A 115,343-nucleotide genomic window follows, 5' to 3' on the forward strand; every position below is an offset into this window, starting at 1 on the left:
CACGCGCTCGGTCTTCCTGCAAAAAGCCGGAATGGAAATCGATCTGGGCGCGATCGCTAAGGGCTATATTGCCGACGTAGTGCGGGATTTTCTGAAGCAGGAAAAGGTGGAGAATGCGCTGATAAATTTAGGCGGGAATGTGCAGACGCTGGGCGCTGGCGGGGAAGGGGCGTGGGCAATCGGTCTGAAGACGCCGTTTTCAGCACCGGATGCGCTGATCGGCGTGATTAATGTGAACGGCAAATCGGTGGTGACGTCCGGCATTTACGAACGTTATTTCGAATGCGATGGCCGCCGCTACCACCACATTCTCGATCCCAAAACCGGTTACCCGCTGGATAACGAACTGTTCAGCGTGACCGTTATTTCTGATGATTCCATCGACGGCGACATCTACACCACGCTGCTGTACGGCATGGGCGTCGAAAAAAGCCTGCGTTATCTGCGGGATATCCCGGATATCGAGGCCATTTTCGTCACCAAAGATCAGCAGGTGATTTTCTCCTCACAGCGTCAGTTTAGCTTCACGCTGCTGGATAACACTTTCCATCCTGTTTACTGACAGTACTGTTTCAGCAACGAATAATGCTCCGCCTGCAAACGGTAGCGGTACACCGGTCGTCCGGTCACGCCGTAATGAATGCTGGTGAACAAAATATGGCTGTCCGCCAGCCAGATCAGATATTTACGGCAAGACACGCGTGAGATATTCACCGAGTGCGCCAGCTCATCCGTTGAGAATTCCGTGTCCGGATGGGCATCAATCCACAGGCACAGTGTGCGCAACGTCTGCGGTGTCAGGCCTTTCGGCAGTTTTTTAGTATCCGCTGTCGCCTGATTGTTACCGTGAATTAGCCGGTCAACGTCAGACTGTTCGTAATATTGCTGATTATCCATCAGCGCTTTCTTCTGTTTCCAGCCGGTCAGCGCTTCTTCAAAGCGTGAGAACTGGAACGGTTTGATCAGATAATCCACCACGCCGTAATTGAGCGATTTTTTGATGGTTTTCGCGTCCGCCGCAGATGAAATCACAATCACATCTACCGGACGTCTGGCGTTTCGCAGCTCCGGCAGCAAATCCAGCCCGTTGTCCTGCTGCATATAGACATCCAGCAGGATCAGGTCGATCGGCAGCTGATTATTCAGCACCATGTCTTTCGCCTGCTGTAACGTCGAAGCCGTTCCGCAGCACGTAAACCCGGCAATCTGGCCCACGTAGCAGCGGTTGAGCTCTGCGACCATGGCGTCATCATCGACTACCAGCACATTGATCATGCAGTTTTCCTCTCACCATCCCACGGAAGTTGAACAAAAAATTGAGTATAAACGTCAGGTTCAGACTCAACGGCAATCGTTCCGCCCAGGTTTTCTAATTGTTGTTTTGCCAGGAATAACCCGACTCCGCGCTCTTCGCCTTTCGACGAGACACCTTTTTCGAAAATAGCCTCAAGGTCATCTGGCGGGATACCGGGGCCATCGTCGCTGACCACGCAGGCCAGCCAGCCATTCTGATAATGCAGTAACACGCTCACTTCACCGTCCGGCTGTTCCGCCAGCGCATCCAGCGCATTCTCAATCAGATTACCGAGCACGGTTATCAGCGCTGCCACCTGATTTTCATTGGCGTTGTCGGGGAGCAGGCTGTCATCGCTCAGCGTCAGCAAATGGCGCGTGTCCGACGCACGGTTAATCTTGCTCAACAGAAAGCCTGCAATCACCGGTGATTTGATTTTTAACAGTAAGGAGCCAATTTCTGCCTGATAGTTATTGGCCGTTTTGAGAATGTAATCTTCAAGCTGCGCATAGCTTTTCATGTGCAGCAATCCAAGAATAACATGCAGCTTATTCATGAATTCATGTGAGCGCTCACGTAACGAATCGGCGTAGTTTACCATGCCGCTCAGACGCTGCATCAACTGGCTGACTTCGGTCTTATCCCTGAAGGTACAGATGGCCCCGATTATCACGCCATTACTGCGCACTGGCACGGTGTTACTCAGCAGATAGCGGCCTTTAAAGTTGATCTCTTCGTCGCGCCGGGCAATGCCAGTGCGTAAGACGTCGCACAATGCGAGGAGCAGCGGCTGAGAATCGCGGTTGTCCTCCGGGCGGGTGCTTATCTGGGTACCGGTTTCCAGAAAAATCTGCCGGGCTTCCTGATTGATGAGCGTCACCTGCGCGCCGTCATCAATAGCGATCACGCCTTCCTTAATCGACTGCAACATCGCCTGACGCTGTTCAAACAGCGTCGAAATTTCATAGGGTTCCAGCCCGAAGAGAATGCGTTTGAGCATTTTCACTAAAATCCAGGTGCCCAGTCCACCGACCATCATGCCGAACAATACCGTCCACAAAATGCTCCAGCGGCTTTTGTCGATCTGCTCCGTCACTTTCACCAGTGAGATGCCGATCGCCACCACGCCAATCTGGTGATGATGATCATCATAGATGGGCGTGAACACCCGCAGCGCTTTATCCAGCGTGCCTTTATTGATCGAGACGTTCTCTTTGCCAAGCAACGCCGGATTGATATCGTTGCCGATAAAGTGATGGTTGATCACGTCCGCATTTGGATGTGAATAACGGATGCCGTCCATATTGGTCACGACCACAAACAGTAGATCGTTACGTTTTTGCACCGCGCTGGCGACAGGCTGAATAATGCCGCTGTCGGGCGGCAGAGCGAGCGCGCGTTTGATTTCAGGCAAATCCGCCAGCGTGCGCGCCACGGCCAGCGCCTTATCTTTCACGCCGTCGCGGGTGGTGTCACTGACCTGAACGAAATACAGAAAATGCACCACCAGCAGGACGGAAATGATCACTGCGCTGATCATCAGGCTGACAGATGTGCTGAGTTTCATGGGGTGCTTACGCACGGGATGCGGCGAGTCGCTCATTGAAGCCCCGTTGACCATAATTGATGGCTTATGGTCTCTGTTTGCGCCTCCGGCGTCTACCCCAATGCGGCATTTATCCCGCTGCTTTGACATCCTTTTTCGCCATTGCTTTCACGTTTATCTGTTCACGCGCGAATGTGATACTTTGAACCAGCATATTGCCGTTGAGCGACTCGCTCCGGCAGGAATTCAGATCAGCACAGAGGGTTTATGGCAGTCATTTCCCGAGAGATTATTGAGCAGGCGAAACTCTGGCGCAGGGATTTCCACACCCGCCCCGAACTTGGACTGAAAGAATACGGCACTGCCAGAACCATCAGCGAACTGTTGTCGTCGTTCGGCCTTGACGTCCACACCGGCATTGCTGAGACCGGGATTGTCGCAACGCTCCGAAACGGCGAAGGCCCGTCGATTGGCCTGCGGGCAGACATTGATGCGCTGCCGATCCACGAACTCAATGAGTTCGACCACATCTCCCAACACCCCGGCCTGATGCACGCCTGCGGGCATGATGGCCATACCGCCATTCTGCTCGGCGCAGCGCGTCACCTGAGTGAAAACCGTCACTTTCGCGGCACCGTGTATTTCATCTTCCAGCCTGCGGAAGAGAACGTCGGCGGCGGCGAGATGATGGTCAAAGAAGGGCTGTTTGAACGCTTCCCGATGCAGGCGGTTTACGCGCTGCACAACTGGCCGGGTCTGCCGGTCGGCGAAGTCGCGGTCAGTCAGGGGCCGATGATGGCTTCGCAGGATAATTTCTACATCACGCTGACCGGAAAGGGCTGCCATGCGGCGATGCCTGAACTGGGCGCGGATCCGGTGGTGGCGGGCGCACAGCTGATTTTATCACTGCAAAGCCTGATTTCCCGCCGCCTGTCGCCGCTGGAACAGACGGTTATCAGCCTCACTCAGTTACAGGCGGGCGAAGCGATTAACGTTATCCCTGAAACGCTGCACATGTCAGGCACGTTGCGCTGCCTGAGCCGTACGACGCGGGAAACCTGCTGGCGGCTGATTGAAGAATATGTGCAGGCCGTGCCGCAACCCTACGGTGTGAAAGGGGAGGTGCGCTGGGAGTTTGGATATCCGGTGACGCAAAACCATCCTGCGCAGGCGGTGATTTTGCGTGATGCAGCAGAGAACGCTCCGGGCATTACGCAGGTGCATTTCAACAATGCGCCGTCGATGGCCGCCGAAGATTTTGCCTATCTGCTCGAAGCCTGTCCGGGCGCCTACTTCTGGCTGGGCGCCGATGGCACCACGCCTTCCGCCTCACTGCACAGCCCGCGCTACGATTTTAACGATGACATCATTCCGCTGGGCATCGGCGTGCTGGCTACCCTGGTGGAGCGGGAGCTTAAAGCCTGACCGTCAGTAAGCCGGTTGCCGGTTAATTATAACTGGCAACCACTTCGACAATACTTTTGGCCGGGCCTTTAGCGTACGCGCAATTGAGTTGAATCGGCGTAATGACATTATTGCTGTTTTTATAACCCCGCCAGTTCTTGGGCGATATTCATCATTTTATACTGATATTTACTTATTTCGTTACGGGCTATTTTTTCTTCCATCTGTTCGATGAAATAAACGATATCATCCGACTGGGTGACATCCGGCAGATCGGTAATTCTATAATCCCACCATTCAGTCGCCTGAAGACGCTCGATGATTTCTGGCGTAAAGCGGTATTTAATGATCTTAGCCGGAATACCGCCGACGATGGCGTAAGGTGGCACATCACTGGTGACCACCGCATTGGCCGCAATGATTGCGCCATTACCGATGGTGATGCCACCTTTTAATACGGCGTGTTCCCCCACCCAGACATCATGACCTAATATCGTCGCCGGCGGCATATAGTCGAACCCCGCAATGTTCAGCGTGTCCCCGAATTGCTCCTGCGCCACTTTCGAGAAGAAATCATGATACGTCAGCGGACTGGTCGTAAACCGGTGTATGGGATGTTGCGGTCCCATCACCCGCACGCCTGCTGCCAGGCTGCAAAAGCGGCCGGTTGTAAGGTTATTCGGTAATTTACTGCACGCGTAAGAATACGCGCCCATCGAGCAGAAACTTTTTCGCGGCATTGAGGCATATTCTTCGACCCAAACATCCGCAGTGAATTTTATTTTCTCCCCTTTTTTAAAAAGGAATATATTTCTCTTTTTATATATCCCTTCCACTATTTCCGGGAATTTAAGATGGACCTTATGTCGTGAACAATAATCCTCATGTTTTTGAGTCCATCGAAACTGCACGGGATACTTCATTCCTTATTCCTCAAAAGCCAGACGCTGTGTTTATATATTCTTGTCGTAATCCTAGCATAAAACAGACATAACAATAGTATGAGGTCGGCGGGAATAACCTGATGAGCGTGAGGAAGTAAAGCCAAAGCCCCCGGAGGATAAGGTCCGGGGGCTGTGATAAACGTTTTAGGAACGCGGTGTGATCAGACCCTGAAATGCCCGACCGCCACCGCCAGCCCGGTGGCCTGTTCCTGCAAGGCTGAGGCGGCGCTGGTGGATTCCTGAACCATCGCAGCGTTCTGCTGAACCATGCCGTCGAGCTGTGTGATGGCGCGGTTAATTTCGTGGATGCTCTGCATCTGTTCTTCGGACGCATGAGTAATTTCCAGCATCACGCTGCTGACGTTGGAGACGTTGCTGACAATTTCGCTCATGCTGCTGCTCGCCAGACGCACCTGCGCCGAACCGGACGCCACGCTACTGACGGTGGATTCGATCAGTACTTTGATCTCCTTCGCCGCCTGCGCGCTGCGCTGTGCCAGGCTGCGGACTTCGCTGGCGACCACGGCAAATCCGCGACCCTGTTCCCCGGCGCGAGCGGCTTCCACCGCAGCGTTGAGCGCCAGAATGTTAGTCTGGAAGGCGATGCCGTCAATAACCCCGGTGATATCACCGATTTTAGATGACGCGCTTTCGATGCTTTCCATCGTCGTCATGACTTTATTCACCACGACGTCACCGCGGGAGGCGGCTTCAGACGCGGATTTCGCTGTCTCGCTGGCCTGTCTGGCCGAACTGGCGGACTGCGAAACCGTGGCGGTGATCTGCTCCAGCGACGCCGCTGTCTGTTGCAGGCTGGCCGCTGCCGATTCCGTACGGCCCGACAGATCGTTATTGCCTGCCGCGATTTCATCGGCAGCGACCTTCACCGATTCACTGGTGGTGCGGATTTCACCCATCACTTTGCTGAGCTTATCAACGAAGGTGTTGAAGGCGTGGGCGATTTGGGTCACTTCGTCATGGCCGTCGGTCGGTAAGCGCTGCGTCAGGTCATCTTCGCCGGAGCTGATGGCGTTGAGCGTATCGCGTACCACCGACAGGCGTCGGAACGCTTTGGTAATGATAAGCCCGATGACCGCCGCCGAAATCAGCACAATGACCAGCAGCGCCATCATCGACGACGTCAGCAGGGAACGCATGCCCGCCGTCGATTGTTTCTTATCTTCAATCACCAGCGTAAACCAGTCGGTACCCGCCACCGGCAGTGCGCGGACGCGCTTCACCGCATTGTTCAGAAGGATATCTGAAGGCGCACCGGCGGCAAACAGACGCGGCAGATCCACACCTTCCGCCAGCGAACTGAAGGGTTTGAGGGCCAGTTTCGCGTCTGGATGGGCGATGATCGTACCAGACTGGTCAACCAGCATTCCGAAGCTTTCCGGCGTCGGGTGAATGGTATTGACGTTATTGACCACGCTGTCCATCGACACGTCACCGGCCACAATCCCTTTCAGCTCGCCGTTATCCATCACCGGCACAGCAAACGTCACCACCAGTTTCCCGGTGCCCGCATCGATATACGGCGGCGTCACCACCGGGCGTCCGGCGCTTTCGGCCTGCTTGTACCACGGGCGACCTGTCGGATCGTAATCGGCAGGCACGCCGGTCGGATCCGAGAATTTCGCGGTTTTATTGGCATAGCCGACGTACACGTTGACGAACTCCCCCGCGGCCGCAATTTGTTTCATGATCGGGATCGGATCCGCGGTCAGCGCCACCGGTTGAAGTGACAAAATCATCCTGGTTTTCGAACTGACCCATTCGCTGATCCCTTGCGTATGGCTGGAAGTTAGCGCATTCAGCGTGCTGTCGGTCGCCTGATTATTGTATTTATTGGCAACGGTGTAACTCAGGAACGTATTGATAACCAGCGAGCAAATCACAATTGAAATGCAGGCTACGATGATGCGCGAACGGAGGGTCTTAAGCATGGGCATTTCCCTGAAAGGAATCTTAAGATCAAGGTATCGACATAAACCGGGGAAACTTGAAGTACATCACAATTTTTAAACAGGGGAGGGTTGGTATTAGAATCGCTTAACGACATCAATATGCTATTGATTTATATGATTTTATTTTTATCTCTGTGTTTTGGGCGTTTAATAAAGACCCTTTTTTGTATGTCTTTATTTACTTCATGGAACCCATCATGCCTAAAACGGACTTTTCCCAAATGGCGGCCTTTATCTGGTCTGTCGCCGATGAATCTCTGCAACCTCGGGCAAAAAGACATCAAAGATAATCTGGCGAACTATGTCCAGAGCTTCTCCCGCGATGCCCGCGAAATCTTCGGGCACTTTAACTTCAGCGAATTCGTCGGTCAGCTGGACAACGCCAACCAACGCCGTCGGCAAAGCCAACCGCGCTGCTGCGCAACACGTATCACGTAAGATTTAATGAACGCGTGAAGTCTGAAGGCAGGGCATTCCTGCCTTTTCAATCACTCCGCCTGTCCAGCCTCAGGAATTTTCTTCTTATCTATATGCCCGAGCGACCGCTCCGGGAAACAGATATCGCGCACCCGCTGTTTTAGCGCCGCCGCTTCAGGGAATCCGCCATCACGCTTACGTTCCCAAATCAGTTCATCATCGACTTTGATTTCATAAATTCCCCCGGTGCCTGGCACCAGCGTAACTGAGGCCAGATCGGTGCTGAACGAGCTCAGTAACTCCTGTGCTATCCACGCCGCACGCAGCAGCCAGTTGCATTGGGAACAATAAGTAATAGTGACCGCCGGAAGTTTTTCCATGATGAAGCCCTTTTAGACAGGTTTTTGGTTTTGTAGAAAGCAGATGATGCCCTGAAAATACCCTGATGTGGCGCGATTTATTGCAGGCTGCACAGGCCCGCCAGCTGCCGTCGCTGTCGCCTCCTCACCCTCTTTAATTTCGGGGCAGGGGTGAGTATAGCGTTTAGCGTGACATCGTTTCCCGTTATCCAACGGTTGCTGGCCGTGAGATCCAGTTTCATACGGCCAGCAGTTGCTCACCCTGGTTGAGAAGCAGGGAGTTGCGCGGTAATCTCAGGTTTGTCTCCATGCAGAAAATTTACCTAAGGAAAATATGCTGTTCAGGAAGAAAGGCGCAGCGTGTGATATATCCACATTCAATATTAATATCCGATATACCCTGCATCCGTCGGGTAATTTTATTCATACCTGACTACAAGCCAGTAAATGCGGTTTTTAACGTTATTTAGCACTGGCGAATAAAAGTACGGTCTGATTGTTATTTATGCGGTAAACAACTAACACCGACTTTATATCAGTTAAGTTTTCATTACACAAAATGTGTTTTCTTAAATGGCGATAAATACGGAAATTTATTTCCATTAAACAGAAATTAATTGAGTATTAGAATGGTAATGTAAAATTTTTAAATAAAACTAATTAATTGGCTAACGAAATGGACGGCGAAATGATCAATCCGTGTATTTCACTGTCAGGCAATCAGTGCCCGCAGTCCCGGCCTCTTTTCCTTCCAATCCTTTCCAGAACAACGCAAAATCTCTCTCCTTAACCGGCGATAACAAGGGATGCGAGCGTGAATTCAGGTTTGATGGTGTTACACGGCAATCACTCAGAAGCGTTGAGGGATGTGCTGATCTCTTGGATGGCGGCGCATCCGCTACCGCCGCTGGAAAATGAAGTGATTCTGGTGCAAAGCAACGGGATCAATCAGTGGCTGAAACTGGCGATGGCCCGTGACCCTGAGGACGGCGGCTGCGGCATTGCGGCGGCGCTGGACATCAAACTGCCCGCACGTTTCTTCTGGCAGGTTTATCGCGCTGTGCTTGGTAAAGAGCAGGTGCCGGAATCCTCACCGTTTGACCGCCCGCTGCTGACCTGGCGGCTGATCCGTCTTTTGCCTCAGTTACTCACTCAACCGGTTTTTGCGCCACTGGCGCGTTTCTTAAAAGACGACGGCGACATGCGTAAACTGCACCAACTGGCGCAGCGTCTGGCGGATTTGTTCGATCAGTATCAGGTGTACCGCGCCGACTGGCTGGAAGACTGGGGCAACGGGCAGGATGTGCTGCGCACCAGCCGTCAGGGCAGCGAGCCGCTGCCGGAAAATCTGTTGTGGCAACCGCAACTGTGGCGCGCGCTGCTGGCCGACGTTGATGAAAACGAGCGCAACACCAGCCGTGCTGCGCTGCACCAGCGTTTTTTGCAACATGCGCTGACTATCCCGGAAAATGAGCGCCCGGCCGGTCTGCCTGCGCGGCTGATCGTCTTTGGTATCTCTTCATTGCCGCAACAATCTCTCGAAGTGCTGGCGGTTCTTGGCCGCTGGACCCACATCTTTATGTGCGTGCATAACCCTTGCGAGCACGACTGGAGCGATATCATCGCCGATAAAGATCTGCTGCGCGCTGAGCGTATCCGTCAGTTGCGTAAGCCCGGCATGCCGCAGGTGATCGCCGAAGATGAACTTCATCAGCACGCCCATCCGCTGCTGGCGGCCTGGGGCAAGCAGGGGCGTGATTACATTGGCCTGCTCAATGAATACGACAATCACGAATCCTATGCTGCCCAGCTCGCGCCGGTGATCCCGCGCATCGATCTCTTCACTTCGAACGGTACCGATACACTTTTACACCAGTTGCAGGAGGATATTTTGCAGCTGCGCCCGCTGGCCGAAACCAAAGAACACTGGCCGCTGCTGGATGCACAGGACGATTCCCTGCGTTTTTACATTACTCACAGCGCCCAGCGCGAAGTGGAAGTGCTGCACGACAGGCTGCTGGCGGCGCTGGCGGCGGATCCGACGCTGAAGGCGCGCGACATTATCGTGATGGTGCCTGACATCAACGGCTACGCACCGCACATTCAGGCGGTGTTTGGCCTGATGGAGCGCAACGATCTGCGCTATATCCCGTTCACCGTCGCCGATCAGGGACCGCGCCAGAATAACTCGCTGCTCGGCGCGCTCGAGCGATTGTTGAATTTGCCGCAGTCGCGGTTTGCGGTCAGCGATCTGTTGGATTTGCTCGACGTGCCCTCGGTGCGCGAGCGATTTGGCATTGAAGAAGAACAGCTGCCGCTGCTGCACCGCTGGATAAGCGCCGCCAATGTGCGCTGGGGGCTGCATGCGGAACAGCGTCAGAGCCTCGAACTGCCGCTCTCGCCGGAGCAAAACAGCTGGTTCTTCGGCTTGCAACGAATGCTGCTGGGATATGCCGTGGGCAGCGGTGACGCGTGGGAGAATATTGAACCGCTGGATGAAATCGGCGGGCTGGACGCGGCGCTGATTGGCCCGCTGTCGCATTTTTTAAACTGCCTTGATGAAACCTGGCGTCAGCTGCGCGAACCGGCTGCACCGGCGGTGTGGGGCGAACGCCTGCGCGCCATCCTTTCCCGGTATTTTGCCGGGGATGACGGCGAAGACGGCTTTATTCTGGTGCGTCTGCACACTGAGCTGGAAACCTGGCTGGAAGCCTGCGAAGGCGTCAATCTGCAAGCTGAACTGCCGCTTTCTGTGGTTCGCGATCACTGGCTGGCGCAGTTCGACCAGTCCGGCCTGACGCAGCCGTTCTTCGGCGGCGCGGTCACTTTCGCCACACTGATGCCGATGCGCGCGATTCCGTTCCGTCACGTTTATCTGCTTGGCATGAACGACGGTGATTATCCGCGTAACCGCGTGCCGATGGATTTCGACCTGATGGGGCGCGATTACCGTCCGGGCGACCGTTCGCGCCGCGAAGATGACCGCTATCTGTTCCTTGAGGCACTGCTTTCTGCGCGTGAGCGTTTACACATCAGCTGGGTCGGTCGCAGCATTCACGACAATACCGAGCGTCCGCCGTCGGTGCTGGTAGCGCAGCTGCGTGACCATCTGGCGGCAGGCTGGAAACTCAACGGCGGCGGGGATTTGTTGCCCGCGCTGACGGTCGGGCATCGTCTGCAACCGTTCAATCGTGATTACTTTACGAAAGACGGTTCACTGTTCAGTTATGCCCACGAATGGCGCGCCGGACTGGAAGCGGATACACCGGTGACGGCGTTCGGGCCGCTTGAACCGCTGGAGCAGGAAGGCGCGCTGACACTGCGTCAGCTGTCGAATTTCCTTACCGATCCGGTGCGCAGTTTCTTCCGTCAGCGGCTCAATGTCTATTTTGAGATGGAAGATCCGGGGAGTGAAGATCAGGAACCTTTCGACGTGAATGCGCTGGAAAACTGGCGTTTGCAGGATGAACTGATCCGCGCCCAGAAGTGGGCGCTGGAGGCGGGTGTTTCGCGTCAGGACGTGTTGCGCCAGCAGCTGGAACGCATCGAGCGGCGTGGCGAACTGGCGCCGGGCGAATTCGCTGCGGTGCTGAGTGAAGATCTCGCCGAACCGATGGACACGCTTTTCGCCAGCTATCAGCAGGTGCTTGAGGCGTGGCCACAGGCATTGGGCAATGAAGCGTTGTCGGCTGATATCGGCGGTGTGAATGTCTCCGACTGGCTCAGCGATCTGCGTGTTAATCAGAATGGCGAGCGTGCGCGCGTGGTGCTCGAAAGCGGCGGCCTGATGACCAAAGAGCGCAGCTACCGGTTCGACAAACTGCTGCCCTATTGGGTGGCACATCTGGCCGGACACCTTAGCGGGCAGCCGATGCACAGCATTATCGTCAGTAAAAACGGCACCGCCGAACTGCCGCCGCTGGAGGTTGCGCAGGCGCAAGCGCTGTGGCAAACGTTGGTCGAAACCTGGCAGCAGGGGCAATTACGACCTCTGCCGCTGGCAGTGAAAACGGCGTTCGTCTGGCTGAAAAAAGACGGCAGTGAACAGAGTGCCCCGGACAGCGACGCGTGGTTTGCGGCGCGGGATGCTTATGAAAATCACGATCCGGCCAACATGAAATTCGGCGAGCGCGACAGCAACCGCTATCTGGCGCGCGCGTGGCCAGATTTCGCGACGCTCTGGTCCGACGGTGAATTCGCCCGGCTTGCCGATCTGCTGCTGGCCCCGCTTCGTAATCATCTTTCCCGCAGTAAGAAAGGAGGCAAGGAATGACGGATCGCACTGTGCCCTCGGCCCTGAATGTACTGAATTTTCCGCTGACCGGCAGCCGCCTGATTGAAGCCAGCGCCGGTACCGGGAAAACTTTTACCATCGCCGCGCTGTACGTGCGGCTGGTGCTCGGCCACGGCGGTGATAACGCTTTTAGTCGCCCGCTGACGCCGCCGGAAATTCTGGTGGTGACCTTCACCGATGCGGCCACCAAAGAGTTGCGCGACCGTATCCGTGTGCGTCTGTCGCAGGCCGCAGAATACTTTTTAAATCTGGACGGATCCTCTTCTGAGGGCGACGAATTTTTGCAGACGTTGCGCGCTGAATATCTTCCTGAACAGTGGCCGGGATGCGCCCGCAAGCTGCAACTGGCGGCGGAATGGATGGATGAATCGGCGGTCTCCACCATCCACGGCTGGTGTAACCGCATGCTCGGCGAGCACGCATTCGACAGCGACAGCCTGTTCACTCAGACGCTGGAAACCGATCAAACCGAACTGCTGATGGAAGTGGTGCGCGACTACTGGCGCAGCTTCTATTTCGCATTGCCGGAATCTGATATCCGCACCCTACGCACATGGTGGCGGACGCCGGAAGAGTTACACAGCAAGGTTGCGCCGCTGCTGGAATACGCCGAAGAACTGGGCTCAGACGAAACGCCTGCGCAGATCTGCGAAACGGTCAGGCAGCAGAAAGCCGCAGAGTTGTCGGCGCTGAAACAGGGCTGGCCGGAATGGACGCAGGAACTGCGCACCCTCCTCGAAGGCGCGGTGGCAGCGAAAGTGGTGGATGGCCGTAAAATTCAGGCGCGGTATTTTCTGCCGTGGCTGGAGAAACTGCACATCTGGGCGACCACGGATGACCTGACGCCGGATCTGAAAACCGGCTGGGAACGCCTGACACCGCAAGGCTTAGCGGAATGCTGGAAGCAGGGCGAACCCCCTGCGCATCCGGCGATCACCGCCATGGAAACCCTGAAAACGCAGCTGGAAAATCTGCCGGATGCCCGCAGCGGTTTGCTGCAACACGCCTGCCGCTGGATAGAAAACCGCTTCGACGTCGAGCAGCAAAAGCGCGCGCAGATGGGTTTCAACGATTTACTGACCCGCCTCGACGCCGCGCTGCGCAGCGACAATGGCGAACGACTGGCGGAGATCGTTCGCACCCAGTTCCCGGTGGCGATGATCGACGAATTTCAGGACACAGATCCGCTGCAATATCGCATTTTCGATACCGTTTATCGCGTGGCGAAAAACGCGCCGGAGCAGGGGCTGATCCTGATCGGCGATCCGAAACAGGCGATTTATGCCTTCCGCGGCGCTGATATTTATACCTATCTGCGTGCCCGCCGCGATACGGGCGGACGGCACTACACGCTGGCGACCAACTTCCGTTCCACACGCAGTATGGTGGCGGCGGTCAATGAAGTCTTTGGGCTTGCCGAAAACCGCGATTCTGGCGAGGGCGCTTTTCTGTTCCGCCGGGGCGATGAAAATCAGGTGCCGTTCCTGCCGGTGGAAGCCAAAGGGCGCGCTGACACGCTGATAATTGATGATGCTGAAGCCGCCGCGATGACGCTGTGGTATCCGGAAAATCAGGCCGACTCGCTGCCGAAAACGCAGTATATCCAGCTGATGTCCGACGGCTGTGCGACGGAAATCGTCCGTCTGCTACGCCTCGGGCAGCAGGGTTCTGCCGGTTTCGGCCAGTCTGGCGAAACGCTGCAACCGGTGATGCCGGGCGATATTGCGGTGCTGGTGAATACTGGCCGTGAAGCCACGGCTGTCCGCACAGCGCTGTCCAAACGTGGGGTTCGCAGCGTTTATCTGTCTGACAAAGAATCGATATTTCAAAGTGCGCAGGCAGGCGAATTGCAGTACTGGCTGGCGGCCTGCGCGGCGCCGGAAAACGATCGTCTGCTGCGCGCCGCGCTCGGCACGCCGTCACTCAATTTAAGCTGGGAAGCGCTCGATCGCCTCAATCAGGACGAACAGGAGTGGGATCGCTACGTTCGTCAGTTCCAGGAGTACCGCATTTGCTGGCGCAAACAGGGCATTTTGCCCATGCTGCGTCGCCTGATGTGGGAATTTGATGTGCCGCGTCGCCTGCTTGGACGCGGGGATGAACGTGCGCTGACCGATCTGCTGCATCTGTCCGAACTGCTGCAACAGGCCAGCGTTCAGCTTGACGGCGAACACGCGCTGATCCGCTATCTGGCGGAACAGCGTCAGGACGAACATCAGGGCGGCGACGCGCGAAAACTCCGTCTGGAAAGCGATGCCGAACTGGTGCAAGTGGTGACGGTGCATAAATCCAAAGGGCTGGAATATCCGCTGGTGTTCCTGCCCTTTGCCTGCGCCTTCCGCGCGGTGAAAAAACAGGACTCTCCGCTGAAATGGCACACGCAGGAGGGCGAGCTTGAAGTGGCATTAAGCGCCAGCGACGATCAGCTGGCGCTCGCCGACCGCGAACGGCTGGGCGAAGATCTGCGTAAGTTTTACGTCGCGCTGACCCGCTCGCGTTACGCGCTATGGCTCGGCATGGCACCGCTGAAAGAGTTTGAGAAAAGTGCGCCCGGCTATTTATTTCATCAGGACAGCGTCCCCGACGGAGAAACCTTCGAGGCCGGGGCGCTGCCGGCCCGTTTACAGGCGCTGGAAACGACGAATATCCGCGCATGGCCGCTGCCTGCGCCGGACGGAGCGGTGTTCCGTAATGAACAGGCGCTGCCTGCGCTCGGACCACGCCCGCCGCTGCGCACGCACAAAGCACCGCGCTGGTGGGTGTCGAGTTTTTCCGGCCTGCAAATCGCCCCGGCCGGGACCTATATCGCCGCCGATGTTGTGACGCGTGAACTGCCGGTGGAAATCGAAAGCGCCGCGCAGGATACCTATCTTGAAAATAAGAGTTTAGAGAATACGGGGCTGGAAGCGATCGGAGCGCCGGAAAGTGTATCGTCGCCGATGACCGGCGCGGATCTGTATGCCTTTCCGCGCGGCCCTGCACCGGGTAATTTCCTGCACGGTTTGCTGGAATGGGCGGGAGACGAAGGGTTTGCCACATTGACGTCGAAGCCGGAAAAAATCGCCGATCAGGTAGCGCGGCGCTGTAATACGCGCGGCTGGGAAAAATGGATTACGCCGCTGACGGAATGGCTGACCGCGTTGCTGACGCAGCCGTTACCGCTGCCGGACGGCGACACATTTACGCTGGCCGGGCTGCCGCCGTATCAGGTGGAAATGGAGTTCTGGTTCTCGCTGACGCAGGTATCGACCCGCCGCCTCGACAGGCTGGTGTCGCAGTACACGCTGGACGGCACCGCACGCGCGCCGCTGCTGGCGGAAGACCTCAACGGCATGCTGAAAGGCTTTATCGATCTGGTGTTCGAACACGACGGGCGTTATTACGTGCTTGATTACAAATCCAACTGGCTGGGCGGCGACGCCAGCGGCTATGACCCGGTCTCCATGACGCAGTCGATGCTGGATCATCGCTACGATCTGCAATTTACGCTGTATCTGTTCGCGCTGCATCGGTTGCTGAAATCCCGTCTGGCGGATTATGACTACGACAGACATATCGGCGGCGCAGTGTATTTATTTCTGCGCGGCAGCCATGCGACGGGCAACGGCGTCTGCGTTCAGAGGCCGGATAAAGCCTTAATGGAACAACTCGACCTGCTGTTTAGCGGTGATCAGGAGAAACGCGCATGAAAATCAACAGCCGTGAAGAAATCGCACACCTGCTGGCAAGCTGGGTAGAGTGCGGCTGGCTGCGTGAGCTGGATCGCGCGCTGGTGACGTTTCTGGCGAAGCAGTCGCCGGACGCGCAGCCGCTGCTGTTACTGGCGACGGCGCTGACCAGCTATCAGCTTGGGCGCGGCCATGTATGTCTGGATTTGCAGGCCACTCTCGCCGACAGCGCCTTTTCGCTCTCGCTGCCGCCGGAGGGTGATCATGCTGACGGTGCGGTGATCCGCCCGGCCGCAGTGCTGGAAAATCTCAGCCTGACAGAATGGATGGCGGCGCTGGTGCATCCGCAGCTGGTGGGCAACGGCGAGGGGAATTCACCGCTGGTGCTCATCGGGCACCGCCTGTATCTGCGCCGTTACTGGCAGTATGAACAGAATGTCCGCGGCGCGATTGAACAACGTCTGGCGCGCAGTCAGCCGGACGCGTTGCCGGTGGCACCTTTGCGCGCGGCGCTCGATGCGCTGTTTCCTGCCAGCGGCAATAGCGGGCAAGCCAACTGGCAGAAACTGGCCTGTGCGCTGGCGGCGGGCAGTGCGTTCAGCATCGTGACCGGCGGGCCTGGCACCGGGAAAACCACCACCGTGGTACGCCTGCTGGCGTTGCTGCAAACGCTGGCGCTGGAAGACCACGGCCAGCCGCTGCGCATCCGTCTGGCGGCACCTACCGGTAAGGCGGCGGCGCGGCTCAATGAGTCAATTGCCGGTGCGGTATCTCAACTCGATTTGACCGCGCTCGGCAACGGTGACGCCGTACGTGAAAGCATTAATACCGACGTGGTGACGCTGCACCGTCTGCTCGGTAGCCGCCCGGATACCCGGCACTTCCGTCATCATCCGGGCAATCCGCTGATGCTCGACGTGCTGGTGGTGGACGAGGCGTCGATGGTCGATCTGGAAATGATGGCCGCGCTGCTGGCGGCGTTACCGGATCAGGCGCGCCTGATCCTGCTCGGCGATAAAGATCAGCTGGCATCGGTGGAAGCGGGCGCGTTGCTCAGCGAACTTTGCCAGCGTGCGGCGGGCGGCCATTATTTGCCGAAAACCCGCGACTGGCTGCAAACCGTCACCGGCGAGAACATCCCGGAGGCATTGGTGGATGCTCACGGAACGGCGATGGATCAGGCGGTGGTGATGTTGCGTCACAGCTACCGTTTTGATGCTCAAAGCGGCATCGGGCGGCTGGCGGAAGCGGTCAACGATGGCGATGTGAAAACGCTGAAGCAGGTGTGGAAGCAGGGGTACGGCGATCTGGCGCAGCTGACGCTCAGCGCGGCTGACGATCAGGCGCTGCGCGACTGGGTGATTAACGGCGCGGCGGGGCAGTTTCCTGCTGCGACGGCGCGGGCAGGCGTCTCACCGCCGGTCGGATATCGTCACTATCTGACGGTCGTGAAAAATGAGCGGCCTGAAATCGACGAACCGATGGAATCCTTCCACCGTTGGGCAACCAAAGTGCTGCTGGCCTACAGCCAGTTCCAGCTGCTGTGCGTTCTGCGCAGCGGGCGGTGGGGCGTTGAAGGGCTGAATCTGCGTATTGCGGAAATTTTATGGAAAGAAGGGCTGCTGGAGGCGGCGGCAGGCTGGTATCCGGGGCGTCCGGTGCTGGTCACGCGCAATGATTACGGCCAGCGCCTGATGAACGGCGATATCGGCATTACATTGCAAATTCCGCAAACGCTGGCGGATGGCTCGGCGGTGTGGGTATCGCGCGTCGCCTTTCTGGCGGGCGACGGCACCCAGAGTATCCGCTGGGTGATGCCAAGCCGGTTGCAGGCGGTGGAGACGGTGTTCGCGATGACAGTGCATAAATCGCAGGGGTCTGAATTTACCCATACCGCGCTGCTGCTGCCAGAAAATCTCAGCCCGATCCTTACCCGTGAGCTGATCTACACCGGCATTACCCGTGCGCGTCACTGGTTCAGCCTGGGCTGTGTCGGAGGCATGAATGCGGTGTTGCCGGATGCAGTACAGCGCAGGGTGCTGCGGGCGAGCGGATTGATTGAAACGGTGTGAACGGCGGGATCAGTAATCGTATTGAGGAATGCGGGAGGTTTTAACGAGAGGCCGGGTTTTGGAACCGGGCACTTTGGTGGCTTTGAGCGGATCACCGGCGACAAACTCCAGCGTCGGGGAATAGTAAAATGGCAGCCAGCCGCCATAGCTATTCTCCCACTCCCAGCGAACCGGGCATGGCCACAGAATGTCTTCGTACATAATGTAATAGGTCCATCGCCCGTGGGGACGACGCGGTTTTGGGGTCTTCATAGGAGCGTCAACTTAACTCAAAATAGTATCGCTAACAATATCAGCTCAACCCCAAATCATGGCCGCCCAGCGGAGTAACAGCAGGCCGCCGCAGATGCACAGCAACACGACGACCATCTTCCAGTGTTTACTCATCATCCTTTTGGTGACCATCGGATCCTCCCTGTATTGAGCTTAGGTGTTATTGAATCCACGTTAACCGGTGATGTGCCGGTCAACGTAATGAACAACATGTTCCTTTAATTCGGGAACGGTTTGATCGGCAAGCCACTCGAAAGCCACCAGCAGTAAGGCCGTTGCGGCAAGTACAGTCAAAATTATAGCGGCTTTCTTATGGGCTTCCATGGTTCTCATCGTCTTTGCATTGCCTGTTTTTTACTCTATCAGAAAGTGCTCCCTCTGAGGAGGTTTCAGGCGTTTGGTTCTGAAAGGGGTTAGGAAATTATACCCGCTCAGACGATGCGAAACTTTGATCCTGTCCCTCCGCGACCGGATCCTTAGGATTTTCTGCATATCGGGCACCGGGCTTAAAACCGTGACGTTTCGCGCACCAGGCGATAATCAGCGCGGCCAGCAACAGCACCAGCATCGTCCACGGAAAAATGCCGACCCCGGCGGTGTTAAGCAGAATGCCGCCGGACAAGCCACCGCCGGCAATCGCCAGATTCCACGACACCACGACCAGCGATTGTGCCATATCACCCTGCTCGCCGGTGGCGTCAGCGATGGCAGTTTGCAGCAACGTCGCCGCGCCGCCGAAAGTCAGCCCCCAGATGGCGACGCACAGCGTGACCATCAGCGGTGAATGGCCGTCGAGCGCCAGTCCGAGTGAAATCAGCGCGAACAATGCAAGACTGGCCAGCAGAGTTTTCCGCAGGCGTTTATCCACCTGCAAGCCGGTGAAAGCGATACCCGCCAGCGCGCCGATGCCAAACACCAGCAGGATCTGATCGGCCCGTTCTGCCAGACCGGAGAGGGTTAGGAACGGCACAATGTAGGTATAAAGCAGGTTATGCGTCAGCATCCACAATAAGATCACCGCCAGTATGCTGCGTACGCCCGGCATCATTATCACGTGACGCAGCGACTGACGCTGGCCTGCCGCCTGCCCCGGATAATCGGGCACTTTACGCATCACCCATACGACCAGCAGCAATGTGACCGCCGACATTACGCCAAACGCCATCCGCCAGCCGAGCAGGGTACCCATCCATGTGCCGAGCGGTACGCCGACGGACAGCGCCACCGGCGCGCCCAGCATCGCCACCGACAGTGCGCGCCCCTGCTGATGCACCGGCACCATGCGTCTCGCGTAGCCCGCCAGTAACCCCCACGCCAGACCGGCGGCCGCACCGGCCATCCAGCGCGCGAACAGCGTCACGAGATAATTCGTCGAAAACGTGGTGAGCGTGTTAAAGACCAGAAAGCCGAGGATTGCCGTGAGCAGCGCGGTGCGCCGGTTCCAGCCGCGCGTCATCGCCGCCAGCGGGATCACTGCCATCAGCGAACCGGCGGCGTAAAGCGTGATCAGCTGTCCGGCCATTGCCTGCGACACGTTAAGTCCCGCAGCAATCTGTGGTAACAGCCCGGCGGGCAACGTTTCGGTCATGATGCCGATAAAACCGGTCATCGCCATCGCCAGCAGGGCGGAAAGCGGCAACGGCGAGGCGGACTGGGGTGAATTCATGGTGATTTCTCAATGTAAGAAAGTGTCGGATCAGAATAGAGATCTCCACGATGCGGAAAAAGTAGGGTAGATTTCCAGTGTATGCGGACGATGATGTCCGCAATGGGAGGTAGCGGTGGAAAGTCTGAGCAGTCTGAATGTGTTTGTGCACGTCGCTGAAACCCGCAGTTTCGTCGCCGCAGGGCGGATACTGGGCGTGTCGGCATCGGCGGTGGGTAAAAGCATCGCGCGGATGGAAACCAAGCTGAAGGTGCGACTGTTTCACCGCAGCACCCGCAGCGTCACGCTGACGGCGGAAGGCGCACTGTTTCTCGAGCGCAGCCGCCGGATAGTCGCGGAGCTGGAAGCCGCGGAAAGCGAGCTGTCGCAGCTTTCGGAAAGTCCGCGGGGCAGGCTGCGTTTGAGTTTGCCGCTGGTCAGCACACTGCTATTGCCTGTGCTCGGCGAGTTTATGCGTCGCTATCCGGACATTGAACTGGATCTGGATTTCACCGATCGCGTGGTCGATGTGGTGGAAGAAGGGTTTGATGCGGTGGTACGCACCGGGCAGATGGTGGATTCACGGCTGTCGATGCGCAAGCTCGGAAAATTCCGTCATCTGTTGGTCGGGTCTCCTGCCTATTTTGCAGAATACGGCTGGCCGCGTGAGCCGCAGGATTTGCTCACGCATCGCTGCCTGCATTTCCGCTATCCCAACAGCGGCAAGCTGGAGCCGTGGCCGGTTCCGGCGCATGTGGATGTCGCGCTGCCGGTGTCGATGGTGTGCAATAACATTGAAACACGTCTGTGTTTTTCGGTGCAGGGGCTGGGTATCACCTGCCTGCCGGATTTCAGCGTCCGCAAGGAGCTGGCGCGCGGGCAACTGGTGACCGTATTAGACGAGCACGTCGAACGCAGCGCAGATTTTTTCATTCTGTGGCCGTCTGGCGGTTATATGACGCCTAAGCTTCGGGTATTTATCGATTTTATCAGCGAAAGACTGTTCCCGGAAAATAAGGCGCTGGCGCTGGTATGCCCAAACTAAAACGTCTGCTAAAAGGAGTTGCAGATGAGTCAGCAGATTGTATGAGAGGAGCGGAGGACCGAAGGCGAATACACACCTTCGGTTTATCACCGGTTAACGGCTGCCGGGCAGCAGAGATTCGGTGCATTTGAACACGTCTTCGCGGAATTTACGGGAAGCTTCGTCCAGATCGGTCTGGTTTGCCACGTCGGCGCGGTTAGCTTCCAGCGCCTGATTCACGGCTACCGTGAAAGCATTTTCCTGGCTGGCGTTCAGCACATTGCCCACGCTGCCGAACAGCAGGCGCATGGCGGAAATTTGTACCAGAAGTTCACGGTTTACGCGCTCAAGCTGGTCAACGCGTTTGGCAAGAATTTCGTCACTCATCGGTGTCTCCTTAGTTAAGTGCCGCACACCATAACAAAAGCGCCGTCATGAAAAAACCGCCTTGCGGCGGTCTGGACGTTCGGGTGGTGGTTTAGCGTACCATTTGCTGCATCTGGCGGCTAAGCTGCATCAGTTGCGCATTTAGTGGCACCAGCTGTTGCTGGATAGCGTTGTATTTATCCAGCTGTTTCTGGTTGGAGAATTGCAGACGGTTGCCGGTAATGGTGACGTCTTTCCCCTGACTCTTGATGAAATCGGCTTTGGCGACGATAAGATTCAGCACCTGCGGAAGCAGCTCAAAAACCTGTTCGGTGATTTCAGAGGGTTTGACCACTGTTTTCTCGTAAGCCAGATCGTAAACCTTTTTCAGATCGTCCGGCTGTTTCAGCGCCGCGTGTTGGGTATCCGCCTGCGTTCTGAGCGTGATGATTTTCTCTTTCCAGTTCTGGCTGCTGTCGGCCATCTTCTTGAGGTCATCGCGCTGCTCGACCAGCGCATTAACGCTGTTGACGCCGTTCATACCGGCAAACACGGGTACCAGCGAGGAATCGAGCTCAGTGTTCATCTGGTGATGAAAACCGGTGATGATCGCATAATCTTTGCTGTAATCGCCGAACTGTTTTTTCTCCGCTTCCGACAGCTGCGGCACGGCCAGCACCTGTTTATCGAGAATGCGCGACTGGAGGAAATCCATAAACGCTTTGCGCTGCGCAGGCTCTTTATCACCACAGCCGCTGACTGCAAAAATCATCATCAGCAGCATCAATGGCATCAGGAAAGTACGGGTGAAGTGAGAGGTTTTGATCGCGTATTGCATAGATTCCTTGCTCCTTTTGCTCCATATTCAGAAGATTAACCTTAGCGTAAAAAGCTGAAATTTTAACTAGAAAGCCGCGCTTATCTTGGTTAACGTCACCGAAGTACACACGAAACTCCCTCTTCAGGAAATGTATGATTTTGAACGGTAAGCGATTTTCCACACCCCGCACGCTTGGTGCATTAGCGATTTTGATCCTCGCCGGGTGTACGTCTAATAAGAAAAACGACGCGCCGGTGAAAAATCCGCAGGACACTAAGGCGGATATCGTGCGGCTGATGCCGTCCACCGCGCCGGATCGCAAGGGCTGGGCGACGGACATTACCGCCGCGTTTTCCGCGCAAGGTATCGCGCCGACCACCGAGAATATCTGTTCGGTGCTTGCGGTGGCACAGCAGGAATCTAACTTCAACGCCGACGCGCCGGTGCCGGGGCTTGGGAAAATCGCGTGGAAAGAGATAGACCGCCGCGCAGATGCCGTCCATGTGCCGAATTTCCTGGTACACACCGCACTGCTGCTGAAATCGCCGAACGGCAAATCCTACAGCGAGCGGCTGGATAATGTGAAAACCGAGAAGCAGCTGAGTGCGATTTTCGATGATTTCATCGATATGGTGCCGATGGGGCAGAAGCTGTTTGGCAAACTCAATCCGGTGCATACCGGCGGGCCGATGCAGGTCAGCATCGCGTTCGCTGAGCAGAATGCTAAAGGGTATCCGTATCCGGTGGACATTTCGATTCGCAACGAAGTGTTCAGCCGTCGCGGCGGTATCTATTTCGGCGTGAAACATCTGCTGGGTTATCCGGCGAATTACACTCAGCCGCTGTACCGTTTCGCCGACTTTAATGCGGGCTGGTACGCCAGCCGGAATGCCGCGTTCCAGAGCGCGGTCAGTAAGGCCTCGGGCATTCCGCTGGCGCTCGATGGTGACCTCATCAACTACGGCACCGATAAGCCTGGCAGCACCGAGCTGGCGGTGCGCACGCTGAGCAAGCGTCTGGATATCAGCCATTCTTCAATCCGCAAGGCGCTGGAGAAGGGCGAACAGCTGGAGTTCGAAGACACTACACTCTATAAAAAGGTGTTTGCGCTGGCGGATAAAACCACCGGGAAGCGACAGCCGCGTGAGATGCTGCCGGGGATCACGCTGGAAAGTCCGAAAATTACCCGTACGTTGACCACCGCATGGTTCGCCAAACGGGTGGACGGACGCCGCGCTGATTGCGTTAAAAGAGCCGCGGCGCGCTGAGTTTCATCTATGACGCGGTGAGAATCGTCTTAATGCCTGCCTGAATCCGGCAGGCATAATTATTTATTCATCAGGCTTCAGCCGCCGCCCTGCGTGCCCTGCGGGTTATTCCATTAACAAATATAAAGGCTATAAATAGAATTGCGTTGAAATAAAGGCTTGCTTAATAAATCCTGCTGTGTGTAAATAGCGTCAACGGTTTGTGGTTAAGACCTATTTATGTAAGACATTTAGTAAAGCAGTTCCTGGTTCAAGTGATATAGCAAATCCTTTCTCCGACGAATTTCCTTCTCTGATGCATCCATAAGTATTTCAAATAAAAACAGACCTATATTGCCCTATGGCATCATAAAATAAAAAAAGAAGGTATTTCCTATGTCTACTAAAATGACTGGTTTAGTAAAATGGTTCGACGCTGGTAAAGGTTTCGGTTTCATTAGCCCTGCAGACGGCAGCAAAGACGTGTTCGTACACTTCTCTGCAATCCAGAGCAATGATTTCAAAACCCTGGACGAAGGTCAGAACGTAGAGTTCACCATCGAACAAGGCCAGAAAGGCCCTTCAGCGGGTAACGTTGTCGTTCTGTAATGTCGCCTGATATTGAAGGCAAATCACCTGCAATAGCGAAGATGGGGTAAACCCGGAGCAGACAGGAATCGTTGTTTCAATATCGACATTATGAACCACAAAAATAAACCCTGGCCAACGCCGGGGTTTATTATTTAAAAGCTTCCAGAATTATTTCGGGAGCCACAACAGAAAAGCCGGTTTCTTTTTTCTCGCCATTTTTATCGAAATGAAAAATAGATAATCAGGAAATAAAAAACTCAGCCGTTTTTTCTGTTGTGATAAGGCCGCGCTCAGGCCGCGTAATGTAGGAGTGTACGATGGACGCTTACGCCGCAATATGACGGCCGGGAAAGCACCGGCAAATTCCCTTCATCCCTTGGGCTGACTCTGTGTTAGCTACGCCCGTTCCACCGAATCACTGGCTTATGTCAGCGCATCGGGATTTTCTCTCTTGCCGCCTTGATTCACCCCACATGCTTTCGGGAATTGGCTTTTGCATCAATAACAACTTAAAAAAAAACCAAAAAAAAGCCAAAAAAAAGCCCGCACACGGCGGGCAAATAACAGGGTTCTACAGGGGTATTACACAGGGACATCACACAACATTTGATGGACTTACGATACCAAACGCTGTGTATGGTTTTGTCATCGCCCGGTAAGGTTACTCCAGCAGTTGTAAGCCTTATTTGTCTGCGTAATGACCAATTACCTGATCGATTTTGGCATCCGCCATCGCAATTCCCTTCTTAATCAATGACTCCGAACCGATGCTTGCCAGCAGAATAACGACAGCAACCACCAGTAATCCCTTGTATGTCATGTTTCTTCTCTCAGTGAGTGTGATGTTCAGAGCAGGTTTTCAGGCAGATTTTGCGGCGATACGTTGTGTACCGCCACGGATTCTGAAGACTGGAAATCGTTAAACAGCCAGATGGCCGACGGTGAAGTAGGTCGTCAGACCCACGATGACCAGCAGCGCAATGGCCGCAGCGGTATAGAGAATGATGCGCCTGGGGCTGTAAAATGCCATAGATATGTCCTTATCGAAAAGGGCGGAACGGCGCCAGACGTTACAAAAGTTCCATCATCAGCGCCATCGCGTAGCCAATCGCTACGGAACCTCCGGCCATGATTAACCAAAATGCAGTTGCTTTCATTTCACACTCCTTGTGTCGGGACGGCGTGTCCCATTGATCGATTTCAAAGCGCAATTATAACAAACATATAAACCGCATGGATAATTACGTGCTCCTATTTTAAGCGCTTTGTTTGAAAAAGACCCTCCGTAAACTGTGAACCGCCTCGCTATTCCATCTAAAAAGGAAAAACGCCTTAATTATCAGTTGTGCTTATGCACATGGCTCAATTCATTGATAATATGAATTAATTGTTGTCGCCAGTCTTTGCGGGTGATCAAACATTGGGCGAGTGCACAATGGCAATTCACCGTGTTCGCTTCTTAAGTAGTGTTGCAGTTGTTCATTATTTCAACGCTAAGGGAACACCATGAACGGTCATGAAAACAAAGCGGTAAGAAGTGCAAACCGCAAATTCTTTGCCCGCACCATTCCGATGCTCATCCTGATGTTGATCATTAACCAAATCGATCGCACCAACGTCGGCTTCATCAAACACAGCCTGGAAACAGACGTCGGCATCAGTACCGCCGCCTTCGGTTTCGGTGCCGGTCTGTTTTTCGTCGGTTACGCGCTGTTTGAAATCCCCAGCAATATGCTGATGGACAAGTACGGCGCCCGCGTCTGGCTGACCCGCATTATGATCACCTGGGGCGCGGTGGTCTTTGCGATGGGTTTTGTTACCACGCCGATGCAGTTCTACGTGCTGCGCTTTTTACTCGGCGTCGCCGAAGCGGGCTTCTTCCCTGGGATCTTATTTTATTTCCGCAAATGGGTGCCTAACGTCTATCGCGGGCGTGCCACGGCGTTGATCCTCACCGGCTCGGCGGCGGCCTATCTGTTATCCGGCCCGGTTACCGGCGGATTGCTGGAATTGCATGATTTTATGGGATTACCCGGCTGGCAGTGGGTGCTGTTCATTGAAGGCGCGCTGTCGGTGTTAGTGGGGATCGTTGCCGCATTCTTCCTGGTTTCAAAACCGGAAGAAGCCAAATGGCTGACCGTCGAAGAAAAGCAGGCGCTCAGCACCGCGCTGCAAGAAGAGGCGAGTTCGCGTGACGTCCATACGCAGGGGCAGTCACGCTGGAAACTTATCACCGACGGCAAAATGGCCTATCTGTGCTTCCTGTTCTTCGTGATGTGCATGACCGGCTATACGCTGGTGTTCTGGCAACCGGAAATCATTGGCCGCATTCCGGGGCTGTCGCCGTTGCAGATTGGCTTGCTGAATTCGGTACCGTGGATTTGCGCGATTATCGCCATCAATATACTGGGCCGCGTCAGCGACAGGTTCCGTGGCAACCGGGAAACCATTCTGGCACTGGCGCTGATTGTCGCCGCCATCGGCACCTGTTTGTGTACGCTCGGCAGCCCGTGGTTTGGCCTGTTCGCGCTGTGCGTAGTGTGCATTGGCACGAAATCCAGCGCTGTGCTGTTCTGGCCTATCCCGCAAAGCCAGCTGCCGTCTTCTATCGTCGCGCCGGGCATTGCGCTTATCAACTCGCTGGGTAATCTCGGCGGATTCTTCGCGCCGGCGGTATTTGGCTATCTGCAACAGACCACCGGCAGCACGACTGCCGGGCTGTATATTCTCAGCGGTGCCTCCGTCTTCGCCGCCATCACACTATTTTTCACTAAAACTAACCGCACGCCAACACAACCTGACTATCACGCCCCGCAGGGATTGGAGCCAAAACGCCATGTCTGATACACCAAAAATTGTCGAAATGCAGGTCATCCCGGTTGCCGGTTACGACAGCATGTTGCTCAATATCGCCGGTGCACATAATTGTTATTTCACCCGTATCCTGCTGGTGCTAAAAGATAGCGAAGGGCATACGGGCGTCGGCGAGTCGCCCGCGACGGGCGTTGTGCTGAAGATCCTCAATGAGGCGATCCCGCATATCGTCGGCCAGGAGATCGGCAAAATGAATCAGCTGGTCAGCGATTTGCATAAACGCGATCTGGAAGAAAACCGTGCACCGCAGCCCGTGCTGCCCGGCTTTCGTCCGTGGGATCTCGAGCGGCACCACAACGCGGTTGCCGTGCTGGAAACGGCGCTGCTGGATCTGATGGGGCAGCATCTTAATCAGCCGGTCGCGCAACTGCTCGGGCCGGGTAAACAGCGCGATGAAGTGCCGGTGCTCGGTTATCTGTTTTACATCGCCGACCGGCAGAAAACGGATCTGGCCTATCAGGAAGGGAAAGTGCAACCGGGGCAACATGCGTGGTATCACCTGCGCCATCAGGAGGCGATGACGCACGAGAAAGTTGTGCAACTGGCCGAAGCCGCGCAGGACAAATACGGTTTTAAGGATTTCAAACTGAAGGGCGGCGTGCTGGCTGGGGAGGCAGAGATCGACACCGTGCGGGCACTGAAACAACGTTTTCCACAGGCGCGGATCACCGTCGATCCGAATGCGTCCTGGTCGCTGGATCAGGCGATTGCGCTGTGCAAAGACATGCACGGTATTTTGTCTTACGTCGAAGATCCGTGCGGCGCAGAGCAGGGGTTTTCCGGGCGGGAAACGCTGGCTGAGTTTAAGCGCGCCACCGGATTACCGGTCGCGACGAATATGATAGCCAACGACTGGCGGCAGATGAGCCATGCGTTGCAGCTTAACGCCATCGATATTCCGCTGGCGGATCCGCATTACTGGTCGATGCGCGGCGCGAATACTATCGGAACGTTATGCAATGCGTGGGGGCTGACGCTCGGCTGTCATTCCAACAATCACTTTGACGTATCGCTGGCCATGCTGGCGCATCTCGGGGTTGCCGCGCCCGGTGACATTACGCCGTTTGATACGCACTGGATCTGGCAGGAAGGCCAGCATCTGACGAAAAATCCGCTGCAAATTAAAGACGGTAAGCTGGCGCTTAACGAACTGCCGGGGCTGGGCGTGGAGCTGGATATGGACGCGGTCGGTATTGCCCATCAGCGCTACAACACTATGACGCAAAAAGATCGCGATGATGCGATTGCGATGCAGTATCTGATTCAGGGATGGAAATTCGACGGCAAGCGCGCGACGCTGGTGCGCTGATTACAGGTAATCGCTGCCGGAAGTCAGTGTGCTGTGTGCGCTGGCATCAAGCGTTGTGGACGGCTGATAGCTGCTTTCGCTGGCTTTACGGCTCAGTTCTGATGCGACTTCCTGTGCGCTGGAAGGGTAGGCTACGGCGAAACTGTTAAACGCGGTAAGGCTGAGCATCAGGCTGAAAAGAGCGAGGGTGGTGCGTTTCATGGTCGGGTGTCCGGTGTATTCACATTGGTTCATAAGTATTGTGTGAATCAGCCACTGAACGGATATGCTTTATTCATAAGAAACGGGAGCTAATTACGCTCCCGTTCATCATTTATGATGCGCTCAAGTGCTGGTTTACACGTGCTGGAGCGTATTATGACCTGCTTCTGATTTATTCGGTAAGCGAATCGTGGCAGAAAGAACCAATGACACCATCAATAATACGGTGATGATGCTGAAGGTCACCGCGAAACCACCGAACAGTGAAGCTACCAGAGAAGCGAAGATGCTGCCGATACCAAAACCGAGATACAGCAGACCGTAGTTTTTGGTCATGTTGTTCAGGCCGAAGAAATCGCTGACCAGTGACGGATACACGGTGATAGTCCCGCCGAAGCTGAAGGCGACACAGGCCACGGAGATGAAGAACATGGTTTCATTCATGTGAGTGAACAACATCATGCTCATCCCGGCCAGAGAGACGATTTGCGCGATGGAAATCACGCGAATGCGCTGCATTTTGTCAGACAGCACGCCGAGCACCAGACGGCCACTCAGGTTAGCAATCGCGATGACGGTCACGGCGTTAGCGGCGGTCAGGGCGTCCAGTTTCACCAGACTTTGTCCGATATCCTTCGCCACACCAATCACATACAAGCCGCTCATGCAGGCAGTCAGGAACATCAGCGCCAGCATCCAGTACTGTGGCGCGCGAACCGCTTCGGCCAGCGTGAATTCGCGGCTGTCTTTGCTGTTATCGTTCAAAGAGTTCTCTTCGCGAGTCACATCAGCGGTTTCCTGTTTCGGCGCATCTTTCATCATCAGTGCACCAGTAATCACCATCACCATCGCCACGCCGCCCCAGATCATGAAGGTGTTTTGCAAACCTTCCGTCGCCAGCAGATGACCGCATACGAATTTGAACAGCAGGCTGCCTAAACCGTAGGCACCGATTGCGCAGGCGGAGATCATCCCTTTACGCTCAGGGAACCATTTTACGCAGTTGGAAAGCGTCAGCAGATAACCCGCACCGTCCGCCAGACCGACCAGCACACCGGCGCTGATATACAGCATGATCACATTGTCGGAATGCGCAGTCAGGAAGAACCCGGCAGCCATCAGCACACCGGCGGCGATGGTGACGTTGCGAACGCCGAAACGTTCCTGAAGTTTGCCTGCGACGGAAGAAGAGATAGCCAGACACAGGCTGAGGATCCCGAAGGTCAGTGCGACGCGACTGACCGGCTCACCCAGCTTTTCAGAAAGCTGACCGTTGAACAGACTCCAGGTGTACACAGATCCCAGCGCGAGTTGAGTCAGAATTGTACCGGCCAGAGTCAGCCAGCGGGTACGGTTGTAGTTCGGCATGCCAGATTTGTCACTCATAGTGGGTTCTCCCGAGCGAAGTAGATTCAATTAACTGTGGCTATGATAGTCCCCGGGAATATGTGCGGTTCATTTGCGGCGTGAGATGCATGAGTTGCGGAATGAAATGCATTTATGAGGGTATGAGTCGCCATTTTCGGGCTAAAAACGCCCCGAAATTCGACTTAAAATGCCTCCGCAGCCCTTGCGGGACGCGGTTTTTAGTTGATCTGGATCACTAATCGGTTATTTAGTTTTTTGGGCAGGGGCGTTCGGGGGAAAGGGGCGAAAATTTGCCCCTGCTAGTCGGAACAATGAAAGGGGGGTCACACCACTTGCGCATTCAGCGCCGCGTTGATTGCGGCGGCCACGCCGGTGGGATTTTCCCACATCATCGAATGGCCAGCCTGTGGGACAACGGCGGTGTGAATGCCGTGCTGCGGCAGAACCGCGACGTCGGGCTCCGGCAGGGAGAACTCACCGAACAGTACCGTGGCGGGCATTTCAAGCTGATAAAGCTGCTCACGCCACGATGTTGCCTCGCCTTTCACCAGCCCGACGGCCTGACGGTGAATGGCCAGCGGTGAAGCTACCGCCATCGACCCTGCCCAAACCTGATCATTACCACGCACCGCAATCTCAATCAGCCGCGCATGCCCTTCGTCGAGATAGTCTTCTTCAGAATATTTCGCGACAGCCCGACTGAACGCGCCGCCACCGGCATCCAGATTCGGCTCGGCAACGATCAGCCGCTGGATGAGATCCGGACGCCGGGACGCGACCATAATGGCAATGCTGCCGCCCATGCTGTGGCCGATAAGATTCACCTGCGGCACGGAGAGATTTTCCAGCCAGGCGATTACGCAGTCAACGTGGGCCTGCAGGCTGTAGCTGAAATCCTGCGGTTTATCGCTGAAACCTGAACCGGCTAAATCGAGCAGGAAGGAACGTCGCGGGCGCAGTGACGCGTCGGTCGCCACGCGTGGAAAATCGCAAGATGATGCGCAACCCAGACCGTGTATAAACACCAGCGGAACCCCAAGCCCTGATAATTCATGGAACCGTAAATAGAAGTCTGCCCCAGGCACTTTGAAAGATCTCATCTCAATCCTTTGTTTTTATAAGAGAGTAATGGGCGGATTATAAGCAGGTTTTTTAGTTAACACTGTATAAAAAACGAGTCATTAGATGAGTGTTTGGCAACCCATTATTTATGAGAAGTAATTTGGCTTAAGACATTCTGCTTATGAATATTTATTTGCAGGCTCTTCCCACCAGCCGGGCAAGTGATAGCATGGCGTTCTTACTCACTTTATGGATTTATCTGATGGTCAGGTCAGGCGGTTGTGTGGCGGTGATGTTGGCGCTGGCGTCGTTTTCAGCATCGGCTGTTACGCAATATCAATGTGTTTTAACCCATCATACGCAGTCGGATGATGGCAGTGATGTCTCTGAAGTGGTGAATAAAAACGCCGCTGTTTATGATGCGGGCAATACGTTCAGTTTTTCACCGGATGGTAGCAAACTGATCACCAGCCCTGAACTGACCGACATTATCGGCAAAGACAATCAGCCGATGAAAGCGGGCGCGCAGGATAACCTGATGTATATCCACACTAAAGACAGCTTTGTGGTCGCTACCCAGACCGAAGGTTACGTCTATGGGGATTGCAAACTCAACACCGCCAAATAAAAGGCGTCCCCTTTCAGGCAGCAGGTGCGTTGGCCGGATCCGCCACGCACTGCAATATTCCTGCAATAAATAGAAACACTCCTGCTACTTCATTAGCACACTTCTTATAGTCGCCTGTTGCAGGGCGGGCTATCCTTTCGCACTTTTCCAGACCCCACTCTTTTTCATTTCGCCCGCTTTAAGAAGCAGATAATAAAGGTAGTTGCCCGCTTATGGCCTTACTAAACGACGAAATCCGCGACCATACCGCCGAGTCCGTCCTTTTCGTCCGCCGCGCCGTGATTGCTTTTATGGTCGTGTTTCTGCTGTCCGCCGTTCTGGTGCTAAATCTGTATCATTTACAGGTGGGAATGCATGATTTTTATCAGACCCGCTCAAATCAGAACGACATCAAAATGCTCCCGATCGCCCCCAGTCGCGGGTTGATTATGGATCGCAACGGCGTGGTGCTGGCGCAAAATATCACGCTGTATCAGTTGCAGATGATCCCCGGCAAAGTCCCGGATTTACAGGCAACGCTCAATGCGCTTAAGCCGATTGTTGACTTAACCCAGGACGATCTCGACAGCTTCCATGACGCGATGATCCACGGGCGTCGCTTTGCGCAAATCCCTCTGAAACTGGCGCTGACCGATGTCGAAGTCGCGCGTTTTTCGGTAAATCAGTTCAACTTCCCCGGCGTGTCGATAAGTACCTATCAGCAGCGGCGTTATCCCTATGGCGCGGAGCTGGCGCACGTGGTGGGTTACGTATCGAAGATTAATGATAAAGACGAAAAGCGACTCGACGCCGAGGGAATTTCCGAGAACTATGCCGCAGACCATGATATCGGCAAGCAGGGCGTTGAAAAGTATTACGAAAGTATTTTGCATGGCCGCACCGGTTATCAGGAAGTGGAGGTCGATAACCACGGTCACGTGGTGCGTCTGCTGAAAGAAGTCCCGCCGCAGGCCGGGCAGAATATTTATCTGACGCTGGATCTCGGTTTGCAGCAGTACATTGAGAAAGTGCTGAAAGGCCAGCGTGCTGCGGTGGTGGTGATGGATCCGCGCGACGGCGGCATCAAGGCGATGGTGTCCAGCCCGAGTTACGACCCGAATCCGTTTGTGAACGGCATCTCCAGCAAAGAGTACAGCGCGCTGCTGAAAAACCCGGATCTGCCGCTGATCAACCGCGTGACGCAGGGGCTCTATCCGCCAGCGTCTACGGTAAAACCGTTTATGGCGACGTCGGCATTGTTCGAAGGTGTTATCACGCCACAAACCTCTTTCTTCGGCGCGCCGACCTGGACGTTGCCGGGCACGCAGCGCCATTATCGTGACTGGCTGAAAACGGGCCACGGGATGCTCAATGTCACCAAAGCCATCGAAGAATCTGCCGATACCTTCTTCTATCAGGTGGCGTTTGAAATGGGCATCGACCGTATTCACACCTGGCTGAGCAAATTCGGCTACGGCAAATCTACCGGCATCGATCTGGACGAGCAGTACAGCGGCGTTCTGCCCAGCCGTGAGTGGAAAATGAAGGTACACAAGAAAGGCTGGTATCAGGGCGATACGGTATCGGTCGGTATCGGGCAGGGTTATTGGGTAGCGACGCCGATTCAGATGGTGCGGGCGCTGAGTGCGCTGGTGAATAACGGTAAGCTCGAAACGCCCCATCTGCTGTATTCGTCAAAAAGCGGTAAAACGATCACGCCGTATAAAATGCCGCCGACGCAGCAAATTGCCGATCCGACGTCGCCTGTCTGGGGTATCGTCAAAAATGGCATGTTCGGCATGGCGAATCTGCCGAACGGCACCGGCTATAAGTTGTTCCACACCGCCCCTTATCAGATTGCGGCGAAATCCGGGACATCTCAGGTATTCAGCCTGCGTGAGAATCAGGTCTATAACGCTAAAATGACCCCGGTTCGCCTGCGTGACCATATCTTCTATACCGCGTTCGCGCCGTATAAACATCCTTCGGTGGTGATGGCGCTGATCCTGGAAAACGGCGGAGGCGATGGCGTTGTCGCCGGGCCGACGGCGCGCGCGATCCTCGATCATATATTTATCCCGCAGCAGGCTACTCAGTGCGATCCGGCCAAAGTGGATAATCCGATAGACTGCGAACAGCCGGTGCCGACGCCAAATTCACTGGGTTTCAGCGAGCATTGACAGTGGTTTGCCGGCTTTTTTTCCCCGGATTTAGGGTTTTAGTGCACTTTACGGACTTCTCTGAATATGTGGTTTAAGCGCTGCTGTGCCGGGGATTTACCCGCGCTTCAGCGCGATGAAATTGCGTAAGTAATAAAATTCTTAGTTCAAACTGACCTGTTCAGCATCTACCATCCTCTTCGTGGTTGTATTTTTTGCTATTGTTTTGATGAAGCCTTTAAATAAACAACACATGCTAAACAGGACGATGTCTTTATTTTCAGGACATCCGCAATACGTATTTTTGCAGTTATTTTGAACCCGGGAAATCTGCTTCGCTTTTGCGTCATCGGTTTTTACGATGAAAAGCGGCGCATGAAAAATGAGGTCTGTGAATGAAAACGCCAGAAATCCCTACTGACGAGGCGAAGCGCATCCACGCGTTACGTGCCTACAATCTGCTCGATACCCTGCCGGAAGAACGTTTTGATCGCCTGACCCGTCTCGCACGAAGACTGTTTGATGTGCCCATCGCACTGGTGTCGCTGGTAGACGTCAACCGTCAGTGGTTTAAATCCTGCCAGGGGCTGGCGGCCACCGAAACCTCGCGGGATGTCTCTTTCTGCGCTCACGCGATTCTGGAAAATGACGTCATGCTGGTGCCCAACACCCTTTGTGACGAACGTTTTCACGATAATCCGCTGGTAACCGGCGATCCCGGTATTCGTTTTTACGCCGGATGCCCGCTGGTCGTCCCCAACGGCAGTTCACTGGGTACCTTGTGCCTGATTGACGTGAAACCCCGTGAGATGAGCGATGATGAACGCCAGTTGCTGCGCGACTTAGCCAAAATGGCCGAGCAGGAAATCGGTGCGCTGCAAATGGCGACGATGGATGAACTGACGCTGGTGGCGAATCGTCGTGGATTCGAAGCGCAGGCGCAGCAGACGCTGAATGCGTGTCAGCGTCTGGGCTTACCGGCCACGATGCTCTTTTTCGATATGAATGATTTTAAAGCGATTAATGACAAGTTCGGGCACGCCGAAGGCGATCGCGCGCTGACCGTATTCGCCGGTATTCTCAGCGGATTGCTACGCGAAACTGATGTGGTCGGGCGACTCGGCGGCGATGAGTTTGTTGCGCTGCTGACCAACGCCAGCCATCTTGAGGCGAGGGAAATCATGCAGCGTCTGCACGAAGCGGTAGTTGCGTGGAACTTGCAGGAACAGCGCGGCTACGACATTAAATTCAGCGTCGGGCAAATTGAATATGACGCGGCGAAACACGCCTCCGTCCATAGCCTGCTGGCAGACTCCGATCAGGCGATGTACAGCCAGAAGCAGCTCATTAAACGCGCGGTGATTAGCCACTGATTTCTTATTGTCATAATTTGGCGACAATCCCCAAAAAAGGTGTCGCCATTTAGAGACACATATCTCATTGATTATTAAGTTATTTAATAAAATGTGTTTGAAGTGTTGGTTTACGGCGACACTCTGGCTGTTTTTTCAGCGGTTTATCGGGTTTGCAGACGGAACAATAAAATCACATTTATATAAAAAATGATAAATTTCAGTGTGATATATTTTTTATTTAAATGTTGGCATGCATTGTGCTAGTATCATTGCAGTTGCTCATTCACCTGATTATGATTGGCTCACGCGAAAGCGTTGATATGCTCATAATGCCCGAATGACGCCTAAGAAACGGTGCCTATCGTTCACCAGACCGATAATCGTTGCGCAAGCACGTTATCAAGCATCGAACGACACGTTGAGTGAGGCACCACCTCTTCCGGTTTGCAGAACATCCTGATGGATGTTCTGCAACACCACCCCTCTGAAATTTCCTTTTTTTCTACCATTCCAAAAACCTTAAAGACCATTCGCCGCGACACTGGCTGTTCATACCTTTGTCAGCTAGCATGACTTCATCTGTTGAAAATGAGATGAATGCGTTGAAAAGAGGACGTTTATTCCCCGGTTCGTTACGCCAGTTGGTATTGATGGCTTTCCTGTTAGTCCTGCTGCCTTTGCTGGTACTGGCTTATCAGGCCTATGACAGTCTCGACCAGCTCAGCCGCCAGGCTGCACGGATCAACCGCACTACGCTGACCGATGCCCGTCGCAGCGAGGCCATGTCCAGCATCGCGCTGGAAATGGAGCGCAGCTACCGTCAGTATTGTGTCCTTGACGATCCGACGCTTTCCCGCCTTTATCAAAATCAACGCAAACAATATTCGCAATTACTGGACGCGCATTCTGCCGTGTTGCCAGATTTACGTTATTACCAGACGCTGCGCACGTTGCTGACCCAACTGACCACGCCGGTTTGCCGCAATAACTCGCCAGATGACGATTCCTCAGCGCGGCTGGAGAATTTCTCGCGCACCAATGCTGAAATGGTGCAGGCCACCCGCGAAGTGGTGTTTTCACGCGGTTTACAGTTGCAGCGAGAAATTGCCGAGCGTGGCCAGTTCTTTGGCTGGCAGGCGCTGGTGCTGTTCCTGCTCAGCGGTGCGCTGGTGGTGCTGTTTACCCGCATGATTATCGGCCCGGTGAAAGGCGTTGAACGCATGATCAACCGGCTGGGCGAAGGGCGTAATCTGGGGGATGTCTCGCGTTTTAAAGGCCCGCGGGAAATCCGCTCGCTGGTGCAGCGTATTGTCTGGCTAAGTGAACGGCTGGCGTGGCTGGAATCGCAGCGTCATGAATTCCTGCGCCACATCTCTCATGAGCTGAAAACACCGCTCGCCAGTATGCGCGAAGGCACTGAATTGCTGGCCGATGAAGTCGCCGGACCCTTGACGCCCGATCAAAAAGAAGTGGTGGCGATCTTAAACAACAGCAGTCGCCATTTACAGACGCTGATCGAACAATTGCTCGATTACAACCGTAAACTGGCCGATGCGCCAACGCTCAGCGTGAATGTCGATCTTAATGCGCTGGTCACTGACGTGGTGGCAGCCAACAGTCTGCCTGCGCGGGCGAAGAAAATCCGCAGTGAAGTGGTTATTGATGCGCCACAGTGTCTGGCAGAACCGACGCTGTTGCGCCGGGTGCTGGATAATCTCTACTCCAATGCGGTGCACTACGGGGCTGAATCCGGTACTATTTGGGTCCGCAGCCGGTATGGTGAAGAGCGGGTGATTATCGAGGTGGCGAACTCCGGAGCCCCGATCCCCGACGCCGAGCGCGCGATGATTTTTGAACCTTTTTATCAGGGCAGCCAGCAGAGAAAAGGGGCTGTAAAAGGCAGCGGTCTGGGGTTAAGCATTGCTCAGGACTGTATTCGCCGTATGCATGGAGAGCTGCAACTGGTTGCCGTTGAGGATGCTGACGTCTGTTTCCGTATCGAATTGCCCCTGACGGCTGAGAAGAATAAATAATGATGATATTCGCTGGCGGGTGCGACCAATGAGCGCATTCACCTTACTGATTAAATCTGTTCGCCGATTTTTGTCGATCGGTAGCGCGCTGGTACTGGCGGGATGCGTGCAGCACACTGCCGATAATTCCTATTATCAGCAAGTTTCCAGTAACGTTGTTCCTGAAAGCAAAGTGACTGATTTTCGTATTGCGCCCTGTGAGACCCTCTGGGCACTGGACGATGACGACGCGCTGACCAATTCCCTCTACTGGCTGCGTGCGATGGATTGTGCCGATCGTATGAGCGACGCGCAGGCGCGTTTTCAGGCGCAGCAGATCCCCGCCGCCAGCTGGGATCAGATCTTCAAACAGAGCATCCTGTTGTCGGGTGCCGATCCGGATCTCACGCAGCGCCGGGCCTTGCTGAATAAAGTCAGCCAGAATCGCGGACAGATGCCGTCTTCAATCCGCCCGCTGGTGCAGCTGTGGCGCGAGCGTCAGAATTTGCAGGTGGTACTGGGGGATGAAAAAGCCGGCAATCTCCGCCAGCAATCACTAAATGAAGAAAAACTTCAGGTGATGACTGCACAACAGCAGACACTGGAAAACAGTCTGGCGGATACGCGCCGTAAGCTGGAGAACCTGACTGATATCGAACGTCAGCTCTCCTCGCGCAAACAAATTCAGGGTGATTTACCGGACAACGATCCCGCCACGCCGGCGAAACCGGCTTCTGAATCCTCCGTGAAACCGGCTGAGACTTACACGCCGCCTAAGGATCCGAACGCAAAATGACGCTACGAAAAGCTGCCAGTTTATTGCTGGTCGATGACGATCCCAGCCTGTTAAAACTGCTGGGTATGCGCCTGACCAGCGAAGGTTTCCGTGTCACCACTGCCGAAAGCGGGGCGGAAGCGCTGCGTGTGCTGCACCGTGAACGTATCGACCTGGTCTTGAGTGATTTGCGCATGGATGAAATGGACGGCATGGCGCTGTTCGCGGAGATCCAACAATTCCAACCGGGCATGCCGGTGATCATTCTTACCGCGCACGGCTCGATCCCCGATGCGGTCGCCGCCACGCAGCAGGGCGTCTTCAGTTTCCTCACCAAACCTGTCGATCGCGATGCGCTCTATAAAGCCATCGATGAGGCGCTGGCGCAGTCCAGCCCGTCGGCGGATGAAAGCTGGCGCGAAGCAATTGTCACCCGCAGCCCTGTCATGCTACGTCTGCTGGAGCAAGCCAATATGGTCGCCCAGTCCGACGTGAGCGTGCTCATCAACGGCCAGAGCGGCACCGGTAAAGAAGTGCTGGCGCAGGCGATCCACGGTGCCAGCCCGCGCGGGAAGAAAGCGTTTATCGCCATCAACTGTGGTGCGTTGCCGGAACAACTTTTGGAGTCCGAGCTGTTCGGCCATGCCAAAGGTGCGTTTACCGGCGCGGTCAGCAGCCGGGAAGGGCTGTTTCAGGCGGCAACCGGAGGGACGTTATTTCTTGATGAAATTGGCGATATGCCGCTTTCATTGCAGGTAAAACTGCTGCGTGTTTTGCAGGAGCGCAAGGTGCGCCCGCTCGGCAGCAATCATGATATTGACGTCGATGTCCGCATTATTTCTGCCACGCACCGTGATTTGCCGAAAGCGATGGAGAAGGGCGAATTTCGCGAGGACCTGTTCTACCGTCTGAATGTGGTCAGCCTGAAATTGCCAACGCTGAGCGAAAGGGCGGAGGATATTCCGCTGCTCGCCAATCATTTGCTGCGGATCTCGGCGCAGCGGCACAAGCCGTTTGTGCGCAGTTTTTCTACCGATGCACTGAGACGTTTGATGGCGGCCAGCTGGCCGGGAAACGTGCGTCAGCTGGTGAACGTGATCGAGCAATGTGTCGCGCTCACTTCCGCGCCGGTGATCAGTGAAGCGCTGGTTCAGCAGGCGCTCGAAGGGGAGAACACCGCATTGCCGACATTCGCCGATGCGCGTAATCAGTTCGAGCTGAATTATTTGCGTAAGCTTTTGCAGATAACCAAAGGCAATGTCACGCAGGCGGCGCGTATCGCCGGACGTAACCGCACCGAATTCTATAAATTGCTGTCGCGCCACGAACTGGAAGCGACCGATTTTAAAGAGTAAAGACTGTAAAGAATATCAGCGCCATCGGGTACATTCCCGCCCCTGAACTATGATACCTTTAGCCCCTTCGTACGCCACGCGCCTGCGAAGCCAGATTGTGAACCATGCTGCCGCTCAGGAAGGCGGAGAGCAAACGAATGATTATAAGGGTCCGCCATGAAAAAGATTGATGCGATTATCAAGCCATTCAAACTCGACGATGTCCGCGAAGCGCTGGCAGAAGTCGGGATTACCGGGATGACCGTCACCGAAGTGAAAGGTTTTGGCCGTCAGAAAGGTCACACCGAGCTGTACCGTGGTGCTGAATACATGGTCGATTTCCTGCCAAAAGTGAAAATCGAAATTGTTGTGGCTGATGACATCGTGGATACCTGCGTGGAAACCATCATGACAACCGCGCAGACCGGTAAAATCGGCGACGGTAAAATCTTCGTGTTCGACGTGGCGCGCGTGGTACGTATCCGTACCGGCGAGCAGGACGAAGAAGCTATCTGATCCGCCGTGCGGAGCAGAAACGAAAAAGGCTGACATCGCGTCAGCCTTTTTGCTTTACAGCCTTTCAGATTCAGATCACTTTATGCGGGCCGAAACATTCATAGTGAACTCTGTCTTCGCTGACGTTCATCGCCAGCAACTGTTGCGCGGCGAACTGCATGAACCCGACCGGGCCGCACAGGTAAAAATGCATCGCCGGGTCGCCCAGTTGCGAGCTGACTTTGCTTAAATCCATCAGCCCCTGAAACTGGAAATCTTCGCCAGGGAGATCACTTTCCTGCGGCTGGTTATACCAGACATGGCTTTCCAGCGACGGCAGTCGCGCCCCGGCACTTTTCACTTCACCGGCGAAAGCATGGACAGCGCCGTTTTCGGCAGCGTGCAGCCACTGAACCGGGGCGTTATGCCCGCGCTGCGCCAACGTATTCAGCATTCCCAGCATCGGCGTCTGGCCGACACCGGCGGAAATCAGCGCGACCGGCGTGATGTCGCTGATATCCATGAAGAAATCACCGTGCGGTGCGGCGAGGTGGATGATGTCACCAGGCTGTGCGTGGTTGTGCAGGAAGTTCGACACCGCGCCCTGATCTTCGCGTTTCACCGCGATGCGATAAGTTTTGCTGTTCGGCGCCTGCGTCAGGGAATACTGACGAATTTCCTGATTCTTCAGCGAAGCGTCGCGGATATACACCGCCAGATATTGCCCCGGCTGAAAGTCCGCTACCGGCTGGCCATCGACCGGTTCGAGCAGGAAAGAGGTAATCAGACTGCTTTGCGGTTGTTTCGTGGCGATACGAAATTCACGAGTACCGCTCCATCCCCCGGTTTTCTCTGCGCTGTCCTGATAGATTTCGGCTTCACGGTTGATGAACACGTTCGCCAGCACGCCGTAGGCTTTGCCCCAGGCATCCAGAACTTCCTGACCCGGACTGAACATTTCATCGAGCGTCGCCAGCAGGTGTGTCCCGACAATATTGTACTGTTCCGGGCGGATGGTGAAACTGGTGTGCTTCTGAGCAATACGTTCTACCGCAGGCAGCAGCGCCGCGAGATTGTCGATGTTGGCGGCATAAGCACAGATGGCGTCAAACAGTGCCTGACGCTGATCGCCGTTGCGCTGATTGCTCATATTGAAGATGTCTTTCAGCTCAGGATTGTGGGCGAACATGCGGTCATAGAAGTGTGCGGTGAGCTTCGGGCCGGTCGCGGCGAGTAAAGGAAGGGTGGATTTAACGGTTGCGATAGTTTGACTGTCAAGCATGGTGAACTCCGTGTCGTTTATTGTAACGCCATAACATGTATTTTAAATGCATCTTATGTAAACCCACAATTTTTGTAAACACCCCTAAAGGGGTAGGGCTATTATCAGATGAGGAATGGCTCACAAAGCTGAAATTTGTACATGTTCAGGTGAATAAAACTCCCTTGATTATGGACAGAGGTTCACAGATCAAAGCCTTGCTGTATCTGGAGCCAATCGTTTGCCTAAAAACCTTAAGCTGACCCTATCCGAAGGCCGCTTAAACATTTACACTGTGGCGCAGAACCCGCAAGGGGCGTTTATTTTTTAGTTTGTTGAGTCAGGAGATGCGGATGTTAAAGCGTGAAATGAACATTGCCGATTATGATGAAGTGCTGTGGGCAGCAATGGAAAAAGAAGTTGTTCGTCAGGAAGAACATATCGAGCTGATTGCGTCAGAAAACTATACCAGCCCGCGCGTTATGCAGGCTCAGGGCTCGCAACTGACCAACAAATATGCCGAAGGCTACCCAGGCAAACGCTATTACGGTGGCTGTGAGTACGTCGACATCGTTGAACAACTGGCTATCGACCGTGCAAAAGAATTGTTCGGTGCTGATTTTGCTAACGTTCAGCCACACTCCGGCTCACAGGCGAACTTCGCGGTTTACACCGCACTGTTACAACCGGGCGACACCATTCTGGGGATGAACCTCGGTCACGGCGGTCACCTGACTCACGGCTCACCGGCTAACTTGTCCGGTAAACTGTACAACGTGGTGCCTTACGGTATCGACGAAACTGGCGATATCGACTACGAAGATGTGAAACGTCAGGCTGAAGCGCACAAACCAAAAATGATCATCGGCGGCTTCTCCGCGTTCTCCGGTATTGTTGACTGGGCCAAACTACGTGAAATCGCTGACAGCATTGGTGCCTACTTATTCGTCGACATGGCACACGTTGCTGGCCTTATCGCCGCAGGCGTTTACCCTAATCCGCTGCCACACGCACACATCGTCACCACAACCACGCACAAAACGCTGGCTGGCCCACGCGGTGGTCTGATCCTGGCGAAAGGCGGCAGCGAAGAGTTCTACAAAAAACTGAACTCCGCCGTCTTCCCTGGTGGTCAGGGCGGCCCGCTGATGCACGTGATTGCCGGTAAAGCGGTAGCACTGAAAGAAGCGATGGAACCTGAATTCAAGGTGTACCAACAGCAGGTGGCGAAAAACGCACAGGCAATGGTGGCTGTGGTTCTGGAACGTGGTTACAAAGTGGTTTCCGGCGGTACGCACAATCACTTGTTCCTGATGGATCTGGTGGATAAAAACCTTACCGGTAAAGAAGCTGATGCCGCTCTGGGTCGCGCCAACATCACCGTGAACAAAAACAGCGTGCCAAACGATCCGAAGAGCCCGTTTGTAACTTCTGGCGTACGTATCGGTACACCTGCTGTGACCCGTCGCGGCTTCAAAGAAGCAGAAGTCCGTGAACTGGCTGGCTGGATCTGTGACGTGCTGGACAACGTGAACGATGAAGCCACTATCGAACGCGTAAAAAACAAAGTTCTCGACATCTGTGCACGCTTCCCGGTTTACGCATAATATTGCGGTAACCGTCAGGTGCTAAAACCCGCTCCGGCGGGTTTTTTTATACGTATGAATCAGAATTTGTGAGCTGGCAGACATTCTTTTGTCATGGAGAGGTTTGCGGATTGCTAGCGATTGTGAGCTCTGTCAAAGTATTGGCCTCACACCGGAGGATCTATGGAATTGCGTTCCACACGCTGGCTGTCACTCAGTTATTTCACCTATTTTTTCAGTTACGGTATTTTTCTTCCCTTCTGGGGGTTATGGCTTAAAGGCGAGGGGATCTCTTCTGAAAATATCGGCCTGCTGCTCGGCGCAGGGTTAGTCGCTCGCTTCCTTGGCACGTTAATCATTTCTCCTTCCATCAAAGACCCCTCTCATTTAGTAACCGGGCTGCGCATTCTGGCATTGCTCACACTGGCCTTCGCCGTCGGCTTCTGGTTCGGCAACGGCTGGGCGTGGCTGATGATCAACATCGCCGGTTTCAGCCTGTTCTTCGGGCCGCTGGTGCCGCTGACCGATGCGCTGGCGGGGACGCTGCAACGTCAGATCAACATGGATTACGGCAAAGTGCGCGTCTGGGGCTCGATTGCGTTTGTGATAGGGTCGGCGCTGACCGGCAAACTGGTGGAGGTCTACGGCCATAACGCGATTTTATACACGCTGACCGCAGGCGCGGCGGCGATGCTGCTCGGGATGCTGCTGCGCCCAAGCGTGAAGCCGGTCGGGGAACCGCGTCAGAGCGGCGCGCCGACCATCACCTGGAAAGCGCTGCTGAGTGAAACGCCGGTCTGGCGATTCCTGCTGTGCGTCACATTGTTGCAGGGTGCGCATGCGGCCTATTACGGCTTCAGCGCCATCTACTGGCAAGACGTCGGCTATTCTTCGACGACTATCGGCTATTTATGGTCGCTGGGCGTGGTGGCGGAAGTGCTGGTATTTACCTTCAGCAAACAGCTGTTCAGCCGCTGGTCGGCGCGCGATTTACTGCTGTTGTCGGCAGTGTGCGGTGTGGTGCGCTGGGGACTGATGGGCGAATTTACCGCGCTGCCGTGGCTGATTTTGATTCAAATCCTGCACTGCGGCACATTCACCGTCTGTCATCTGGCGGGTATGCGCTTTATTGCAGCGCGTCCGCGCGATCAGGTGATCCGCTTACAGTCGGTGTATTCTGCGCTGGCAATGGGTGGCGGGGTGGCAATTATGACGATGGTGTCCGGCTTCCTGTTTGAACATCTGCATGCCGGATTGTTCTGGGTGATGGCGATTCTGGCGGTTCCGGCTATTTTCCTGCGTCCAAACGTCACGCCCTCCGCACCGGCAACGCCTGCCAGTTAAGGCGCTTCGAGCAGCGAGCGGATACGTTTTCGCTGCTCTTTCGCCAGCGGCAGTTGGGTGTGAATGACCAGCGGATCGGCGTCGGTGCTGCGGGTGGCGTAGGGCGTAACAATCATTGCTACGCCGCTCGGGGCACCGAATTTATAGAAATCCGTCAGCGTCTGATATTTGATATTAAGTGGCAGCAGCGTAGCTTCGCGGATTTGCTGCTCGACCGCCTCTTCCAGTTCCGGATTATTGTGCGTCAGCAGTAAAATCTGTTTCTCCTGTAACGCATTGCCCTGCATCAGCCAGGCGCCAAAAGTGATCGCCACCAGCCCGATTTCATCTTCTGACAGCGCGATCAAATACTCCTGCTCAAACCCTTCCAGCGCTTCGCGGGTGGTACGTACCAGACGCGGATACATCCGGTTGACCTCTTCCTGCATCAGATTGTCGATGCCAATGCCGAAATGACAGCGTTCGATCGCCGGGCCGAGATGGGCAAACAGCTGGCCGACCAGACCTTCGTAACTGCTGAATTTCATGCCAGCGACATCCTGAAAGCGCGCCACCAGATTTTCGATTTGCAGCAGCAACCGCTGATCTTCGGTCGAGCCGGAACTCTGGTAGCTGTGCGTTTTCAGCATGCGCAGCATCAGCGTGAAAAACTCACACTCGCTGTCATCCATCAGGCCGTGACTCAGGGTTTGCAACTGCGTAAACAGCGTTCGCGCCGCCGGATACTCCGCTTTTTCGCGCAGCCAGCGACGCTGTTGTTCGGTGAAACGAATCCCACCGGACGGCGCGCTTTGCCATGCACCGTTCTGCCACAGACAATATTGCAAACAAATGCGTATCAGCTGGCAATCGTGCTCGCTCAGCCCTTTCGGCAACAGCGAGGCACAATCTTCGATCATGACCCCCAGAATATCGGTGCGCAGTACCACCTTTGGGCAAGGCTGACCTTCGAACGCAATATGTAACCAGGGCAGAAAATGACGCGGCACGAAATCCGGGGAAATACGCAGGGTGCGGCGTAATCCCTGAAACAGACACAGGCGCTGGGCGAGGGTGTCGCCCTGAATGCGGCACTCTTTTTCGCTGTATTGCAGAACGTCCAGCCGGTGTATGCGCTGGATCTCGCAGGTGACTTCCGCCAGATCGTCCCACGTCGTTCGCAGATCAACCCGGTTGATTTCACTGATAATCTCCAGTTGCACAGCCGTCAGCGGCGCGTACAGCATCAGCAACACGTGGCAGCGACGTTGCGAAGCGGAAAGCGCGGGAGCAGGTTGTGGATCCAGAGTCATATCACCTTCTGTAATGGTGTCACTTGAAATTATTAGTCAAGCATAGCAAACCGCCCGCCCGCGAAAGGCCGCGGCCATTGGGTTTTACTCCGGCTTACAACTCAGATCACAGATATTTTTGACGACCGCTTAAATGCACAGCAAAATACTGTTACTTAGTAACAATTTAATGATGCTTTACAGGAGAGTGACGTTGCAAAAAACCAGGGACAGGCTCTCAGGACGTAGTATGCGCTGGCTTGCGCTGGCGCTATTTTTCCTGCCGGGCGCTGCGTCTGCGCATCCGCACAGCTTTATTGATATGCAGACCACGCTGGTTGCCGACGAGACTTCGTTGACCGGCCTGAAAATGGTCTGGACGATGGATGAAATCACCTCGGCAGATTTGCTGTATGACGCGCAAAATGCCAAAACCGGTTCGGATATCTGGAAGAAGCTGGCAGCAGAAGTGATGGCGCGCGTGCTTAGCCAGCATTATTTCACCAACTTTTATCGTGAGGGAAAGCCGGTGAAATATCTGGACTTACCGAGCGAATATCAGCTTTCCCGCAAAGGCGACCAGGCGGTGCTTGAGTTTGTTCTGCCACTGGCCCGTCCTCAGCCACTGACCGGAAAACCGATGGAGTTTATGACGTTTGACCCGTCCTACTTTGTCGATATGACCTACAAAGACAAAACCGCGCTGCACATGCCGCCTGCTCTGGAAAAGCGCTGCACGTTGGCGCTGTTAACGCCAAAGCCAAACGCTTCGCTGCAAAGCTACGCGCTGTCGCTCGATAAAGCCGATGCGCCGCCGGAAAGCATGGATCTCGGTCAGCAATTTGCACAGAAGGTCACGCTGGAATGTCATTAATCTCAACGTCATCGAAAACCATTTCCTGGCGCGATCTGTGGCCGCTGGCGGTCTTTCTTATTCTGCTGGCGGCAGGGGGTTTCCTGCTGATGCATTACTGGCCGCGCATATTGCTCAGCAGCATTATGTGGCAACGGGATTTACATCAGGAACTGGCGGGATTATTGCGCCAGGTTAAAGAAAATCCGATGCGGGCGGGCATGACACTGGCGGGCTTTAGCCTCATTTACGGCGTTGTACACGCCATCGGGCCGGGGCATGGAAAAATCGTCATCACCACCTATCTCGCCACCCATCCTTCCCGATTGAAAAGTAGCCTGAAACTGACTTTCGCCTCGGCGATTGTGCAGGGGCTGGTGGCGATATTGCTGGTCAGCGTGGTGCTCGGCGTGTTGCAGCTCTCTTCCCGTCAGCTGCATCAGAGCAGTTTCTGGATGGAGCAGGGGAGTTTCATTCTGGTTATCCTGCTCGGTCTTTTGCTGTGCTGGCGGGCGCTGAAACGCGTTTATCACACGCTGAAAAGTCTGCGACCGGTGCCCGCGATGAAGATACGCAGTATTTCACCGCAGGGCGCGCAGCCGCATGTTCATGACGATCATTGTGGTTGCGGCCATCAGCATGTGCCGAGTGACAAACAGTTGCAGGCGGGCGGAGATTTACGCACGCAAATTGCGATCGTGCTGGCGATGGGGCTGCGACCCTGCTCGGGTGCTGTCATGGTGTTGCTGTTTGCCAAGGTGATCGGCGTGTACAGCTGGGGCGTGATTTCAGCTATCGCCATGGCCATCGGCACCTCACTCACCGTGTCCCTTATTGGTGTGCTGGTATTTTACAGCCGGGCGCTGGCGGTGAAGCTGAGCGCCAGCCGGACGCCTGCGGTCTGGCAACGCATCGCCTGGTCGCTGCTGGCACTGGGCGGAGGAATTGTGCTGCTGGTAGCTGGTATTCTGTTGTACAGCACAGCGGGCGGAGAGGCTTCATCGGGGCTGGGCGGTCCGTTCGGTCGCTAAAAAAAGGCATAAAAAAACGGACGCCCGCAATGGACGTCCGTTTTTTTTAACTGATAAGCAGCGGAATTAACGCTTCAGCGCTTCGCTCAGTTCTTCACGCATGGTATTGAGAATACCTTTAACAACGCGCGGGTTACCGGCAACGATGTTGCCAGAAGAGTAATGGTTGTGGCCGCCAACGAAGTCAGTCACCACGCCGCCTGATTCACGAACCAGCAGCTCGCCACCGGCGAAATCCCATGGCTTCAGCGCCACTTCGAAGAAACCGTCAACGCGACCAGCGGCGACATACGCCAGGTCCAGCGCAGCAGAACCGGTACGACGGAAATCTGCACACTCGGTGAACAGTTTGCCAATCACGTTGATGTAGCTTTTTGCGTGTTGTTTGGCTTTGAACGGGAAGCCGGTTGCCAGAATGGTGCCGTCGAGGTCTTTAGCGTTGGTGCCGCGCAGACGGTAACCGTTCAGTTGTGCGCCCTGACCGCGGGTCGCAGTGAACAGTTCGTTACGCATTGGATCGTATACTACCGCGACTTCAGTGCGGCCTTTGATGCGCACGGCGATAGATACAGCGAAATGTGGGAAGCGTTTAACGAAGTTGGTGGTGCCATCCAGCGGGTCGATAATCCATTGTACATCTTTGTCTTCGCCTTCCAGTTCGCCACACTCTTCACTGATGATGGTGTGTTTTGGATAGGATTTGCGAATGACGTCGATAATCATGTGCTCGGCTTCGCGGTCTACATTGGTAACAAAATCATTGGTACCTTTTTGAGTCGCTTCTACAGAATCTGGCGTTTCGTAATGTTTGGCAATCAGGTTACCGGCCTTGCGCGCAGCGCGCACGGCGATGGTGAGCATCGGATGCATGGATATCTTCCAACTAGGATGTTAAAGAACGGGAATACGGGAAACGGCGCGCAGTATAGCAGGGGTTCTGAAAATTAACTACCGTTGTGATAGGCTGTTGTGATTTTCCGCCACGCTCAGAGTTTGTATGCTGCCCAATATCCGTATTGTATTAGTTGAAACCTCCCACACTGGCAATATGGGCTCTACCGCCCGTGCCATGAAAACCATGGGATTATCCAGCCTGTATCTGGTCAATCCGCTGGTGAAACCTGACTCTCAGGCCATCTCTTTGTCTGCCGGTGCCAGTGATGTGATCGGAAACGCGAAGATCGTTGATACGCTGGACGAAGCCCTGGCGGGCTGCAGTCTGGTGATCGGCACCAGCGCCCGTTCGCGCACATTGCCGTGGCCGATGCTCGAACCGCGTGAATGCGGCGAGCACAGTGCCATCGCGGCACAAACCGCGCCAGTCGCACTGGTGTTTGGTCGTGAACGCGTTGGTCTGACTAACGAAGAGCTGCAAAAGTGTAATTACCACGTCTGCATTCCAGCGAACCCTGAATACAGCTCGCTGAATCTGGCGATGGCTGTGCAGATCATTGCGTATGAAGTGCGCGTGGCGCACCTTGCTTTACTGGAAGCCGCGAAGCCGCAGGTAGAGTATGAAGAGTCACCGTATCCGCTGGTCGATGACCTCGAGCGTTTCTATCAGCATCTTGAACATACGTTGCTGGAAACCGGCTTTATTCGACAGGCGCATCCCGGTCAGGTAATGAGCAAATTACGTCGGTTATTCACCCGTGCGCGACCTGAATCTCAGGAGTTAAACATCCTGCGCGGCATCCTGACGTCGATCGAAAAGACTAAGAACGGCAAGGAATAAGCCTCACTTTCTGATAATAAAGACAGTTTTTAGTCTGATTATCATAAGGTTGCGACTTTGCTTCTCCCTCGTTCTTTTGGCTCTGTAATACTTGAGTAAATTACTAGGTTAAATAGTTGACTGTTTTACTCGGGAATGGCAGACTCATTTGCATGTTCCGAACCAATGTATTTTTTTTTAAGTAATTCAACACAGGTAACCATGCTATGAGACTGACATCCAAAGGCCGTTATGCCGTGACCGCTATGCTTGACGTAGCGCTGCATTCACAGGAAGGACCGGTACCACTGGCTGACATTTCTGAGCGCCAGGGCATCTCCCTTTCTTATCTGGAGCAGCTGTTCTCGCGTCTGCGTAAAAACGGTCTGGTTGCCAGCGTTCGTGGTCCGGGCGGTGGTTATCTGTTAGGTAAAGATTCCGCGGATATCGCTGTTGGCGCAGTCATCACTGCCGTCGATGAATCCGTTGACGCAACCCGTTGTCAGGGTAAAGAAGGGTGCCAGAACGGCGAACGCTGTCTGACTCATACCCTGTGGCGTGATCTGAGTGAACGCATCAGCGGCTTCCTGAACAACATTACGCTGGCAGAGCTGGTCAATAACCAGGAAATCCTGGAAGTGGCCGACCGTCAGAACGGTGAAGTCCGTCGTCAGCCAAATGGCCGTCAGATGGAAACGATCAATGTGAATTTAAGAGCGTAATCTCTTTTTCCACTGATGATCGACGCTTAAAAAAGCCCGCGGGAAGTTAATTTCCGCGGGCTTTTTTCTTTTACTGACGTCAATTCTTACCGATTAGTGCCCGCAAAACGTCATTTCCCTTTTAAGAATCCGTGAAGCCGTTTTAAACTGGCTGTCGTTTTTAATTCTTTCGTTCGATAACGAACGCGCAGTCCGGAGCTTGCCTGCCATGAAACTACCTATCTATCTCGATTACTCCGCCACCACGCCGGTCGATCCGCGTGTTGCGCAGATGATGATGCAGTGTCTGACACTGGACGGTACTTTCGGCAATCCGGCCTCCCGCTCGCACCGCTTTGGCTGGCAGGCCGAAGAGGCCGTGGACGTGGCGCGTAACCAGATTGCTGATCTGATCAATGCCGATCCGCGTGAAATTGTCTTCACCTCGGGCGCGACAGAATCTGACAATCTGGCTATCAAAGGCGCAGCCCATGCGCAGCGTGCGAAAGGCAACCACATCATCACCAGCCAGACCGAACACAAAGCGGTGCTCGATACCTGTATCCAGCTGGAAAGCGAAGGTTTCGACGTCACCTATCTGGCTCCGCGCGAAGACGGTGTGATCACCCCGGCGGCGGTAGAAGCGGCGATGCGTCCGGAGACGATTCTGGTTTCAATCATGCAGGTGAACAACGAAATCGGCGTAATTCAGGACATCGCTACTCTCGGTGAACTGTGCCGCAGTCGCGGCGTTTTATTCCATGTCGATGCGACCCAAAGCGTGGGCAAGATAGCTATCGATCTCAGCGAGTTGCCGGTCGATCTGATGTCGTTCTCGGCGCACAAGATTTACGGCCCTAAAGGTATCGGCGCGCTCTACGTGTGCCGCAAGCCGAAAGTGCGTATCGACGCGCAAATTCACGGCGGCGGCCACGAGCGCGGTATGCGTTCCGGGACGCTGCCGGTGCATCAGATTGTCGGCATGGGCGAAGCTTACCGCATTGCCAAAGAAGAGATGACCGCCGAAGCAGAGCGTCTGACCGTACTGCGGCATCGTCTGTGGAAGGGCATTCAGCAGCTGGATCAGGTGCATCTCAATGGATCGCCGCAGCACGCGGCACCCAACATTCTCAACGTCAGCTTTGCCGCCGTGGAAGGGGAATCTCTGATCATGGCGCTCAAAGATCTGGCGGTGTCCTCCGGTTCGGCTTGTACCTCCGCCAGCCTTGAACCTTCCTACGTTTTGCGTGCCATAGGATTGAGCGAAGAACTGGCACACGGCTCCATCCGCTTTTCGCTGGGGCGCTGGACCACCGAAGAAGAAATTGATTATGCCATTGCGCTGGTGGTGAAATCGGTCCGCCGCCTGCGTGAGTTGCCACCGGTTTATATGAAATGAAGTCCCTCCCTATAAAAGGGCGATTTACCTGTCATCATTGAAGATAAAAACAATCAGGAGTGCTGTTATGAGTTCCGAAGTAACGACCAATGAAGCCATGCCCGTGTTCCTTTCCACTCAGCCTGCTGATGCGCGCTGGGGCGAAAAAGCCACACTGAGTACCGATTCTGCGGGCATGACCATTCATCTGAATGGCGGCGACGCGCTGACGGCAATCTCCCGCGCGGCACGTCGTATCGACGGTCAGGGCGTTAAAAATGTCAAACTGGCCGGTGAAGGCTGGGATCTCGAAAACAGCTGGGCATTCTGGCAGGGCTTCCGTGGCCCGAAAGGCACCCGTAACGTCGAATGGGCCGAATTATCAGAAGATGATTCGACCACGCTAAAGCAGCGCCTGAAAATCATCGACTGGGTGCGCAACACTATCAATACCCCTGCAGAAGACTTGTCACCAGAGCAACTGGCCACGCGCGCTGTGGATCTGATGTGCGAATTTGGTAACGATAAAGTCAGCTATCGCATCACCAAAGGTGACGATCTTCGTCAGCAAAATTATAACGGCCTGCACATTGTTGGCCGTGGTTCAGATCGCGCTCCGGTTCTGCTGGCGCTCGATTACAACCCAAGCGGCGACGCTGAAGCGCCGGTTTACGCCTGCCTGGTGGGCAAAGGTATTACTTTTGATACCGGCGGCTACAGCCTCAAACCGAGCGGCTCTATGGATTCCATGAAAGCTGACATGGGCGGCGCAGCGACCCTGACCGGTGCGCTGGCGCTGGCCGCAGCCAACGGCCTGAATAAACGCGTGAAGCTTTATCTGTGCTGCGCGGACAATATGGTCAGCGGCAATGCGCTCAAACTGGGCGATATCATTCGCTACCGCAATGGCAAAACCGTTGAAGTGATGAACACCGACGCTGAAGGCCGTCTGGTACTGGCAGATGGCCTGATCGACGCCTCTGCACAGAATCCTGAACTGCTGATCGACGCGGCAACGCTGACCGGTGCGGCCAAAACGGCGCTGGGCAACGATTATCACGCGCTGTTCAGCTTCGACGATGCGCTGGCTGGCGAACTGCTGGCAAGTGCGAAAGCCGAACACGAACCTTTCTGGCGTCTGCCACTGGAAGAGTTCCATCGTTCACATCTGCCGTCAAACTTCGCGGAACTGAACAATATCGCTGGTCCCTCTCACACCGCCGGTGCGAGCACGGCTGCCGCATTTTTGTCTCACTTTGTGACGGATTACAAAAAAGGCTGGTTGCACATCGACTGTTCCGCAACTTACCGCAAAAGTGCGGCTGACCAGTGGTCTGCCGGTGCCACCGGCCTGGGCGTGCGCACTGTCGCCAACCTGTTGTTAGCCAAAGCAAAATAACTACCCAGCATACTTCGAGCGGCAAATGCGCAAGTGCTGCGCAAAAGGCCTGATCCTTTTGTCGTACAACTCGAATTTTTGGTATCAGGCATTGTTTTGACCACGGGGCGCTCACGGGCGCCCCGTTTTATACCTTTACCGGAGTAAAGAACCATGAGTGTCCCACACGACCATCTCCCTGCCGGTAGCGCTGCGACGGACGGTGAAAACGAGCTGGAGCGACTGCTCCGTCTGTCCGTGACCGCTGCCGCCTGGCGTCCGGCGTTTTACCAGACGCTGCTGGATTCCACCGTGTTTGTTTTGGGCGATGCCGGTCAGGATAATGCGGAACAACAGGGCAGTGTGGCGATCACTGCGGGCAGCGAACTGAATATCCTGCACTGGGAAAAACAGGACGGTAGCTCGATCATTCCTTTCTTTTCGTCCGTCGACGTTCTGGAAAAAGCCAGCGCTGGCGAAAGCCCGGATGAGCAGGCCTTTGTGGCACTTCCGGCCCGGGTGTTATTTGAAATGACGCAGGGTGAAGAGCTGTTTCTGAATCCGAAATCTGAATACGGTAAAGAGTTTTACCCGAGCGAAGTCACGCTGCTGCTCAACAACGGCGGCCTGAATGCGCCGTCGGAACTGGTACTCGATAAAGAAAGCCAGCTTCTGATAGGCCAGCCGGAAGAGTATCCGTCGGCGATGATTGACGCGCTGACGACATTGTTCACGCAAAAAAAACCGGTACGCCGGGCGTTCATGGCGCTTATCCACGACAAAACCGTCGACGAGCAGCCGAACCTGTTAATTGGGGTTGAAGCTGACGGTGATGAGCAGGAAATTGATGCGCTGATCCGTGAAGCGGGAAATGTGGCCGCCGAAACATCACCGGACGACCGTCCTGTGGATTTCTGTATCGTTTCTGAAAAGGAACGCGGCATCAGTCATTATCTGATAAGCCATACGCAACCGTTCTATCAGCGCAAGTGGGGAAGCTGGCTGCGTAACATTATTCCTTCGTCCGGGCAGGCGTAAAACGGTAAGGGGGATCTTTGCGTTAATCCCCTAATTGTCCCCGTTTTGTTTAAGGGGATTAGGCAGTTTGTGCATGATCGTGAATCAATGCCGCATTTTTTTAATTAAATGTTGTGATTCGGGTAGGCAATCTTAACTTCGCTCCCTATAATCACCGCCATTTTACGGCAGGTATAACATTAAATTAACCGGCCCTACCTATAAAAGTCAGACAGAGGTTTTTCCATGACTATCCAACGTACTTTCTCCATCATCAAGCCAAACTCCGTTGCTAACAATGACATCGGCGCAATCTACGCACGTTTCGAACGCGCAGGTTTCTCCATCATTGCTTCTAAAATGCTGAAACTGACCAAAGAGCAGGCTGAAGGTTTCTACGCTGAGCACAAAGGTCGTCCATTCTTTGACGGTCTGGTTGAATTCATGACGTCTGGCCCGATCGTTGTTCAGGTTCTGGAAGGCGAAAACGCAGTTCAGCGTAACCGTGACATCATGGGTGCAACTAACCCGGAAAACGCACTGGCCGGTACCCTGCGTGCAGATTTCGCAGACAGCTTCACTGCTAACGCCGTTCACGGTTCTGATGCAGTAGAATCCGCACAACGCGAAATCGCTTACTTCTTCGACGAAAGCGAAATCTGCCCGCGTTAAGATTTTCGGGCGTCATTGCCGGAAGACAGACCGCAAATTCGCAAGAATTTTGTCAGCGTCGCCTTCCAAACATGGCAACTCTGCCCTAAAATTTGTACAATGTTGCGCCCCGAATGAGCCAGCCTCTTCGGGGCGCAATTTATTGCAGGCCACCTGAATGCCGCTTATGCGCGCAGACTGTACCGGTTCTGCACTTCCCTGGCGCCATAACGTGTAACAACGAGGCCATATTTCATTATGTTAGAATCAACAACTCCCGAGCAAAACGTGTCTGAAACCTTCCCGATTTCCGCAGAGGAAGTGAAAACTGTTGCTCCTGCTGCCGCAAAAATTAACCTTCTTGATCTTAACCGCAAACAAATGCGTGAGTTCTTCATCAACATGGGCGAGAAACCGTTCCGTGCTGATCAGGTCATGAAGTGGATGTACCATTATTGCAGCGATGATTTCGAGCAAATGACCGATATCAATAAACCGCTGCGTGACAAACTGGCGCGCGTGGCTGAAATCCGCGCTCCGGAAGTCGCTTCCGAACAACGTTCTACCGATGGCACCATCAAATGGGCGATTCAGGTCGGCGGGCAACTGGTCGAAACCGTGTACATCCCGGACGGCGATCGCGCCACGCTTTGCGTCTCCTCCCAGGTTGGCTGCGCGCTGGAATGTACTTTCTGTTCTACGGCTCAACAGGGCTTTAACCGTAACCTGCGCGTGTCCGAAATCATTGGTCAGGTCTGGCGTGCGGCGAAAATCATCGGTGCTGCCAAAATTACGGGCACCCGTCCCATCACTAACGTCGTGATGATGGGCATGGGCGAACCTTTGCTGAACCTGACGAACGTCGTTCCGGCGATGGAAATCATGCTGGATGACTTCGGGTTTGGCCTGTCTAAACGCCGCGTGACGCTGTCCACTTCTGGCGTCGTGCCTGCGCTGGATAAGCTGGGTGACATGATTGACGTTGCGCTGGCTATTTCTCTGCACGCGCCGAACGACACTATTCGCGATGAAATCGTGCCGATTAACCGCAAGTACAATATCGATACTTTTCTGGCCGCCGTTGAACGTTACATCAGTAAATCCAACGCCAACCAGGGCCGCGTGACCATTGAGTACGTTATGCTCGACCATATCAACGATGGCACCGAGCATGCGCATGAGCTGGCTGAGCGTCTGAAAAATACGCCGTGCAAAATCAACCTGATCCCATGGAACCCGTTCCCTGGCGCGCCGTATGGCCGCAGCTCAAACAGCCGTATCGATCGTTTCTCTAAAGTACTGATGGAGTATGGGTTTACCGTCATCGTGCGTAAAACCCGTGGTGATGACATTGATGCCGCCTGTGGCCAGCTGGCCGGTGACGTCATTGACCGCACCAAACGTACGTTGAAGAAAAAGATGGCGGCTGAACAACAGATTTCCGTTAAAGCCGTTTAATCGTCAGAAGGGCAGCGCAGGGCCTGGAGGTATCACTCAAAGCCCTGCGTTTTATTGTCGGTGGCAGAATAAAGGGAATTAAGCATGGCAATGAAAGGCAGTGCGAAAATGCTGATGGCTGCCGGTTTGGCGGCTGCTCTGTTGTCGGGGTGTTCAAGCGCTCCGAAAGAGACGCAGGCAGCAACAGGTGCATCCCAAACCCGTCTTGAACTGGGGATGGCGTATCTCACTCAGGGAAATATGGATGCGGCGAAACAGAATCTGCAAAAAGCCGCAGACAGTGCGCCGGATGATTATCGTACTCAGTTGGGCATGGCACTTTACGAGCAAAAAACCGGCGATCAGAAAGCTGCCGAAAGCCGCTATCAGCAAGCGCTGAAGCTGGCTCCGCAAAATGGGACCGTCTTAAATAATTACGGTGCGTTTTTGTGTAGTTTAGGGCAGTATGTACCGGCACAACAGCAGTTTAGCGCCGCAGCCAATGCGCCTGATTACGGTCAGGTGGCAGACAGTCTCGAAAATGCAGGCTACTGTTTTCTGAAGGCAAATCAGAATGAGGAAGCGCGAGTGTTACTGAGCCGGGCATTAAAAACCGATCCCGATAAAGGCGCACCCTTGCTGACAGAGGCAACCAAAGAATTTGAAGAAGGGAATCGCGCTCAGGCGAAACTTCTACTGGATATCTACCAGCATGTCCTGCCAGCCACGGCTGACAGCATTATGTTACAAATTCGATTCGCTGCGTTAGCGGGCAATCCGGATAGCGTTCAACGCTTCGGTAAGCAGCTTGCGCGAAGTTATCCACAATCCAAACAGTACCAGCAGTTCTTAGCTAATGAATACTGAAGCCTCCCAAGAAAATAAAGTTACATTGACCGCAGGCCAACGTCTGGGTCAGGCGCGTGAAGAGTTAGGGCTCAGCCATCAGGCCGTTGCAGAACGCCTGTGTCTGAAAGTCTCTACGATTCGCCAAATTGAAGAAGATACTACGCCGGCCGATCTCGCGCCGACTTTCCTGCGTGGTTATCTTCGTTCCTATGCCAAACTGGTTCATATCCCGGAAGAAGAGCTCTTAAACCTGATTGGTAAGCAAGCCCCGATTAAAGTGCCGAAAGTCGCTTCTATGCAGGGTTTCTCTCTCGGTAAGTCTCGCAAAAAACGCGATGGCTGGCTGATGGGCTTTACCTGGCTGGTGGTGTTTGTGGTGATTGGCCTGACCGGTGCATGGTGGTGGCAAAACCATCAGGCGCAGCAGGAAGAAATCGCGACAATGGCCGATCAGTCTACGGCTCAACTGAATCAGGATAACGGCCAGGGGCAAACTATTCCTCTGGGCGGTGGTGACAACGCTAATTCTGCACCGACGACAGAAGACACGTCTTCTGCGCCTGACGCAGCAGCGACGACGCCACAATCACAGAACTCAATTCCTTTGAACACGGCGCAAACGCCAACGGATAACAGCGCACCGGCTTCCGCCGGAACGCCTGCAGCACAAGCACCTGCTGCGGTATCCACCAGCCAGCCAGCAACGGCTGAGAATGGTCTGCCAACCGGTGATGCACAAACTGCTGCGGCAGGTGCGGATCCGCAAGCTGTCGCTTTGACGTTCAAAGCTGACTGCTGGTTACAGATCGATGACGCGTCAGGTAAAACCTTGTTCAGCGGCATCAAAAAAGGCGGCGAAACCCTGAGCGTGAAGGGAACTGCACCTTATAAGCTGAAAATCGGCGCACCGGGTGCAGTGGATATTCAATTCCAGGGCAAGCCGGTTGATTTAAGTCGTTTTGTAAAATCAAGCCGTGTTGCGCGCCTGACTATCGCTGCCGAGTAATCGGCAGCTTGTCGGACGATTGCAACGATGGAGAGTGAAGTAATGCATAACCAAGCACCCATTACCCGTCGCAAATCAACCCGGATTTATGTCGGCAAGGTGCCTGTAGGTGATGGCGCGCCGATTGCTGTGCAATCGATGACCAACACCCGCACCACAGATGTCGCGGCGACGGTCGCCCAGATCAAATCGCTGGAACGCGTAGGCGTCGATATTGTCCGCGTTTCTGTGCCTACCATGGATGCCGCTGAGGCGTTCAAGCTTATCAAGCAGCAGGTGAATGTTCCGCTGGTTGCTGATATCCATTTTGACTACCGTATCGCGCTGAAAGTGGCGGAGTACGGCGTTGATTGCCTGCGCATTAATCCGGGCAACATCGGTAATGAATCACGCATCCGTTCCGTGGTGGACTGCGCCCGACATTACAATATTCCTATCCGCATCGGTGTGAACGGTGGCTCTCTGGAAAAAGATATCCAGGAAAAGTTCGGCGAACCTACGCCCGAAGCGCTGCTGGAATCCGCGATGCGTCATGTCGACATTCTCGACAGACTTAATTTTGATCAGTTCAAAGTCAGCGTAAAAGCCTCTGATGTGTTTCTTGCCGTCGAGTCTTATCGTCTGCTGGCGAAGCGTATTGATCAGCCTTTGCATTTGGGTATCACGGAAGCGGGCGGTTTACGCGCCGGTTCGGTGAAATCTGCTATCGGTCTCGGCCTGCTGTTGTCTGAAGGTATCGGCGATACGCTGCGTATTTCTCTGGCCGCCGATCCGGTCGAAGAAGTGAAAGTCGGTTTTGATATTCTGAAATCCTTGCGCATCCGTTCCCGTGGCATCAACTTTATTGCCTGCCCGACCTGTTCGCGTCAGGAGTTTGATGTCATCGGCACCGTCAATGCGTTAGAGCAGCGTCTTGAAGACTTGATCACGCCAATGGATGTTTCCATCATCGGTTGCGTGGTGAACGGTCCGGGCGAAGCGCTGGTTTCCACTATTGGCGTCACTGGCGGCCATAATAAAAGCGGTTTCTACGAAGACGGCGTTCGTCAGAGAGATCGTTTTGATAACGAGCAGATGATCGATCAGTTAGAAGCGAAGATCCGCGCCAAAGCGGCGATTATGGATGAGAGTAAACGTATCGTTATCAATCATCTTGAAAAGTAACATCGGTTGCGGGCGTCAGAGTATGCTCGCAGTATTATATTGAACCCGACAGGGGGTGATGGCGTCTGTGCGTTGAACCGCAGACCACAAACCCCCTATAATCGGGTTCATTTTTTATAAAACGATAGAGAACTGACGTGGCAAAGAATATCCAGGCCATTCGCGGCATGAACGACTACCTGCCGGAAGACACGGCGCTGTGGCAGCGTATCGAAGGTACTTTGAAACAGGTACTCGGCGGTTACGGCTACAGCGAAATCCGTATGCCGATTGTAGAGCAGACCCCATTGTTTAAACGCGCGATCGGTGAAGTGACCGATGTCGTGGAAAAAGAAATGTACACCTTTGAGGATCGCAACGGTGAAAGCCTGACGCTGCGCCCTGAAGGAACGGCCGGCTGCGTGCGCGCCGGTATCGAACATGGTCTGCTGTACAATCAGGAACAACGTCTGTGGTACATCGGCCCGATGTTCCGCTACGAACGCCCGCAAAAAGGACGCTATCGTCAGTTTAATCAGTTGGGTGTCGAAGTCTTTGGTCTGCAAGGCCCGGATATCGATGCGGAACTGATCCTGCTGAGCGCCCGCTGGTGGCGTGCGCTGGGCATCTCCGAGCACGTTACGCTGGAACTGAACTCTATCGGTTCACTGGAAGCCCGTGCGAACTATCGCGATGCGTTGGTGGCCTTCCTTGAGCAGCATAAAGACAAGCTGGATGAAGACTGCAAACGTCGAATGTACAGCAATCCTCTGCGTGTTCTGGATTCCAAAAATCCGGAAATTCAGACGTTATTGAACGATGCGCCAGAGCTCGGTGACTACCTTGATGATGAATCAAGGGAACACTTTACCGGTCTGTGTGAACTTTTAGAGCAGTCTGGTATCCCATATACGATTAATCAGCGACTTGTGCGCGGTCTGGATTATTACAACCGCACCGTGTTCGAGTGGGTAACCAGCAGTCTGGGCTCACAGGGTACTGTGTGTGCGGGTGGCCGTTACGACGGGCTGGTTGAACAATTGGGGGGGCGTGCGACGCCTGCCGTCGGTTTTGCGATGGGGCTTGAGCGTCTGGTATTACTGGTTCAGGCCGTAAATCCAGACTTCAAAGCGCCTGCGACGGTTGATGCTTACGTCATTTCTTCTGGCGCGGGTACACAAGGTGCAGCCATGAAACTGGCTGAAACGCTGCGTGATGCTATGCCGGAACTGAAAGTGATGACGAATTACGGTGGCGGCAACTTCAAGAAGCAATTCGCCCGTGCTGATAAATGGGGTGCACGAGTTGCCCTGGTATTAGGCGAAGATGAAGTCGCTAACCAGCAGGTTGTGGTCAAAGACCTGCAAACTGGAACGCAAGAAACGCTGACGCACAGTGAAGTTGCTGGGCGTCTGGCTTCGATGTTGGGTTAAGGAGAAGGACACTGTGGAAGTCTATACCACTGAGAATGAACAGGTTGATGCTGTACGTCGCTTCTTTGCCGAAAACGGTAAAGCGCTGGCCATCGGCGTTGTTCTGGGTATTGTAGCCCTGGGCGGCTGGCGTTTCTGGCAGAGCCATCAGGACTCTGCCCTGACGGAAGCTTCTGCGTCTTTCCAGAAAGCAAATCAGGCAATGGCCAGCAAAAGTGCGCAAGGCGTGGCCGAGCTCGAGAAGTTTGGTCAGAGCAATGACAACAATTACGGTGTGTTTGCCGCTCTGCAACTGGCCGATCACTTTGTCGAAACGAAAGATTTCGCCAATGCTGAAAAGCAGTTAACGCAGGCGCAAGGTCAGGCCAAAGAAGACAATTTACGCTCGCTGGTGAATTTACGTCTGGCACGTGTCCAGATGCAGCAAGGCAAATTTGATGATGCACTCAAAACGTTAGACGGCGTGAAGGGTGAAGGCTGGGCAGCAATGCAGCAAGGCATCCGTGGTGATGTTCTGCTTGCTAAAGGCGATGCGAAAGGGGCTCGTGATGCCTTCAGCAAAGGTCTGGAATCTAAACCCTCTCAAACGCTGCAAACAATGCTGCGTATGAAATTGAACAACTTAGCCAGCTAAGGGGAACCCCGATGCAATTGCGTAAAACACTCTTGGTAGGATGGGTTTCTGTTGCCCTGCTGAGTGGCTGTTCATTGTTTAACAGCGAAGAAGATGTCGTCAAAATGTCCCCGCTGCCAAAAGTTGAGAATCAATTTACTCCGACGAAAGTCTGGAGCAAATCCGTAGGCGATGGCGTTGGTGATTTTTACTCCCATCTGCGTCCGGCCTGGCAGGACAGCACCATTTACGCAGCCGATCGTTTTGGCATCGTGAAAGCGCTGGATGCTGACAGCGGTAAAGAAAAATGGAGTGTTAACCTGTCCGAAAAAACCGGTTTCTTCTCCAGCAACCGTTCAGCACAACTGTCCGGCGGCCTGACTGTTTCCGGCGGCCATGTGTATATCGGCAGTGAAAAAGCGGTGGTTTATGCGCTGAACACTGAAGATGGCACCGTGGCATGGCAGACCAAAGTGGCGGGCGAAGCATTGTCCCGTCCTGTGGCCAGCGATGGATTAGTGCTGGTGCATACCGGCAACGGCATGTTGCAGGGTCTGAGCGAATCTGACGGTAAGATCCAGTGGACCGCTAACCTCGATATGCCGACGCTTTCTCTGCGTGGTGAATCTGCCCCAGCGGTTGCCTTTGGTGCAGCCATTGTCGGCGGTGATAACGGCCGCGTCAGCGCCGTGCTGATGAAAGAAGGTCAGTTGATCTGGCAGCAACGTATTTCACAAACTACCGGTACGACTGAAATCGACCGTCTGAGTGATGTGGATACCACGCCGGTTATCGTTGATGGCGTTGTTTATGCGCTGGCTTACAACGGCAATCTGGTGGCGATGGATCTGCGTTCTGGTCAGGTGATGTGGAAACGTGATGTCGGCTCTGTAAATGACATCATCGTCGATGCAGGCCGTATCTATATGGTCGATCAGGATGACCGTGTGATGGCGCTGGATACACAGGGCGGCGTAAGCCTGTGGCGTCAAAGCGATCTGTTGCACCGTAATCTTACCGCGCCAGTGCTGTATAATGGGTATATCGTGGTCGGTGATTCAGAAGGTTATCTGCACTGGATCAACACCACCGACGGTCGTTTCGTTGCTCAGCAGAAAGTCGACAGTGATGGCTTCCTGAGTGCGCCGATTGTGGCAAGCGATAAGCTGGTGGTACAGGCGAAAGGTGGCGAAGTTTACTCCTTCACCCGCTAAAACCGCGCCCGGCGTCTGGCCCTGAGATCGTTTGATCGCGGGCTTAAAAACGGCTCCTGAATTGCTCAGGGGCCGTTTCGTATTCTGAAAACCGTGCAATTTGAACGTTGAATTGGGCTGTAACAAATTGAATTATAGCTGTTTGTCTGAAACAGAAGGGCAGCAGACTATTTGCGTTTAGCTATAAATAAAAACACTGAGGCTTCAAAATGATACCTGTCGTTGCGCTTGTTGGGCGCCCGAATGTGGGTAAATCCACTTTATTTAACCGTTTGACCAAGACGCGTGACGCGTTGGTTGCGGATTTCCCGGGGCTAACGCGTGACCGCAAGTATGGTCGTGCTGAAATTGAGGGTAATGAATTCATCATCGTGGATACCGGCGGTATCGACGGTACCGAAGACGGCGTTGAAACCCGTATGGCCGGCCAGTCTCTGCTGGCTATCGAAGAAGCAGACATCGTTCTGTTCATGGTCGATGCGCGCGCGGGCCTGATGCCTGCCGATCAGGGCATTGCCCAGCATCTTCGCAGCCGTGAAAAAGCGACTTTCCTGGTGGCGAACAAAACGGACGGTATTGATCCAGACAGCGCCGTCGGTGACTTCTACTCACTCGGTTTAGGCGAAGTCTATCCGATCGCGGCCTCGCATGGCCGTGGCGTGGCACAACTGATTGAGCACGTACTGGTGCCGTTCGTTGGGGCTAAACCAGAAGAAGTCGAACTGACCGAAGAAGAGGCTAACGCCGCTTACTGGGCAGAGCAGGAAGCGACCGGTGATGAAATTCCGGAAGACGAAGAAGACGATTTCGATCCGCAATCTCTGCCAATCAAACTGGCTATCGTCGGGCGTCCGAACGTAGGTAAGTCCACACTGACTAACCGCATTTTGGGCGAAGAGCGCGTCGTGGTTTACGACATGCCGGGCACCACCCGCGACAGTATTTATATCCCGATGGTGCGCGACGAACGTGAATACGTTTTGATCGACACCGCAGGTGTGCGTAAGCGCGGTAAAGTCACTGAAACCGTCGAGAAATTCTCCGTCATCAAAACCCTGAAGGCGATTGAAGACGCGAACGTCGTGATGCTGGTCATTGATGCCCGCGACGGTATCTCCGATCAGGACCTTTCGCTGTTGGGCTTCATCCTCAATAGCGGGCGCTCACTACTGATTGTGGTGAACAAGTGGGATGGCATGAGTGAAGAAGCGCGTGCTCAGGTGAAAGACCAGCTGGATCTGCGCCTTGGTTTCGTGGACTTCGCACGTATCCACTTTATCTCTGCCCTGCACGGCAGCGGCGTGGGTAACCTGTTCGAATCCGTGATTGAAGCCTACACCTGCGCGACCACGCGCGTCAGCACTTCCATGCTGACCCGTATCATGCAGATGGCCGCTGACGACCACCAGCCACCGCTGGTGAACGGTCGTCGTGTGAAGCTGAAATATGCGCACGCCGGCGGTTATAACCCACCTATCGTGGTTATCCACGGTAATCAGGTGAAAGATCTGGCTGACTCCTACAAACGCTATTTGATGAACTACTTCCGTCGTTCACTGAAAGTGATGGGTACCCCGATCCGCATTCAGTTCAAAGAGGGTGAGAACCCGTATGAAGGCAAGAAAAACACGCTGTCGCCACATCAGCAGCGTAAGCGCAGACGCCTTCTGCAGCACCTGAAAAACAAATCCTAAAAACTGATGGGGTGCATGAAAATGTACCCCATTTTTTTGTCTCATTTTTACGCGAGGAGCTGGCTGGATGTTCTGGCAGACCTGGAGTTTTGCATTTGGCGTCACGGTACCTAATTTATTGATTTTGTTATTGGGCATGGTGCTGCGCCGCACCGGCCTGATGGACGACAGTTTTAATGAGAAAGCCAGCCGGTTAGTTTTCAATATCGCGTTACCTTGCCTGCTCTTTTTCAGCGTAGCGCAGGGGCATGACTCTTCGGGCTCCAACCTGCCGCTGGCCGTTTATGGCGGCGTGGCGACGGTGGTTTCTTTCCTGCTGCTGGAACTGGTGGCACTAAAGCTGGTGAAGGATCCGCGAGAGCGCGGCATATTTGTTCAGGGTGGATTTCGCGCTAACACCGGCATTGCGGGTCTGGCTTACGCCTCGCTGGCGTTTGGCAGCGAAGGGATCGCGCTCGGTTCGATGTATCTGGCAGTGACAGTGATTCTGTTCAACGTGCTGTCAGTGATCACGCTGACCCGCAGCCTGAAAGGCGGGCAGGGGAATCGCATCGGCTTACAGCCGATTTTGCGCGGTATCGTCACCAATCCGCTGATTATCGGACTGGTGCTTGGACTGGCCTTCCAGTACAGCCGTTTGCCGATGCCCGCCACACTCGCCAGTACCGGGGCGTTTATCTCCGGCATGGCACTGCCGCTGGCGATGTTGTGCGCGGGGGCCAGCCTTGACTGGCGGGCAATGTTCCGCAGTTCAAATGTTGCGGCCTGGTCATCGGCTTCGCGGGTGATGTTTGTTCCGGCGCTGATGACTCTGGGTGCCTGGGCTTTTGGTTTTCGCGGCGCGGCGCTCGGCGTCATCTTTTTGTTTTCATGCACACCGACGGCGGCGGGCAGTTATGTCATGACCCGGGCCATGGGCGGCAACGCGACGCTGGCGGCGAATATTATTGCCGTCACTACGCTGGGATCATTTTTCACCACCGCGCTCGGCCTGTATTTATTACGGACGCTGGGCGCTATTTAGAGGAGAAGCGGGATGGATGCACATTGTCCGGTTTGCGACCAGCCAATGAGCTGGGTAAGCGGTCACTTTCGCTGTGACGCATGTCATAGTGAGTATCAGCAAACGGCGTTATGCCCGGATTGTCAGCAACCGTTGCAGGAACTGAAAGCCTGCGGTGCGGTGGATTACATCTGCCAAAACGGGCATGGAATGATTTCTAAAAAGCGGGTGATATTGACGTACTCCCCTTACTCAGAAGGGTGATCCTCGGGACGGGCCTGTTTCCATAAATTCACCAGTTCTTCCGGCGCTTCGGTTTCCGGAATGATCACCACCAGACTGGCCGAATGCTCCGCCGACGCAAAGTAAATCTCGATGCGGAAATAACGCTGGTCTCCATGACCGGCGTTTTCTTTTTCCTGCGCATAGGGCATCGCCTGGTTGATAAGTTGACAGAGTTGCTGCCGCTTATCATCGCTCATGTCTGAAAGCTCGACCCTTCGCGGCCCGCTGAGTTTAGGGATAAACGCGATACCACCTTCACGGTAAATCTCGATAACCGCATTACTTTCCAGCGAATCTAAAGGTTTCATTTACATCACTCCGACCTGCTCCCAGGCTTCACGGACGGCCTGCGCGACGGCGGCATCAAACCGTTTTTCGGCATGCTTTACCGTCAGTTGGGCAAACGTCACAAAGTCTGCATTTTTAGGCAACGATTTGTCGCACACCGTATCGTACCAGGCATATCCTGCGCGTTCCCAGGCGTTGCCACCCAGTTTGGTCGCGGCAAGGTAAAAGGCGCGGTTCGGGATCCCGGAGTTGATGTGGACACCGCCGTTGTCATCGCGGGTATTCACATAACCGCTCATGTCAGCGGGTTGCGGATCTTTGCCGAGCAGCGGATCGTCGTACGCAGTGCCGGGATGCGACATTGAGCGCAGGCCGGTGCCCTGAATGCCTTTGGCCAGCAAGCCCTCGCCGATGATCCAGTCCGCTTTATCGGCAGTTTGTTTCAGGTGAAACTGTTTGACCAGCGAACCAAATACGTCAGACAGCGATTCGTTCAGCGCGCCGGATTGCCCATTGTATTCCAGCCCGGCTTCGCTTTCCGTGACGCCGTGCGAAAGCTCATGGCCGACCACATCGATGGCAATCGTGAACCGGTTGAATATCTCGCCGTCACCGTCACCAAACACCATCTGCTGGCCGTTCCAGAAGGCGTTCTGATAGCCTTTGTCGTAGTGAACGGTGCCGAGCAGCGCCAGACCTTTCCCGTCAAGAGAGTTGCGCTGGTACGCCTGCCAGAAGAAATCATAGGTGACGCCGAGATAATCATAGGCTTCATCCACCGTGACATCGCCGTTACTTTTCTGCCCCTCTTTACGCACCGATTCGCCCGGCAGCCGGGTGGTGTTTTTCGCATCATAAATATCGCGCTCTACCTGTCCGGCTTTGGCGGTGACAATTTTTTGCGGCTTGGCGTAAGGCTGTGCCATCAGGGTATTTACATGCACCAGCGTTTGCCGGGCACATTTGCGCTGAGGTTCTGAGCCGTGTTCGATAATGCGGTTGAGCATGTAGGGTGGAATGACGCTGTTATAACGCTTCGCTGAACTGTGATTCATCGTGAATCTCCTTATCAAGGGTCACCCGCAGGTGAAAGAAAGGTGTTCTGAATATCTGATACTGAAAAGCGGCTAATGAATAGTCGTCACAAATCAGTATAGAACCGCGTCACGTTCTGCCGGTCAAAGATGAGATTTATCTGTCCGGCTGCCCCTCGCACAATCTGTGATTCATCAGATTTGTTGGTCATAAAGCTGATGCGCACGGGGCGTGACTGCCCGGCCTGAAGCCTTACGTACCGAATCCCGCACCACCAGTTTTCCCTGAAGGAGCTGATTAGTGCAGGGCGCGTCAGGGCGCAGCATACGCCGCTGTAACAGCGCGATGGCTTCAGTACCCAACTCATCGCGCGGAACATGGACGGCGGTCAGCTGTACGTCGTGGATTTCCGCCAGATTAAACCCGTCGGTACTGAGCACGCTGATATCGCCCGGCACCGAAAAGCCTTTTTTGCTGAGCGCTGCCACGACACCGGAGGCCATAAAATCGCCGCCTGCCAGAATCGCCGTTGGCAGCGGCTGACCCGCCGGCAAGGCTTCCAGATAGTTGAGCATGGCCTGCTCGCTTTCCTGCGCACCGAAACCCGACGTATTCAGCAGATGAAGGCTGTCGCTAAAGGTCTGATGATGACGTGCGAACGCCTGTCTGATGCCACTCAGACGCAGTTCCATAGTATGACGACGCAGACATTGCAGCGTCACAATGTGCTGATGCCCCTGCGCGAACAGATAATCGCAGGCGAAATCGCCCATGGTCTGATGATCGGGGCTGACGCTGTCGTGGCGCATATAACGGTCATGGCAGTTCACCAGCACACAGGGTTTGCCCATTTCGGCGGCGAGTTGATGGATATGCGGATCGTCGATGCCAACCAGCAGCGCGGCTTCGGTGAGCGGGTCGGTCATTTTGGCGATAAACAGCGCGGCGTCGGCGTTCTCTTCTTCCATCGCGCAATAGCGCACGCGCACTTCATGATGGGCGGTCGCCGCCAGAATCCCCTGTACCACTTTGTAATAGAAAATATCGCTGCGAACATCGAAGGCGCGGGCCGGGGCGAAAATCATGATGTTATTGAGCATCAGGCGTCCGGTGGAAAGCCCGGTGAAAATGCCCTGCGATTTGGCACATTCCATCACCCGCTCGCGGGCCCTGGTGCTGGTATTATTTTTCCCCGCCAGAACCCGTGAAACGGTGCTGATCGACAGCCCGGTCTGGTCGGCAATTTGCTGGATATTTAACTTTCCTTTCAAACTGTGATCTCCTTCAAAATCGACCATGCAAAATTTTTCACTACAGAAGATGAGCAGCACATAAGCGTTTTCTCCTCCTGATGCCGCCGGGAAGTTATAGCGTGAAAGCTTTTGCAAAAAATCACGTTTCGCTCACAAATCCGTCTGCCTACTCTGCCGAAGTACCTTACATAACACATCATCTGCGGCATTGGCCGACGGGTGGGAGAACAGGCATGACAATTCAAATCAGCACTGAGAAGACTGCGGTTACAGGGCGCAGAAAAATAAAGGCGTTACGCTGGTGGATGCTGGCGTTGTTTTTGCTCGGCGTGACGGTGAACTACATCACCCGTAACTCGCTGGGATTACTGGCTGCGGAACTCAAAACCAGCCTGAATATGACCACCGAACAATATTCTTACATCGTCGCGGCATTTCAGGCGGCGTATACCATTTTTCAGCCACTGTGTGGCTGGTTGATCGACGTGATCGGCCTGAAGCTCGGTTTCCTGATCTGTGCTTCTGTCTGGGCGGTCGTGTGTATGCTGCACGCCGGTGCCGGAAGCTGGATCCAGCTGGCGATTTTGCGCTTTTTCATGGGCAGCGCCGAAGCGGCGGCCACACCGGCCAACGCCAAAGCGATTTCTGACTGGTTCCCGCGTAAAGAGCGGCCAGTCGCCGCAGGCTGGGCGGGCGTGGGTTTTTCCATTGGCGCGATGCTGGCACCCCCCATTATTCTGGTGGCGCATCTGTCTTTCGGCTGGCGCGGGGCGTTCCTGTTCTGCGGTCTGCTCTCTATGCTGTGGGTTTTGCTATGGTGGAAGTTCTACCATTCGCCGGAAACCCATCCTAATCTGAGCAAAGACGAACTGGCGCTGATCCGCCAGGACAACGAACCGCAGCAAACGCGTCTGCCGTTTATTCAGTCGCTGAAAATCGTCTGCAAAAACAAAAAATTCTACGGGATTGCCATCCCGGCTTTTCTGGCCGAACCCGCCTGGGCAGTGTTCAGCTTCTGGGTTCCGCTGTATCTGGCCAACGAACGCGGGATGGATTTAAAACACATCGTAATGTTCGCCTGGCTGCCGTTTCTGGCCGCCGATCTCGGCAGTATCGCCAGCGGCTATCTCACCACGCTGTATCGCAAAGTTTTCGGCTGCACCCGTATCAACTCCATCGTTGCCAGCTCAGTCACCGGCGCATTCATGATGCTGTCGCTGGCGCTGGTGGCGCTCACGCAAAGCCCGTACGCAGCGATTGCGCTGATCTCCATCGGCGGCTTCGGCCATCAGGTTATTTCCTGCATGTTGAGCGCTGTTGTCGTGGAAACCTTCGACAAAAATCAGGTCGCGACCGTTAACGGAATGCGCGGCTCTTCGGCGTGGATCGCCAGTTTCCTGTTTTCTCTGCTGATCGGCGCCGTTGCCGACACAATCGGTTTTAACCCGTTATTTATCGCGATGGGATTCTTTGATTTGATCGGGGCGGTCTTCCTGATTGCTTTGATCGCTGAACGCCGCAATCCGGCAAAAAGGGAGCACGTATGAAGACGTTGAAATACTGGGAACTGGCCGGAAAACACGACGCAGGTGTGGAGCTGCGTGTCGATGGTAAGCATCTGTTTTGTCTGCGGGTGCTGGAGCACGGCTTAATCCGCGTGTTTATTCAGCGCAACGGCGAGCTGGCACTGGATCGCACCTGGAGCATCGCGCCGCAAAATGATGTGCCGTGGGAAGGGCGCGACCGTCTGAGCAATGAAGGTTTCTCTCTGCCGGGCTTCCAGCTGTCACAGGGCGAAAACACGCTCACCCTCACGACGCAAGCGCTGCGCGTGACCGTCCATCAGCCTCTCTGGCTGGAGTGGGAACATAAAAACGCGGCGGGTGACTGGTTGCCTCTGGTCAGTGACCGCAAAACCGGCGCCTATATGCTCTCGGTGAAAGGCGACGCATCGGCGCACTATCAGCGACGTGAGGCGCAGGACGGCGTTTACGGACTGGGCGAAAAAGCCGGTGATCTCAACCGCAGTGGCCGCCGTTTCGAAATGCGCAATCTGGATGCCATGGGATACAACGCTGCCAGCACCGATCCGCTGTACAAACATATTCCGTTTACGATGACCCGTCGTAATGACGTCAGTTTTGGCCTGTTCTACGACAATCTTAGCAATGTCTGGCTGGATCTCGGCAAGGAGCTGGATAATTATCATCTGCCGTATCGTCGTTTCAGCGCCGAAGCGGGCGATTTGGATTACTATCTGTTTATCGGCCCGACCTCGCTGGAGGTCACTAAAAAGCTGGTCAGGCTGACCGGTAAAACGATGTTTGGTCCGAAATGGAGCCTGGGTTACAGCGGCTCGACCATGTATTACACCGATGCACCGGACGCCCAGCAGCAACTGATGAAATTCATCACACTTTGCCAGCAACATGAGATCCCCTGCGATTCGTTCCAGCTTTCATCGGGCTATACGTCGATTGGCAATAAACGCTACGTCTTCAACTGGAACCACGAAAAAGTGCCGCAGCCGGAGGTGATGTCGCAGGCGTTTCTCGACGCCGGTATTCGTCTGGCGGCCAACATCAAACCCTGTCTGTTGCAGGATCACCCTCAGTACCCGCAGGTGGCAGAGCAGGGGCTTTTTATCCGCGACAGCGAAAACAATGTGCCTGAGCGCTCGGTGTTCTGGGATGACGAAGGCTCACACCTCGATTTCACCCATCCGGCCGCCGTGCGCTGGTGGCAAAAAGGCGTCACGCAGCAGTTGCTGGAAAAAGGCATCGGCTCGACGTGGAATGACAACAATGAATACGAAGTTTGGGACAGTGACGCCCGCTGCCACGGATTTGGTAAATCCATCGCCATCAAACACATTCGCCCGGTGATGCCGTTGCTGATGATGCGTGCGTCGTATGAAGCGCAGCAAAGCTTTGCGCCGGAAACCCGTCCGTACCTGATTTCGCGTTCCGGCTGTGCGGGCATGCAGCGCTATGTACAGACGTGGAGCGGCGATAACCGCACCAGCTGGCAGACGCTGCGCTATAACACGCGTATGGGTATTGGCATGAGCTTATCAGGGCTGTACAACGTCGGGCATGACGTCGGCGGGTTCTCCGGCGATAAACCCGACGCCGAACTGTTTGTGCGCTGGGTGCAAAACGGCGTGATGCATCCGCGCTTTACCATTCACTCATGGAATGACGATCACACCGTCAACGAGCCGTGGATGTATCCGCAGGTGACGCCGCTTATCCGCGATGCTATCCGTCTGCGCTACCGCCTGCTGCCATATTTCTACACGCTGTTATGGCAGGCGCACGCTGACGACGAACCGATGCTGCGGCCCACGTTCCTCGACCACGAGCATGATAAAAACACCTTTGCCGAAACCGACGATTTCCTGATGGGCCGGGATTTACTGGTGGCCAGCGTGGTCGATGAAGGGCAGCGCGAGCGCGCAGTTTATCTTCCGGACAACAGCATCGGCTGGTGCGATTTTTACAGCGGAGAATGGTTCGCAGGCGGTCAGACGATTAGCCGCGATGCGCCGCTCGATCGTCTGCCGCTGCTGGTGCGCGCCGGTGCCGCATTGCCGCAGTCTGCGCGTCTGGCGCATGCAGACAGCAAAAAGGATATGACCCGCGAACTGCACGTTTATCCGGCGCCGGGAGCGGTGACATCAGCGGGCATGTTGTTCGAGGATGACGGCGAAAGCCACCGCTGGCAGCAAAATCAGGCGCTATGGCTGAACTGGGAGATTGCCAGCAGCGCGCAACGTATCGATATCACAATCACTCAGCGTGGCGAATTCAAACCTGCGTGGAAATCCCTGGATATCGTTGTGCCGGAAGGCGAAGCGCGTGAGGTGTGGATAAACGGGGAACGGACAAACAGTTACTTAATCTGATATTAAACCGGGGCCTGTTTCAGGCCCCTTTCACTGCCCGTTTACGTGCCTTCTTTTCCACCACGATCGATTTCACTTCACTTTCAATCCAGCCATCGGCCAGACGCGTTTTCAACGTATCGCCCGGTGCGGTCTGCGTGGTTTTCTTCAGCAAAGCGCCCTGCGGCGTGGTTGTTACACTATAACCACGTGCCAGCGTTGCCAGCGGGCTGACCCCCTCGAGCTGCGCACAGGCTTTGCCGAAACGTTCACGGTGTTCACCCAGTTGCTCGGACATGGCCTGTTGCAGACGGTACTGTAACTGCTGAACCCGTTGTTGCGCGCGGTGAATACGTGGCTGCGGCTGTTGCTGTGTCAGGCACTGTTGCAGCCGGTCAGTGCGACGCAGCATCTGACGCAGCTGATTTTGCATCGCTTCATCCAGACGGCGGCGCAGTTTGAACAGCGCAGTCTGCTGACGCGCCAGGCGCAAATGCGGATGCTGCTGTTGCAGACGATGGTTGAGACGGCTGAAGCGCTGGGCAAGTTGCGCGAGGTAATAGTCCATCGCCATTTCAAGACGCTGGTGCTGTGACTGAATTTGACGCAGCAACTCCAGCTGATTGCGGCTGATAAGTTCAGCGGCGGCTGATGGCGTGGGTGCGCGCAAATCCGCGACAAAATCGGCAATAGTGACGTCGGTTTCGTGGCCGACAGCGCTGACTATCGGAATGCGGCTGGCGAAAATGGCCCGCGCAACGCGTTCGTCGTTAAAACTCCATAAATCTTCCAGCGAACCGCCGCCGCGCCCGACGATCAGGACATCCACCTCTTCGCGAGCATTCGCCAGCTCAATAGCACGGACGATTTGCATGGGCGCATCCACACCCTGAACGGACGTGGGATAGATAATCACCGGGAGTGATGGATCGCGCCGCTTTAATACGTTTAAAACATCATGCAATGCCGCACCGCTGGCGGAGGTGATCACGCCAACGCTTTTTGCCGGCGAGGGCAGCGCTTGTTTGAACTGGCTATCGAACAGACCTTCAGCCGCCAGCTGTTGCTTTAGCAAATCGAATTTTTGCTGCAACAGACCGTCACCGGCTTCCTGCATACTTTCGGCAATCAGCTGATAATCGCCGCGCGGTTCATACAGCGTAATAGTCGCGCGGACTAAAACCTGCTGGCCGTTTTGCGGACGGAAGGTGGTGCGGCGGTTGGTATTGCGGAACATGGCGCATTTGACCTGCGCGCGGTCATCTTTGAGGGTGAAATACCAGTGGCCGGAAGAGGGCTGAGAGAAATTTGAGATCTCACCGGAGAGCCAGACCTGACCCATTTCGTTTTCCAGCAACTGTCGGACCGTCTGATTCAGGCGGCTTACGGTAAAAATAGGAGGCGAAGAAGGTAGCGGCATGTGATCCAGATCAAATTCAAAAACAGAGACTTAATCGAACGATACTACATGCCCGTAAAAGGTAATCAAGAAGTTTTTGAAATAGTTCTGGTCGGAATGCCTACTCACCTGTATACTCCCGCTGCAATATTTTATCTTTTCCGCATCCACCTTGGTGAGATATTGCCCATGCTACGTATCGCAAAAGAAGCACTAACGTTCGACGACGTTCTCCTTGTTCCAGCCCACTCCACAGTTCTGCCCAATACTGCCGATCTCGGTACTCAACTGACCGCTAAAATCCGTCTGAATATCCCTATGCTGTCCGCAGCGATGGATACCGTGACTGAAGCGAATCTGGCGATTGCTCTGGCGCAGGAAGGCGGCCTCGGATTCATCCACAAGAACATGTCTATTGAGCGTCAGGCGGAAGAAGTCCGTCGCGTGAAAAAGCATGAAAGCGGCGTTGTTGCTGACCCTAAAACGGTTACGCCACAAACTACTCTGCGCCAGGTTAAAGAACTCACTGAAATTAACGGTTTTGCCGGTTATCCGGTGGTGACCGAAGAGAACGAACTGGTCGGTATTATTACCGGTCGTGACGTGCGCTTCGTGACCGATCTGGAACAGCCTGTCACCGCAGTCATGACGCCGAAAGAACGTCTGGTTACCGTGAAAGAAGGCGAAGCTCGCGAAGTCGTGCTGCAGAAAATGCACGAAAAACGCGTGGAAAAAGCGCTGGTGGTTGACGCGCAATTCCATCTGCTCGGTATGATCACCGTTAAAGACTTCCAGAAAGCCGAACGTAAACCTAACGCATGTAAAGATGAGCAGGGCAGCCTGCGTGTCGGTGCTGCGGTTGGCGCGGGTGCTGGCAACGAAGAACGTATCGACGCACTGGTTGCGGCGGGCGTTGACGTTCTGCTGATCGACTCCTCCCATGGCCACTCCGAAGGCGTTCTGGAACGTATCCGCGCTACCCGCGCAAAATACCCGGATCTGCAAATCATCGGCGGTAACGTCGCGACTGGCGCAGGTGCTCTGGCACTGGCGAAAGCGGGTGTGAGCGCGGTGAAAGTCGGTATCGGTCCAGGCTCAATCTGTACCACACGTATCGTGACCGGCGTGGGCGTTCCACAGATCACTGCCGTTTCTGACGCGGTTGAAGCGCTGGAAGGCACCGGGATTCCTGTTATCGCCGACGGCGGTATCCGCTTCTCCGGCGACATCGCTAAAGCTATCGCTGCCGGTGCAAGCTGCGTGATGGTCGGCGGGATGCTGGCAGGAACCGAAGAATCTCCGGGCGAAATCGAACTGTATCAGGGCCGCTCCTTCAAATCCTACCGTGGTATGGGCTCTCTGGGCGCAATGTCCAAAGGCTCTTCAGACCGTTACTTCCAGACCGATAATGCCGCTGACAAACTGGTGCCGGAAGGTATCGAGGGTCGCGTTGCTTACAAAGGCCGTCTGAAAGAAATCGTTCACCAGCAAATGGGCGGTCTGCGCTCCTGTATGGGTCTGACCGGTTGTGCTACCATCGACGACCTCCGCACCAAGGCTGAGTTTGTTCGTATCAGCGGTGCCGGGATTCAGGAAAGCCACGTACATGACGTGACCATTACCAAAGAGTCACCGAACTACCGCATGGGTTCTTAATCCCTTAAGACAGCGAGCAATTAGCTCGCTGTCTGCTTTTATTGCACTAAGAAAAATTTAACCTGTTGTTTTAACGCTTTTATTGCTTTCTGGAAAACGCCCCTCATGAGCGAAAATATTCACAAGCACCGTATCCTTATCCTCGATTTCGGCTCCCAGTACACTCAACTTGTTGCACGCCGCGTGCGCGAGCTCGGTGTCTATTGCGAACTCTGGGCCTGGGACGTAACCGAAGCCCAAATCCGCGAATTCAACCCGAACGGGATCATCCTGTCCGGTGGCCCGGAAAGTACCACCGAGCATGACAGCCCGCGTGCGCCAGACTACGTCTTCGAAGCCGGTGTGCCGGTGCTGGGCGTGTGCTACGGCATGCAAACCATGGCAATGCAGTTAGGCGGCCATGTTGAAGGTTCTAACGAACGCGAATTTGGTTATGCACAGGTTGAAGTTCAGACTGAAAGCGCGTTGATCCGCGACATTCAGGACGCCCTGAGCGATAACAGCAAGCCGCTGCTCGACGTCTGGATGAGCCACGGCGATAAAGTAACGGCTATTCCGTCAGACTTCGTCACCGTTGCCAGCACCGATACCTGTCCGTTTGCCATTATGGCGAACGAAGAAAAACGTTTTTACGGCGTACAGTTCCACCCGGAAGTGACGCATACCCGTCAGGGCTTGCGCATTCTGGAACGTTTCGTGATGGACATCTGCCAGTGCGAAGCGTTGTGGACCCCGGCTAAAATCATCGAAGACGCCATCGAGCGCCTGCGCGTTCAGATTGGCGACGATCATGTGATCCTCGGCCTGTCCGGCGGTGTGGACTCTTCCGTGACCGCGATGCTGCTGCACCGCGCCATCGGCGACCGTCTGACCTGCGTCTTCGTCGATAACGGTTTACTGCGTCTGAACGAAGCCGATCAGGTGCTGGAAATGTTCGGCGACCGTTTCGGTCTGAACATTGTTCACGTGGCCGCGGAAGAACGTTTCCTTTCTGCGCTGGCCGGTGTTGATGAGCCGGAAGCAAAACGTAAAATCATTGGCCGCGTGTTTGTTGAAGTCTTCGATGAAGAAGCCTGCAAGCAGGATGCGGTGAAATGGCTGGCGCAGGGCACCATCTACCCTGACGTGATCGAATCCGCTGCCTCTGCGACCGGCAAAGCGCACGTGATCAAGTCCCACCACAACGTGGGCGGTCTGCCAAAAGAAATGAAACTGGGTCTGGTTGAGCCGCTGAAAGAGCTGTTCAAAGACGAAGTGCGTAAAATTGGTCTGGAACTCGGCCTGCCATACGACATGCTGTACCGTCACCCGTTCCCGGGGCCAGGTCTGGGCGTGCGCGTGCTGGGCGAAGTGAAGAAAGAGTACTGCGACCTGCTGCGTCGTGCGGATGCTATCTTCATCGAAGAACTGCACAAAGCCGACCTGTATAACAAAGTCAGCCAGGCGTTCACCGTCTTCCTGCCCGTCCGCTCCGTTGGCGTGATGGGTGATGGCCGCAAATACGACTGGGTTGTTTCACTGCGCGCAGTTGAAACTATCGACTTCATGACCGCGCATTGGGCGCACCTGCCGTACGATTTCCTTGGCCGCTGCTCCAACCGCATCATCAACGAAGTCGAGGGTATTTCCCGCGTAGTGTATGACATCAGCGGTAAGCCACCGGCGACGATTGAGTGGGAATGATTCTCCCCCGATAACCACTGCATTAACGAAGCCCGCATTTGCGGGCTTTTTTTATGGTGCATCAGTGAGGGTTTATCCTCTCAATACATCCACTTTTCCACGATGGCATCACCCAGATGCTCGCGCAGCAGGTCTTCATTATCTTCTTCGCCATGCGCGTCGAGCAGGCATTTGAACATCAGTATGTCGAGATACTGGCCGACATCGGTGAACATTTGCGTGAGCATCGGCGACCAGTCGTGATCGAAGTACCAGACCTCACCCGTTTCACGGTGAAAACACCACAGGTTGCCATTGCCCAGATAGTCGCCGAAAACAACCAGTTGGTTGACCAGCGCCCATTGCGGGGCGGCGTCGGGGACATTTTCCAGAATGTCAGTAATGCCAGGATAGGCATCGTGCAGCGGTTCTATGCTGGCGTATTTTGCGGGCGTTACACTGCACAACGTTTCGGCCAGATTCAGGGTACCAATTTGCTCATGATAAACACGAAGTAACGGTGGAATGGCGCAGCCCAGACGCTGTTCGAGCGCTGCTAACTCTTTTGCGCTGACTGGCGTGAAGGGATCCGGTTTTTCCCATTGTGCAAGCCAGGCCTGGGTGCAGCTACGCCACCAGTCCAGCCGTGCTTTGTCATCTGAAAATTCCGGCCATGCCAGTGGCGGGAGCTCGCCGGAAGGCGCAGGTGGGTGGGAATTTGAGTTCATATCTGACTTTGCCTCATTTTTATTCTGTCTTGCTACCGGAAGTAACGCAGTAGCTGAAATCGATCCCTGATGCAGGATAGCGTCGTCGCAGCGGTGCCGCAAACCGCTCTATAATTTTATTGGATAGAAAATCCCACCGGGTGATAATCGATTTACAAACGGCAGGGAGGATATTGGCCGTTTGAACACCATGAACACTCATCACTAATGGGCAATTTTCAACTATGTTCAAACGTATCCTGTCTGCCTTCAGCGGCAAAAAGAATGTTAAATCTCCTGCCATCGTCTCTGATCAAACAAGTGAACTCACCCCTACGACAACTCAGGAAGAACTGATTGTTGCTTATGATGCCTATGGTCGCGAGATGCATATCACGCGCGGCGACTGGCGCGAAAAAGTCTTTCTGCCTGCTTTACAACAAAAGTGGGACGACGCTGCCGGGCTCTATGACACGATACTCTCGGGGTTGAATGACGGCTTTGCAGCCGACCTGATGCCGGCAGCCCGACGTCTGGTTGAGATTGACGATCTTCCTGAGCGCTGCCATGTAATTCAGGGCATTGTGCTGATGAAAAATGGTCAATTATCTGACGCTGAAAAGACCTTGCGCACAGGCATTGAAAAAGCCGGTGCCACGGGCACGCTGTTGACAAATTTAGCGAAAGTATTTGCCGAGGCGGGTGATGAAAACCGGGCAGATGAAACGCTTTGGCAAGCCATTTTGACCGATCCTAATTTGGAGAATGGTTTGATGTGGTGTGCAATGATTCAGCAGGAACGTGGCGGCGATGCGGCCTATTTATCAGGCCTGCGTGCTGTAGCTGCTTTGCCCGGCAGCTGGAGAGCACAATGTTGTCTTGCCCGTTATCATCTGGAACACCAGGAGATTGAATCTGCCCGCACCTTATATAGCGACGTGCTGGCTGGCGGCCTGTTCGACGGGGGAGCTTTAATGATGATTTCCGGCGATCTTGGCAATAATGGGCAGATTCCACTGATCGTCGAACTTGTTGCTCCGGTCTATGATGAGCACAAGCATGATCCGATGGCCGGTCTCAATTTGCTGCGCGCCTATCAGGCATTGGGCGATGCTCAGGAGGGCGAAAAGCTGCTAACTCGAATGTATTCCCTGAGTTTTACGCCAATCAAACAGTATCTGGACGAATTTGCCCAAACCTTTCAGGCGATGCGTAAACGAGCCGAAGAGGGGATACCTGTTGACCCTGACACGCTAAAAATCAGCACGCTGGTACTCACCCAGCCCATCTGGCATTACGGTTTATGCAAAGCAGACTGGCTCTTCGAACAAAAGGCTGAGGACATCGACCATGTGGGTTTCTTCGCCCTTGCGAAAAAAAGGGAGGGAGACGAAGGTCCCGAATCGCAGCGAGAGGATGAAATTGGTCGTCTGACACGCGCTATTCCTTTGTATTTCGCCGAATCCGCTCACTATTGGAGTCAGTTTGCGGCCCGTTTCTATATTCAGGTCGCAGAGGGCGGAGGCCCTGTGGTATCGGGAGAGGAGGCGGATGCAAATGCGCTTTTCGACGTTGTGCCGCCTGCGATGAAGTTTTTTGTAACAGGTGAAATCGGTTGTTCGGGTGAAGGTGAGCAGCGTCAGTGGCAAATTTCGCTCAGTCTGTGGAATTGCACCACCCGCAAGAAACAGGCTTTCGAAAGTGGTCAGGCACCCGATGCAGAGCTTGGTTCTCTGATACTGAATCTTGAAGAACGTCTGCTTGCTCACATCGGGCAGAGGCGTGAACAGCCTCTTGATACGTTTTATCTCCGTCCTTCTACTGAAGCCATGAAAGTGTATCTGACAGCGTTGGGGCAAACTTTCATGCTGACGTTGATTGCCAATGAACAGGTGCCGGCGTCTTCAATGTGGGGTGAACGGGCAATGCTCGACTGGCCGCTTAACATGGCTTTACATTGGCCGTCAGCTGAAGTCCTTAAAGTGATGTATATCTCCGGGCTGGGTAAAGCCTTCGACTATCAGTCAGAGGTTCTCGCAGAATATCGGGAACGAAGCCTGAATTTATTGCGTGAAGCGAAAGAACTCAATAGTCCGGCAATTCATCTTGCACCGCTCGTATGGAAAATATTCGGCATGCGCGACGAATTTAACGCTCATCGTCAAAATGTCTCTGCCGACGCAAGCAAAGCCTATAGAGAATGGTTGGAGCGTGTGTCTGCAAAGTAGAAATACGCAGGTTTTTTAACTGTAAATACGTCTGCGCATTTTTAAACAGAAATAATAAATCTGTTATTGAGAACCCATAAATAGCCAGTTGATAACCTTATCCGCTGGTTTTTTTTTGGGGTTTTGTAACCGCAAAATAGCATGTCCGGGGAATGGAGTGGCTTCACCGGTGAGGAGAGGGAGGATCAGGCTTTTAGCCAGGCAACGCCGCTGGCTTTCATTTCTTTTTCTAACTCGCTCCCGCGGGTGGCAAAAACGCGTTTGACCGGGAAGCCGCTTTTTTCCAGCATGTAGGCCAGCGCCGCATATTCACGTGGATACTTTGCCGCGACGGCATTATCGATTTCGACCGGCCCCATCGGGAAAGTGAAACTCGCCATATCGTAAATGCTTTGGCGGTGCAGGAGTTTCCAGACACCATCACGCTTTTCCACCCAATCGTAAAAACGGTTATGCCCCACGCAGCCTACGTTCAGTTTGACGTTCTCGCCGATGATCATGGCATTGGTCTCGACAATTGCTTTCGTCGCGGTCTGATTGAACGTCACATTGGGGGTGCCGATCAGGTGTTTAGTTCGTGCGTCGGATGCACCCATTTTCATCGAGCCATCAACAAACTCGCTGGCCAGACCCTCGAACCAGGTGACTTCAATAGTGCCATCAGGATGAAAAAGCTCACGAAGCGCATCCCATTGACCCAGATCACGATGGATCCAGCCGGTCATCAGGTCGGTTATTTGCAGACGATCTTCAAGATAATGTTGCATGGCAAAGTCCTTAAGCAGAAGGCACCTGTGTGCCGATGAAGCAGAGCATCCTCTTTAACGTTGATAAATTCCAATGTGTTAATATGAACGATCTATCATTTTAAATGATTAATGGGGGGTGCGATGGAATTACGTCATCTGAGGTATTTTCTGGCGGTTGCCGAAGAGAAGCATTTTGGGCGAGCCGCTGAGCGACTGCACATTGTGCAACCGGCCTTGAGTATGCAAATTCGTGCGCTGGAGGAAGAGCTCGGAGGGCCGTTGTTTGTGCGCACCAGCCGCCGGGTAGACCTGACCGAAGCGGGCCACTTACTGCTCGCCCAGGCACGTAGTACGCTCGCTCAGGTTGAACATGCCAAATTAACCGTCCAGCGCGTCATGCGGGGTGAGCTGGGAAGCATACGGCTGGGGTTTGCCGGGAACGCCGTTTTTAGCGGTAAGCTGATGCGCGATCTGCGCGCCTTTCACAAAGCGTATCCTGATGTCGAATTGATTGTCCGTGAAATCCCCCCGCAGCAGCAGGCAGACGCGATTCTGGCAGGGCAGTTGGACATTGGGTACACCCCCGATCACAGCAAGTTACACGATCGTGCGCTGGTGGCTGAAAGAATTGGTTACTGGGAAAGACGGGTGGCCATGGCTGACGATCACCCTCTGGCCAATATTCCCCGGCTCAAAGTAGCAATGCTCGCGACAGAACCGCTGATTTTCTACGATGCGCACGATGCGGATGAGTATTTGCTTCACAGGCTTATTGAGATGCTGGGGCATACACCTAATATCGCTCATCGTACTTCCAGCACCCTGAGTGTTCTGGCTTTAGCGGCGGCCGGAATGGGTATTGCATTAGTCCCTGAGCCTCTGGAACAGGTGCATATACCGGGGCTGATATACCGCAAGCTGGAAGAACCCGATCTGGCCGCCAACCTGATGCTGGTGAGCCGCGCCGGAGAAACCAATGGCGCAGCCTGTACTTTTCTGGCGATGGCGCGAGAAGGTATGGACAGCGATAAGGCCATCGGTTGACGGCCTTCCTTTTTTATTTTAAATGCGCCGCAAACCCCGTCTTGCCCGGTGCGATTTCAGGCTTCAGCGTCAGTGAAGGGATTTCGTACTCGCCACTATTTTGGTGTCTGAAAGCGATGGGTGTGGTGCTCTCTAACGTATCCAGCCGTGTGGCGAGTTCATCACAGATCTGATTAAAGCGTGCGGCATCAGTACGGCCTGTGCGATACAACACCAGCGGCGGAAGCACGGTGAATCCCGGATAATGCAGTACCCCATGCTGGATAGGGAAAAGCACATCGTCGATAGCTCCGTTTATGCCACGCGGGCTGTAATGCGATTCCCAGCCGCCGGTACTGACCATCAGCATCGCACGTTTACCCTTCATCGCGCCTTCTCCGTATCGGTCACCCCAGTGCGTATCCGAATGTTCCCCTACGCCATAAGCAAATCCATAAGCATAAACGCGATCAACCCAGCCTTTCATGATGGCAGGCATTGAAAACCACCACAGCGGAAACTGGAAAATGACCGTATCCGCCCAGCGTAATTTCTCCTGCTCAGCGACGATATCGGCGCTTTGTGTGCCATTTTTAAACGCGCGCTGGGAATCCAGAGAAGGATGAAACGGAATGTCCGCTGAGGGGGCAATGTTGTCACGGGCATCCAGTTGAGCTTTCCACTGCATAGCATAAAGGTCAGAAACCTGAACGTTGTGACCCGCAGTACGAAGGTGGGTGATAGCGAAATCTTTCAGTGATCCGTTAAGGGACTGAGGTTCCGGGTGGGCATACACAATTAAAATATTCATGACGAACTCTCTGTGGTGGGTATCAATGCAGAGTAAGATGTCATCAGGTATAGTTAAAATGAATTTAAAATATAACAGGTATAGTCATGAACAATTTAAGCCGTCTTGATCTCAACCTTTTAATGACGTTGGATGTTCTGCTGGCTGAACATAATGTGACGCGCGCGGCGCAGCGGTTAAACCTTTCTCAACCCTCTATCAGCGTTCAGCTCGCTAAGTTACGCGATTTTTTTGACGATCCGCTGCTGCTGCCAGGGCCACGCGGGATGCGCCCGACGGCACGCGCTGATGAGTTACGTGAACCTCTCCGGCGGGCGCTGACAGCACTTGAAAATGCGGTTGCTACGGGTGAAGTTTTCGAACCCTTCAGGGCGGTCAATACGTGGAGACTGGGCGCGGCGGATTATGGCGAATCGACCATTGTTTTACCTTCCCTACAGGCTTTGCGCGAGGCCGCTCCCGGAACCCGGCTGGCAATATTTGAAACATCTCCGACGCGCATTGTCAGGAAGATGGATCAAGGGGAGCTGGATTTGGCGTTTCATACCTCTGACGTAGTGGCGTCGGGGTTACATCGGAAATTATTGTTCAACGAGCGCTACGTTCTGGTGAGCCGGAAAAATCATGCGCGTGTGTCAGCCAACATTTCTGTCGCCGAGTTTTGCGCGCTCGAACATGTTGTCGTTTCACCGGATGGGGGAGGGTTTGAGGGCATAACAGACAGTGCGCTGGCGCAATTCGGATTATCCAGACGTGTGGTGCTCTCTGTACCCCATTTTTTATTCGTGATTCAGGTCCTGATGACCACCGGTTTAGTGGCAATGCTTCCTGAGCGGCTGGTACGCGACAATCCGGCATTGCAACTCACTGAACCGCCGGTGACTATCCCCGGCTTTGAAATGTATATGTACTGGCACGAACGTTCTCACCGGGATCCTGCCCATATCTGGCTGCGCGAATTTATGAGCCGCGAGGTATGATCAAGCGTGCAGGGAATAAAAAAGGCAGCCATCCGGCTGCCTCATAAAATACTCACTCACGCGTCTGGTTTAGTTAGCCTGGAATAACTTAGTGTCATTCGCCAGACTATCGACCACGACTTTCAGGTCATTCGCGGTAACTTTCTGGGTGTCGTTGGACACTTGTTTACCGAAGCCTTTACGTACCACTTTGAAGACGGGTTTACCGGTGCTGGCATCGACCAGTTCGCCCTCGAAATACACTTCTGTATCACGGGTACGGTGGCCGGTAGCTGTTTCGGTTCCTGCAATCACCAGTGCAACCGGGATCACTTCATAGAATTGCAGACCTTCGGCTGACGTATTTACGCCGGTGATGGCCCCTTTGAAGATAAGCGTGCGCGGGCCTGCGTGATCCGTCAGTTGCAGACGCTCACCCATGGCCGGTTTCAGGCGGGTGTTGGCGTAATCCAGCACGCCTTGCAGCGTTTCTTTACTGATTTGCGCGGTAGGTTGTGGTTCCGGATAGAATTTGATCGGTTCAAACATCAGGTAAGAATAGTTTGATGCTTTAAAGGAAGGATCAATCCAGCGCAGCACAGGCGTGCCTGACGCGGTTTTGGTCTCTTTCAGGTTGGAATAATCACCGAGGAAACCAGAGAATTTTTCGCTCTGAGTGACATGACTGGTACAGCCAGCTAAGAGCAGGGCACCGGTCACGAGTGCGGCCTGAAGCAGTTTTATTTTTTTCATTCGTACCCTCAAAAAGTTTAAGAAGACAAAGTATGTATAGCACTGCTGGGGAATTTAACCTCTTAACAACAAAGAAAAATTGATGGAGAACAGAATATTGATATTTATGAGGTAAGCGACGAATAACTCACTTTGTTTTATTTAGCAGATGAATGAAAGAGATAATACTCCCCTTTCGGGCTATCCCCCGTGGCGACTACGATCCAGCCCTTTGATAAATAGAATCCCACCGATTTTTTACTCTTTACTAAACATTTCAGCGAGCCGGTGCGGGTAAAGGTTTTTTCGGCGGCATGCAGCAATGCGCTGCCAGCGCCCGTTCCCTGAAACTGGGGATCGATAAACAGGTTATGCAGAAAATTTTCCTGAGTGAAAATGGAAGCAAAGCCGAGCAAATGGCCGTCGCGCTCGGCGACCAGAATCGTCTCGCCAATCACCGCACGATCGAAGTCCTCCAGCTTATAGTCAGCGTTTTCCAGCCAGGTCCAGGTGTCTTTGCGTGCGGCCAGATACAGCGTACGTAAAAAAGGGCGATCGGCTTCTTCGTAAGGGCGAATGTGGAGTGGTGATACCAAAGAGTGAACCCCCTCAAAGATTGTGTGGATATTGTCGACTATAGTGCGCGTCTCACTTAATGATACTGCCAGCGACTATGTATGAGTTCAATTTGGTTTTGTTGCTGTTGCAGCAAATGTGCGTTTATTTAGTTATCGCTTACTTACTCAGTAAAACCCCGCTGTTTATTCCCCTGATGCACGTCACCGTTCGGCTGCCACACAAACTGTTGTGCTATTTCATGTTCTCGATGTTCTGCATCATGGGGACCTATTTTGGGCTGCATATTCAGGACTCTATCGCCAATACCCGCGCGATCGGTGCGGTGCTCGGCGGTTTACTTGGCGGGCCGGTCGTCGGCGTGCTGGTCGGGCTGACCGGTGGATTGCACCGGTATTCTCTGGGTGGGATGACGGCGCTGAGCTGCATGATTTCGACGGTGATGGAAGGGCTGCTCGGCGGTATCGTTCATCGCGTGCTGATGCGGCGGGGGCGTATTGACCGGTTGTTCAATCCGCTGACCGTTGCGGGCGTCACGCTGTTTGCCGAAGTATTGCAGATGGCGATCATTTTGATGGTCGCACGTCCTTTCGACGAGGCCCTGCGGCTGGTAAAAAGTATTGCCACGCCGATGATGGTGACCAATACCATTGGCGCGGCGATGTTCATGCGCATTCTGCTCGACCGGCGGGCGATGTTCGAGCGCTACACCACAGCATTCAGCGCCCGTGCGCTGAATATTGCGGCCTGTACCGAGGGCGTGCTGCGGCAAGGGTTTAATCAGGAAAACACCGCGCGGGTAGCGCAGATCATTTATCAGGAACTGGATATTGGCGCGGTGGCGATAACCGATCGCGAGAAGCTACTGGCGTTTGTCGGGATCGGCGACGATCACCATCTTCCGGGCTCGCCGATTTTGTCCGAGCACTCACACCGCGCTATCGAACATAACGAAGTGGTCTACGCCGACGGCAATGAAGTGCCGTATCGCTGTACACAAAGCCCGTCGTGCAAGCTAGGGTCGACGCTGGTGATCCCGCTGCGCGGCGAGAATCAGGAAGTGATCGGCACGATCAAATTGTACGAAGCCCGCAACCGGCTGTTCAGTTCGATCAACCGGACGCTGGGCGAGGGGATCGCCAGTTTACTGTCGGCGCAGATCCTCGCCGGACAGTATGAGCGCCACAAGCAGCTGCTGATCCAGTCTGAAATCAAACTGCTGCACGCGCAGGTGAATCCTCACTTTCTGTTTAACGCGCTGAATACTCTGGTGGCGGTGATCCGCCGCGACAGCCAGCAGGCGGGCGAACTGGTCCAGCATCTCTCCACCTTCTTTCGCAAAAATCTCAAACGGCCCCAGGAGGTGGTGACGCTGGCCGATGAAATTGAGCACGTGGAAGCCTATCTGCATATCGAACGCGCGCGGTTCAGCGACCGTCTCAGCGTGACGTTTGATTTCCCCGACGCACTGCAACAGCTGTTTTTACCCGCTTTTATGCTGCAACCGCTGGTGGAGAACGCCATCAAGCACGGGACGTCGCAGCTGCTGGGCGCCGGACATATTCATCTTTCCGCCATCGGGCAGGGCGATTGTCTGGTGCTGACCGTCGAAGATAACGCCGGGCTGTATGCGCCGTCGGCTGGCGGAAAGGGACTGGGCATGAGTCTGGTCGATCGTCGTCTGCGCGGGCGCTACGGCGAAGAATTTGGTCTGCATGTGGAATGCGAACCGGAACAGTTTACCCGTGTCATTTTACGGTTGCCGTTAAGGAGTCAGCATGCTGAAAATATTGATTGTTGATGACGAGCCGCTGGCGCGTGAAAATCTGCGTTTTCTGTTGCAGGATGCGGCGGATATCAGCGTGATCGGCGAGTGTGAAAACGCCGTGGAAGCGCTGGGAGCTATCAACCGGCTGCAACCCGACGTGGTGTTTCTCGATATCCATATGCCGCGCATCAGCGGGCTGGAGCTGGTCGGGATGATTGACGCTGAGCGTATGCCGCACATCGTATTTCTCACCGCCTATGACGAATATGCCCTGCAGGCGTTCGAAGAGAACGTTTTTGATTATCTGCTCAAGCCGGTACAGGCATCGCGGCTGGAGAAAACCCTATGTCGTCTGCGTAAGCATCTGCCGGAACAAAATATCACCGCGCTGATGGCCGGCGAACCGGATTTGGCGCTGATCCCCTGTTGTGGCCAGAACCGCATTTATCTGCTTTCCTTCGACGAGGTGATTTTTGTCAGTTCGCGCGTCAGCGGCGTCTTCGTAAACCGCGCCGATGGCAGTGAATGTTTTACAGAACTGACACTGCGCACCCTGGAAAATCGGACGCAGCTGCTGCGTTGCCACCGGCAGTTTTTGATCAACATAAACCATCTGCGGGAAATTCGTTTTGACGACAGCGGGCTGGCGGAGTTGGTGATGAAAAACCAGGTGCGCGTACCGGTCAGCCGTCGCTATCTGAAAGCCCTGAAAGCTCAACTGGGGCTCTGAGGCACGCCGTTCATCCCTGCATTTTGCCGCTTAAATCGCTATGCCGCCGCTGACCTAAACAGCGGACGCGCTTTCTACAGGGCTTTGCTACGTTGCACCGGATTATTCCTCATCCGGAGAACAACAAGATGCAACACGCGCTGACTTTTGTCATCGCGACTCTGTGTATCCTGACCATCTGCTACCGATTTTACGGCGTGTTTTTCGTCCGTAAAGTGCTGAAAGCCGATGATGCTCAGGTCACGCCGTCGCATTTACTGGAAGACGGGAAAGACTATGTCCCGACGAAGAAATGGGTGAACTTTGGCAGCCACTTTGCGGCAATTGCGGCGGCGGGGCCCCTGGTCGGCCCGGTGCTGGCGGCGCAGTACGGTTATCTGCCCGGCATGTTATGGCTGCTGATCGGTTGCGTGGTCGGCGGCGCGGTACACGATACCGTCGTGTTGTTCGCCTCGATGAAACACCGGGGTAAGTCCCTGTCGGAAGTCGCTAAACGTGAACTCGGGCCGGTAGCTGGCTGGTGTACCGGGCTGGCGATGCTATTTATCATCACCATTACCATGGCGGGGTTGTCGATGGTGGTAGTACATGCCCTTGAGCGTAACCCGTGGGGCACGTTTGCCGTCTTCATGACCATCCCGGTGGCGATTTGCGTCGGCCTGTGGGAGCGTCTGACCGGCAGTATGAAAGCCGCTTCGTGGGCAGGCATTATCGCGATTATGGCCTGCGTGGTGATCGGGCCGTACATCCAGGCCTCGGCGTTTGGCGAATGGCTCAGCCTGCGCGCCTCGACGGTCAGTCTGGTCCTGCCGGTCTACGCTTTCTTCGCCACCGCTCTGCCGGTATGGATGTTACTGACGCCGCGCGGTTATCTCTCCAGCTTCATGAAAATCGGCGTGTTCGGCGCGCTGATCGTCGGCGTGGTGTTCATCAACCCGGAAATTCAGTTCCCGGCGATCACGCAGTTTATCCACGGTGGCGGCCCGGTGCTGGCCGGTCCGGTCTGGCCGTTTATCTCAATCACTATCGCCTGTGGCGCGATATCAGGTTTCCACGCATTTATCGGTTCCGGCACCACGCCCAAGCAAATAGACAAATGGAGTGACATTTTGCCGGTCGGTTTTGGGGCGATGTTAGCGGAGTGCGTGGTCGGCGTGATGGCGTTGATTGCCGCCACCGCGCTGCATCCGGCGGATTATTTTGCGATTAACTCCGCGCCAGAAGTGTTTGCCGGTCTGGGCATGCAGGTGGTGAATCTGCCGACGCTTAGCCAGGAAATTGGCTTAGACCTGAGCGGGCGCACCGGCGGTGCCGTGACGCTGGCGGTGGGCATGGCAGATATCTTCACGCGCATCCCGTGGTTCAGCCATTTGTCCTCTTACTTCTTCCAGTTCGTGGTGATGTTCGAGGCGGTATTCATCCTGACAGCGGTCGATTCAGGCACCCGTGTGGCGCGCTATCTGTTGCAGGATTTCTTCGGTGACCTGTGGGCGCCGCTGAAACGTACTGACTGGTGGCCGGGCGCGGTGGCATGCAGTATTGTCGCCTGCCTGCTGTGGGGATATTTGCTGAACTCCGGCGATATCAACTCAGTCTGGGCGCTGTTTGGCGTCTCCAACCAGCTGATGGCTTCAATCGGCCTGATGATCGGCGCGACCATTATTCTGCGTCTGGCGGATAAGCGCCGCTATATGCTGACCTGCCTGATCCCGCTGGCGTATCTCTACGTGACCGTGAACTACGCGGCGTACTGGATGGTGGCTCACGTCTATTTCAATCCGCTGGCCAAAGGTTTTAATCTGTTCAACGGCACAATTTCTATCATCATGGTCGCGCTCGGTGCGGTAATTATGGTGGCATCCATCCTGCGCTGGATAAAACTGTGGCAGGCACGCAGTGAAGGTGTAGTGGAGGATGTGGCGGCGACGGTATAAATCACGGTTATCTCATCAGCCCTGTCAATGGACAGGGCTTTTTTGTATCAATTGCTGATTGATCTTCCTGCCGTCCACACCAATAATGCTCCCTTGACTCGGGGTGCCGCTCTTGCAAAAGACAGGCTGAGATTTTACCCGTATTACCTGATCTGGATTATGCCAGCGTAGGGAAGTCAGGTATCTCTCCCGATGCCGCCTTCCTGAAAGCCGGTTGGGAGACTTATGAACGTCCGACCTTCCGTATTTCCCGGTGCGATTGCCGCCGGTTCTTTGCAACAACTCCGCCATCCATCACCGCTGGTCCACTGCCTGACCAACGACGTGGTGCAATCTTTTACTGCCAATGTTTTGCTAGCGCTGGGAGCGTCTCCGGCGATGGTGGTTGATCCTGCCGAAGCGGCGCAGTTTAGCGCCGTTGCTGATGCCTTATTGGTCAACGTAGGTACGCTGACGCATCCTCACGCCGATGCCATGCTGGCGGCTATTCAGGCGGTGAATCAGGCCGGAAAACCCTGGGTGCTGGATCCGGTGGCCGTTGGCGGCCTGCGCTGGCGCACCGAATTCTGTCTCGACATCATCAAGCTCAAACCCGCCGCCATTCGCGGCAACGCCTCGGAAATCCGCGCGCTCAGCGGTCTGAGTGCGTCCGGTCGCGGCGTCGACAGCGGTGACGACTCTCTTTCTGCCTTGCCCGCCGCGCAGCAGCTGGCGCATGAAACCGGCGCGATTGTCGCAGTCACCGGTGAGACAGATTATGTGACCGACGGCGATCGCTGTTGGGCGGTGCCGGGCGGCCATCCGATGATGACCCGCGTGGTCGGCACCGGCTGTGCGCTGTCGGCGGTGGTGGCCGCTTTCATTGCGTTGCCGGGCGACCGGCTCGATAACGTCGCGGCAGCCTGTCGCGTCATGTCCTGCGCCGGTGAACGTGCTTGCGCTACCGTCAAAGGGCCGGGCAGCTTTACGCCAGAGTTCCTCGATAATTTGTACGTAATGAACGGGGAGTGGTTAAACGGGGAGACGCAGCCATGAAGCGGATTAATGCGCTGACCATTGCAGGCACCGATCCGAGCGGCGGTGCCGGGATCCAGGCTGATCTCAAAACATTCTCGGCGCTCGGCGCTTACGGCACCAGCGTGATCACCGCGCTGGTGGCGCAAAACACCCGCGGCGTTCAATCGGTTTATAATATCGAACCGGAATTTGTGGCGGCGCAGCTGGATTCTGTGCTCAGCGACGTACGCATCGACAGCACAAAAATCGGTATGCTGGCAAACAGCCAGATTGTGGAAGCGGTCGCGGAACGGCTCCGGCACTATCAGCCGCCGTTTGTGGTGCTTGATACCGTCATGCTGGCGAAAAGTGGCGATCCGTTATTGCTGCCGGAAGCGGTGGATGCAGTACGCCGGTTGCTGATCCCGCAGGTTTCGATCATCACGCCAAACCTGCCAGAAGCGGCAGCGTTACTGGAATGTGCCATAGCGACCAGCGAAGCGGAAATGCGTGAGCAGGGTGAAACCTTGCTGGCGATGGGGTGTGGCGCGGTGTTGATGAAGGGCGGTCATCTGAGCGATGAAGAAAGTCCTGACTGGCTATTTATGGCCGGTTCCCGTGAGCGTTTTACCGCGCCGCGTGTGAATACCCGCCATACCCACGGCACCGGCTGCACATTGTCTGCGGCGCTGGCGGCGCTGCGCCCGCGTCACAACAATTGGGCGGATACCGTGCGCGAAGCCAAGACGTATCTGCAACATGCGCTGATGCACGCCGACTCTCTTGAAGTGGGCCACGGCATTGGCCCGGTGCATCATTTTCACCGCTGGTGGTAGGGCGTTATTGACATCAATCAGGCGCTGCGTTGAGTTTCTGCCAGCGCCTGTTGAGCCTGATGAAACATGGACAGCGCCCGTTGTAAGTGCACGGCGTCGAACGGATTCAGCGGATAGAATTTTTCGTCTTTGCGCGGGCGCAGCATCACGCGGATTTTATTCGCTGACATCCTTTCATAAAGATAGCTGGCGATGTCCTGATTCTCTTCATCCTTCCAGGACAGCACCAGCGCCGCATGCTCACCGCTGCGGCGGCCAATAAACTGCTCGTTCAGCCAAAGACCTTCCAGATCGCCATCATTTTGCAATTTTTTGCCGCTAAACCACGGTGAATCTGCCAGCAACCACAGCACCTGCGGTGTGATCTCTTCATGCAACTGTCGCCACATTGGACGGTTATTGTCCATCTGCCAGCAGGCCATACCAAGATAATCATTCAGCTCGCGCCAGTCATTTTCCAGCCGCTCTTTCAGTTCGGGATCCTGCACGTGCATAAACTGTTGCAGACCGCTGGCCTGTTCGCCCAGCTTGTTATAGGCGACCACCGTCATGGTGCGGGGTGTACGGCGAAAGGTGACCCACAGCAGGATTTTAGGGATACGAAAAGTAATGGCCTGAATGGTCAGCTTGTAACGATTACCGCGAGACATTACCAGGCCGTTCGCGGTACCGCGTTTGTCCTGATAATTTCGCACCAGCACCACGCTGTTCTGGCCCATCCATCCGGTGAGGTAATGTTCTTTCTCGCTTTCCGCCACGTCGAGATCGCGGGCGATCTGGCTGATTTTTTCTTCATCCAGCTGGGCGAGGGACAGTGACTCTTCAGCACTGTAAAAGCTTTTCTTCAGGGAGGCAGTAGCAGGCATAAGAATTTCCACGGTATCGATGTGGTTTACAGCTTACCTGAAGTTGTCATACAAATTTTAGGGTTAACCCGCAAAAATTAACCTAAAACGATCTGACGGCAGATTTATTCGGGATAATGCCTTTTACTCCGCATCAAACCAGTCGCTGTTTTGCTCGGCTATCGGGGTAATGGTAGAAATCATTTCCTGCAAATGAAGGCGGATGGCATTTTCAGCGGCGTCCGGGTCATGCGCTTTCAGAGCGTCGAAAATGGCATAGTGCTGCGCGATAAGATTTTCCGGCGGGGAGACTTTGCTGAGTGTCAGGAACCGTACGCGATCCATCGTCGCTTTGATGTGTTCGACGGTTTCCCATGCCAGACGGCAGTCGATAATTTGCGCGATCGTGCGGTGAAAATCATCGTCGAGCAACAGAAATTCCTGCGTTTGCTGGCTTTTTGCCGCCAGCGTCTGACGCTCAAGATTATGTTCCAGCAGCGCCAGATCTTTATCCGTGGCAACCATAGCAGCACGGCGAACCACGGCGGTTTCCACGGCCTCACGAATGAAACGGCCATCGGCGACGCGCTTGGATGAAATCTTCATCACATACGTACCGCGTTGCGGTAAGACCTGAACCAGCCCGGCTTCGGCCAGTTTGATAAAGGCTTCGCGAACCGGCTGGCGCGATACGTTAAAGCGTGTGGAAATCTCTTTCTCCGACAGGAATGCCCCCGGCGCGATGGCACAGGTGACGATGTCCTGACGCAAGGTGCGGTAAATCTGCTGATTCACCGGCACATTACTGAGAAATTCAAAGGCGTCTGTCATGGGCAAAAGTTGTCTTCAGAGTCGGGAGTTAACAATACTAGCATGAGTTTTCTCAGGGTTTTGAGATTGTTAGCGCAAGGTTGTGACAGAAATTTGGGATATTTCATAGAAACTAATCCGAATTGATATGCTCACGGCAGTAAAGTTTTTTATAGGCTGCCGGGGTCATGCCCAGCAGCTTGCGAAACACCCGACGAAAATATGCAGCGTCGTTAAAACCGGTGAGTCGTGCGACATCAGCGACGTTTCCGGTATTGGCCAGCAGCAGCTTCTCGGCGGCGGCGACACGCTGTTTATGCAGCGCATCTGTCAGGGTCATCTGGAACGTCAGACGAAAAACGCGTCCAAGATAATCGGCATTGCAGTGCAACCTTTCCGCCAGCTCAGAAGCACCGAGCGGCAGATGAAACTGAGTGGTGATGAGTTGCCGCGCCTTATAGGCCAGCGCGACGCCGGGCCCGCCGGGTTCCACATTTTCCGGCCAGGCGCGCGCGACTTCCTGCAACAGCAAAATCAGATACAGCGCCAGTGAATTCCCGCCTCTTTCCTGCTCATATAAAAATAGTCTGAATAGCGTTAAGAGTGTTTCACGATCCCTGACTTTGCAATGCTGTGGAATATTCAGCTGTAAAGAGGGATTATTTTGCCATGAATCCATTAACGTGCGATTGCTCTCAATATCGAAGTGTAACCAGTAAAATTTTAATTCAGGATCAAACGTCGTTAACCCTTTATGTTCTCTGCCGGGGAATAACAGTAAACTTTCCCCTTCACGCAAATCAAAACGCGTATTCTCTTCCTGCAATGACAGGCTGCCGCGTACGACATAAATCAATTCATGCGAGTTAAGTCTGCGTGTCGGATGTGTGCCGATCCCACGTGAGATAAAGAGCCCGCCGTTCTGCACGTTAACCGGGTACTTCACTGGAAATGAAAGTGCATCAGTCATTTAGCAGGCACGCCCTCAGCAAGTAAAGCCTGACAGTAGCACATAGCACGGTGGCTGCCCGTCCTGCCGGCAGACGTTTTGATCTGCTTCACATATTCCATGCGTGAGTCGGAATTGTCCCGTTTAACTACTTTATCCTCCTCTTGTTGGCGTCTGGTTCCCGTGCCAGATTAAATGCGTACCCTATAAAAACAGGCTGATATAACGCCTCAGCCTGATATCCCTGCATTCCTGACGGCTTATTAATACACATATAAAAGCGAGGAAATATAATGCCAACAGATTCTGTTAATACCGGTTCAATATCGGGAAAGAAGGCGGAGGGAATAATTTCTGCGCACACCAAACTTTCTGTCAGTGAGAAAATAGGTTATGGATTAGGGGATGCCGGTGGCACGATCATTACCTGCCTGATCACCAGTTTCCTGACCTTCTTCTATACCGACGTATTTGGCCTGACTCCGGCGATTGTCGGTACATTGTTTATTTCCCTGCGCGTTATCGATGCGATTTCCGATCCGCTGATGGGCATTCTGGCCGACCGCACGCAAAGCCGGTGGGGACGTTTTCGCCCGTGGCAACTTTGGATCGCGCTGCCGATTGGTGTGGTGGGTTTTCTGACGTTTACCGTGCCAGGTTTGAGCGGCGACGCCAAAATTGCCTATGCCTTCTTCACATATTTCCTGCTTTCAGTGTCTTACACCGCGATAAATGTGCCGTATTGCGCGCTGATCAACACCATGACCACCGATCATCGCGAAGTCATTTCCTGCCAGTCATGGCGCTTTGTTTTATGCGGCGTGGCGGGCTTTATGGTGTCCGTCGGGCTGCCGTGGCTGGTGCAGATTTTCGGCAAAGGCGATGCGGCGCTCGGGTATCAGCAAGGTGTCGGCTTACTGTGTGCCATTGCCGTAGTGATGTTCCTCTGGTGCTTCTTTACCGTACGCGAACGTCTGCCGCTGGCGCTGCTCGGCCAGTTCAGCATTCGTGAACATATTCGTGGAATGCTTAAAACGATCAGCTGCTGCTGGTATTGCTGATGTCCTTTCTGCTGATCAATGTGTTCAATCTGCGCGGCGGCGGCTACATGTATTTCATTACTTACGTGCTGAAAGGCGGTGCCGGATACGCCTCTATGTTCTTTGGCATGGTGACGCTGGCGTCGATTCTGGGGGCGGTGATCGTCAATCAACTGACCCGGCTTATCGACAGCGTCCGTCTCTATATGATCACCAATCTGGTGCTGGCGGTATTTTCCCTGCTGCTGTGGTTTGTGCCAGTGGGTGAACAATTCCAGACGCTGTGGCTGGGGATAATCTTTGTGCATTGCGTGATCCTCGGATTCACCCTGCCGCTGCACTTTTCCATCATGGCGTTCGCAGACGATTACGGTCACTGGAAAAATGGCATCCGTTCCTCGGGCATGAACTTCGCCTTCAATCTGTTCTTCATCAAGCTGGCCTGGGCGTCAAGTGCCGGGATCATCAGCCTGGTTTTCATTTGGGTGTCTTATCAGGCAGGTGCCGAACACCAGACGCCGGCGTCGCTCGGCGGCATCACGTTGCTTGAAACGCTGCTGCCTGCGGCGATGCATCTTCTGCTGGCGGGGACGCTGATGTTCTGCAAGCTCGATAACACACTGCTGACGCGGATGTCGCACGATCTGGCGGCCAAAATTTAATGACGTTCATTATTTCAGGAGGTTGTATGTCATTTTCTCCGGTTGAATCTTTAGAAGTACCTTTGCAAAAAGTGAATATTTCCGATGCGTTCTGGCTCGAATATCAGCGTCTGGTGAGGGATGTGGTGGTGCCTTATCAGTGGAAAGCGCTGAACGACGATGTGGCAGAGGCCGAGCCGAGCCATGCGATTGAGAATTTCAGAATTGCCGCCGGGCAGAGCGAGGGTGAGTTCTATGGCATGGTGTTTCAGGACAGCGATGTCGCCAAATGGCTGGAGGCGGTCGGGTATTTGCTGGCAAAAACGCCGGATGCTGAACTGGAAAAAACGGCAGATGCAGTCATTGAACTGGTCGGCGCGGTGCAACAACCTGATGGTTATCTCAATACCTATTTCACTGTCAAAGCACCGCAGCAGCGTTGGACGAATCTGGCGGAGTGTCACGAGCTTTACTGCGCCGGGCATTTGATCGAAGCAGGCGTAGCTTACGCACAGGCGACCGGAAAAACCCGTTTGCAGGATATTGTTTGCAAGCTGGCGGACCACATTGCACAGGTTTTTGGCCCCGGCGAACAGCAGTTGCACGGTTATCCCGGTCATCCGGAAATAGAACTGGCGCTGATGCGTTTATATGAAGCCACCGGCGAAACCCGTTATCTCGAACTGACGCGTTACTTCGTCGAACAACGTGGCGCAGAGCCGCATTTCTACGATAGTGAATACGAAAAACGCGGTAAAACGTCGCACTGGAATACTTATGGCCCGGCGTGGATGGTGAAAGACAAAGCCTACAGCCAGGCGCATGTGCCGATAGCGCTACAGACCACGGCTATCGGCCACGCGGTGCGATTTGTGTATCTGTACGCCGGTGTCGCGCATCTGGCGAGACTGAGTCAGGATCAGGAAAAACGTGAAGTCTGCCAGCGACTGTGGGAAAACATGACCCAGCGGCAGATGTACATTACCGGTTCTGTAGGATCGCAAAGCAGCGGCGAAGCGTTTTCATCAGATTATGATTTACCCAACGACACCGCTTATACCGAAACCTGTGCCTCGATTGGGCTGATGATGTTTGCCAACCGCATGTTGCAGCTGGAGGCTGACAGCCGTTACAGCGACGTCATGGAGCGCGCGCTTTACAACACCGTGCTGGCCGGTATGGCGCTCGACGGGAAACATTTTTTCTACGTTAATCCGCTGGAAGTGCATCCGAAAAGTATCCCGTTCAACCATATTTACGATCACGTCAAAACGGTGCGTCAGCGCTGGTTCGGCTGTGCCTGTTGTCCGCCGAATATCGCACGTCTGTTAGCGTCGCTCGGGCATTATATTTATACCCAAAGGCCGGACGGTGTGGACATCAATCTTTATATCGGCAGCGATGTGGAAGCGACGGTCGCAGGCAAACCACTGCGTCTCAAACAGTCCGGCGGCTATCCGTGGACCGAACAGGTGCTGATTGAAGTCAGCACCGATGCGCCGCTGGAGGCCACGCTGGCGCTGCGTTTACCGGACTGGTGCGCCAGCCCGCAGGTGATGCTGAACGGTAAGCCGCTGGAACTGGCCGGTCTGACCCGGCGCGGCTATTTGCGGCTGACGCAGGAATGGCAGCAGGGCGATCGCATTGAAATGACATTACCGATGCCGGTGACGCGTGTGAAGGGGAATACGTTGCTGCGACATGTCGCTGGAAAAGTGGCGATCCAGCGCGGTCCGCTGGTGTATTGTCTCGAACAGGCGGATAACGGCAGCGAACTGCACAATGTCCGGTTGCCGTACGATGCGCAGTTCCGGTTGATCGCCGGAAGCGGACTTTTTGCCGGTAAGACGCTGTTGCAAACTCAGGGGCAGCGCCGCTCGTCGTCTCAGGCCGGTGAGCAACCGCTCTATCGCTTCAATCCATCAATCGAAGAGACCGTATCGCAAACCATGACCTTTGTGCCGTACTTTACCTGGGCAAACCGTGGGGAAGGGGAGATGCGCGTGTGGATTGATGAAGCGTAAAAATATTAAGCGTTCGTGATAAAAGCAAACCCGGCGCATTTGGCCGGGTTTGTCTTATTGATATCCGCGCTTTCAGTTATGAGAGAGTGTGGTTTCCACTGATTGCTTTGGGGGCTTAATCACAAAGAACACCAGAATGGCACCCAGCGCCGCGACGCCGCCTGCGAGCATAAAGGCGCTGTCGAAACGGCCAGTATTCTGCACGATAAATCCGGTGACGACCGGCCCGATGATCCCGGAGACGCTGCCGACCAGATGAATAAATCCGCTGGTGCCGCCGACGCGGGATTTATGCACCACATCCTGAATAATCGCCCAGTAAATCGCCCCTGTGGTGTACAGGAAGAAAATAGAGACTGACATTAATACCACCGCAGGTACCACGCTGGTCACGATACCGGCGAGCGCCACGCAGACGGCTGCCGCTAACAGGCTGACGACTAATATAATTTTACGTGACAGTAATAAGCGACCGGTAATATTAAAAATCTTATCGGAAATATAACCGCCTAATGCCAGACCCACGAAGCCGACAATCCATGGAATGACGGTGGTTAAACTCATTTCTTTAATATTTAATCCGTGCGCCTGCACCAAATAGGCCGGGAACCAGCTCAGGAAGAAGAATAAAATATAGTTATAGCTGAAGAAGGCAAACGCGGTGACCAGAATAATCGGCTGTTTTAGATAATATCCCAGACCGTGCGCCGCCTGCGCCAGATCTTCTTCTGCACTTAAATGCTCATTCTTCATGGCATCCACCAAACGCAATTCTTCCGGGGAGACGCGTTTACTTTTCAGCGGATTATCGGCCACGGTGAAGAACCAGACGGCCATCCATACAATGCCGATCGCAGCAATCACCATAAACGCCGGACGCCAGCCAAATGAAATGGCCAGATACCCGACGATCGGGCCGGCCACTGCGCCGCCGAGCGGCGAACCCGCGCTGAGAAGTCCCATGGCGGTGGCAGCCTGTTTCTTCGGGAACCAGCCGTTAATCATCTTATTTGCCGAGGCGCATATCGGCCCTTCGGCCATACCGAATAATACCCGCAGAATAAGCATGGAATAAAAGCCGGTGGCGATAGCAGTCATCCCGCAAAATAATGACCACAGTCCGACGGCTAAACCCATAACAATTGTCGGGCCGAATTTATCTACCGCTAAACCCCCGAGGAAGTTAAATATCGCGTAACCAAAGAAGAAACTCCCAAATATCAGGCCGAACTGTTCGGGATTAATGGTCAGCTCTTTTTCTATCATCGGGACAGTAATCGACAGCGCGACGCGGTCGAGGTAATTGATCATGTACACCATAAACAGCAGGAATACGATAATCCAGCGCAGATTCTTGAACATAGGTAAGTGCTCCACTTGGTGTCGTTTTAATAGTGTTGCGTTATTTGTAGGTTGAATCTCAGGTACTCAGTGGCAGGAAGGATGGCGGGCATCCTTCCTGAATTTCCAAAGCTTATAAATTTTAATTATCAGAACGTCAGTAACACTTTGCAGCAAGCACGCTGCTCCTTTTCAAACAGCGTCAGAGCAGCTTCCACGTCGCTGGCGGGCATCCAGTGCGTCACCAGTTTTTCCGGCGTAATTTTTCCTTGTTCCATCCATTCAATCACCTGCGGGAAACGGTGGCTGTTCAGGCGCGATGAGAACAACGAGATTTCTTTACTGGTAATACTTTGTTGCGTGAAGGTACTGGGCTCGCCGGAGAAACCCATCATCCCGATGCGTGCTGCCGGTGATGCCAGCAAAATGGCTTCCTGCAAAATTGCCGGATGGCAGGCAGCATCGACAATCAGCGTAGGACGTACATTTTCTGCGGCCAGTACGTCGGTCACGCTGCGTTCAGTATTATTGATGATCCAGTCTGCCCCACTTTGCTGTGCCATCTGTAACCGTTCTTCTATGCGGTCGGCGACAATCACTTTCTCCACACCGTAAACGCCTTTCAGCACCTGAATCACCGTCAGCCCCATCGGGCCAGCGCCGTAAACCAGTGCGGTGTCCTGCGGGGTCGGTTTGAGGAAGGCGGTAATGTTCGCCGCAATGGTAAAAGGTTCGACCATACTGGCGAGTTTGTCAGGGATCGCGTCGGGCACGACATAGGCATTTTTAGCCGGAGCGCAGGCGTAATCGCTAAAGCCGCCGTCACGATGCACGCCGATCACCTGCAATTCGGCACAGACATTGGGCCGACCAATGGAGCAGGGATAACAATGTCCGCAGCTGACCACCGGATCGATCACCACGCGCTCGCCGATGCGTGATGCTTCGACGCCTTCTCCGACGCTGTCGATATGGCCGAAGAATTCATGGCCTATCACGCGCGGATATTTCGCAAACGGATTGTGGCCGTGATAAATATGCACATCCGAGCCGCAGATCCCTGCGTAACTGACCCGAACTCGTACCTCACCGGCGGCAGGTACCGGCAAGGCACGTTGCTCGATCACCAGTTTTCCCGGTTCTTGTATAACCACGCTGTTCATTATTCGCTCCCTTACCAGTTCCACAGAGTACCGTCTTCCAGACGGGCCACCGGCAAATACGCCGGTTCATACGGATATTTCGCTGCCAATTTTTCGTCGAACTCGATGCCCAGCCCCGGTTTTTCGCCCGGATGCATATAGCCGTTATCAAACGTCCAGTTATGCGGGAACACTTCCAGCATCTGCTCGGAATATCCCATATATTCCTGCACGCCAAAGTTTGGCACCCACAGATCGAAGTGCAGGGCAGCGGCCATGCACACTGGCGAAAGATCTGACGGGCCGTGTGAACCGGTGCGAACCTGATACAAAGAGGCGAAATCAGCGATCCGGCGCATACCGGTAATGCCGCCCGCGTGGGTGATAGTGGTACGGATATAGTCGATCAACTGTTCTTCGATGAGCTGTTTGCAATCCCAGATGCTGTTGAAGACTTCACCGACGGCAATCGGGGTCACGGTGTGCTGGCGGATCAAACGGAAGCATTCCTGATTCTCGGCTGGCGTAGGATCTTCCATCCAGAACAGTCGATAGTCTTCGATGCTCTTACCAAAGCGTGCCGCTTCGATAGGCGTCAGGCGGTGATGCATATCGTGAAGAAGATGTTCGTCAAAACCGAATTTATTACGTACGGCTTCAAACAGCTTTGGGGTGAAATCGAGGTATTTTTCCGTCGACCACAGTTGCTCCTCCGGCCAGTTTCCCTTGGTTGCCGGTTCGTAGGCCAGGCCTTTACCTTTCGACATCCCGTAAGTGGTTTTCATGCCCGGAACGCCGCACTGCGCGCGGATCGCCTTGAAGCCAAGCTCTTTGTGTTTGGCGTAATCATCCAGCACTTCGTCTACCGAATGACCGGTGGTGTGACAGTAAACCATCACGCCGGTACGGGATGCGCCGCCAAGCAACTGGTATAGCGGCATATTGGCGGCTTTGGCTTTGATATCCCACAGCGCCGTGTCCACCGCTGAAATCGCTGACATAGTGACCGGCCCGCGACGCCAGTAAGCCCCTTTGTAGAAAAACTGCCAGATGTCTTCGATCTGGTGCGCATCGCGCCCGATAAGCTGCGGGCAAACGTGGTCTTTCAGGTATGACGCGACCGGCAGCTCCCGACCATTGAGCGTGGCGTCACCGATACCAGTAAGGCCACTGTCGGTGGTGATTTTCAACGTAACAAAGTTGCGCCCCGGACAAGTAACAAAGACTTCAGCATTCACGATTTTCATCGGTTACGACCTTCTGCAGTAAAGTTGGATGCATTTCCTTTGGCTATAAATACGCCAGATGACAACTACCATACAAGTATGTTTCTTGATTTTTGCCGGAGAGGATCACACTTTGTTGCGCGAAAGTTATCTGAAGAGAAGGGAATAATGGCGAAGGTAAACACAGGCCATGCGGTCAGATGAGCGGGATACGAACCTCAGAATAACCCATAAAAAAACCTCCGGTTGGCAGGCTGAATGCGGATCAGTCACGTTTGCCTGTTATTCGATGAGCCGCCAGCAACTTCCAAAATGAAAAGGCCCGCAGGGTTGCGGGCTGTCTGAACTGGCAGAAATTTACCCCAGCAGTTCACAATGCGGCGGCAGGCGGCACTGAATGATGTTGGCCAGCACTTCGATGCGAAACTGCTTACCGGTCAGCGGTTCGCCGTCGAGGTTGAAGGTCATATCATGCGGCGCAGTAATTTCCAGCCAGGGGAGATGAGCGGAGACGATATTTTTATTTTCTTCATTATTGATCAGGCTGCGCAGGAATGAGGGCAGCAGCTCTTCGGAGGTCAGCAGACGCAATTGCAGCAGGCCGTCGTTGATCAGCGCTTCCGGGCAGATTTGCTGGCCGCCACCGGCCTGACGACCGTTGCCGATGCCAATGACCAGCGCGTCGCCTTCCCAGCTGAAATCCGGACCTTTGATTTCACAGCGGTCGGCTTTCAGCGTATCAAGACGTAACAGCCCGTGGATAAAATACGAGACGCCGCCGAGTGCCGCTTTCAGCTTTTCCGGCGTTTCGGTGGTGATACGCGTACCAAATCCGCCGGTCGCCATATTGATGAAGTAGTGCTTATCATTCACCCTGGCAAGATCGATGGCTTCCGCCCGGCCTTTTATCGCCAGCAGCAACGCCTGTTCGGGGGCCAGCGGAATATTACAGGCGGTCGCAAAATCATTCGCCGTACCCAGCGGGACGATACCCAGAACCGGGCGCGGTTCTTCAAGCTGTGCCAATGCTCCGGCGATTTCATTGATGGTGCCATCGCCGCCACCGGCAATAACGGTGTCACAACCCAGCGCCACGGCTTCTGCGACATAACGTGCGGCATCGCCGTATTCCCAGGTGACACGGACTGTCAGCTCCACACCTTCTTTTCGCTGCGCACCGACGGCCACGCGCAGCTCCTCATTGCCTGCGCCTTTTCCATTCAAAATCAGCAATGCTGTGGTCATGTATGCTCCTTTTCTCTATACATAACTACCATAAATGAAAATGCTCATACTTGGCTATCAGATAAATGATTGAAAAAAACTCCGCATGAATAAAATAATTGAACTTAAATATATTCGATAAAGCTATTATTTTTTTGGAATACATTATTTTTATTAATCGACTAAAAGAAAAGAATAATTATTTTGACGAAGGGGATGTTTAAATGGATTGATTACCAAAAGAAAAGCCAGCTCAAGGGAGATTGAGCCGGCCAAGGAGGTGGTTCCTAGTGTAGTCCGTTGCTTTATTTTGCATTCGAAGTAAATTGCGAATGCATATTATCCAGCTAAGAAAGAAATAGATGTGATCCGTTTCTTATTTTCAGCAAAAGCCTATTTTGCGTGTGGATTGCGCGTGTCTGTTTCTTGCAGATTGCGCAACAAAATGGCGAACTCGAGGCTGATGTCGTCCGGCAGGGCGGCGTAAACAATGTGGCCGTTGCCTGGCGCGACGTCGGTCGGCTGGCCTTTCTTATTACGCAGCGCTTCAAGGCGGAACTGAATATTGCCCTGCGGCGTCATCATTTCTACGCTGTCGCCGACGCTGAATTTATTTTTCACGTCGATCTCAGCCCAGCCATCCACGCGATTACCGGTGAATTCGCCGACAAACTGCTGACGGTCGCTGACTGAGAATCCATACTCGTACGTCTGCTGCGCATCGTGCGTATGGCGGCGCAGGAAACCTTCGGTATAACCGCGATGCGCCAGGCCTTCCAGCGTGGTCAGTAATGTTGGATCGAAAGGTTTACCGGCAACGGCGTCGTCGATGGCGCGACGATACACCTGCGCCGTGCGCGCGCAGTAGTAGAAGGATTTGGTGCGGCCTTCGATTTTCAGCGAATGAACGCCCATTTTGGTCAGGCTCTCGACGTGCTGAATAGCGCGTAAATCTTTGGAATTCATGATGTAGGTGCCGTGTTCATCTTCGAACGCACTCATGTATTCACCCGGACGCAGCGCTTCTTCCAGCATGTACACTTTGTCCGTCGGCTGACCGATGCCCAGAGTGGGTTGCACGGCCTCGACCTGCTGTACCGGTATCGGCTCATGCTGATGCACGATGCTGCCGATATCGTTCTCTTTACCTTCCTGAACTTTGTATTCCCAGCGGCAGGCGTTGGTGCAGGTACCCTGATTCGGGTCACGCTTGTTGATGTAACCGGAAAGCAGGCAGCGGCCGGAATAGGCCATGCACAGCGCACCGTGGACGAAAATTTCCAGTTCCATATCCGGCACCTGCGCGCGGATTTCGGCGATCTCTTCGAGTGACAGCTCGCGCGACAAAATCACGCGCGTCAGCCCCATTTGTTTCCAGAACTTCACCGTCGCCCAGTTCACTGCGTTGGCCTGCACCGACAGATGAATATCCATCTGCGGGAATGCTTCGCGCACCATCATGATAAGCCCTGGGTCGGACATGATCAGCGCGTCCGGCCCCATGTCGATAACCGGTTGCAGATCACGCAGAAAGGTTTTCAGCTTGGCGTTGTGCGGCGCGATATTGACAACCACGTAGAATTTTTTACCCAGGGCATGGGCTTCGTTAATGCCGATTTCCAGATTCTGGTGATTAAATTCGTTATTACGCACGCGCAGGCTGTAACGCGGTTGTCCGGCGTAAACTGCGTCTGCGCCATAGGCGAAGGCATAACGCATATTTTTCAGGGAACCGGCAGGAGAGAGCAGTTCAGGAACAAAGGAATCGGGGGTTAACATAGTCAATCTCAGTCTGATCACAAGTCAGGGCCGTCCCGGATGCGGGGCGACGAAAGGCCAGAATTGTAACGTCTGAGTTGAACAAAAGCAGCCGGTTAGTGTGGGTATTTGGGGTTTTACGGGGTCAGATCAATTTTTGGCTTCTGAGGTTGCCGCAAGGAATGCGACAACCTCAGTAAAAGGGATCAGGCGGGTTGTTGGGTTGAATCGCGGATATCGGCTGTCGCCCCGTTTTTCACTACTGACTGCACGCCTTTCCTCGCCGCGCCTTCGGTGGTGTACATTTCACTGACGCCAATCACCTGATGATTTTTGGCTTTCAGCACAAAATAAAACTGCCCGTCTTTTGAGGGTTTTATCTCGTATTGTTCTTCATATGGCGCGTTGTTTTGCACAGACGTGATGCCATTTTCTGCCGAGGCTTTGCTGGCATACATTTCACTGGTGAGAATAATCTCTCCGTTCCCGGCCTTCAGGTTAAAGTGAAACTGTCCATTCTTCGCTTTTTTCAGATCATAGTGACCAGTCGCCATAAAGGTTATCTCCAGCAAGGGGGGTTATTTTCCACAGCTAAGTGTAGTTAAAGGAGAATCTTTCGCGGCGATAAGAGGAAGTTAAGGCATGAAATGTGAACTGGCCGACAGACTTTCAGCAACTTTACAAAACTGAACTGTCGGCCCGAAAAGAACGGCTATGAGCGTCAGGCGAGATGGCAGGGCTCCGCTTCCCACCGATAACCAACGCCGTAGACCGCGCGGATAAAGGCTTTCTCGCCGTCCAGCGACTCCAGCTTTCGGCGCAGGTTTTTGATATGGCTGTCGATGGTGCGGTCAGTGACCACGCGGTAATCATCGTAGAGATTATTAAGCAGCACTTCACGGGTAAACACATAGCCAGGTTTTACCGACAGGGTTTTCAGCAGGCGGAATTCTGCTGGCGTCAGCTCCAGTTCATGCCCCTGAAACGATGCCTGAAAGCGTGCTTCATCGATATGCAGACCGTGGCTTTTGGTGATGTTTTCATCCGGGCGCACGCAGCGGCGCAGGATAACTTTGACGCGCGCCACCACTTCACGCGGGCTGTACGGTTTGCAGATGTAATCATCCGCCCCGATTTCGAGCCCCAGCAGGCGATCAATCTCTTCGGTTTTTGCCGTTACCATCATGATCGGCACGTCAGAAAACTGGCGGATATCACGACAGATCGACAGGCCGCTGCTGCCCGGCAACATCAGATCCAGCAAGATCATCGCCGGCGGGCTGGCTTTGACCTGAGTAATCACGTCGTGGCCGTCAGGCAGCCACTGGGTGACATAACCCGCCGCGTCGAGGTAATCGATCAGCAACTGAGCGAGTTTCGGCTCATCTTCCACAATCAAAATTTTTAACGGCGCATGGCCGGATGCTACTAAATCGTTCATCAGTTTCTCGGTCCATGTGGAACAGAAAGCGGCAGGACGACCGTGATACGCACGCCGCCTGCGGGAGAGTGGCTGGCGCTTATCTGCCCGCCGTGTGCTTCGACGATATTCTGACAAATCGCCAGACCTAAACCGGAGCCGCCGCTGGCGCGGTTACGCGAGCCTTCGGTGCGATAAAAGCGTTCAAAAATGCGGATCAGCTGTTCATCGCTGATGCCTGGCGCGCTGTCCTGAAACGTGAGTATCAGCAATTTGTCGCGGATTTCGCCCAGAATTTCCAGTCCGCCATTGGGGTCAGTATAGCGCAGGCTGTTTTCCATAAGATTGTTGAAAAGCTGTGACAGACGCTGCGGATCGCCAAACACCTGCGCGCTTTCAGGTAATTTGCTGGTCAGCGTTAACTGCTTGCTGTGGAAACGATCGCGAGAACCGGCTTCCGCCAACTGCACCAGATGCACAACATCGGTATCCACTTTACGGTACGCCAGCGCACCGGCATCGGAAAGGGAAAGCTGGTGCAAATCATCCACCAGCTTGGTGAGGATTGAGACTTCCGACTGCAATGATTCCAGTGAGCCAAGGGTCATTTTGCGCACGCCATCCTGCATCGCTTCCAGTTCACCGCGCAGCACCGCAAGCGGAGTGCGCAGCTCGTGGGAAATATCGGCCATAAACGCCCGCCGCATCTGCTCGTTCTTTTCCAGCGTCATCGCCAGCTGGTTGAAATCCTGCGCCAGCTTCCCCAGCTCATCTTGACTGTCGACTTCCACGCGGGTGCTGAAATCTCCGGCGGCCAGCTGATGGGTGCCGTTAACCAGCCGTTTGACCGGCGCGAGCATACCGCGCGATAACAACCAGGTGACGGCGGCGGCCAGCAGAGCGGTAAAGGCGACAATCATCCAGCTGGTGCGGCTTTGCTGACGCTCGAAGTTGATGTCGGCGTCGCGTGTGAGGCGTTCAGCCGGGGTCGAAATCACCGAACCTATCACTACGCCGTTGACGGTCATCACGCGGCGCGGTCCCTGCAAATCAGGCGGCACCGGCTGATCGTATCCGCCAATCCGGCGATCGTGGCTGTCGAGGATCCAAAATTTTGTGCGCCATCCCTGCGGCGGCATCCGCGGGCTGCTGTTTTGTTCAAAGGAACGCATCAGCTGATAGATCAGACGGTCATTGGTTTCTAAAAACTCCCAGCTGCCGTGTTGTTTGTATTGTTCCTGCAACGTGTCGGCCAGCAACTCCACGCGCTGTTCGTTACTCTGGCGGATGTAATCAATAAAGCCGCGCTCGAAGCTCATCCGCACGCCCCAGTTCATGGTGATTAACACCAGCGCACAGGTGCAGAAGATGGCCATGAACAGTTTGACGGTAATTCCTAGTTTCATGATTTTCTCATTGGATCGGGAGAGCTGGCCGCAGCGCGACGACGGTCAATAAGGGCATTTTTCTGGGCATCAGCCGGCACGCGCGAAAAGACCCAGGCTGGCAGGGCGATAATCACCGCCATCGCCATATAGCAGTACAGAAACGCGGTATGCATCGCGCCGCTGCCGACGTTCACCTGCTGTTGCGCAAACACGCCGATGAGGATACCTGCGACGCTGACGCCCAGACTCATCGACAGCTGCATGATCATCGACAGCAAACTGTTGCCGCTGCTGGCAAGGCGCGGCGGCAAGTCTTTCAGCGTCAGGGTATTCATCGACGAGAAGCGCAGCGAATTCACCATCCCCTGGAAGAACAGCACAATCGGGATCATCCACACAGCGCCATAAATCGCCACCAGCGGGAAGATAAACGTAATCAGCGCCAGCAACAGCGTGGCGGTCACCAGCGCAGAACGGTAGCCGAGCTGATTAACCAGCCGGACCACCACGCGCTTCATTCCCATGCTCCCGAGCACCATCGGGATCATCATCAGCCCGGCGTGAAAGGGGGTGAAGCCCATGCCGAGTTGCAGAAAGACCGGCGTCATAAACGGCAACATACCGCTGCCGATGCGACCCAGAAAACTGCCGGTCAGGCCGATTTTAAAGGTCGGCGTATGAAACAGACGCAGTGAAAACAGGGCAGATAAATTACCGCGCGCGTGCATCCAGTAGATACCGAGCGCGCCAAATCCAACCACCACCAGCAGCAGTAATTCCAGCGGCGTCAGCCCGAGCCCGCGGCTGCCGTCGAGCGCCAGCGTCAGCGTCGCCATACACACTGCCAGCATCACAAAACCGCTGATATCAAAGCGGCGCGTCTGCATTTTGTAATTCGGCATGATCATTAATGTGGCAATACAACCGGCAATGCCGACAGGCAGATTGATCAAAAATATCCAGTGCCAGCTGGCGTACTGCACCAGAAAACCCCCGAGTGCCGGGCCAAGCAGCGGGCCGACCTGACCGGGTAACGTCACCATAGTCATGGCCGCCATATATTCACTGCGCGGCACGATTTTCAGCACCGTCAGCCGCCCGACCGGTACCATCATCGCGCCGCCAATCCCTTGTACCACGCGGGACATCACCAGCTCGCGCAGGCTGTCAGATTGCGCACAGAGCAGTGAACCCAGGGTGAACAGCACGATGGCCGAGAAGAACACCCATTTCACACCGACTTTATCCGCCAGCCAGCCGCTGGCGGGCAGCATCACTGCCACGGTCAGCACATAAGCGACCACCACCGAATGCATGTGCAGAGGATTTTCACCGAGGCTTTGGGCCATCGACGGCAGCGCGGTATTGACGATGGTGGTATCCAGCGCCTGCATAAAAAAGCCAAACGCGACGATCCACAACTGCCAGCGCACAGAAGGCGGCAGCGGCTCGGAGGGCGGTACAGTCTCAGTATTTTCAGATTTCATCGGGTTATCGCATCAGCACAATCATTGTCGCGGCCTGGGGACGGCAACCGTCAGCAGGCCAGACCCACAGTGTAGCCAGAATGCTCCGGCAGAAAATGGAGGAAATAAGGAGAGTCCTTCTCAATCCTCTTAACATTTTTGAAATTACTTATGACAAAAAGGTCGGGCAGTAAGCCACTCATTTTATATCAAAATGCTAAGGTTAACCCTGAATCACAAACCGTTCGCACGCGAAGCAACTTTACACTGACCGTTATAGGGAGAGAGTGATGAGTAAAAGAGAATTAGGCCGTTCAGGTATTCAGGTACCGGTGCTGACTTTTGGTGGCAACGTGTTTGGCTGGACAGTCGATCAGTCCGCCTCTTTCAGCCTGCTCGATGCCTTGCTGGATAATAACCTGAACTTTATCGATACCGCCGACGTCTATTCCCGCTGGGTCGATGGCAATCAGGGCGGCGAATCTGAAACGATCATCGGCAACTGGTTGAAGAAAACCGGTAAGCGCGACCAGATAGTTCTGGCGACCAAAGTCGGTAAACCGATGGGCGAAGGCAAAGTCGGCTTGTCGCCACGCTATATCAAAGAGGCGGTTGAAGCATCGCTCAAGCGCCTGCAAACGGATTATATCGATCTCTATCAGTCCCATGATGACGACGCAGATACACCGCTGGCGGAATCACTGGCCGCGTTCGATGCGTTAATCAAAGAAGGTAAAGTACGGGCCATCGGTGCTTCTAACTACAGCGCACCGCGTCTGGCCGAAGCGCTGAAAGTCAGCAAGGATAACGGGCTGGCGCGTTATGAAACGCTGCAACCGCTGTACAACCTGTATGACCGCAAAGTGTATGAAGAAACGCTGGAAAAGGTCGTCACGGAAAACGGTGTCGGTGTGATCAACTTTTACGGGCTGGCGAGCGGTTTCCTGACCGGGAAATACCGCACCAAAGCGGATGCCAGCAAAAGTAAGCGTGGCGAAAGCGTGATCGAACGTTACCTCGACGATCGTGGTTTGAAAGTGCTTAAAGGGCTGGATCAGGTGGCTGAGAAGCACGGCGTGCAGCCGGGGCAGGTGGCGTTGGCATGGCAGATTGCGCGCCCGAGCATTACCTCTCCGATTGTCAGCGCCACCTCTTTGCAACAGCTCAATGAACTGGCGCAGGCCGCGACGCTCAGGCTGGACGATGCTGATATTCAGACGCTGAACGACGCCAGCGCCTGGAAATAACCTCGTTTGGAAAATAAAAAAACCGCCGTGAGAAATCAGGCGGTTTTTTATTGCGTACTGATGTGCCGGGAATCTTGCGATTAACGGAACAGGGTTTGCGCCCAGCGGGCCAGACCGGCGGTGACTGAGCCGAAATCGTTGCCCCCGACCAGCGGAATGCCCGGCAATTGTGCCTGCAACGCAGCCCGCAACAGAGGAGAGCGCGCACTGCCACCGGTCAGATAAATCACGTCCGGCTTGATGTCACTGCTCGCCAGCGCCAGATTCACCTGTTCCTGAATGCGCTCCAGTGGCTGTGCGATAGCTTCGCTCAGCTGCTGCTGGCTGATAGTTTCTGCCAGTCCCGCCTCGATGAAGTCCATTGCCGCCGTGACGCTTTCGCGTTCGGAGAGCGCAATCTTGCTCTCTTCCGCCGCGCGCACCAGACGATAGCTCAGACGCTGTTGCTGAACTTTCAGCAGGCGTTTGATGAGATCTGGCTGTGCGGCATCGCGGATTAAATCACGCAGCATGCGGCCATTGGCGACGCTGTAAAAATCGATCTGAGCAGGGACATCGTTAGTCGCTACCGCATTCCAGTAAGGCAGTGCAGGAATAGCGATTCCTTTGTGGGTTTCGCTGCCCATGCCGAACTGTGGCGTCAGCTGTTTGAACGCTGTCATGATATCCAGATCGTTCCCGCCCACGCGGCAACCGCTGTGGCCGAGCAGGCTGTTCTGACGCTCTGCCTTATCGCGCCACTGTGGGCCCATCAGCAATACTGAGCAGTCGGTGGTACCACCGCCGATATCCACCACCAGCACGGTTTTCTCGTCCGTCAGCGTCGCTTCAAAATCCAGCCCTGCTGCTACCGGTTCGAACTGGAAAGCGATATCGCGGAAACCGGCGCGTTCTGCGGCGCGTTGCAAAATACCCTGTGCCTGACGGTTGGCATCATCGCCGCCCATGCCCTGGAAGTTGATCGGGCGGCCAATGACGGTCTGCTCAATGGTCTGCTGTAACACGGATTCTGCCTGACGTTTGATGTGATACATCATCGCGCAGACCAGATCTTCGAACAGAGCAATTTGCTGCGGCTTCAGGCCGTTTGCGCCCAGGAAGGATTTCGGTGAGCGGACAAAGTACACCTCTTCCGGATCTTCCATATAGGTGGCGAGTGCCTGCAAACCAAACTGCACGCTGTTGGCGTTAACCGGAATATCTTCCTCGCGGTTAAAGCTTATACTGCGACGCAGCAGCGCCAGATTTTCATCACTGCCCGTTGGCACCTGTCCGTGACGGTTCAGCCATTCGCTGACCGCTTCGCGAGTTGGCGCACAAAGCATGGAGGGTAAATAAGGATCGTTATTTTCTAACGCCAGCAGTTGGGCGTTATTGTCGCGCATCACCGCAACTGAGCAATTCGCTGTACCGTAGTCAAATCCAATAAACATCACTGATCCCCATGCCAAAGAAGGGGCGGGACTTTACCGGAGCGAGGGATTTAGAGCAAGACCAAAGCGAAGGGATTTTAGCCCTTAAAAATGCAAGGTGTTTGCGGTTATACCCCATCCCGGCCCTCTCCCTGGCAGGAGAGGGAGCAGACCCAGCCGATTTTGAATTTGCTCCTCCCCCTGCAAAGAGGGAGGGCGGGAGGGGTATGGCAGGCGACGACGTTATTTCAGCAACGCCTGCGCTTTCGCGACAACGTTATCGACAGTAAAGCCGAACTCTTTGAACAGCTGTTCTGCCGGAGCAGATTCGCCGAAGCTGGTCATGCCGACTACGCCGCCGTTGAGGCCAACGTACTTGTACCAGTAATCCGCAATACCGGCTTCCACTGCCAGTCGCGCCGGAACGTCTTTCGGCAGCACTGATTCACGGTATGCCGTGTCCTGTTTGTCGTAAACGTCAGTCGACGGCATGGAAACAACGCGCACTTTGGTGCCGCCTGCGGCCAGTTTATCGGCTGCTTCGACGGTAATACCCACTTCAGAACCGGTGGCTATCAGAATGACGTCTGGCTTGCCTTCGCAATCTTTCAGCACATAACCGCCACGCGCCACATTAGCCAGCTGCTCCGCTGTACGCGGTTGCTGGGTCAGGTTCTGACGGGAGAAGATCAGTGCGGATGGGCCGTCGTTGCGCTCAATGGCGTATTTCCAGGCGATTGCTGATTCGACCTGATCCGCCGGACGCCACAGGCTCATGTTTGGCGTAACGCGCAGGCTGGCCATTTGCTCGACCGGCTGATGCGTCGGGCCGTCTTCGCCCAGGCCGATGGAGTCATGGGTGTAGACGAACACATTGCGGATCTTCATCAGTGACGCCATACGCACCGCATTACGGGCGTATTCGACGAACATCAGGAACGTAGCCGAATAAGGCAGGAAGCCGCCGTGTAGCGCGATACCGTTGGAGATAGCCGTCATGCCGAATTCGCGCACGCCGTAGTGGATGTAGTTACCGGCTATGTCATCACCCAGCGATTTAGAGCCGGACCACATAGTCAGGTTACTTGGCGCAAGGTCAGCAGAACCGCCGAGGAATTCAGGCAGGATTTTACCGAACTCTTCCAGCGTGTTTTGTGAGGCTTTGCGGCTGGCAATGTTGGCCGGATTAGCCTGTAAACCTTCGATGAATTTCTGCGCGTCGGCTTCCCAGTTTTCCGGCAGCTCACCGCTCACGCGGCGCTTAAATTCTTTCGCCAGATCAGGATAAGCGCTGGCGTAAGCCGCAAACTTATCATCCCAGGCTTTTTCTTTCGCTTTACCCGCTTCTTTGGCATCCCAGGCGGCATAAATATCCTGCGGAATTTCAAAGGCAGGGTAGTTCCAGCCCAGTTCCTTGCGCGTGGCAGCCACTTCATCCACGCCCAGAGCCGCGCCGTGCGCATCGTGCGTACCGTGTTTATTTGGCGAGCCAAAACCGATGACCGTTTTACACAGCAGCAGGGAAGGACGGTCGGTGACTTTGTGCGATTCTTCAATCGCTGCTTTGATGGCGTCAGAGTTCTGCCCATCAACACCGCGGATCACATGCCAGCCATATGCTTCGAAACGTTTGGCAGTGTCATCGGTGAACCAGCCTTCCACGTGGCCGTCGATAGAGATCCCGTTGTCATCATAAAACGCAGTCAGTTTGCCGAGTTTCATGGTGCCAGCTAGCGAACAGGCTTCGTGGGAAATTCCTTCCATCATGCAACCGTCACCCATAAAAGCGTAGGTATGGTGGTTGACGATATCGTGGCCTTCGCGGTTGAACTGCGCAGCCAGCGTGCGTTCGGCGATAGCAAAACCGACGGCGTTGGCAATGCCCTGACCCAGCGGGCCGGTCGTGGTCTCAACGCCCGGCGTATAGCCGTATTCCGGGTGCCCCGGCGTTTTGGAGTGCAGCTGGCGGAAATTCTCCAGCTCTTTCATCGGCAGGTCATAACCGGTGAGATGCAGCAGGCTGTAAATCAGCATCGAACCGTGACCGTTCGACAGCACAAAGCGGTCGCGATCGGCCCAGTTCGGGTTGGTCGGGTTGTGATTCATGTAATCGCGCCACAGAACTTCAGCGATATCCGCCATCCCCATTGGTGCGCCGGGGTGGCCGGAATTCGCTTTCTGCACCGCATCCATGCTTAAGGCACGGATAGCATTCGCTAGTTCTCTACGAGAAGGCATATTTTTCTCCGGTGAATGGCCGCGCCCACAGGCAGCAGCCATTGGAATATCAATGGGTGAAATTACAGTTGAGCAGACAGCACATCTTCGAGTTTCTTCTGATCGACGGCAAACTGGCGGATACCTTCGGCCAGTTTATCAACGGCCATGGCGTCCTGGTGATGTTCCCAGAGGAATTCGGCCTGAGTCAGCGGCACAGGCTGTTTGTTGCCCGGGGCTGATGAGGATTGCAGTTTTCGTTCCACTGGCGCATCGCTGGCTTTCAGCTCTTCAAGCAGGTTAGGTGAGATGGTCAGGCGGTCACAACCGGCCAGCGCCAGGATCTGTTCCACTTTACGGAAGCTCGCTCCCATGATGACGGTCTCATAGCCCTGCGCTTTGTAGTACTTGTAGATCTCACGAACGGATTTCACGCCCGGATCTTTTTCCACGTCATACGTCGCATTTGGCTCTTTGGCTTTGTACCAGTCATAGATTCGGCCAACGAACGGGGAGATCAGATACACACCGGCTTCGGCGCAGGCGCGTGCCTGAGCAAAAGAGAACAGCAGCGTCAGGTTACAGTTAATGCCTTCCTTTTCCAGCTGTTCGGCAGCTTTGATGCCTTCCCAGGTGGAAGCCAGTTTGATCAGAATGCGGGATTTATCGATCCCCTGTTCCTGATACAAGCCAATCAGTTTTCGCGCTTTAGCCAGGCACTTTTCGCTGTCAAATGACATGCGCGCATCGACTTCGGTCGAGATGCGGCCAGGGACGCTTTTCAGAATTTCGACACCAATATTCACCGCCAGCTTGTCCGTGGCGTTGATCACCTGATCCTCTTTGCTGCCGCCTTTTTTACGTGCGTAATCCAGCGCGTCTTTGATGAGGTTTTGATACTGCGGCAGGTCGGCAGCTTTGAGAATTAAGGATGGATTGGTGGTGGCATCCTGCGGTTCGAAATGACGAATGGATTCGATATCACCGCTGTCGGCAACGACAGTCGTTAGCTTTTTGAGGGCGTCTAACTGGTTCATTTCAACATCTCCTTAGGAAGAAAAATGATACGAGAAGAGAAGCGTTCGTCTCTTTTCACAGGGCTACTACCCTGCATCATTCTGTTAACAATTTGAATGCGCTTTCTCTGATTGTTGTAATGGGTAAGAGCAATGAAAAAGCAAAAGCCTACGCAAGGCTGAACTTTCAACCTGTGTTGCGCAAGGGGGAACATTAAGCTTAGTCGAAATTTGCGAGACGTCTTCCGCGAACGAAAAGTAATCAATGTAACGCGCAAGTTTTGGTCGTGCTTCACCCTCTGTCGTGGCAGGTTATCTATACTGTTGTGCGGGAAAACTGAAAGCGTTGGTGAACCAAATGTTGCGGCTTTCCCGGTCTGTACCCCTATAAAAAAATAAGAAACACAAAAAGGACCCTACGATGGACGAACAACTGAAACAGAGTGCGCTCGATTTCCACGAATTCCCGGTGCCCGGAAAAATTCAGGTCTCACCCACCAAACCGCTCGCCACGCAGCGCGATCTGGCGCTGGCGTACTCTCCAGGTGTGGCGGCACCTTGTCTTGAAATCCAAAAAGACCCGCTGGCTGCCTATAAATACACCGCTAAGGGCAATCTGGTGGCAGTGATTTCCAACGGCACGGCGGTGCTTGGGCTTGGCAATATCGGGGCGCTGGCGGGTAAACCGGTGATGGAAGGCAAGGGCGTGCTTTTTAAGAAATTCGCCGGTATCGACGTGTTTGATATCGAAATAGATGAGCTGGATCCGGACAAATTGATAAACGTGATCGCCGCGCTTGAACCGACGTTCGGCGGCATCAATCTCGAAGACATCAAAGCGCCTGAATGTTTCTACATTGAGAAAAAACTGCGCGAACGTATGAACATTCCGGTGTTCCATGACGATCAGCACGGCACCGCAATTATCTGTACTGCTGCGGTGCTTAACGGCCTGCGCGTGGTCGGGAAAAACATTTCCGATGTGCGGCTGGTGGTGTCAGGCGCGGGAGCTTCGGCCATTGCCTGCCTCAATTTGCTGGTAGCGCTGGGGCTTAAACGCCACAACATCACGGCATGCGATTCGCGCGGTGTAATTTATCAGGGGCGCGAAGAAAATATGGCCGAAACCAAAGCGGCCTATGCCATTGAGGACAATGGACAGCGCACGCTGGCTGATGCGATCCCGCAGGCGGATATTTTCCTCGGTTGTTCCGGACCGGGCGTGCTGACACAGGACATGGTGAAAACCATGGCCAAAGATCCGCTGATTCTGGCGCTTGCTAATCCTGAACCGGAAATTCTGCCGCCGCTGGCCAAAGCCGTGCGCCCGGATGCAATTATCTGCACTGGCCGGTCGGATTATCCGAATCAGGTGAATAACGTGCTGTGTTTTCCGTTCATTTTTCGCGGGGCGCTGGACGTTGGTGCGACCACCATCAATGAGGAAATGAAACTGGCCTGCGTACATGCGATCGCCGACCTTGCGATGGCCGAACAAAGCGACGTGGTGGCTTCGGCGTATGGGGAAGAGGAACTGTCTTTTGGGCCTGAGTACATCATTCCTAAGCCCTTCGATCCGCGGCTTATCGTGAAAATTGCTCCGGCAGTCGCTAAAGCAGCGATGGATTCCGGCGTGGCGACGCGGCCCATCGTCGATTTTGACGCTTACATTGAGAAGCTGTCTGAGTTCGTCTACAAGACCAATTTGTTTATGAAGCCGATTTTCGCACAGGCTAAAAAAGACGCTAAACGCGTGGTGATGGCCGAAGGGGAAGAGGAGCGCGTGCTGCAGGCGACGCAGGAGCTGATTTCCCTTGGGCTGGCGAAACCGATTCTGGTCGGACGGCCTAGTGTCATTGAGATGCGCATTAAAAAACTCGGTCTGCAACTTGAGGCGGGAAGAGATTTTGAAGTGGTGAATAACGAATCCGATCCGCGTTTTAACGAATACTGGCGCGAATATTATGAGCGCATGAAACGGCGCGGCGTCTCGCAGGAGCAGGCCCGTCGCGCGGTGATCGGCAACCCGACGCTGATTGCCGCCATCATGTTGCTGCGCGGCGAAGCCGACGCGATGATTTGTGGCACCGTCGGCACCTATCATGAGCATTATGACATTGTGGAAAATGTGTTTGGTTTCCGCGAAGGTGCACACGTTGCCGGGGCCATGAATGCGCTGCTGTTGCCGAGCGGAAATACCTTTATCGCCGATACCTACGTCAATGACGATCCGACGGCGGAACAGTTGGCGGAAATCACGCTGATGGCGGCCGAAACGGTGCGACGCTTCGGTATCGAGCCGAAAGTAGCGTTGTTATCGCATTCCAGTTTCGGCACCTCGGACAGCCCGGCGGCGTTGAAAATGCGCAGAACCCTGGAACTGGTGAACGCCCGCGAGCCGGATTTGGAAATTGACGGAGAGATGCACGGCGATGCTGCGCTGGTGGAAAGCATCCGTCAGGACATCATGCCAGACAGCCCGCTGAAAGGGGCTGCCAATATCCTGATCATGCCAAACATGGAGTCGGCGCGTATCAGTTATAACCTGCTGCGGGTTTCCAGTTCGGAAGGGGTAACCGTCGGGCCGGTGTTGATGGGGGTA

The 115,343-nt window shown here is 54.4% G+C and carries 95 protein-coding genes, 1 pseudogene and 1 riboswitch (2 of these 97 only partly in view); of the genes and pseudogenes, 54 read left to right on the plus strand and 42 right to left on the minus strand.

The features are described from left to right. Positions 1 to 562: the 3' portion of an FAD:protein FMN transferase gene (locus TU92_RS04560; RefSeq protein ID WP_112164771.1), read on the plus strand. Its footprint begins 398 nt before the window's first position; the window shows 562 of its 960 coding nt (coding positions 399-960); its start codon lies off the left edge, out of view; its stop codon occupies positions 560 to 562. Here TU92_RS04560 and dcuR read toward each other — a convergent pair. Together dcuR and TU92_RS04570 are read right to left on the minus strand one after the other, a co-directional pair. Then, the gene (dcuR, locus tag TU92_RS04565) at positions 556 to 1,275 is read right to left on the minus strand and encodes a two-component system response regulator DcuR (RefSeq protein ID WP_112164772.1); all 720 of its coding nucleotides are present in this window, start codon (positions 1,273 to 1,275) and stop codon (positions 556 to 558) included. The two genes, TU92_RS04560 and dcuR, sit on opposite strands and share 7 nt — an antisense overlap. Then, the gene (locus TU92_RS04570) at positions 1,272 to 2,897 is read right to left on the minus strand and encodes a sensor histidine kinase (protein WP_112164773.1); all 1,626 of its coding nucleotides are present in this window, start codon (positions 2,895 to 2,897) and stop codon (positions 1,272 to 1,274) included. The genes dcuR and TU92_RS04570 overlap by 4 nt, the downstream gene beginning before the upstream one ends. Before the next feature lie 210 nt (positions 2,898 to 3,107). Between TU92_RS04570 and TU92_RS04575 the strand changes: the two genes are divergently transcribed. After that, positions 3,108 to 4,265, plus strand: coding sequence for a M20 aminoacylase family protein (locus TU92_RS04575; RefSeq protein WP_112164774.1), 1,158 nt, complete (start codon positions 3,108 to 3,110; stop codon positions 4,263 to 4,265). Between the two features lie 119 nt (positions 4,266 to 4,384). Here TU92_RS04575 and TU92_RS04580 read toward each other — a convergent pair whose 3' ends face one another. Then, positions 4,385 to 5,167, minus strand: a complete 783-nt coding sequence (locus TU92_RS04580; RefSeq protein ID WP_112164775.1) for a CatB-related O-acetyltransferase — start codon at positions 5,165 to 5,167, stop codon at positions 4,385 to 4,387. A 182-nt stretch (positions 5,168 to 5,349) separates the two neighbouring features. After that, complete coding sequence (locus tag TU92_RS04585) at positions 5,350 to 7,137, minus strand: methyl-accepting chemotaxis protein (RefSeq protein ID WP_112164776.1); 1,788 nt, start codon at positions 7,135 to 7,137, stop codon at positions 5,350 to 5,352. 270 nt (positions 7,138 to 7,407) lie between these two features. On the opposite strand from TU92_RS04585, the gene TU92_RS04590 reads away from it, so the two are divergent. Then, positions 7,408 to 7,596, plus strand: coding sequence for a hypothetical protein (locus TU92_RS04590; RefSeq protein ID WP_167457515.1), 189 nt, complete (start codon positions 7,408 to 7,410; stop codon positions 7,594 to 7,596). A gap of 50 nt (positions 7,597 to 7,646) precedes the next feature. On the opposite strand, the gene TU92_RS04595 is transcribed toward TU92_RS04590, so the two are convergent. Continuing rightward, complete coding sequence (locus tag TU92_RS04595) at positions 7,647 to 7,955, minus strand: Rdx family protein (RefSeq protein WP_112164778.1); 309 nt, start codon at positions 7,953 to 7,955, stop codon at positions 7,647 to 7,649. Positions 7,956 to 8,763: 808 nt separating this feature from the next. Here TU92_RS04595 and recC point away from each other — a divergent pair. Genes recC through recD form a run of 3 tightly spaced genes read left to right on the plus strand, consistent with a single transcriptional unit; the run spans position 8,764 to position 17,968 of the window. Then, positions 8,764 to 12,207: an exodeoxyribonuclease V subunit gamma gene (gene recC / locus TU92_RS04600; RefSeq protein WP_167457519.1), complete on the plus strand. Its 3,444-nt coding sequence runs from the start codon at positions 8,764 to 8,766 to the stop codon at positions 12,205 to 12,207. Beyond that, on the plus strand, positions 12,204 to 15,917 hold the full coding sequence (gene recB, locus TU92_RS04605; RefSeq protein ID WP_112164780.1) for an exodeoxyribonuclease V subunit beta: 3,714 nt from the start codon (positions 12,204 to 12,206) through the stop codon (positions 15,915 to 15,917). The genes recC and recB overlap by 4 nt, the downstream gene beginning before the upstream one ends. Continuing rightward, positions 15,914 to 17,968 (plus strand): exodeoxyribonuclease V subunit alpha, encoded by a 2,055-nt coding sequence (gene recD, locus TU92_RS04610; protein WP_112164781.1) that lies wholly within the window; start codon positions 15,914 to 15,916, stop codon positions 17,966 to 17,968. Before recB ends, recD begins: the two co-directional genes overlap by 4 nt. A gap of 9 nt (positions 17,969 to 17,977) precedes the next feature. Here recD and TU92_RS04615 read toward each other — a convergent pair whose 3' ends face one another. The 4 genes from TU92_RS04615 to TU92_RS04625 all read right to left on the minus strand — a co-directional run bounded on the left by TU92_RS04615 (position 17,978) and on the right by TU92_RS04625 (position 19,907). Further along, positions 17,978 to 18,220, minus strand: a complete 243-nt coding sequence (locus TU92_RS04615) for a hypothetical protein (protein WP_112164782.1) — start codon at positions 18,218 to 18,220, stop codon at positions 17,978 to 17,980. Positions 18,221 to 18,265: 45 nt separating this feature from the next. Next, a complete protein-coding gene (yniD, locus tag TU92_RS04620) occupies positions 18,266 to 18,373 on the minus strand; it encodes a small membrane protein YniD (RefSeq protein WP_112164783.1) in 108 nt (35 codons plus the stop codon). A 42-nt stretch (positions 18,374 to 18,415) separates the two neighbouring features. Further along, the gene (locus TU92_RS22280; RefSeq protein WP_167457516.1) at positions 18,416 to 18,565 is read right to left on the minus strand and encodes a hypothetical protein; all 150 of its coding nucleotides are present in this window, start codon (positions 18,563 to 18,565) and stop codon (positions 18,416 to 18,418) included. A gap of 97 nt (positions 18,566 to 18,662) precedes the next feature. Beyond that, a complete protein-coding gene (locus tag TU92_RS04625) occupies positions 18,663 to 19,907 on the minus strand; it encodes an MFS transporter (protein WP_112164784.1) in 1,245 nt (414 codons plus the stop codon). A 115-nt stretch (positions 19,908 to 20,022) separates the two neighbouring features. Between TU92_RS04625 and TU92_RS04630 the strand changes: the two genes are divergently transcribed. After that, entirely contained in the window at positions 20,023 to 20,931 is a 909-nt protein-coding gene (locus TU92_RS04630) for a LysR family transcriptional regulator (RefSeq protein ID WP_112164785.1), read from the plus strand. 93 nt (positions 20,932 to 21,024) lie between these two features. Here TU92_RS04630 and TU92_RS04635 read toward each other — a convergent pair whose 3' ends face one another. Both TU92_RS04635 and TU92_RS04640 read right to left on the minus strand, forming a co-directional pair. Continuing rightward, positions 21,025 to 21,297: a hypothetical protein gene (locus TU92_RS04635; protein ID WP_056781372.1), complete on the minus strand. Its 273-nt coding sequence runs from the start codon at positions 21,295 to 21,297 to the stop codon at positions 21,025 to 21,027. A 91-nt stretch (positions 21,298 to 21,388) separates the two neighbouring features. Then, a complete protein-coding gene (locus tag TU92_RS04640) occupies positions 21,389 to 22,114 on the minus strand; it encodes a DUF3053 domain-containing protein (RefSeq protein ID WP_112164786.1) in 726 nt (241 codons plus the stop codon). Between the two features lie 134 nt (positions 22,115 to 22,248). Here TU92_RS04640 and TU92_RS04645 point away from each other — a divergent pair, with 134 nt between their 5' ends. Then, positions 22,249 to 23,364 carry a DUF1615 domain-containing protein gene (locus TU92_RS04645; protein WP_112164787.1) on the plus strand — a complete coding sequence of 372 codons (1,116 nt, stop codon included), beginning with the start codon at positions 22,249 to 22,251 and terminating at the stop codon, positions 23,362 to 23,364. A 375-nt stretch (positions 23,365 to 23,739) separates the two neighbouring features. Then, on the plus strand, positions 23,740 to 23,952 hold the full coding sequence (cspE, locus tag TU92_RS04650) for a transcription antiterminator/RNA stability regulator CspE (protein ID WP_101076387.1): 213 nt from the start codon (positions 23,740 to 23,742) through the stop codon (positions 23,950 to 23,952). A gap of 664 nt (positions 23,953 to 24,616) precedes the next feature. On the opposite strand, the gene TU92_RS22285 is transcribed toward cspE, so the two are convergent. After that, on the minus strand, positions 24,617 to 24,754 hold the full coding sequence (locus TU92_RS22285; protein WP_167457518.1) for a hypothetical protein: 138 nt from the start codon (positions 24,752 to 24,754) through the stop codon (positions 24,617 to 24,619). Positions 24,755 to 25,440: 686 nt separating this feature from the next. On the opposite strand from TU92_RS22285, the gene TU92_RS04655 reads away from it, so the two are divergent. Next, the gene (locus TU92_RS04655) at positions 25,441 to 26,778 is read left to right on the plus strand and encodes an MFS transporter (RefSeq protein WP_112164788.1); all 1,338 of its coding nucleotides are present in this window, start codon (positions 25,441 to 25,443) and stop codon (positions 26,776 to 26,778) included. Beyond that, positions 26,771 to 28,117 (plus strand): enolase C-terminal domain-like protein, encoded by a 1,347-nt coding sequence (locus tag TU92_RS04660; RefSeq protein ID WP_112164789.1) that lies wholly within the window; start codon positions 26,771 to 26,773, stop codon positions 28,115 to 28,117. The genes TU92_RS04655 and TU92_RS04660 overlap by 8 nt, the downstream gene beginning before the upstream one ends. Here TU92_RS04660 and TU92_RS04665 read toward each other — a convergent pair whose 3' ends face one another. From TU92_RS04665 to TU92_RS04675, 3 genes are all read right to left on the minus strand, one after another. Next, on the minus strand, positions 28,118 to 28,318 hold the full coding sequence (locus TU92_RS04665; protein ID WP_112164790.1) for a hypothetical protein: 201 nt from the start codon (positions 28,316 to 28,318) through the stop codon (positions 28,118 to 28,120). Between the two features lie 135 nt (positions 28,319 to 28,453). After that, positions 28,454 to 29,704, minus strand: a complete 1,251-nt coding sequence (locus TU92_RS04670) for an L-lactate MFS transporter (protein WP_112164791.1) — start codon at positions 29,702 to 29,704, stop codon at positions 28,454 to 28,456. Between the two features lie 305 nt (positions 29,705 to 30,009). Then, positions 30,010 to 30,786: an alpha/beta fold hydrolase gene (locus TU92_RS04675; protein WP_112164792.1), complete on the minus strand. Its 777-nt coding sequence runs from the start codon at positions 30,784 to 30,786 to the stop codon at positions 30,010 to 30,012. Between the two features lie 224 nt (positions 30,787 to 31,010). Between TU92_RS04675 and TU92_RS04680 the strand changes: the two genes are divergently transcribed. The 7 genes from TU92_RS04680 (at position 31,011) to glnB (ending at position 39,506) form a co-directional block, all read left to right on the plus strand. Then, positions 31,011 to 31,376, plus strand: coding sequence for a hypothetical protein (locus TU92_RS04680; RefSeq protein WP_112164999.1), 366 nt, complete (start codon positions 31,011 to 31,013; stop codon positions 31,374 to 31,376). Positions 31,377 to 31,588: 212 nt separating this feature from the next. After that, positions 31,589 to 33,535 carry a penicillin-binding protein 2 gene (mrdA, locus tag TU92_RS04685; protein WP_112164793.1) on the plus strand — a complete coding sequence of 649 codons (1,947 nt, stop codon included), beginning with the start codon at positions 31,589 to 31,591 and terminating at the stop codon, positions 33,533 to 33,535. A gap of 374 nt (positions 33,536 to 33,909) precedes the next feature. Continuing rightward, a complete protein-coding gene (locus TU92_RS04690; protein ID WP_112164794.1) occupies positions 33,910 to 34,887 on the plus strand; it encodes a sensor domain-containing diguanylate cyclase in 978 nt (325 codons plus the stop codon). 575 nt (positions 34,888 to 35,462) lie between these two features. Next, entirely contained in the window at positions 35,463 to 36,902 is a 1,440-nt protein-coding gene (locus TU92_RS04695; protein WP_112164795.1) for a sensor histidine kinase, read from the plus strand. Between the two features lie 28 nt (positions 36,903 to 36,930). Next, positions 36,931 to 37,677 (plus strand): two-component system QseEF-associated lipoprotein QseG, encoded by a 747-nt coding sequence (qseG, locus tag TU92_RS04700; RefSeq protein WP_112164796.1) that lies wholly within the window; start codon positions 36,931 to 36,933, stop codon positions 37,675 to 37,677. Continuing rightward, positions 37,674 to 39,011: a two-component system response regulator GlrR gene (glrR, locus tag TU92_RS04705; protein WP_112164797.1), complete on the plus strand. Its 1,338-nt coding sequence runs from the start codon at positions 37,674 to 37,676 to the stop codon at positions 39,009 to 39,011. The genes qseG and glrR overlap by 4 nt, the downstream gene beginning before the upstream one ends. 156 nt (positions 39,012 to 39,167) lie before the next feature. Further along, entirely contained in the window at positions 39,168 to 39,506 is a 339-nt protein-coding gene (glnB, locus tag TU92_RS04710; protein ID WP_013574351.1) for a nitrogen regulatory protein P-II, read from the plus strand. 70 nt (positions 39,507 to 39,576) lie between these two features. Here the strand turns inward: glnB and hmpA are convergent, their stop codons facing one another. Continuing rightward, a complete protein-coding gene (gene hmpA, locus TU92_RS04715) occupies positions 39,577 to 40,767 on the minus strand; it encodes an NO-inducible flavohemoprotein (RefSeq protein ID WP_112164798.1) in 1,191 nt (396 codons plus the stop codon). Positions 40,768 to 41,099: 332 nt separating this feature from the next. On the opposite strand from hmpA, the gene glyA reads away from it, so the two are divergent. Both glyA and TU92_RS04725 read left to right on the plus strand, forming a co-directional pair. Next, complete coding sequence (gene glyA / locus TU92_RS04720; protein ID WP_112164799.1) at positions 41,100 to 42,353, plus strand: serine hydroxymethyltransferase; 1,254 nt, start codon at positions 41,100 to 41,102, stop codon at positions 42,351 to 42,353. Positions 42,354 to 42,515: 162 nt separating this feature from the next. Then, complete coding sequence (locus tag TU92_RS04725) at positions 42,516 to 43,676, plus strand: 3-phenylpropionate MFS transporter (RefSeq protein WP_112164800.1); 1,161 nt, start codon at positions 42,516 to 42,518, stop codon at positions 43,674 to 43,676. On the opposite strand, the gene csiE is transcribed toward TU92_RS04725, so the two are convergent. Next, positions 43,673 to 44,968, minus strand: a complete 1,296-nt coding sequence (gene csiE / locus TU92_RS04730; protein WP_112164801.1) for a stationary phase inducible protein CsiE — start codon at positions 44,966 to 44,968, stop codon at positions 43,673 to 43,675. The two genes, TU92_RS04725 and csiE, sit on opposite strands and share 4 nt — an antisense overlap. A gap of 229 nt (positions 44,969 to 45,197) precedes the next feature. Between csiE and TU92_RS04735 the strand changes: the two genes are divergently transcribed. Both TU92_RS04735 and TU92_RS04740 read left to right on the plus strand, forming a co-directional pair. Further along, on the plus strand, positions 45,198 to 45,821 hold the full coding sequence (locus TU92_RS04735; RefSeq protein WP_244207808.1) for a DUF1007 family protein: 624 nt from the start codon (positions 45,198 to 45,200) through the stop codon (positions 45,819 to 45,821). Beyond that, complete coding sequence (locus TU92_RS04740) at positions 45,812 to 46,831, plus strand: nickel/cobalt transporter (RefSeq protein ID WP_112164803.1); 1,020 nt, start codon at positions 45,812 to 45,814, stop codon at positions 46,829 to 46,831. The genes TU92_RS04735 and TU92_RS04740 overlap by 10 nt, the downstream gene beginning before the upstream one ends. Before the next feature lie 66 nt (positions 46,832 to 46,897). Here the strand turns inward: TU92_RS04740 and suhB are convergent, their stop codons facing one another. Then, positions 46,898 to 47,701: an inositol-1-monophosphatase gene (gene suhB / locus TU92_RS04745; RefSeq protein ID WP_112164805.1), complete on the minus strand. Its 804-nt coding sequence runs from the start codon at positions 47,699 to 47,701 to the stop codon at positions 46,898 to 46,900. A gap of 127 nt (positions 47,702 to 47,828) precedes the next feature. Here suhB and trmJ point away from each other — a divergent pair, with 127 nt between their 5' ends. The 16 genes from trmJ (at position 47,829) to TU92_RS04825 (ending at position 64,326) form a co-directional block, all read left to right on the plus strand. Next, a complete protein-coding gene (gene trmJ / locus TU92_RS04750; protein ID WP_112164806.1) occupies positions 47,829 to 48,566 on the plus strand; it encodes a tRNA (cytosine(32)/uridine(32)-2'-O)-methyltransferase TrmJ in 738 nt (245 codons plus the stop codon). A gap of 206 nt (positions 48,567 to 48,772) precedes the next feature. Further along, positions 48,773 to 49,267 carry a Fe-S cluster assembly transcriptional regulator IscR gene (iscR, locus tag TU92_RS04755; RefSeq protein ID WP_056781306.1) on the plus strand — a complete coding sequence of 165 codons (495 nt, stop codon included), beginning with the start codon at positions 48,773 to 48,775 and terminating at the stop codon, positions 49,265 to 49,267. Positions 49,268 to 49,475: 208 nt separating this feature from the next. Then, positions 49,476 to 50,645, plus strand: coding sequence for an IscS subfamily cysteine desulfurase (locus TU92_RS04760; RefSeq protein ID WP_112164808.1), 1,170 nt, complete (start codon positions 49,476 to 49,478; stop codon positions 50,643 to 50,645). Positions 50,646 to 50,712: 67 nt separating this feature from the next. Then, a complete protein-coding gene (gene pepB, locus TU92_RS04765) occupies positions 50,713 to 52,023 on the plus strand; it encodes an aminopeptidase PepB (protein WP_112164810.1) in 1,311 nt (436 codons plus the stop codon). Between the two features lie 153 nt (positions 52,024 to 52,176). Next, the gene (gene sseB / locus TU92_RS04770) at positions 52,177 to 53,040 is read left to right on the plus strand and encodes an enhanced serine sensitivity protein SseB (protein WP_112164812.1); all 864 of its coding nucleotides are present in this window, start codon (positions 52,177 to 52,179) and stop codon (positions 53,038 to 53,040) included. A gap of 225 nt (positions 53,041 to 53,265) precedes the next feature. Next, the gene (ndk, locus tag TU92_RS04775; protein WP_112164814.1) at positions 53,266 to 53,691 is read left to right on the plus strand and encodes a nucleoside-diphosphate kinase; all 426 of its coding nucleotides are present in this window, start codon (positions 53,266 to 53,268) and stop codon (positions 53,689 to 53,691) included. Positions 53,692 to 53,928: 237 nt separating this feature from the next. Then, positions 53,929 to 55,128 (plus strand): dual-specificity RNA methyltransferase RlmN, encoded by a 1,200-nt coding sequence (rlmN, locus tag TU92_RS04780; protein ID WP_112164816.1) that lies wholly within the window; start codon positions 53,929 to 53,931, stop codon positions 55,126 to 55,128. Positions 55,129 to 55,212: 84 nt separating this feature from the next. After that, positions 55,213 to 55,974, plus strand: coding sequence for a type IV pilus biogenesis/stability protein PilW (pilW, locus tag TU92_RS04785; RefSeq protein ID WP_112164819.1), 762 nt, complete (start codon positions 55,213 to 55,215; stop codon positions 55,972 to 55,974). Further along, positions 55,964 to 56,962 (plus strand): cytoskeleton protein RodZ, encoded by a 999-nt coding sequence (gene rodZ, locus TU92_RS04790; protein ID WP_112164821.1) that lies wholly within the window; start codon positions 55,964 to 55,966, stop codon positions 56,960 to 56,962. The genes pilW and rodZ overlap by 11 nt, the downstream gene beginning before the upstream one ends. Before the next feature lie 42 nt (positions 56,963 to 57,004). Beyond that, the gene (gene ispG / locus TU92_RS04795; RefSeq protein ID WP_056781278.1) at positions 57,005 to 58,126 is read left to right on the plus strand and encodes a flavodoxin-dependent (E)-4-hydroxy-3-methylbut-2-enyl-diphosphate synthase; all 1,122 of its coding nucleotides are present in this window, start codon (positions 57,005 to 57,007) and stop codon (positions 58,124 to 58,126) included. Positions 58,127 to 58,263: 137 nt separating this feature from the next. Continuing rightward, entirely contained in the window at positions 58,264 to 59,538 is a 1,275-nt protein-coding gene (gene hisS / locus TU92_RS04800; RefSeq protein WP_112164822.1) for a histidine--tRNA ligase, read from the plus strand. 13 nt (positions 59,539 to 59,551) lie between these two features. Then, positions 59,552 to 60,172, plus strand: coding sequence for a YfgM family protein (locus tag TU92_RS04805; RefSeq protein ID WP_112164824.1), 621 nt, complete (start codon positions 59,552 to 59,554; stop codon positions 60,170 to 60,172). Positions 60,173 to 60,183: 11 nt separating this feature from the next. After that, positions 60,184 to 61,365 (plus strand): outer membrane protein assembly factor BamB, encoded by a 1,182-nt coding sequence (gene bamB / locus TU92_RS04810; RefSeq protein WP_112164825.1) that lies wholly within the window; start codon positions 60,184 to 60,186, stop codon positions 61,363 to 61,365. A 209-nt stretch (positions 61,366 to 61,574) separates the two neighbouring features. Next, entirely contained in the window at positions 61,575 to 63,059 is a 1,485-nt protein-coding gene (gene der, locus TU92_RS04815; protein WP_112164827.1) for a ribosome biogenesis GTPase Der, read from the plus strand. 67 nt (positions 63,060 to 63,126) lie between these two features. After that, on the plus strand, positions 63,127 to 64,083 hold the full coding sequence (locus TU92_RS04820) for an AEC family transporter (RefSeq protein ID WP_112164829.1): 957 nt from the start codon (positions 63,127 to 63,129) through the stop codon (positions 64,081 to 64,083). Between the two features lie 12 nt (positions 64,084 to 64,095). Beyond that, positions 64,096 to 64,326, plus strand: coding sequence for a zinc ribbon domain-containing protein (locus tag TU92_RS04825; RefSeq protein ID WP_112164831.1), 231 nt, complete (start codon positions 64,096 to 64,098; stop codon positions 64,324 to 64,326). Here the strand turns inward: TU92_RS04825 and TU92_RS04830 are convergent. The 3 genes from TU92_RS04830 to TU92_RS04840 form a co-directional block, all read right to left on the minus strand. Continuing rightward, positions 64,311 to 64,655: a protealysin inhibitor emfourin gene (locus TU92_RS04830; RefSeq protein WP_112164833.1), complete on the minus strand. Its 345-nt coding sequence runs from the start codon at positions 64,653 to 64,655 to the stop codon at positions 64,311 to 64,313. The genes TU92_RS04825 and TU92_RS04830 overlap by 16 nt on opposite strands. Further along, entirely contained in the window at positions 64,656 to 65,690 is a 1,035-nt protein-coding gene (locus TU92_RS04835) for a M4 family metallopeptidase (protein ID WP_112164835.1), read from the minus strand. It abuts the gene before it with no gap. 174 nt (positions 65,691 to 65,864) lie between these two features. After that, positions 65,865 to 66,941 carry a LacI family DNA-binding transcriptional regulator gene (locus TU92_RS04840; protein ID WP_112165003.1) on the minus strand — a complete coding sequence of 359 codons (1,077 nt, stop codon included), beginning with the start codon at positions 66,939 to 66,941 and terminating at the stop codon, positions 65,865 to 65,867. Between the two features lie 215 nt (positions 66,942 to 67,156). On the opposite strand from TU92_RS04840, the gene TU92_RS04850 reads away from it, so the two are divergent. Both TU92_RS04850 and TU92_RS04855 read left to right on the plus strand, forming a co-directional pair. Next, complete coding sequence (locus tag TU92_RS04850; RefSeq protein WP_112164837.1) at positions 67,157 to 68,470, plus strand: MFS transporter; 1,314 nt, start codon at positions 67,157 to 67,159, stop codon at positions 68,468 to 68,470. Then, the gene (locus tag TU92_RS04855) at positions 68,467 to 70,830 is read left to right on the plus strand and encodes a glycoside hydrolase family 31 protein (protein WP_112164839.1); all 2,364 of its coding nucleotides are present in this window, start codon (positions 68,467 to 68,469) and stop codon (positions 70,828 to 70,830) included. Before TU92_RS04850 ends, TU92_RS04855 begins: the two co-directional genes overlap by 4 nt. Positions 70,831 to 70,849: 19 nt before the next feature. Here the strand turns inward: TU92_RS04855 and xseA are convergent, their stop codons facing one another. Further along, the gene (gene xseA, locus TU92_RS04860; protein WP_112164841.1) at positions 70,850 to 72,229 is read right to left on the minus strand and encodes an exodeoxyribonuclease VII large subunit; all 1,380 of its coding nucleotides are present in this window, start codon (positions 72,227 to 72,229) and stop codon (positions 70,850 to 70,852) included. 168 nt (positions 72,230 to 72,397) lie between these two features. Here xseA and guaB point away from each other — a divergent pair, with 168 nt between their 5' ends. After that, complete coding sequence (gene guaB, locus TU92_RS04865) at positions 72,398 to 73,864, plus strand: IMP dehydrogenase (protein ID WP_136627576.1); 1,467 nt, start codon at positions 72,398 to 72,400, stop codon at positions 73,862 to 73,864. Between the two features lie 105 nt (positions 73,865 to 73,969). Beyond that, positions 73,970 to 75,547, plus strand: coding sequence for a glutamine-hydrolyzing GMP synthase (guaA, locus tag TU92_RS04870; RefSeq protein WP_112164845.1), 1,578 nt, complete (start codon positions 73,970 to 73,972; stop codon positions 75,545 to 75,547). Positions 75,548 to 75,627: 80 nt separating this feature from the next. Here the strand turns inward: guaA and TU92_RS04875 are convergent, their stop codons facing one another. Next, positions 75,628 to 76,254 carry an SMI1/KNR4 family protein gene (locus tag TU92_RS04875; protein WP_112164847.1) on the minus strand — a complete coding sequence of 209 codons (627 nt, stop codon included), beginning with the start codon at positions 76,252 to 76,254 and terminating at the stop codon, positions 75,628 to 75,630. A 224-nt stretch (positions 76,255 to 76,478) separates the two neighbouring features. On the opposite strand from TU92_RS04875, the gene TU92_RS04880 reads away from it, so the two are divergent. Beyond that, on the plus strand, positions 76,479 to 78,461 hold the full coding sequence (locus tag TU92_RS04880) for a tetratricopeptide repeat protein (protein ID WP_112164849.1): 1,983 nt from the start codon (positions 76,479 to 76,481) through the stop codon (positions 78,459 to 78,461). 185 nt (positions 78,462 to 78,646) lie between these two features. On the opposite strand, the gene TU92_RS04885 is transcribed toward TU92_RS04880, so the two are convergent. Continuing rightward, entirely contained in the window at positions 78,647 to 79,228 is a 582-nt protein-coding gene (locus TU92_RS04885) for a nuclear transport factor 2 family protein (protein WP_112164851.1), read from the minus strand. Positions 79,229 to 79,351: 123 nt separating this feature from the next. On the opposite strand from TU92_RS04885, the gene TU92_RS04890 reads away from it, so the two are divergent. Beyond that, entirely contained in the window at positions 79,352 to 80,254 is a 903-nt protein-coding gene (locus TU92_RS04890; protein WP_112164853.1) for a LysR substrate-binding domain-containing protein, read from the plus strand. 13 nt (positions 80,255 to 80,267) lie between these two features. On the opposite strand, the gene TU92_RS04895 is transcribed toward TU92_RS04890, so the two are convergent. Continuing rightward, positions 80,268 to 81,044 (minus strand): NAD(P)H-dependent oxidoreductase, encoded by a 777-nt coding sequence (locus TU92_RS04895; protein WP_112164855.1) that lies wholly within the window; start codon positions 81,042 to 81,044, stop codon positions 80,268 to 80,270. Between the two features lie 86 nt (positions 81,045 to 81,130). Here TU92_RS04895 and TU92_RS04900 point away from each other — a divergent pair, with 86 nt between their 5' ends. Beyond that, positions 81,131 to 82,024 (plus strand): LysR family transcriptional regulator, encoded by an 894-nt coding sequence (locus TU92_RS04900; protein ID WP_112164857.1) that lies wholly within the window; start codon positions 81,131 to 81,133, stop codon positions 82,022 to 82,024. 69 nt (positions 82,025 to 82,093) lie between these two features. Here TU92_RS04900 and TU92_RS04905 read toward each other — a convergent pair whose 3' ends face one another. Further along, the gene (locus TU92_RS04905; protein WP_112164859.1) at positions 82,094 to 82,756 is read right to left on the minus strand and encodes a DUF3313 domain-containing protein; all 663 of its coding nucleotides are present in this window, start codon (positions 82,754 to 82,756) and stop codon (positions 82,094 to 82,096) included. 137 nt (positions 82,757 to 82,893) lie between these two features. Continuing rightward, entirely contained in the window at positions 82,894 to 83,331 is a 438-nt protein-coding gene (locus TU92_RS04910) for a GNAT family N-acetyltransferase (RefSeq protein WP_112164861.1), read from the minus strand. Positions 83,332 to 83,408: 77 nt separating this feature from the next. Here TU92_RS04910 and TU92_RS04915 point away from each other — a divergent pair, with 77 nt between their 5' ends. From TU92_RS04915 to thiD, 5 genes are all read left to right on the plus strand, one after another. After that, entirely contained in the window at positions 83,409 to 85,112 is a 1,704-nt protein-coding gene (locus tag TU92_RS04915) for a sensor histidine kinase (RefSeq protein WP_112164863.1), read from the plus strand. Continuing rightward, entirely contained in the window at positions 85,090 to 85,809 is a 720-nt protein-coding gene (gene btsR / locus TU92_RS04920; protein ID WP_112164865.1) for a two-component system response regulator BtsR, read from the plus strand. Before TU92_RS04915 ends, btsR begins: the two co-directional genes overlap by 23 nt. Positions 85,810 to 85,937: 128 nt before the next feature. Next, positions 85,938 to 87,743: a carbon starvation CstA family protein gene (locus TU92_RS04925; protein WP_112164867.1), complete on the plus strand. Its 1,806-nt coding sequence runs from the start codon at positions 85,938 to 85,940 to the stop codon at positions 87,741 to 87,743. Between the two features lie 89 nt (positions 87,744 to 87,832). Further along, positions 87,833 to 87,934: riboswitch (TPP riboswitch) on the plus strand. Positions 87,935 to 87,968: 34 nt separating this feature from the next. Beyond that, positions 87,969 to 88,778, plus strand: coding sequence for a hydroxyethylthiazole kinase (thiM, locus tag TU92_RS04930; protein WP_112164869.1), 810 nt, complete (start codon positions 87,969 to 87,971; stop codon positions 88,776 to 88,778). Then, positions 88,775 to 89,575 carry a bifunctional hydroxymethylpyrimidine kinase/phosphomethylpyrimidine kinase gene (gene thiD, locus TU92_RS04935; RefSeq protein WP_112164871.1) on the plus strand — a complete coding sequence of 267 codons (801 nt, stop codon included), beginning with the start codon at positions 88,775 to 88,777 and terminating at the stop codon, positions 89,573 to 89,575. Before thiM ends, thiD begins: the two co-directional genes overlap by 4 nt. Positions 89,576 to 89,592: 17 nt before the next feature. Here the strand turns inward: thiD and TU92_RS04940 are convergent, their stop codons facing one another. From TU92_RS04940 to TU92_RS04950, 3 genes are all read right to left on the minus strand, one after another. After that, complete coding sequence (locus tag TU92_RS04940) at positions 89,593 to 90,441, minus strand: hypothetical protein (protein WP_112164872.1); 849 nt, start codon at positions 90,439 to 90,441, stop codon at positions 89,593 to 89,595. A 123-nt stretch (positions 90,442 to 90,564) separates the two neighbouring features. Beyond that, a complete protein-coding gene (locus TU92_RS04945) occupies positions 90,565 to 91,251 on the minus strand; it encodes a GntR family transcriptional regulator (protein WP_112164874.1) in 687 nt (228 codons plus the stop codon). Positions 91,252 to 91,363: 112 nt separating this feature from the next. Further along, complete coding sequence (locus tag TU92_RS04950; RefSeq protein WP_112164876.1) at positions 91,364 to 92,200, minus strand: helix-turn-helix domain-containing protein; 837 nt, start codon at positions 92,198 to 92,200, stop codon at positions 91,364 to 91,366. Positions 92,201 to 92,472: 272 nt separating this feature from the next. Between TU92_RS04950 and TU92_RS04955 the strand changes: the two are divergent. Both TU92_RS04955 and TU92_RS04960 read left to right on the plus strand, forming a co-directional pair. Continuing rightward, positions 92,473 to 93,881, plus strand: a pseudogene (locus TU92_RS04955) (MFS transporter). 26 nt (positions 93,882 to 93,907) lie between these two features. Continuing rightward, positions 93,908 to 95,884: a glycoside hydrolase family 127 protein gene (locus TU92_RS04960; RefSeq protein ID WP_112164878.1), complete on the plus strand. Its 1,977-nt coding sequence runs from the start codon at positions 93,908 to 93,910 to the stop codon at positions 95,882 to 95,884. Positions 95,885 to 95,956: 72 nt separating this feature from the next. Here the strand turns inward: TU92_RS04960 and TU92_RS04965 are convergent, their stop codons facing one another. The 9 genes from TU92_RS04965 to mdtD form a co-directional block, all read right to left on the minus strand. Beyond that, positions 95,957 to 97,246 (minus strand): MFS transporter, encoded by a 1,290-nt coding sequence (locus TU92_RS04965; RefSeq protein ID WP_112164880.1) that lies wholly within the window; start codon positions 97,244 to 97,246, stop codon positions 95,957 to 95,959. 128 nt (positions 97,247 to 97,374) lie between these two features. Continuing rightward, entirely contained in the window at positions 97,375 to 98,388 is a 1,014-nt protein-coding gene (locus TU92_RS04970; RefSeq protein WP_112164882.1) for a Zn-dependent oxidoreductase, read from the minus strand. A gap of 11 nt (positions 98,389 to 98,399) precedes the next feature. Next, complete coding sequence (gene rspA / locus TU92_RS04975; protein ID WP_112164883.1) at positions 98,400 to 99,614, minus strand: starvation-sensing protein RspA; 1,215 nt, start codon at positions 99,612 to 99,614, stop codon at positions 98,400 to 98,402. Positions 99,615 to 99,950: 336 nt separating this feature from the next. Continuing rightward, positions 99,951 to 100,838 carry a lipid kinase YegS gene (yegS, locus tag TU92_RS04980; protein ID WP_112164885.1) on the minus strand — a complete coding sequence of 296 codons (888 nt, stop codon included), beginning with the start codon at positions 100,836 to 100,838 and terminating at the stop codon, positions 99,951 to 99,953. Between the two features lie 372 nt (positions 100,839 to 101,210). Then, positions 101,211 to 102,596 (minus strand): prephenate-dependent tRNA uridine(34) hydroxylase TrhP, encoded by a 1,386-nt coding sequence (gene trhP, locus TU92_RS04985; RefSeq protein WP_112164888.1) that lies wholly within the window; start codon positions 102,594 to 102,596, stop codon positions 101,211 to 101,213. Positions 102,597 to 102,781: 185 nt separating this feature from the next. Continuing rightward, positions 102,782 to 103,129, minus strand: a complete 348-nt coding sequence (locus tag TU92_RS04990) for a YegP family protein (protein ID WP_112164890.1) — start codon at positions 103,127 to 103,129, stop codon at positions 102,782 to 102,784. Positions 103,130 to 103,296: 167 nt separating this feature from the next. Then, positions 103,297 to 104,016 carry an envelope stress response regulator BaeR gene (gene baeR, locus TU92_RS04995; RefSeq protein ID WP_112164892.1) on the minus strand — a complete coding sequence of 240 codons (720 nt, stop codon included), beginning with the start codon at positions 104,014 to 104,016 and terminating at the stop codon, positions 103,297 to 103,299. Next, positions 104,016 to 105,401, minus strand: a complete 1,386-nt coding sequence (gene baeS / locus TU92_RS05000) for an envelope stress sensor histidine kinase BaeS (protein ID WP_112164894.1) — start codon at positions 105,399 to 105,401, stop codon at positions 104,016 to 104,018. The genes baeR and baeS overlap by 1 nt, the downstream gene beginning before the upstream one ends. Beyond that, positions 105,398 to 106,870 carry a multidrug transporter subunit MdtD gene (gene mdtD / locus TU92_RS05005; protein ID WP_112164896.1) on the minus strand — a complete coding sequence of 491 codons (1,473 nt, stop codon included), beginning with the start codon at positions 106,868 to 106,870 and terminating at the stop codon, positions 105,398 to 105,400. Before mdtD ends, baeS begins: the two co-directional genes overlap by 4 nt. 269 nt (positions 106,871 to 107,139) lie before the next feature. On the opposite strand from mdtD, the gene TU92_RS05010 reads away from it, so the two are divergent. After that, on the plus strand, positions 107,140 to 108,096 hold the full coding sequence (locus TU92_RS05010; RefSeq protein ID WP_112164898.1) for an aldo/keto reductase: 957 nt from the start codon (positions 107,140 to 107,142) through the stop codon (positions 108,094 to 108,096). A gap of 80 nt (positions 108,097 to 108,176) precedes the next feature. On the opposite strand, the gene yegD is transcribed toward TU92_RS05010, so the two are convergent. From yegD to tal, 3 genes are all read right to left on the minus strand, one after another. After that, positions 108,177 to 109,529, minus strand: coding sequence for a molecular chaperone (gene yegD, locus TU92_RS05015; RefSeq protein ID WP_112164900.1), 1,353 nt, complete (start codon positions 109,527 to 109,529; stop codon positions 108,177 to 108,179). 222 nt (positions 109,530 to 109,751) lie between these two features. After that, positions 109,752 to 111,746 (minus strand): transketolase, encoded by a 1,995-nt coding sequence (gene tkt / locus TU92_RS05020; protein WP_112164902.1) that lies wholly within the window; start codon positions 111,744 to 111,746, stop codon positions 109,752 to 109,754. A gap of 62 nt (positions 111,747 to 111,808) precedes the next feature. Further along, complete coding sequence (gene tal, locus TU92_RS05025; RefSeq protein WP_112164904.1) at positions 111,809 to 112,762, minus strand: transaldolase; 954 nt, start codon at positions 112,760 to 112,762, stop codon at positions 111,809 to 111,811. Positions 112,763 to 113,162: 400 nt separating this feature from the next. Here tal and maeB point away from each other — a divergent pair, with 400 nt between their 5' ends. Then, positions 113,163 to 115,343, plus strand: partial view of an NADP-dependent oxaloacetate-decarboxylating malate dehydrogenase gene (gene maeB / locus TU92_RS05035; RefSeq protein ID WP_112164908.1) — the 5' portion only. It continues 99 nt past the right edge of the window; only the first 2,181 of its 2,280 coding nucleotides appear in the window; the start codon lies at positions 113,163 to 113,165; the stop codon falls past the right edge of the window.

The sequence above is a fragment of the Rahnella inusitata genome (genome assembly GCF_003263515.1).
In the GTDB taxonomy this organism is placed as follows: domain Bacteria; phylum Pseudomonadota; class Gammaproteobacteria; order Enterobacterales; family Enterobacteriaceae; genus Rahnella; species Rahnella inusitata.

Bases quoted from the DNA above. Each gene is read 5' to 3' on its own strand.
- dcuR (WP_112164772.1), bottom strand. From the start codon at position 1,275: ATGATCAATGTGCTGGTAGTCGATGATGACGCCATGGTCGCAGAGCTC.
- TU92_RS04570 (WP_112164773.1), bottom strand. From the start codon at position 2,897: ATGAGCGACTCGCCGCATCCCGTGCGTAAGCACCCCATGAAACTCAGC.
- TU92_RS04575 (WP_112164774.1), top strand. From the start codon at position 3,108: ATGGCAGTCATTTCCCGAGAGATTATTGAGCAGGCGAAACTCTGGCGC.
- TU92_RS04580 (WP_112164775.1), bottom strand. From the start codon at position 5,167: ATGAAGTATCCCGTGCAGTTTCGATGGACTCAAAAACATGAGGATTAT.
- TU92_RS04585 (WP_112164776.1), bottom strand. From the start codon at position 7,137: ATGCTTAAGACCCTCCGTTCGCGCATCATCGTAGCCTGCATTTCAATT.
- TU92_RS04590 (WP_167457515.1), top strand. From the start codon at position 7,408: ATGAATCTCTGCAACCTCGGGCAAAAAGACATCAAAGATAATCTGGCG.
- TU92_RS04595 (WP_112164778.1), bottom strand. From the start codon at position 7,955: ATGGAAAAACTTCCGGCGGTCACTATTACTTATTGTTCCCAATGCAAC.
- recC (WP_167457519.1), top strand. From the start codon at position 8,764: ATGGTGTTACACGGCAATCACTCAGAAGCGTTGAGGGATGTGCTGATC.
- recB (WP_112164780.1), top strand. From the start codon at position 12,204: ATGACGGATCGCACTGTGCCCTCGGCCCTGAATGTACTGAATTTTCCG.
- recD (WP_112164781.1), top strand. From the start codon at position 15,914: ATGAAAATCAACAGCCGTGAAGAAATCGCACACCTGCTGGCAAGCTGG.
- TU92_RS04615 (WP_112164782.1), bottom strand. From the start codon at position 18,220: ATGAAGACCCCAAAACCGCGTCGTCCCCACGGGCGATGGACCTATTAC.
- yniD (WP_112164783.1), bottom strand. From the start codon at position 18,373: ATGGTCACCAAAAGGATGATGAGTAAACACTGGAAGATGGTCGTCGTG.
- TU92_RS22280 (WP_167457516.1), bottom strand. From the start codon at position 18,565: ATGGAAGCCCATAAGAAAGCCGCTATAATTTTGACTGTACTTGCCGCA.
- TU92_RS04625 (WP_112164784.1), bottom strand. From the start codon at position 19,907: ATGAATTCACCCCAGTCCGCCTCGCCGTTGCCGCTTTCCGCCCTGCTG.
- TU92_RS04635 (WP_056781372.1), bottom strand. From the start codon at position 21,297: ATGAGTGACGAAATTCTTGCCAAACGCGTTGACCAGCTTGAGCGCGTA.
- TU92_RS04640 (WP_112164786.1), bottom strand. From the start codon at position 22,114: ATGCAATACGCGATCAAAACCTCTCACTTCACCCGTACTTTCCTGATG.
- TU92_RS04645 (WP_112164787.1), top strand. From the start codon at position 22,249: ATGATTTTGAACGGTAAGCGATTTTCCACACCCCGCACGCTTGGTGCA.
- cspE (WP_101076387.1), top strand. From the start codon at position 23,740: ATGTCTACTAAAATGACTGGTTTAGTAAAATGGTTCGACGCTGGTAAA.
- TU92_RS22285 (WP_167457518.1), bottom strand. From the start codon at position 24,754: ATGACATACAAGGGATTACTGGTGGTTGCTGTCGTTATTCTGCTGGCA.
- TU92_RS04655 (WP_112164788.1), top strand. From the start codon at position 25,441: ATGAACGGTCATGAAAACAAAGCGGTAAGAAGTGCAAACCGCAAATTC.
- TU92_RS04660 (WP_112164789.1), top strand. From the start codon at position 26,771: ATGTCTGATACACCAAAAATTGTCGAAATGCAGGTCATCCCGGTTGCC.
- TU92_RS04665 (WP_112164790.1), bottom strand. From the start codon at position 28,318: ATGAAACGCACCACCCTCGCTCTTTTCAGCCTGATGCTCAGCCTTACC.
- TU92_RS04670 (WP_112164791.1), bottom strand. From the start codon at position 29,704: ATGAGTGACAAATCTGGCATGCCGAACTACAACCGTACCCGCTGGCTG.
- TU92_RS04675 (WP_112164792.1), bottom strand. From the start codon at position 30,786: ATGAGATCTTTCAAAGTGCCTGGGGCAGACTTCTATTTACGGTTCCAT.
- TU92_RS04680 (WP_112164999.1), top strand. From the start codon at position 31,011: ATGGTCAGGTCAGGCGGTTGTGTGGCGGTGATGTTGGCGCTGGCGTCG.
- mrdA (WP_112164793.1), top strand. From the start codon at position 31,589: ATGGCCTTACTAAACGACGAAATCCGCGACCATACCGCCGAGTCCGTC.
- TU92_RS04690 (WP_112164794.1), top strand. From the start codon at position 33,910: ATGAAAACGCCAGAAATCCCTACTGACGAGGCGAAGCGCATCCACGCG.
- TU92_RS04695 (WP_112164795.1), top strand. From the start codon at position 35,463: ATGAATGCGTTGAAAAGAGGACGTTTATTCCCCGGTTCGTTACGCCAG.
- qseG (WP_112164796.1), top strand. From the start codon at position 36,931: ATGAGCGCATTCACCTTACTGATTAAATCTGTTCGCCGATTTTTGTCG.
- glrR (WP_112164797.1), top strand. From the start codon at position 37,674: ATGACGCTACGAAAAGCTGCCAGTTTATTGCTGGTCGATGACGATCCC.
- glnB (WP_013574351.1), top strand. From the start codon at position 39,168: ATGAAAAAGATTGATGCGATTATCAAGCCATTCAAACTCGACGATGTC.
- hmpA (WP_112164798.1), bottom strand. From the start codon at position 40,767: ATGCTTGACAGTCAAACTATCGCAACCGTTAAATCCACCCTTCCTTTA.
- glyA (WP_112164799.1), top strand. From the start codon at position 41,100: ATGTTAAAGCGTGAAATGAACATTGCCGATTATGATGAAGTGCTGTGG.
- TU92_RS04725 (WP_112164800.1), top strand. From the start codon at position 42,516: ATGGAATTGCGTTCCACACGCTGGCTGTCACTCAGTTATTTCACCTAT.
- csiE (WP_112164801.1), bottom strand. From the start codon at position 44,968: ATGACTCTGGATCCACAACCTGCTCCCGCGCTTTCCGCTTCGCAACGT.
- TU92_RS04735 (WP_244207808.1), top strand. From the start codon at position 45,198: ATGCGCTGGCTTGCGCTGGCGCTATTTTTCCTGCCGGGCGCTGCGTCT.
- TU92_RS04740 (WP_112164803.1), top strand. From the start codon at position 45,812: ATGTCATTAATCTCAACGTCATCGAAAACCATTTCCTGGCGCGATCTG.
- suhB (WP_112164805.1), bottom strand. From the start codon at position 47,701: ATGCATCCGATGCTCACCATCGCCGTGCGCGCTGCGCGCAAGGCCGGT.
- trmJ (WP_112164806.1), top strand. From the start codon at position 47,829: ATGCTGCCCAATATCCGTATTGTATTAGTTGAAACCTCCCACACTGGC.
- iscR (WP_056781306.1), top strand. From the start codon at position 48,773: ATGAGACTGACATCCAAAGGCCGTTATGCCGTGACCGCTATGCTTGAC.
- TU92_RS04760 (WP_112164808.1), top strand. From the start codon at position 49,476: ATGAAACTACCTATCTATCTCGATTACTCCGCCACCACGCCGGTCGAT.
- pepB (WP_112164810.1), top strand. From the start codon at position 50,713: ATGAGTTCCGAAGTAACGACCAATGAAGCCATGCCCGTGTTCCTTTCC.
- sseB (WP_112164812.1), top strand. From the start codon at position 52,177: ATGAGTGTCCCACACGACCATCTCCCTGCCGGTAGCGCTGCGACGGAC.
- ndk (WP_112164814.1), top strand. From the start codon at position 53,266: ATGACTATCCAACGTACTTTCTCCATCATCAAGCCAAACTCCGTTGCT.
- rlmN (WP_112164816.1), top strand. From the start codon at position 53,929: ATGTTAGAATCAACAACTCCCGAGCAAAACGTGTCTGAAACCTTCCCG.
- pilW (WP_112164819.1), top strand. From the start codon at position 55,213: ATGGCAATGAAAGGCAGTGCGAAAATGCTGATGGCTGCCGGTTTGGCG.
- rodZ (WP_112164821.1), top strand. From the start codon at position 55,964: ATGAATACTGAAGCCTCCCAAGAAAATAAAGTTACATTGACCGCAGGC.
- ispG (WP_056781278.1), top strand. From the start codon at position 57,005: ATGCATAACCAAGCACCCATTACCCGTCGCAAATCAACCCGGATTTAT.
- bamB (WP_112164825.1), top strand. From the start codon at position 60,184: ATGCAATTGCGTAAAACACTCTTGGTAGGATGGGTTTCTGTTGCCCTG.
- der (WP_112164827.1), top strand. From the start codon at position 61,575: ATGATACCTGTCGTTGCGCTTGTTGGGCGCCCGAATGTGGGTAAATCC.
- TU92_RS04820 (WP_112164829.1), top strand. From the start codon at position 63,127: ATGTTCTGGCAGACCTGGAGTTTTGCATTTGGCGTCACGGTACCTAAT.
- TU92_RS04825 (WP_112164831.1), top strand. From the start codon at position 64,096: ATGGATGCACATTGTCCGGTTTGCGACCAGCCAATGAGCTGGGTAAGC.
- TU92_RS04830 (WP_112164833.1), bottom strand. From the start codon at position 64,655: ATGAAACCTTTAGATTCGCTGGAAAGTAATGCGGTTATCGAGATTTAC.
- TU92_RS04835 (WP_112164835.1), bottom strand. From the start codon at position 65,690: ATGAATCACAGTTCAGCGAAGCGTTATAACAGCGTCATTCCACCCTAC.
- TU92_RS04850 (WP_112164837.1), top strand. From the start codon at position 67,157: ATGACAATTCAAATCAGCACTGAGAAGACTGCGGTTACAGGGCGCAGA.
- TU92_RS04855 (WP_112164839.1), top strand. From the start codon at position 68,467: ATGAAGACGTTGAAATACTGGGAACTGGCCGGAAAACACGACGCAGGT.
- xseA (WP_112164841.1), bottom strand. From the start codon at position 72,229: ATGCCGCTACCTTCTTCGCCTCCTATTTTTACCGTAAGCCGCCTGAAT.
- guaB (WP_136627576.1), top strand. From the start codon at position 72,398: ATGCTACGTATCGCAAAAGAAGCACTAACGTTCGACGACGTTCTCCTT.
- guaA (WP_112164845.1), top strand. From the start codon at position 73,970: ATGAGCGAAAATATTCACAAGCACCGTATCCTTATCCTCGATTTCGGC.
- TU92_RS04875 (WP_112164847.1), bottom strand. From the start codon at position 76,254: ATGAACTCAAATTCCCACCCACCTGCGCCTTCCGGCGAGCTCCCGCCA.
- TU92_RS04880 (WP_112164849.1), top strand. From the start codon at position 76,479: ATGTTCAAACGTATCCTGTCTGCCTTCAGCGGCAAAAAGAATGTTAAA.
- TU92_RS04885 (WP_112164851.1), bottom strand. From the start codon at position 79,228: ATGCAACATTATCTTGAAGATCGTCTGCAAATAACCGACCTGATGACC.
- TU92_RS04890 (WP_112164853.1), top strand. From the start codon at position 79,352: ATGGAATTACGTCATCTGAGGTATTTTCTGGCGGTTGCCGAAGAGAAG.
- TU92_RS04895 (WP_112164855.1), bottom strand. From the start codon at position 81,044: ATGAATATTTTAATTGTGTATGCCCACCCGGAACCTCAGTCCCTTAAC.
- TU92_RS04900 (WP_112164857.1), top strand. From the start codon at position 81,131: ATGAACAATTTAAGCCGTCTTGATCTCAACCTTTTAATGACGTTGGAT.
- TU92_RS04905 (WP_112164859.1), bottom strand. From the start codon at position 82,756: ATGAAAAAAATAAAACTGCTTCAGGCCGCACTCGTGACCGGTGCCCTG.
- TU92_RS04915 (WP_112164863.1), top strand. From the start codon at position 83,409: ATGTATGAGTTCAATTTGGTTTTGTTGCTGTTGCAGCAAATGTGCGTT.
- btsR (WP_112164865.1), top strand. From the start codon at position 85,090: ATGCTGAAAATATTGATTGTTGATGACGAGCCGCTGGCGCGTGAAAAT.
- TU92_RS04925 (WP_112164867.1), top strand. From the start codon at position 85,938: ATGCAACACGCGCTGACTTTTGTCATCGCGACTCTGTGTATCCTGACC.
- thiM (WP_112164869.1), top strand. From the start codon at position 87,969: ATGAACGTCCGACCTTCCGTATTTCCCGGTGCGATTGCCGCCGGTTCT.
- thiD (WP_112164871.1), top strand. From the start codon at position 88,775: ATGAAGCGGATTAATGCGCTGACCATTGCAGGCACCGATCCGAGCGGC.
- TU92_RS04940 (WP_112164872.1), bottom strand. From the start codon at position 90,441: ATGCCTGCTACTGCCTCCCTGAAGAAAAGCTTTTACAGTGCTGAAGAG.
- TU92_RS04945 (WP_112164874.1), bottom strand. From the start codon at position 91,251: ATGACAGACGCCTTTGAATTTCTCAGTAATGTGCCGGTGAATCAGCAG.
- TU92_RS04950 (WP_112164876.1), bottom strand. From the start codon at position 92,200: ATGACTGATGCACTTTCATTTCCAGTGAAGTACCCGGTTAACGTGCAG.
- TU92_RS04960 (WP_112164878.1), top strand. From the start codon at position 93,908: ATGTCATTTTCTCCGGTTGAATCTTTAGAAGTACCTTTGCAAAAAGTG.
- TU92_RS04965 (WP_112164880.1), bottom strand. From the start codon at position 97,246: ATGTTCAAGAATCTGCGCTGGATTATCGTATTCCTGCTGTTTATGGTG.
- TU92_RS04970 (WP_112164882.1), bottom strand. From the start codon at position 98,388: ATGAACAGCGTGGTTATACAAGAACCGGGAAAACTGGTGATCGAGCAA.
- rspA (WP_112164883.1), bottom strand. From the start codon at position 99,614: ATGAAAATCGTGAATGCTGAAGTCTTTGTTACTTGTCCGGGGCGCAAC.
- yegS (WP_112164885.1), bottom strand. From the start codon at position 100,838: ATGACCACAGCATTGCTGATTTTGAATGGAAAAGGCGCAGGCAATGAG.
- trhP (WP_112164888.1), bottom strand. From the start codon at position 102,596: ATGTTAACCCCCGATTCCTTTGTTCCTGAACTGCTCTCTCCTGCCGGT.
- TU92_RS04990 (WP_112164890.1), bottom strand. From the start codon at position 103,129: ATGGCGACTGGTCACTATGATCTGAAAAAAGCGAAGAATGGACAGTTT.
- baeR (WP_112164892.1), bottom strand. From the start codon at position 104,016: ATGAACGATTTAGTAGCATCCGGCCATGCGCCGTTAAAAATTTTGATT.
- baeS (WP_112164894.1), bottom strand. From the start codon at position 105,401: ATGAAACTAGGAATTACCGTCAAACTGTTCATGGCCATCTTCTGCACC.
- mdtD (WP_112164896.1), bottom strand. From the start codon at position 106,870: ATGAAATCTGAAAATACTGAGACTGTACCGCCCTCCGAGCCGCTGCCG.
- TU92_RS05010 (WP_112164898.1), top strand. From the start codon at position 107,140: ATGAGTAAAAGAGAATTAGGCCGTTCAGGTATTCAGGTACCGGTGCTG.
- yegD (WP_112164900.1), bottom strand. From the start codon at position 109,529: ATGTTTATTGGATTTGACTACGGTACAGCGAATTGCTCAGTTGCGGTG.
- tkt (WP_112164902.1), bottom strand. From the start codon at position 111,746: ATGCCTTCTCGTAGAGAACTAGCGAATGCTATCCGTGCCTTAAGCATG.
- tal (WP_112164904.1), bottom strand. From the start codon at position 112,762: ATGAACCAGTTAGACGCCCTCAAAAAGCTAACGACTGTCGTTGCCGAC.